Raw genomic sequence first — 115343 nt, forward strand, 5'->3', positions numbered from 1 at the left:
GAATCTCTCAGGCCCCGATACCGCGCGGGCGAGGCAGATCTGAAAAGCGGGCCCTCGTGCGACGCGACGCGTGGCACGGCGGCTCCACCCACGGTGCAAGCCCGGCTCCAGCCGTTCGGGAGCTGTCGGCGAACCTCTCAGGTTCCGATGACAGATGGGGAGGACATCCGTGTCACACCCAGCTTCGGGAGCCTGAATGACTGAGCCTGAGCCCTCGGCCGCCCCTGCGCCGACCGCGCACGATCCGGCCGTACGCAAGACCGCCCTGGACGCCACGCACCGTGCGCTGGGGGCGACCATGACCGACTTCGCGGGCTGGGACATGCCGCTGCGCTACGGCAGCGAGCGCGAGGAGCACTTGGCGGTCCGCTCCAGGGCGGGGCTCTTCGACCTCTCGCACATGGGCGAGATCACCCTCACCGGCCCCCAGGCGGGCGAGCTGCTGGACTACGCGCTGGTGGGCAATCTCTCCAAGCTGGCCGTCGGCCGGGCCCGCTACACCATGATCTGCGACGAGAACGGCGGCATCCTCGACGACCTGATCGTCTACCGGCTGGCCGACCAGGAGTACATGGTGGTCGCCAACGCGGCCAACGCGCAGGTGGTACTGGACGCGCTCCACGAGCGGCTGGACGCCCCGGAGACCGGGCTGCGCAGCGGCGCCGAGGTGCGCGACGACCGCGACGGCTACGCGCTGCTGGCCGTCCAGGGCCCCGAGGCCGCGGGCATCCTGCGCAAGCTGACCGGCTTCGACGTGGACGGGCTGCGGTACTACGCGGGCGAGCGCGACATCGTCGCGGGCCGGGCCGCGCTGATCGCCCGTACGGGATACACCGGCGAGGACGGCTTCGAGCTGTTCGTGGCGCCCCAGGACGCGGAGGCCGTCTGGAGCGCGCTGACGGAGGCGGGCGCCGACGCGGGCCTGGTGCCGTGCGGGCTCAGCTGCCGGGACACGCTGCGCCTGGAGGCGGGCATGCCGCTGTACGGGCACGAGCTGTCGACCGCGCTGACGCCCTTCGACGCGGGCCTGGGCAGGACCGTCAAGTTCGAGAAGACCACGAACGAGGGCCGCTTCGTCGGCCGGGAGGCCCTGGCGGCGGCGGCCGAGCGGGCCGAGTCGGCACCGCCGCGCAAGCTGGTCGGGCTGGTCGCCACCGGGCGCCGGGTGCCGCGCGCGGGATACCCCGTGGTCGCGGGCGAGGGCACGGTCATCGGCGAGGTCACCTCCGGCGCCCCCTCTCCCACCCTGGGCAAGCCGATCGCGATGGCGTATGTGGACGCCGCGCACGCGGCGCCCGGCACCGAGGGCGTCGCGGTGGACATCCGCGGCTCTCATGAGCCGTACGAGGTCGTCGCGCTTCCCTTCTACAAGCGCGGCTGATCCCCTCCGCAAGCGTCGGCCGACCCCTCGGCCGCCGCCCGTCCGGTGTCCCCATCCGGTGTCCGGCGCTGCCGGGGCGGGGAGAGTGTTTCCCGTCCCACCTGCCAAGACCGTTTCCGTCGCACGCATCTCATCCGGGAGAATCAGACCATGAGCAACCCCCAGCAGCTCCGCTACAGCAAGGAGCACGAGTGGCTGTCGGACGCCGAGAGCGGTGTCGCGACGGTCGGCATCACCGCGCACGCCGCGACGGCGCTCGGCGATGTCGTCTTCGTCCAGCTCCCCGAGGTGGGGGACACCGTCACCGCGGGTGAGAGCTGTGGCGAGCTGGAGTCGACCAAGTCCGTCAGCGACCTCTACTCCCCCGCCTCCGGCGAGATCACCGAGATCAACCAGGACGTCGTGGACGACCCGGCGCTCGTCAACTCCGCCCCGTTCGAGGGCGGCTGGCTGTTCAAGGTGACGCTGTCCGAGGAGCCGAAGGATCTGCTCTCGGCCGACGAGTACACCGCGTTCGCCTCCGGCAGCTGAGGCCCGCCCGCCCGCGCCCCCTGCCCCGCTTTCCGTGCCGCCCAGCCCGCCTCCTCTCCCAGGGATGGTTCTTTACATGTCGCTTCTCAACAGCTCTCTCCACGAGGTCGACGCCGAGGTCGCCGCCGCCGTCGACGCCGAGCTCCACCGCCAGCAGTCCACCCTCGAAATGATCGCGTCGGAGAACTTCGCCCCCATCGCCGCCATGGAGGCGCAGGGCTCGGTCCTCACCAACAAGTACGCCGAGGGCTACCCCGGCCGCCGCTACTACGGCGGCTGTGAGTACGTCGACGTGGTCGAGGACCTGGCCAGGGACCGGGTGAAGGCGCTGTTCGGCGCCGAGGCCGCCAACGTGCAGCCGCACTCGGGCGCCCAGGCCAACGCCGCCGCGATGTTCGCCCTGCTCAAGCCCGGCGACACGATCATGGGCCTGGACCTGGCGCACGGCGGTCACCTCACCCACGGCATGAAGATCAACTTCTCCGGCAAGCTCTACAACGTCGTGGCCTACAAGGTCGACGACGAGACCAGCCAGGTCGACATGGCCGAGGTCGAGAAGCTCGCCAGGGAGCACCGTCCTCAGATGATCATCGCGGGCTGGTCCGCCTACCCGCGCCAGCTCGACTTCGCCGCCTTCCGCCGCATCGCCGACGAGGTCGGCGCCCTGCTGATGGTCGACATGGCGCACTTCGCCGGTCTGGTGGCCGCGGGCCTCCACCCCTCCCCCGTGCCCCACGCGGACGTCGTCACGACCACGACACACAAGACACTGGGCGGCCCGCGCGGCGGCGTGATCCTCTCGAAGAAGGAGTACGCGAAGAAGATCAACTCCGCCGTCTTCCCCGGCCAGCAGGGCGGCCCGCTGGAGCACGTCATCGCGGCGAAGGCCGTCTCCTTCAAGATCGCCGCCGGCGACGACTTCAAGGACCGCCAGCGCCGCACGCTCTCCGGCGCCCGCATCCTGGCCGAGCGCCTGCTGCGCCAGGACTCCGTCGACGCCGGCGTCTCGGTCCTGTCGGGCGGCACCGACGTCCACCTGGTCCTGGTCGACCTGCGCAACAGCGAGCTGGACGGCCAGCAGGCCGAGGACCGGCTGCACGACATCGGCATCACGGTCAACCGCAACGCCGTGCCGAACGACCCCCGTCCCCCGATGGTGACCTCGGGCCTGCGCGTGGGCACGCCCGCGCTGGCCACCCGGGGCTTCCAGGACGAGGACTTCACCGAGGTCGCCGACATCATCGCCGAGGCGCTGCTGCCGGACTTCGACGAGGCGAAGTCGAAGGCCCTCGCCACCCGCGTCTCCGCTCTCGCGGAGAAGCATCCGCTGTACCCGACCCTGGGCAAGTAGGGCTCCCCCGCGTTTCTCCCCCGGCCGGAGCCGGGGGAGAAGCGAGGGCCAAAGACACCGGCCACCACCACCCCACCCAGCAACACCCCGACGTCCCGCAGGGGCAGGGAGCCGCCATCATGGCCATCTCGGTCTTCGACCTGTTCTCCATCGGCATCGGCCCGTCCAGCTCGCACACCGTCGGCCCCATGCGGGCCGCGCTCATGTTCGCGCGACGCCTCAAGAACGAGGGCGTCCTCGCGCACACCGCCTCCGTGCGCGCCGAGCTGTTCGGCTCGCTCGGCGCGACCGGGCACGGCCACGGCACCCCCAAGGCGGTGCTGCTGGGCCTGGAGGGCGAGTCGCCGCGCACGGTCGACGTCGAACGCGCGGACGAGCGGGTCGAGCGGATCCGCACCGAGGGCCGGCTGCGGCTGCTGGCGGCCGAGATAGGCGATACGCACACCGTCCCCTTCGACGAGCGCACCCAGCTCGTCCTCCACCGCCGCCGCTCCCTGCCGTACCACGCCAACGGCATGACGCTCTTCGCCTACGACGAGGCGGGCACCCCGCTGGTGGAGAAGACGTACTACTCGGTGGGCGGCGGCTTCGTCGTGGACGAGGACGCCGTCGGCGAGGACCGCATCAAGCTGGACGACACCGTGCTGCGCCACCCCTTCCGCACCGGTGACGAGCTGCTGCGCCTGACCCGGGAGACCGGGCTGTCGGTCTCCCGGCTGATGCTGGAGAACGAGAAGGCGTGGCGCACCGAGGAGGAGATCCGCGCGGGCCTGCTGGAGATCTGGCAGGTCATGCGGGACTGCGTCGCACGCGGCCTGAGCCAGGAGGGCATCTTGCCCGGCGGCCTCAAGGTCCGCCGCCGCGCGGCCACCTCGGCCCGCCAGATGCGCGCCGAGGGCCGGGCCGAGGCGCAGGCGATGGAGTGGACGACGCTGTACGCCATGGCCGTGAACGAGGAGAACGCGGCGGGCGGCCGGGTCGTCACGGCCCCCACCAACGGTGCGGCCGGCATCATCCCCGCCGTCCTGCACTACGCCCACCACTACGTGCCCGGCACGGACGACGAGGCGATCATCCGCTTCCTCCTCGCGGCCGGCGCGATCGGCATGCTCTTCAAGGAGAACGCCTCGATCTCCGGCGCCGAGGTCGGCTGCCAGGGCGAGGTCGGCTCCGCCTGCTCCATGGCCGCCGGCGGCCTCGCGGAGATCCTGGGCGGCAGCCCCGAACAGGTCGAGAACGCCGCCGAGATCGGCATCGAACACAACCTCGGCCTCACCTGCGACCCGGTCGGCGGCCTCGTCCAGATCCCCTGCATCGAGCGCAACGGCATGGCGGCCGTCAAGGCCGTCACCGCGGCCCGCATGTCCCTGCGCGGCGACGGCCGCCACCACGTCTCCCTCGACAAGGCCATCAAGACCATGCGCGAGACGGGTGCGGACATGAAGGTCAAGTACAAGGAGACGGCGCGGGGCGGGCTCGCGGTGAACGTCATCGAGTGCTGAGCGCACCTGTCCTGACCAGGTGATTCGCGTCTTTCAGCGCTGTCACGGGCTTGCCCTTCCGTACGGGGCGAATGTCCCTCGGAAGTCCCTGTGACAGAGCTGAAGGTCCCTCCTTCGCAGGACAACGCCGGCGAGGCCGTCTGCGCGAACGCGTGCGACGGCGAGCCGGCGGAGGTGCCCGGGGTCCGGGCCGACGTGGACGCCGGCGGGTGGCCACCGCGCTCAACCATCGGTGGCCACGTGCCATCGATGGTTGAGTGAGATCATGGGCAACTTCGAGATCGACACCAGCTTGGTGCGCTCCCTGGTGAGAGAGCAGCATCCGGACCTCGCGGGGTTGGACCTGCGTGCGGTGGACGGCGGCTGGGACAACCAACTGTGGCGTCTTGGCGAGGAGTTGGCCGTGCGCATGCCGCGCACGGAGCGCGCGCCGTCCCTCCTGCGCAAAGAGCACCGGTGGCTGCCCGCCCTGGCGCCGCGCCTTCCGCTGCCGGTCCCGACCCCCACGCGGATCGGTGAACCGTCCGCGCGCTTCCCGCGGCCATGGACCATCGCGGCCTGGGTTCCTGGCGAACCGGCGGACCGCGCCCCGATCAGCCACGACCGCGCGGCTGACACCTTGGCGGGCTTCCTCAAAGCGCTTCATACGCAGGCGCCCGCCGAGGCACCGACCAGTCCGGATCGCGGGGTTCCCCTTGGCACGCTCGCGGACGCCGTCGAAAAGACACTCGCGGAAGCCGCCGCTGAAGGCGTTGCCGATGATCTCCGGAATGTCCGGGACATCTGGGACGAGGCCCTTGCGGCCCCCGATTGGCAGGGCCCGCCGGTATGGCTGCACGGCGATCTTCACCCGGCGAATGTCGTCGTCTCGAACGGGACGCTCTCGGGCGTGATCGACTTCGGTGACCTGTGCGCAGGCGATCCGGCGGTCGATCTCGCGGCTGCGTGGGTGCTCCTTCCCGCGGGCGCGGCATCACGGTTCTTCGATGCGTACGCGAACGCGGAGGGGGACGGGGACGGAGACGGGGACGGGGACGGGGACGGGGACGGGGACGGGGACGGGGCGATGATCCGGCGCGCACGAGGACTGGCTGCCCTGAAGTGCCTCTTCCTCATCCGCATGGGCCAGGCCGGGGAGCGGGGTCTTCCCGGTGGCAAGCCGACATGGGGACCCGCAGGCCGGGCAGCGCTTGACCGCGTCCTGGCATCAACTTAGGAGACGGCCGGGTTCCGCGTGCTCGCGGCGGCACCGCGGTGGTGCCCCCTGTGCGCGCCGCCGGTGTCGATTTCCTCGCGGTGAGCGCTTACCGGATTCACCTCGGCCACATGGCTCAGATTTGTTGGATTTTGATCGTTAGCATACGCGTCTGACGTTCACGCATATAGAGCCACCTACGCCATTCCACGCCACTCCATGCAGAAGTCGCGCGCTGGCGTGGCGCTAGCAATTCACTCATAAACCGGGAAGGTTGTACGCCCTCAGACCGCCATGTTCTTTCGTGGTCTTTTGTGTTGACACTTGTCGTACTGCGTGTGACGGTTGCGAGGCTTGGTCCTGGCCTGGATGTGCACTCTTCGTTCATCAACGGAAGTGAGGGTCATGAGCTCAGGAATACCGCGCCGCAGCGTTCTGTCCGCGGCAGCTCTGGGAAGCGCAGCCGGTTCGCTCAGTCTCTCCGTACCGGCGTCGGCCCAGCCGGTCCCCGCCGCCGGATCCTCGGCGGCCACGCTGCCCACCGAGGACGGGTACGACCTGTGGCTGCAGTACAGGCGGGTGGAGGATCCCGGTCAACTCGAGCGATACCGGGCTGCCTTGGCGTCCCTGGTCTGGCAAGGAGGCGGCCCGCTCCAACAGTCGGCGGTGGACGAGTTGACCCGCGGGCTCACCGGGCTGCTCGGTACGAGGGTGACGCCACGCGCCGACGCTCCCTCACGCGCGGCGCTTGTGGTGGGCACCCCGAAGAGTTCCGTCCTGGTCCGAGAGCTCGTCCCCGCGAGCGACCTGTCCGAGCTGGGCGACGAGGGCTATGTTGTCCGCCGGGTCACCCGGCGCGGCAGGCACTTCACCGTGGTGGCGGCCCATGCCGACCGCGGTGTGCTCTACGGCGCGTTCCACCTGCTGCGCCTCGTACAGACCCGACGGCCGCTGGAGCGTGTCGATCTCACGGAGCGCCCGGCCGCCCCGCTGCGCGTGGCCGACCACTGGGACAACCCGGACGGTTCGATCGAGCGCGGCTATGCCGGCCGGTCCTTCTTCGACTGGGAGAAGCTGCCGCGACTCGACAAGCGGTATACGGACTACGCGCGGGTCATGGCCTCGCTCGGCGTCAACGGCGCTGTGATCAACAATGTCAACACGACCGCGGACTACCTCGCCGAGCCGTTCTTGACCAAGCTGGCCGCGCTGGCCGGCGTACTGCGCCGCTACGGCGTGGCGCTGTACGTCACGGCGAACTTCGCCGCCCCCATCGACCTGGGCGGGCTGGACACCGCAGACCCCTTCGACCCGGGGGTGCGCGACTGGTGGACGAAGAAGGCCAAGGAGATCCACGGCAGGATCGAGGACTTCGGCGGCTTCCTGGTCAAGGCCAACTCAGAGGGCCGACCCGGGCCGTTGGACTACGGACGCACCCACGCCGACGGGGCCAACCTGCTGGCGGGCGCGCTGAGACCGTACGGCGGGATCGTGATGTGGCGGTCGTTCGTGCACGACACCGACGAGAAGTGGGACCGGCAGGCCTACCTCGACTTCACGCCGCTGGACGGGAAGTTCGCGGACAACGCCGTTGTGCAGATCAAGAACGGGCCGATCGACTTCCAGGTCCGCGAGCCGGCCCATCCTCTCTTCGGCTCACTGCCGCGCACCAACTCGATGATCGAACTTCAGGTGACGCAGGAGTACACCGGGCACGCCACCCATCTGTGCTATCTGGTTCCGCAGTGGAAGGAAGTCCTGGACTTCGACACGCTCAAGGCCGGGGAGGGCAGCACCGTGGCCCGTGTCGTGACCGGCCGGGTGCACTCCTACTCGCACTTCGGATTCGCCGGCGTGATGAACTTCGGCGACGCCATGAACTGGACCGGCTCACACCTGGCCGCCGCCAACACCCACGGCTACGGACGGCTGGCGTGGAATCCCGAGCTGTCGGCACAGGACCTGGCCGCCGAGTGGACCCGGATGACCTTCGGCAACGACCCGCACGTCGTCGAGACGGTCTCCGCCCTGCTCCTGGGCTCCTGGCGCACCTACGAGGACTACACCTCACCACTGGGCACGGGGTACCTCACCCACCCGCCGGACGGCTCGGTGACCGGGCACTTCGACCCCAGCCCGACGACGACCACCCAGTTCCACAAGTCCGACCGCGAGGGCATCGGCTACGACCGCACCGCCGCCACCGGCAACGGCTACACCAAGCTGTACGCGCCGGCGACACGGGACGCCTACGAGTCGCTGGAGAACTGCCCCGAGGAACTGCTCCTCTTCCTTCACCATGTCCCGTACACCCACCGGCTGGACAACGGCAAGACGGTGATCCAGCACATCTACGACACGCACTTCTCCGGCGCGGCGCGGGTGGCGGACATGCGCACGGAGTGGGAAGGGCTGCGCCGCCGCGTCGACCACCGGCGGTTCACCGACGTGCACCGCCGGTTCGGGGAGCAGATGACCGAGGCCGCCCAGTGGCGGGACACCCTGGCCGCCTACTGGTTCGACCTGAGCCGGATCCGCGACGAGCGCCGCAGCTGGCTCCAGGCGATCGTCGCCCCGGCCGACACGGCACTGCTGGGCGGGGAGCGCAACGAGCTGCCGGTGCAGGTGGTCAACGCGACGAGCTCCGGGCTGCGCACGGTGACCACGCTGGACGTACCCGAGGGCTGGCGGTCCCAGGAGGCGACCTCCTACGTGGCCTCGGGTGAGGGCGAGACCGTGAAGATACCCGTCGTGCCGCCGCCGGCCCCCGCGCTCGCCACCCTCCACGCGCGCCCGAGGTCGGGCGCGGTGCGGGTGCTCGACTCCTCGCTGCGCAGCCTGGCCAAGGCCGTCGTCGTCCCACCCGCCGCGCGATGTGTACACGCGCTGGACGCCGGGCCCGCCTCGTCGCCCCTGCTGAAGGACTACACCCGTCTCTCGCCGGCCAGCGACTGGCACGAGGGCGCCGACTTCGGCTGGGTCGGCAACACGCCCGACGCCACGGACACCGGACTGTTCGATGTCGTCCGCCGGGACTACGTACGCGACGGCGCCCCGACCGTGCTGCGGCTGAAGCTGCCCGCCGGACGCTGCACCGCACATCTGCTCACCGGCGACCCCAACACCTTCAACAGGTCGCTGATCGTCCGTGTGGACGGGATCGAGAAGGCCAGGAGCGAGCAACTCGACGGCCGGGAGTTCACCTGGCTCCGGATCCCACTGGACGGCGGACCCTCCGGACGCGAGGTGGACCTGAAGCTGTCCGCGAAGGAGGACGAGACCTGGCACCTCAGCGCCTGCGTGGTACTGAGGGACGGCCAGGAGCGGCACTAGCGCCGTGACCGGCGGATCATGCGCGCCCAGCGCCGGGGCGCTCCGAAGGGGCGCGGGGCTGTGTCATATGTGCGGCTCCGCAGCGTGGGCACGACCAGCCTGGGGGTACCTCCCTGCTCGAAGAGCTTGGGGGAGCACCCGCATCCTGCAAAGCACAGCCAGGGGCAGCCCCTGCTCAGCACCGCTCGACATACCCGTCCGCACCGTGCACACGGATCCGCTGCCCGTCCCGGATCAGCCGGGTGGCCCCCTCCACGCCCACGACGGCCGGCAAGCCGTACTCCCGGGCGATCACCGCGCCATGGGTCATCAGGCCGCCCACCTCCGTCACCAGGCCCGCGATTCCGACGAACAGCGGCGACCAGCTGGGGTCCGTGAAGGTCGTGACCAGGATGTCGCCCGCTTCGAGATCGGCCTCCGCCATGTCGAGGATGACGCGGGCCCTCCCCTCGATGGTCCCGGCGGAAACCGGTAGGCCGATCAGGGCGCCGGCCGGCACGTCGTCGCGCCGGTACGCCCCGGTGACGGCCTCACCGTCCGAGGTGAGCACCCGGGGCGGTGTGAGCGCGTGGTACGACCGGAACGCGTCCTTGCGCCGCTGGATGAGCCGGCCATCCACCTGGTTCGAGCGCACGACGTCGTGGAGTTCCTGGAACGTGAGGTAGAAGCTGTCCTCCTGCTCAGAAAGCACGCCTGCCCGCACGAGGCGCTCGGCCTCCTCCAGCAGGGCCTGCTTGTAGACGAAGTAGCGGCTGACGATGCCGTACTTCGGGTACTCCCGGTACCCGATGAAGGTTCTGACCCGGTCGATCATCCGCTTGGCCTCGTCGGCCTTCCGGTCCCCGTCCGGCAGGGCCCGCAAGCGTGCCAGCACGTCCTGTTCCTTCTTCCGCGCCTGCTGCCGCCCCTGCTCGAAGCGCCGCTCGGCGGCGCCCGGCTCGAAGTTCCTGACGTTGTCGAGGATCACGCGCACGAGCGTGGTGGGGCGCTCGCGCCAACGCGGCCTCGTGATGTCGATCTCGCCGACGCAGCGCATGCCGTACCGGCCGAGGTAGGCCTCTATGGCGTCGCGCGCTTCGGTCCCGCCCGCGAGCTGCGCCAGCTCGTCCAGGAAGGCGTTGTTCTCGCCGGACTCGCCGGACTCGCCGGACTCGCCGGACTCGCCGGACTCGCCGGACTCGACGCCCTGGAGAAACGCGACCACCTCCGGCCGCGGGCGGATCACGTCCGCGACGTCGAGCAGCGCCAATCCCATCTCCGACGTGACGTTGCCCGGCGCTGACAGCGTCAGCGTGTCGGCCGCGTTCTTCTCACCCAGCCACTCCATCAGCTTGTCGTTGAGCCACCACGTGGCCTCCATCCCCGCCATGATCGCCTGAAGGTTCAGCGGATCACCGAGGACCCGCTTGTGCTCCTCGAAGGCCTCCAGCAGGAAGTCGAACAGCGCCGGTCCGGTCTTCGTCCGGATGTCGCGCTCAAGGGCGGCGATGGACACCTGGCTGCGCTCGATCAGCTCGGTGACGATGGCCGGATCGGCCTCGACCGGGGCGGACGCACCGCCGGCCTTGGGGGTACCTCCCAGGCCCCCCGGGCCTGGGGGAGGCCCGCCGGGTCCCGGTCCCGCGTCCGGGAGCGACGGGACGAAATCGTCGCGGTCGAGGACGCTCTCCAGAGCGTCCCTGATCAGTGGATCGCCTCTCCCGATGACGTCCAGGAGGGCGGCGCGGCTCGCGGGCGAGGCCAGGCGCCGGGTGACGTCGACGAACAGCCTCCCGCCGGCCTCGTGCATCGGTGCCATCGCCGTCAGCTGCCACACGGAGAGCCCCAGTGGCTTCATGGGGTCGGTCATCATCTGCTGATGGCCAACGGAGAGGTAGACGTGATTCTCCTGGTCACCGGCCTCGGGGATGGGGAACAGCGTCGTGATCGGCCGGCTCTGAACGATCTGGAAGCCCTCGTCGGCCAGGCACCATTCGATGTCCTGCGGGCGGCCGAAGTGCGCTTCGATCCGCCGCCCGAGCCGTACGAGCCGCACGGCCTGCGCGTCCGTCAGCGCCGGCTGCTCCTGCCGCTGCGAGTCGATCGCCACTTCCCGCGTTCCGCCGTCCGGCAGGGCGTGAACGGCACGCTGTTTGGCGGCGATCGCCTTGGCGACGACCTCGCCGCCTCGCACCTTGAAGACGTCCGGGTTCACCAGGCCGGAGACCAGGGCCTCGCCGAGGCCGAAGCCGGCGTCCACGGTGGCGACCTTCCGGTTGCCCGTGACGGGGTCGGCCGTGAACAGGGTGCCGGCCGCATGCGGGAAGGCCATCTGCTGCACGACCACGGCCATGTGGACCGTACGGTGGCCGATGCCGTTGCGCCGGCGGTAGGTCACGGCCCGCTCGGTGAACAGCGAGGCCCAGCACCGGCTGACGTGCTGGAGGATCGCCGTCGGGCCCACGACGTTCAGGTACGTGTCCTGCTGGCCGGCGAAGGAGGCCGTCGGCAGGTCCTCCGCCGTCGCGCTGGACCGGACGGCGTAGGCGGCCTGCTCGCCGAGCCGGCCGAGTGCGCGGGTGATCGCCGCCGCGAGATCGTCCGGGATGGCGATCCCTTCGATGGTCCGGCGGATCTCCGCGCTGAGCGTGCGGACCGCCTCCCGGTCGTCCGGGTTCAGGCGCGACAGCTGATCGAGCCGATCGTCGATCGACGGCGCTTCCGCCATGATCCGCCGGAAGGCGTCCGTCGTCACGCAGAAGCCGCCCGGCACGTGGATGCCTTCGATCCGCGACAGCCCGCCCAGGTGCGCGCCCTTGCCGCCGACGACCGCGACCTGCGTCTCGTCAGCCTCTTGAAGATCCAACACGTACTGCTCAATCATCGCGACACCTCCGAGGCGGCCGTGCCCCGTTGCGCTGCGGTGGCCGATCGATTCACCGGCACCTCCCACTCCGTCGAACCACTTGTCGAGCACGTCCTCATCCCTGGTCGCCTTCCCTCTGACGAGTAGGCCTGCCGCTCCGCCCAGTCGGGCGACGCGCGCCCCGCGCCCCCGCGCCCCCGCGCCTCCGCGCCTCCGCGCCTCCGCGCCGAGGACCCGCAACTGCCCTCATTTCCGCAGGTTGTGGCATCGGCCGACGATTCTGCGCCGTGACCCGGGTCTTGCGGCAAGCCCCCCAGCGCGCTATACGTTGAGAGTGGCAAGGAGAGCTCTCCTTGCCTTTGCCTTTGCCGTCCAATGAGGCTGACAAGCTGAAGTGGAGGCGGCGCCCGCCGCGCGGGACCGTGGCGGGCCGGGGTCCGTGGCGGGTTCGGCCAGGCGGGCCGGGCCGGGCCGGGCCAGGCCGCAGAATAGAATCGCCTTTCATGCCGAACCCTGACGCACTGCTCGTCGACATCGCCGCCGTGGTGGAGTCCGAGCAAAGCAATCAGATGTCCCTCACCGTGGTCGCCGGAGGCGCCGTCATCACCGGTCGACTGGCCCCCGAAGCCGTGTGGAGGCAGCGGGTGTCGGAAGTCCTGACGGACTCCGAGCACCTGGGCCCGTTCTCCAGCACCTTCAGCCCCCACCCGGTGGAGGATCCCCCCGGCCACAGCCGGAAGCCCACGCACCTCCACTTCCATATCGCCCGGATTCTGCAAGGAAGCATCGGGATCCCCGAGACAGGCGGGATGTACCGCGTCGCGATCCAGGACGTCAGCGCCTGGACCGTTGGCGACTTCAGCTACTCCGACCGCTGAGCACAGCCGCCCCGCCCCGTTTCTCTCATCGGGGCGGGGCGGCTTTTTTGCGGGCTCAGCTCTTCAGCCGCGTTCGGAGTCTTCAGCCGCGTTCGGGCTCTTCAGCGCGTTCGGGCTCTTCAGTCGCGTTCGGCGGCGAAGGGGCCGCTGGAGGCGAAGGCCAGATCGGCGAAGCGTTCGCCGATGCGGCGGTGGGTGGGGGCGTCCGGGTGAAGCTGGTCGGGCAGCGGCAGTTCGGCGAAGTCGTCCTCGCCGTAGAGGTCGCGGCCGTCGAGGTAGTGCAGATTCGGGTCCTCGGCCGCCCGTTGGGTGACGATGCGGGCCAGCTCCGCGCGGATGACGCCCAGGGTCAGCTTCCCGCCCGCGCGCTCGGCGGGGTCCCCCACGGCCCGGAAGTGGAGCCGGCCCTCGCCGAGGTTGCCGAAGTCCGGGGCACTTGGGCCGGGGGTGTCCTCGTGTATGGGGCACCAGATCGGTGAGACGACCAGCAGCGGTGCGGTGGGATGCCCCTCGCGGACGGTGTCGAGGAAGCCGTGCACCGCGGGGCCGAAGGCACGCAGACGCATCAGGTCGGCGTTGACGATGTTGATGCCGATCTTGACGCTGATCAGGTCGGCGGGGGTGTCGCGCAGGGCACGGGCGGTGAACGGGTCGAGCAGGGCGCTGCCGCCCAGGCCCAGGTTGACCAGTTCCACGCCGCCGAGGGAGGCGGCCAGGGCCGGCCAGGTGGTGGTGGGGCTGGCGGCGTCGGAGCCGTGGCTGATCGAACTGCCGTGGTGCAGCCACACCTTGCGGCCCGGATCGGGGGCGGGCTCGACGGGGGCGTCGGTGCGCAGCGCGCCGAGTTCGGTGGTCTCGTTGTGCGGCAGCCAGATCTCGACGTCCTTGACGCGGTCGGGCAGACCGGTGAAGCGCACGGTGCCGGCCGGGCCGTTCTGTTTCTCGGCGGTTCCGGCGATCATGTCGATGGTCAGGGTGTTGCCGCCCGTCGCGCTCGCCTGGGCGGCCAGGCTGCCGTCGACGAGCAGGTCGTACACACCGTCGGGGCGGGGCGGAGCTCCCACGTAGACCCGCCTGGTGGGCAGTGTGTCCAGCTCGACGGCGGTGGCCCGGGTACGGAAGGCCAGCCGGACGCCCGAGGGCTGGGACTCGGCCATGGCCAGCTGTGCGTCGGCGGCCTGGGCGCGGGCCCGGGCGGGCAGCCTGTGCGGCAGCACGCCGTGCTCGGTGCGCTCCAGGTCGAGGGCACCGCGCAGGAGTTCCGCGGTGACGGGCGTGGCGATCCAGTCTCGTTCGGTGGTCATGTCTCGTCCTGTTGGTCTGTGTTCGCGGGGTGTCCGGCTTCGCCGATGCGCCGCACGGACGGCGGCCTCCGCGCGGTGGTCTTCGGGCGGCGGCCTCCGCGGCGATCTCCGGGAGCGAAGTCCGGGTTGAGGGGCGAAGTTCAGGTTGAGGAGCGAAGTCCGGGTCGAGGGGCCGGGCCCTCGTCAGGTCGCGGGCCAGTTCCGCAGCAGGGCGTCGAGCGCGTCCAGGGTGCGGTCCCAGGTCTCCTGCGTGTCGGGGGTGCTGTGGCTGAAGCCGCCGCCCATCTCCAGGCTGACGTAGCCGTGGAAGACGCTGCCCAGCAGCCGGACCGCGTGCGTCTGGTCCGGCTCCGTCAGGTCGTAGCCGCGCAGGATCGCACGCGTCATCTGCGCGTGCCTGACGCCCGCGCTGGCGGCTGCCGTCTCCGGGTCGAGCCGCAGCTGGGCCGCGGCGTAGCGGCCAGGGTGCTCCCGGGCGTAGTCGCGGTAGACGTTCGCGAAGGCGGCCAGGGCGTCCTTGCCCGCCCGTCCGGCCAGTGCCGCGGCGCACCGGTCGGCGAGCTCCTCCAGCGCCAGCAGGGCGATCTTGGTCTTGAGGTCCTGGGAGTTCTTCACATGCGAGTACAGACTCGCGACCTTGACATCGAACTGCCTGGCGAGCGCCGAGACGGTCACTTGGTCGAAACCGACCTCGTCGGCCAGTTCCGCTCCCGCCCGGGTCAGACGTTCCGTGGTCAGCCCTACACGCGCCATACCCTTCCTCCCATTCGGCAGGCCCCATTATGCATTTGCCTAACACCTTTAGGCAAATTAGCCTGCACTTATGGAACCGCTGAGTGAGAAAGAGATCCGCGCCGCGTTCGTGAACTGCACCAAGGGCGAGGCGAAGCGCCTGTCCGTCCCGCGCGACCTGGCCGACCGGCCCTGGGACGACCTGGACTATCTCGGCTGGCGCGACCCGCAGGCCCCGGACCGCGCCTACCTCGTCGCCGAGCTGGACGGGCGCCCCCGGGCCCTCGCACTGCGCTCCCCCGCCCCCGCCGCCTGGCAGACCCGGCGCAGCATGTGCTCGGTGTGCGTGACCACCCACGCCGGCGGCGTCTCCTTGATGGTCGCGCCGAAGGCGGGCAAGGCCGGACAGCAGGGCAACTCGGTGGGCGTCTACCTGTGCAGCGACCTTTCCTGCTCGCTGTATGTGCGGGGCAAGAAGGACACGGGCATCGGCGCACGGATCCACGAAGCGATCACGCTGGAGGAGAAGATCCAGCGGACCGTACGGAACCTCGCCGCGTTCGTCACCAACGTGACCGCCTGAGCCCCCGGACACACCCTCGGGCGCGCCTGGACACCCGCCGGCGCACCGCTACGACAGTGTGCCGGAGACCACGGAAGCCGCCTTCGCGATCAGTTTGTCGTCCGGCTCGGCGTCCTTCTTGGTGCGGTAGGACATGATCGCGATGACGAGGGGCGCGGCGTGGGGGCGCCAGACCACGGCGATGTCGTCGCGGGCGCCGTGGTAGCTGCCCGTTCCGGTCTTGTCGGCGACCTTCCAGTCCTTGGGGACCCCGGCCCTGATGAGCTCGTCGCCGGTGGTGTTGGTCCGCAGCCACTTCGTGAGCTGCTTGCGTTCGCCCTTGCCGAGAACGTCGCCGAGGACGAGCGCGCGCAGGTTCTTGGCCAGGACGCGCGGTGTGGTCGTATCCCGCGTGGTGCCCGGGGTCCACCGGCTCAGCTCGGGCTCGCGGCGCTCCATCCTGGTGGTGTGGTCGCCCATTTTCTCCAGCGCGGCGTCCAGGCCCTTGGGCCCGCCCAGTTGGTCGAACAGCAAGTTGGCCGCGGTGTTGTCGCTGTAGCGGACGGCCGCTTCGCACAGCTCGCCCAGGCTCATCCCGGCCTCGACGTGCTTCTCGCTCACCGGGGAGTTGGGGATCAGGTCGTCCCTGGAGTACTTGATCGTCCGGTCCAGGCCGCTGAGGGAGTACTTCCGCAGCACGGCGCCGGCGGCCAGCGCCTTGAACGTGGAGTTGTAGGAGAAGCGCCGGCCGTCGCGGTGGGCGACCTCGCGCCCGGTTCCGGTGTCGACGGCGTAGACGCCCAGCCGCGCGTCGAACTCGCGCTCAAGCTTCCGGAATTCGGCGGCGGACGACTCCGTGCCCGCCTTCGGCTTCGCGGTCCCGGACGACGGGGATGACCGGGTCGCCGCGCCCGGGGAGCTGCCGTCTCCGCAGGCCACCGGCAGGACGAGGGTGAGCGCGGCAAGCGCGCCGAGCGCGGTGCGGCGGGCACGGGTGTGCTGCATGGGCATGGTCCGAACCTCCGGGTCGTCCCCGGCACACGGCGCGCGGGGATGGAGTGACCGGGCCCCTGCCCGGGACGTGGTCACGGCGTTCCGGTCAGCCTCGCCTTCGGGCGGCTATGCGGTCCAATACGCTCACGCGCTCTTTCATGCTCATCCCGCATAGAGTGCGGGTGTGGATCTGGTGGGAGTGTGCCGGGCGTTCGTCAGCGTGAGCGAGCGCGGCGGTTTCACGGTGGGGGCAGCCGCCGCCCGGATGTCGCAGTCGGTGGCCAGCCGTCGCGTCGCGGCGCTGGAGGAGCGCTTCGGTGAGCCGCTGTTCGAGCGCACCTCGCGGCGGGCCGTTCTCACCCCCTTCGGCCGCGACCTGCTGCCGGCGGCCCGGCAACTCGTGCAGGCCGCCGACGTGCTGCTGCACGAGGCGGAGGCCGCCAAGCGCAAGCCGTGGCGGCTCGCGGTGCCCGGTGTCTGCTCCACGGCCGCTCTCGCCCGCCTGGTCGCCGAGGCACGCGGGAGCGGCGTCACGCTCGATCTCCACGTCGCGTCCCCGGCACGGCGCACGGAGCTGCTCCACGCACGGCAGGCGCGCGCCGCCCTGCTCGCGGTGCCCCTGGACGAGGCCAGGTGGACCGTGCCGCTGGGGCTGGCCGGGGTCCAGGCCCCCGCCATGAAGCGCGTCCACCTGGAGACGCTGCGGCTCGGACGGGCCTCCCCGGGCCCGGCCCGGCGTATCTGGATCCAGCCGGAGGACGACGTACCGCACATCCGCGACCCGTTGACACGGCTGCGCGACGCGGTCGGGCTGCGGCCCGCACAGCTCGTCGCCGCGAGCGATCTGACGTCGGCCGCGGCCGAAGTCCTGTGCACCCGCGATCTGTTGCTGTGCTCCCCCGCGCAGGCCGAGGAGCTCGCGCTGAAGTGGCGGCCCCTCGGTGAGATCGCCCTCAGCCGGGGTTACGCCCTGGCCGCCGCCGCTGACGGCAACCCCCGGCACGTCGAAGCGCGCCTGGGCGACGCCATCGCCCGCTGCCTGGGCGCGGACGTCCGGCCGGGCGCCGGGGACGGGACAGGCCCGGGCGTCCCGCCGGGCGCTGAGGACGGCACGGGCGCTGGGGGCGGGACGGGCGCTGGGGGCGGGACGGGTACTGGGGGCGGGACGGGCACAGGAGGCGGCGCGGGCGCGGGAGGCGGGATGGCGGCGTGAGCACCGAGGCACTGCTGCACGACATGCGCGGGCAGCTGCGCGACGGCGGCCTGCACGGCTGTCTTCTCGTACGGGACCTCCACACCGGGGACGAGCTGGGGATCGACCCGGACACCCAGCTGCCCGCCGCTTCCCTGGTCAAGGTCCCGCTCGCGCTGGCAACCGTGGAGCGCGTCCGGCGCGGCGAACTCGACGGAGCGACGGTGCTCGACGTGGAGCCCGGCCGGATCACCACGCCCGGCCCGACCGGGCTGAGCCGCTTCCGGCACCCCGCGCGAATCGCGCTCGACGACCTGCTCTACCTGAGCACCTGTGTGAGCGACGGAACGGCCGCCGACGCGCTGTTCGAGCTCACCCCGCCCGCCCAGGTCGCCCGCATCCTCCAGGAACTCGGGCTCCGTGGCCTCACCGTCCGGCACGGCATGCGCGAGCTGACCGAGACGCCGGTGGAGCGCTTCGACGCCGCACAGGCACATCTCGCGCACGCCCTCGCCATCGACTCCGGCACCAGCGGGCGCGGGCACCGGGTCCCCCAGCTCGACACCACCCGCGCCAACACCGGCAGCGCACGCGCCTACGCCGAGCTGCTCCAGGCCCTGTGGACGCCCTCGGCGATCCACCCCGACGTGGCCGGGCGCGTACGCGAACTCATGGCGAACAACCTGCTGCGGCACCGGCTCACCCCGGACTTCAGCTCCGACGCCACGACGTGGTCCTCCAAGACCGGCACGCTCCTCAACCTCCGCCACGAGATCGGCGTCGTCGAGCACTCCGACGGCCAGGCCTTCGCCGTCGCCGTCCTCACGGAGTCGCTGGTTCCGGCCGGCATCCAGCCCGGCGCCGAAGCCCTCATGTCGCAGGTCGCCCGCACCCTGCGCGATCACCTCCGGCAGCTGTGACAGTCCGCGGCAGCTGACGGCCCGCGCGGGGCCTTGGCAGGGCGCTCGCGGGAAACCCCTTCGCCCCGGCGCCGTTCGGCTCCCTACCATCCCGTCATGGACCCGACCCCCCGGCAGCCCACGCGGCCCGAGCGCACGCCGTCCGAGCGCACGCCGCCCCCGTCACCCACGCCGCCCGGTCCGGACGAGCGGGCGGACCTCCTGCTGGGCGGCCCGCTGGGGCGGCAGCTCCTGGGCGCTTTCGTCAGCCCCCTTCTGGAACACACGCTGTTCGAGTCCCTGGGGCTGGGCGATGTCCCGGGAACCGCGTTCTGGGCCACGAGTACCTCGGGCACGGGGCGGGCCTCCCTGGTGCGGCGGCGCAAGCGCCGCGAGTGGCACCAGGTACCGGCCGCCGAGGTGCGCGGGGCCGTGCGAGCCGCGGTCTTTGAGGGCGAGTGGCACCGGATCGGCGAGCTGACCGAGTCCGATGCCTTGACCGAACTGGCCTCGGAATCCTCGACGTTCGGGTTCATGGGCAGCGACGAGGCGGTGTGGGGCCTGAGCGCGGTCGCGGCGGAGGAACTGCGGCCGGTCGCCACCGCGCTGGCCGGGTCGACGGCGGCCTCCCGCTGGTGGGAGCCGGTCCAGCGGGCGGACCAGCGTCAGCTCGTGTGGTCGGGGGACGGCCCGGAGCTGACCGGCATCGAGGACGCCGTACGGCAGGACATGGCGCGGGAGCGGGCCGAGAACGCGCGGGGCCTCAAGCGCCGCCCCCGGAAGGGCGAGCGGAACATCGGGGCGATCTGGTGGTCGGCGCCGGACTTCGCCCAGAACACCTGGACAACGGGGCCGCGCGAGGATCTGCCGACCATCGAGCTCGGCCACTTCATCGACACCTTCGCTCCGTTCGGGGAGTCGACGGCGACGGTGGGCAGCATCGCGATCGGCGCACGGGCACGGGTGGCCGAGATCCACGGCCCGCTGGACTGGCAGGACCTCGTCGTCCGCTTTCCCCGCGACGTGACGGGCACCCACGACGGCGAGTGGCGCACATGGGCGGACGAGGACGGGCCCTGGTACCTGCCCGACTGGGAGGCCGTGGCGGAGCACTACGACGGAGTGCATGTCACCGTCGGCGGCTACCTCGCCGCGTGCGGCCGGGCCAGCCCCGTCCTGGACGGCTGGACGGTGCTCGCCGGATGGGTGCCGGACGCGACCCTCTGGCTCCACGACGTGGCGACCGCCGTCAGACGGCTCGGCCAGTGGCACGGCGACCTTGGGGACACCGGCGACTGGGACGACGTCCGCGCCGGCTGGAGCCCGGACCGCTAGTGTCCGTCGCTTCCGGCAGCCGGATCCGAAGCCGGGGCCGGGGCCGGGGCTGGGGCCGGAGCCGGGGCCGGGGTCTGGCGACTCCCCCGGGCAGTGCTCCGATCGCGCGGATCGTGCCGTTCGCCGCGCAGGAACCGGCGCAGGATGAGGTGGAGGGTGGGAAGCTGCTCGGCCGGTTTGAACGACGAGTCGGTGGCCGCACTGGTGTAGAGCGAGGCGATCAAGGCCAGGACCCATGACGCGGTGCCGTCCGGATCCAGGTCGGGATCGATCTGGCCGGCCGCAGCCGCCTTCGTGAGCAGCGCGGCGATCGCGGCGTGCTCATCAGCGCTGTCCCGGCTCAGCAGCGCATCGAGCCCGGGGTCGCGATACGCCTGGACCATCGCCTCCATGACGAGGTGCGGGGTCGGCGGCTCCATCGCCGGTGCGGCGAGGACATCCACGGTCTCCAGCAGGGCTGCCCACGGGTCGTCACCGGATTGCGCCCGCGCCAGCCGTTCGGCCTTCTCGGCGTCCTCCTCGAAGACGGCGAGGAAGATCGCCCGCTTGTTGGGGAAGTAGTGAAAGAGGTTGCCCGCGCTGATACCGGCCGCCTTGCAGATCTCGGCGGTGGTGGTGCGCTCGAAGCCCTTCGTGGCGAACAGCCCTGTCGCGGCGTTCACGATGTGCTGCCGCCGCGCCCGGTGTTTGGCCGGATCGACCGTCCTCATGGCGCTCCCTTCCTGTCCGGCCTCGCGGACCGGGACGTCGTCCCGGGCATCATCTCAACCTGATAAAGACCGAACACTCGGTTCATAACCGGCCGTCGTATGACCTCCGGCACCGCCGTCTTACGCCGAGGGCGGGTCTCCAGCACAATGAGCGGCATCCGCACTCGGCCAGGGCCCCGGCCGCTGTCGTCTCCGGCCGCCCTCAGCGTTCAGCGCGTCGCCCGGTCACCGATGTCGCCCGTCGAACCCGCAGGAGCCGCCGTGAGCGCCGTACGTGAGATCCGTGTCGTCCGCACCGTTCTCCTCACCACCCTGTGCGCACTGGTGACCGGCGCCTTCGCGCTGCTGGGCGGTGTCGCGAACGCCGCCGCACCCGCCTCCCCCGACGGCCGGGCGGTCACGGCGGTGCGGGGCGGCGACTCCCTCTACACCGCGGACGGCCTCCCCTGCACCGTCGGCTTCAACGCGTCCGGAGGCGGCGAGTTCTACGGGATCCTGCCGGGGCACTGCGGCGGCCAGGAGGAAACCCAGTGGTTCGCCGATCCTCAGCGGCAGGTGCCGGCCGGCGTGACGGCCGCCTCGCACGGCCCGTCCGGATACTCGGTGATCCACTACACCAACCCGGATCTCAGCTACCCCAGCGAGGTCAGCACCGACAGCGGTCCGCTGCGCGTCGAGCGCGCGGCGGACCCTGCCGTCGGCATGCAGGTGTGCGGCGCGGGCCAGGCCAACGGCTGGCACTGCGGCACCGTCCTGGCCGTCGACATCTCGGTGAGCTTCCCCGAGGGCACCGTCGACGGCCTCTTCCAGACGGACCTGTGCGCCGAGCCCGGCGAGTCCGGGGGCCCGGCCGTCTCCGGGAACGCGGCCGTCGGGGTGCCGCTCGCCGCCGACGGGGACTGCGCGAGCGGCGGCACGTCCCTCTACATGCCCGTCACCACGGCACTGGCCGAACTCGGCCTGGAAATCGGCTACTGAGAGGCCGGCCGCTGCGGGGCCGGCTGCTGAGAGGCCGGGCCGGCGGCCGAAAAGGCCGACTGCCGAGCCGACGGCGGCAGATCCGGGGTCAGCGGCCGAGGGCGCGCTGCAACTGCCTCTTGTTCATCTGCGAGCGACCCTGGACGCCCCGCTGACGGGCCTCGTTGTAGAGCTGGTCGCGGGTGGGGCCGCCCTGTGATCCGGTGTGGGAGTGCTGGCCGCCACGCTTGGGGGCCGCCTTGTCGCGGACCGAGGTGCGGCTCGCGCGCTTGGCCTCCCCGGCCTGGGCCCGCTCCTTGTTCACCGTACGGGCCGCCATCTCCTTGGCCCGGCCGGTGGAAGCGCCCTGCTGCTGCGCACCCTTCTTGATGTGCTCGTACTGCCGCTCGCGCTTGGAGTTCGACCCAGCAGGCATGATTCCTCCACACTTCCATACGTCCGTTTTGATGCTCTCATCCATATTCGGGCCTTGCAGTCCGGACGGCGACCGCAGGAGTTCACGCCCACCGTGTGCCACCCGGCACAGGTGTTACACATGGCGGTCGACGGCCCACATCGACGGCCGGTCGTATACGCCACGCCACCTGCCGTGCCTCTCCGGCAGGTGCACCCGCCGCGCACCGGTGTGGAACCCCGGCCTGCCCTCGGACCGCCGGACCGCGGCTGTCGGTGTGGGGCGGTACCGTCCAGCAGTCATTGGCGATCACGAAGTTGGAAGCGCTGCCTGATGGTGGAACTGAATGAGTACGAGGCGGAATGGCGCAGGCTCTGCGACGACCTGGACGAGCACCCCGAGACCGAGGTGCTCCGCGAGGAGGAGCACGGAGCCGACGCCGACGGTGCCGGCCCGGGCATCGGTGTCGTACTCGCGCATCCACGTTATGCAGACCTGCCGCCTGCGACGGGCCCGGCGTTGCACCAGGCCAGACGGCGTTCAGTCCTCTCATCAGCGTCTCCGACGACACCTGCCGGGCCCGGCGACACCACCCCCCAGGTCATCGACTTCGACAGGGGGCAACAGTCACACCGGGCCCGGAGGCCAGCGGCCCCATTGCAGGACCGCGAAGAAGATAACGGGGGGAGCGGTTGTCACGGCCGTGCTCCCCGTTGCTGGGGGTAATCGTGGAGTCGGGTATTGGAACTGCCCGAATGCCCGCCATGCGGGCTCATATGTCACTCCGGAACTGGCATCAGCCGCGTGCGAACCTGCGAGGGATCAGTCAGACCTGTTCGAAGTGGAACGCCTTGATGAAGCAGTCCCGAGGCTGAGCGACAGCGAAGAGGACGCACTCCACGAGCGACTGGGCAGTGAGGGCGTCCTTGGCCCCTCGGGGTGTGTTCTCCCACTCCTCGGAGAGCGGGTCGGTGTTGTCGAAGTCGGGCGGGTAGAGCGAGATCACCCGAACTCCTTGGGGCCGCAGACGCTTGGAGAGGATCTCGGCGAACCCTGCCTGGGCACTCTTGGCCGCATAGAAGGCGTCGTGCGCGTCCGAGCGCTGATGGCCGGCCGTCCCGCAGGCCGAGACCATGGTCACCACGTCCGGCTTGTCCGAGTTAAGCAGAAGAGGGAGGAAGTTCTTCACCGTCAGAACGGTGCCGGTGGCGCCGGACGCGATGGTGTCGATGACATCGGAGTCGGAGGCTGACAGGAGGTCTGCCCCTTCGAGGTAGCGCGAGCCGTTGTTGACCAGCAAGTCGATGTGATCGGTATGCGAAGCGACGCCGGCGGCGAAGTCGCGGATCGAGGCGGAGTCCGTCAAGTCGCAGGCGAAGGCATGGACCTGATGATGCCCTCGGTCCCGAATCTCGTCGCGGACACGCTCTGCGGCAGCGATGCTGCGTGCGGAGAGAAAGATCTCCGCACCGAGGTCTGCGAGCTGGAGTGCCAGGGTTCGCCCGAAGTCGCGGCCGGCGGCGGTGATGACGACACGGTGGTTGTCGAATCTCATGTCGATGCTCCTGGTTCGTGGATGTGGACTGGATACGGTAAAGCGCGGCGGGTTCGCAGCTGCTTGCCGCACTCGGCGCAGACCGGCGCCGCGATCACCGAGGCGCCGGCTTTGCGGAGCTCGATGAGCAGATCACCGATGGCCCGGGGTGCCGGGGACCGGCCGTCGGTCAGGACGGCGGGCCGTATCGCCAGGGCCTTGGCCAGGTGTCGCGACTTCGCGTGGCCACCGACGACCGCAGTGACCACCACCTGGATCGTGTCAGTGTCGAGTGCCTTCTCGATGTCGACGACGAGGTCCGTGATCAGGCCGATCGGGTCCGCGACGGTGCGGTGGGGATGGTCAGCGGTGGTCGTGACCTGCCCGCCAGCCCCTCAGCATCGCGTCGAACATCGCGCCCTCCGGACGCAGCTGGTCCACGCCGGAGACGAGTTCCATGTGAGCCGACCCAGCCAGGGCCACCTTGCGCTGACGCAATTCCCGAGGGTTGGAACAGCGGCGCCCGGTACGGATAGCGGCGTGTGCTGCCCGCTCACCCCTCCCATCGCAGCCCCGGCACGGCCACCTCCACCGGGCCCTCATAGGCGGCGGACGCCGCAGCCGTCGCGACTTCCTCGTCCGTGCCGGGCCACAGGTGGGTGAGGAGCAGCCGGCCCACGCCGGCGCGGGTCGCGTACTGGCCGGCCAGTCGGGCACTGAGCAGGAAGTCCGCGTCGGCGCGCGGCACTTCGTGGGGGTACGTCGCCTCGGACAGCAGCAGGTCCGCGCCGCGGGCCAGCCGCTCGATGTCGCCGCTGGGGCCCGTGTCGCCGGTGTACGCCAGTACGGTGCCACCTGTCGTGAGCCGGATGCCCGCGTTGGGCACGAAGTGCGGCAGCAGCCACGTGTCGACGGTGAACGGGCCGATACCGAACCGCTGTCCCGGGCCGAACTCGTGCAGCTCATACGCCTCGGCCAGCATCCCGGCGCGGTCCAGCGCGAGGACGACGTCCAGCGAGCCGACCGGCGCGTAGACGGGCAGCGCCTCGCACCGGCGCTCGCCCAGCCCCCGGGCCCGCAGCAGCGGGCTGAGGTCGGCGCAGTGGTCGGGGTGGCCGTGGCTGACCAGCACGGCGTCGATGCCGTAGACCCCGTCCTCGCGCTCCCACAGCCGGGGCAGCGTCGCATAGCCGGGGTCCAGCAGCAGCCGGAAGCCGTCGCTTTCGACGACGTACCCGGAGCACCCTCGCTCGGCCGTCGGCCACGCCCCGCACCCGCCCAGCACATCGAGCCTCATAGGCACGTTATACGGGCAAGCTCCCGTGCGGACCATCGCTCTCACGGACGTATCGGCTGCTGAACTCGACAGGCTGCCCGAATTCCACCGCGACCCGGCCACCCTGGCCGCTCACGGGACTCCCAGCGCCCCGACTGCCCCGGCCGCCCCTCTCGTCCTGACCGTCCCAGTCGCTCACCTCGGCCCAGCCGTCGCCACGCTCCCCGCCGTCCCCGCGCTCCCCCAAGACCTCCGCCAGGAACCGGTATCCGGTCCGCACCGTCCCGGAGGAAGGCTTCGGTGAGCCGCCCGCCTCGCCGAACGACTCCTCGTCCAGAACGAGAAGCCCAGGACGGGGGCAGCTCCAGCGGAAGCGGGTGACGGTGTCGGCGCCCGCCGCGTTCTCCAGAGTGCTCCAGCCCGTGCCGTCCGGGCGGAGGACCAGCCCGCTGGTCTCCATCGCGCCGCCGTCGAAGGGGGCGCTCGACCAGCTGCCGCACAGCCCCGGGTCCAGCCACCCAGCGGCGCCCGGCTCGGACTCGGGGACCGGCTCGGACTCGGGGACCGGCTCAGGCTCGGGGACCCGCTCGGGCTCCGGAACCCGCCCCGGCTCCAGATGCGGCACCCCGCTCACTCGCTCAGCGCGAGGTGGAGGCCGAAGCCGACGATGACGGTGCCGGTGACACGGTCGAGGAGCTGCCTGGCGGAGGGCTTGCGCAGCCAGCCGCGTACGGCCTTGGCGCAGGCGATCAGCAGCGTCGACCAGACGATGCCTATGGCTATGTGGATGACCGTCAGCAGGAGTCCCGTCGCGAAGTGCGGCGCTCCCGCTGGGATGAACTGGGGCAGGACGGCGACGTAGAAGACGCCGATCTTGGGGTTCAGGAGGTTGGTGAGTGCGCCTTGCCGCCAGCCGCCCAGGAGGGTGTCGGGGCCCGCGCTCAGCTCCGGGGACGCGGCGGGCTCGCCCGCGCGCTTGCGGCGGAAGGTCTCGGCGAGCATCCGGGCCCCCATCCACAGCAGGTACGCCGCGCCCGCCCAGCGCAGGATCTCGTAGGCGAGCTGCGAGGCCGTCAGCACGGCGGTGATCCCCGCGGAGGTGAGGGCGCCCCACAGCAGGATGCCGGACTGTATACCGAACGTCACGCCCCGGGCGCGGCGGCGCCGGCCGACCGCGGCCGTGCGCAGGATGAGCGCGGTATCCAGCCCGGGGGTGATGGTCAGCAGCCCCCCGACCAGCGCGAAGGACCACAAGGCGGTGCTCAGGTTCATGCACGCGAGCGTACGCGGGGCCGGTGACAGCGGTGCGCCCCGGTTCAGTCCGTGAAACGCATCTCGAACCACGTCGTCTTGCCGCGCGGCAGCAGGTCGACGCCCCAGCGGTCGGAGAGGGTGTCGACGAGGAAGAGACCCCGGCCACTGGTGTCCAGCTCGCCCACCGGCAGCAGACAGGGCAGACCGCGCGAGGGGTCGCGCACCTCGACGCGGATCCAGCCGGTGCGCCGCAGCATGCGGAGGCCGATGGTGTGCGCGCCGGTGTGGCGTACCGCGTTGCCGACCAGCTCGGAGACCAGCAGTACGGCGTGCTCGGTGAGGTGGGCCGGGAGGGCCCAGCGCAGTTGGAGGACGGAGCGGGTGAGGTGGCGGGACAGGCGCGCGGACTCGGGAAGGTTCGGCAGGGGGACCTCGCGCACGGTCGGATCGCCGGTCCGGTCGAGAAGCCGGGCCAACGGTTCACTTTCCGCCAACGGCTCCCCTGGGTCTTCCGGCACCCGTTCGGTCACGCTCGCCACATCTCCCTGACCCGCCATGGCCCCCATCATGGCGGCAGGCGAAAGGCCCTGGGGACGGTTCCGCGGGATCGGGAGCGGGGGAAGTCCCCGCTCCGGGCGGTCACGAGGGCCGCCCGAAGCCTGCCCGGCGGGGCATGTGCGCCACCTGACCAGGCATAACATCGCGTACGCAAGTGATCACAACGCGCCACAACCGTACTCGAATTGGGGAACGGACCGGCAGAAGCTCGGTCCCCCACTAGGCGGGGCGCAGAGCGGGAGCATGGCGCGCCACCCCCAGCCACCCCACCCATTCGGGCAGTTGTCCAGAAGATGCGTGGACTGCTGGGACCCTTCACCCCCTGATGGCGGGGCCGCCCGGTGGCTAGCGGAACCTCGCCTTGCCCGGACCCTCCTCCACGAAGCTGCGCATCCCGGTCTCGCGGTCCTCGGTCGCGAACAGGCCGGCGAACCAGTTCCGTTCGATCGCCAGGCCCGTTTCGATGTCCGTCTCCAGACCGAAGTCGACCGACTCCTTCGCGGCACGCAGCGCGAGCGCGGGGCCGCGCGCGAGACGGGCCGCCCACGCGTGTGCCTGCTCGTAGACCTCCGCGTCCGGGACGACCCGGTCCACCAGGCCGATCGTGTGCGCCTCGTCGGCGTCCACCTGGCGCCCGGTGAAGATCAGGTCCTTGGCCTTGGACGGGCCGACCAGCCGGGACAGCCGCTGGGTGCCGCCGGCGCCGGGGATCAGCCCGAGCAGGATCTCGGGCTGGCCCAACTTGGCGCCCCGGCCCGCGATCCGGAAGTCGGCGCACAGCGCCAGCTCGCAGCCCCCGCCCAGCGCGTAGCCGGTGACGGCGGCGACGACAGGCTTGGGAATGCGCGCGACGGCCGTGAACGCCTCCTGGAGGGCCCGGGAGCGCACGACCATCCCGGCGTGGTCCATCTCGCGCATCTCCTTGATGTCGGCCCCGGCGGCGAACACCTTCTCGCCGCCGTAGACGACCACGGCCCGTACGTCGTCGCGCCGCGTGGCCTCCTCGGCCAGTTCCCGCACCAGATCCTGGGTGGCGATGTCGAGGGCGTTCATCTTGGGGCGGTCCAGCCGGAGGGTGGCCACGCCGTCCGCGACCTCCAGACGTGCGGTCCTCGGGCTGTGCTCGTGCGCGTCCCGCGCGGCGGGGTCCGCGCCGTGTTCCGTGTCAGCAGTCATGAGGGGAAGGTTAACGGCCGTTACGCGGCGCGGGCCCGGTGCTGTTCCTCACAGCACCGGGCCCGCGTCCGAACGTCCCTCCCGCTCTCAGCCGGGAGGGGGAGCGCCTACTGGGGCGCCTTCCACTTCGGCCAGTCCATGTTCCAGCCGTTGAGGCCGTTGTCGGGCTGGATGGTGGCGTCCTGGGAGTTCTTGACCTCGACCACGTCGCCGACCATCGAGTTGTTGAAGAACCACGCGCCGGGCGAGCCGTTGTTGCCGCCGCCGCGCAGGTCGAACAGGCCCACACAGCCGTGGCTTCCGTTGACCTGGCCGAACTGGGAGCGCGCCATCCAGTAGTTGCCGTGGATGAAGGTGCCCGAGGTGCTCAGCCGCATGGCGTGCGGCACATCCTTGATGTCGTACTCACCGCCGAAGCCGACCGTGTCGCCGTTCATCCGCGTCACCGGATGCTTCTCGCTGATGACCATCTTGCCGTTGTACGTGGGGTTCGACGGGCTGCCGGAGGTGATCGGAATCGTCTTGATCTTCTTGCCGTCACGGGTCACGGTCATCGTCTTCTTCTTCGCGTCGACGACGCTGACCTGCTGGCGCCCGACGGTGAACTTCACCGTCTTGCGCTGCTTCCCGTACACCCCGTTGGCACCCTCGACGCCGCTCAGGTTGAGATCGACGGAGACCTTCGTGCCGGCCTTCCAGTACTCCTTGGGGCGGAAGTCCAGGCGCTGGGCGCCGAACCAGTGGCCCTCGACCTCCGCCTCGGGGTCGGCGGAGACGGATATCGCCTTCTCGACCTCCTCGCGGTGGGCGATCGGCCGGTTGAAGTTGATCGAGACGGGCATCCCGGCGCCGACCTTGTCGCCGTTCTCCGGCGTGAAGTAGCCGACGAAGGTGTCCTTGGGGACGAACGTGGTGAACGTCGCGTGCTTGGCGGACTCACGGCCTTCGGAGTCCTTCGCTATCGCGTCCACGGTGTACTTCGTGCCGGCCGCGAGGTGCGTGGCGGGCTTCCAGGCGGTGCCGCCATCGGTGATCCTGCCCTTGACCTCGGCGTCCTTGCTGTCCTTGACCTTCACTTCGGCGAGCTTGCCCTCGGCCGCCGAGACCCGCAGCGCACCGGAGGTGGCCACCTCGTCGGCACCGTCCTTGGGCGCGATCTTCACCACGGCCTTGGACGCCTCCTTGCCGGAGCCGCCGCCACCGCCGCCCTTGCCGTTCGCGCGGGCGTCCGAGCCGCCACCCCCTCCCCCGCAGGTGGTCAGTACAAGCAGCAGCACGACCAGCAGGACCACCAGCCCGACGGCCGAGCCGCCGATGATCTGGGCGCGGCTGTCCCCTCGGACAGCGTCCAGCTTCAGTTTGTCCTTGGCCATGGTTTTCAGATCCAAGACGGCCCCATCCCTCGTCCCCTCGCAAGGCCGCGCTTTTGCAGCGCCCCCGAACGCACACCGGTCCCTGGAATCGACACGCGTATGCCCTGTTAGATAACCACACCCCGGTGACAACGAACTTCCTGCGCAGGTCACCGTTCGGTCGCAGTTTTGAGGAGGGAAAGAGGAGGTGGGACGGCCCTTTGGACGCGCCGCGGCAGACCGCCAGGAACAGACCGAACCGCGTGAAGACGGCGGAAGATCCTGAAACGGAAGGTACCGGGGATGTCCGAAGTCGCCCGCCAGTCCGAAGTTGCACACCGGACAGCCGGGAGTGATCAGTTCAATGCGGAACCGGACCGCCACCGCTCCCACGTCATGTTCCAGCCGCCGAGGCCGTTACTGGCCGCGACGGTCTTGTCGTGCGAGCCACGCACGGTGACCAGGTCGCCGACGAGGGAGCGGCGGAAGAAGCGGCCCGCCGGGGAGCGGGCGCTGCCGCCGCGCTTGTCCTTCAGGCCGACACAGCCGTGGCTGGTGTTCTTCTTGCCGAAGACGCGCGACGAGGCCCAGTAGTTGCCGTGCAGGAAGGTGCCGCTGCGGGTCAGGCGCATCGCGTGCGGCACGTCGTCGATGTCGTACTCACCGCCGAAGCCCACGGTGTCGCCGTTCATCCGGGTCACCGGATACTTCTCGCTGATCACCATCTTGCCGTTGTACGTCGGGTTCTTGCGCGTCCCGGCCGTCACCGGCAGCCGCTGGGCGGCACGGCCCTTCCGGTGGACCGTCAGAGTGCGGCGCCCGACATCGACGACGCTGCGCTGGTCGCGGCCCACCCGGAACCACACCGTCTTGCGCTGGACCCCGTAGGCGCCCTTCCCGCCGCGTACGTCACGCAGCCGCAGGTCGAGGGTGACACGGGTGCCGGGGCGCCAGTAGTCGCGCGGCCGGAAGTCGAGCCGGGAGCGCCCGAACCAGTGTGCGGCGATGGGCACCTGGGGCTCGGCGGAGACCCGGACGGCGCGCTCGACGGCGGCACGGTCCTCGATGGGCCGGTTGAACTCCAGGGAGACGATCATCGCCGTGCCGACGGTCTGGCGGTGCTCGGGCCGGAAGAAGCCGATGAAGCGGTGCGGCGGGGGCTTGGTGGTGAAGGTGGTGTGGCGGGCCGTCCTGCGCCCGTCGCTGTCGACGGCCACCGCGTCCACGGTGTACTTGGCGGCCAGTTCCAGGGCGGTGCCGGCGGCTGCTGCCGGGTGCCAGCTGCGCCTGTTGGCGGAGAACCTGCCCGGTACGGTGCGGACGGCGCCGTCGCCCCTGCGGACCATCCGGACGCTGCGCAGCGTGCCTTCGGCGACGGAGACCTCCACACCGCTGCGGACCGGGACCCCGCGGGAGCCGTCGTCGGGGGTGACCCGAATGGCGTCCTCGGGCGGCCTGCTGTCGTCCGGGACGCCGCATCCGGCGGCCACGACGGCGTACACCACCGCCATGAGCGACAGCACGGCACGCACGGCGAGGGTACGCGCGGCAAGGACGCGCGCGCCGGCCCGGGCGCGGGTCAGGGCGTGGGGACGGGCGCGGACCGCGCTGCGGGCGCCGGTCCGGGAAGCTGCCGCGCCCACGTCGGGGTCCCGTTCCGCCGCCGTTGCCCGTTCCTCCGCCGCTGCCGTCCCCGTGACAGCGTCCCTGTCCGATTCCATCGTGCTCCCGCCCTCCGTCCGACCCGCTCCGGTGCCCGTCGGGGTGCGCGACGGCGCTGTCCGCGGCGGTGTGCGCTCCCCCGGATGAACGGCACAACGAACCGTGCGCGCAGGGGACACCTCGATCACACGTGTGAGCCGGGTTTCCCATCCGGGAAGGATCCGGGGGAGGGCCGTCGCGCGGTACGGGCCGGGACGCCGCACGCCGCGCGGGCCCGACCGAGCCGCGAGCCGCTGGAGGCGGTCACGTGTCCTATCCACCCGAACCGGGGGCACCGGCCGAGGGAACGGCCGTCCACCGCGCCCCCATCCGGTCCAACGGGCACCGCCCTCCGCAGCCGGGTCAGGGGCTGCCCATGACGACCGCCAGGAGCGCCGCCGCGGGCCGGCGGACGCCCGCGCGACGGGTCCCGTACGCGCCCGCCGAGCGGGTATGGCCCGGCAGCCCTCAGCCGCTCGGCAGCAGATACCACCTGGGTCCCGGCGGCGTCGCCGGGACCAACTTCGCGCTGTGGGCGGGCGGGGCGGAGGCCGTGGAGGTGTGCCTGTTCGACGACCAGGAGGTGGAGACCCGCTACGGGCTGGCCGAGCAGACGCACGGGATCTGGCACGGCTTCCTGCCCGGGGTCGCCGCCGGGCAGCGCTACGGATACCGCGTGCACGGGCGGTGGGACCCGTGGACGGGCGCCCGCTGGAACCCCGCCAAGCTGCTGCTGGACCCCTACGCGCGCGCCGTGGACGGGGAGTTCGCGGGGCCGGGTGCCGCCCCGGGCACGGCCCCGGGCCCGCTGCACGCCGAGGTGTACGGGCATGTGCGGGACTGGCCGCAACAGCACGTCGCCGACACGGTGCGCGACGAGCGGGACTCGGCGCCGTACGTCCCCAAGGGCGTGGTGGTGGACGACCAGGACGACTGGGGAGACGACCGCAGACCCAAGACCCCGTGGGCCGACTCGGTCATCTACGAGCTGCACGTGCGCGGCTTCACCCTCCGGCACCCCGGCGTCCCAGAGGCGCTGCGCGGCACCTATGCGGGCCTGGGGCATCCGGCGGCGATCGAGCACCTCACGCGGCTGGGTGTGACCGCCGTGGAGCTGCTTCCCGTCCACCAGTTCGCGCACGAGGACCATCTGCTGCGGCGCGGGCTGCGCAACTACTGGGGCTACAACTCCATCGGATACTTCGCGCCGCACGCCGCCTACGCGGCATCCGGTACGCGCGGACAGCAGGTGGGCGAGTTCAAACGGATGGTGCACGCTTTGCACGCGGCGGGGATCGAGGTTCTCCTGGACGTCGTCTACAACCACACCGCCGAGGGCGACGAGCGGGGCCCCACGCTGTCCCTGCGCGGGATCGACAACCGGGGTTACTACCGGCTGCCGCCCCACGACACGCGCCGCTACACCGACTACACCGGATGCGGTAACACCCTGCACGTCGTCCAGCCCCAGGTGCTGCGGCTGATCACCGACTCGCTGCGCTACTGGGTGCAGGAGATGGGCGTCGACGGCTTCCGCTTCGACCTGGCGGCGGCGCTGGCGCGGTCCATGCACGACGTCGACATGCTCTCGCCGTTCCTGGCCGTCATCGCGCAGGATCCGGTGCTGCGCCGGGTCAAGCTCATCGCGGAGCCCTGGGACGTGGGCAGCGGGGGCTACCAGGTAGGGGCCTTCCCGCCGCTGTGGACCGAATGGAACGACCGCTACCGCGACACCGTCCGCGACTTCTGGCGCGGCGCCCTGCCGGACGTACGCGACCTCGGATACCGGCTGTCGGGCTCCAGCGATCTGTACGCCTGGGGCGGGCGCCGGCCCTACGCCTCCGTCAACTTCGTCACGGCGCACGACGGGTTCACGCTGCGCGACCTGGTCAGCTACGAGCACAAGCGCAACGAGGCCAACGGCGAGGGCAACCGCGACGGCACCGGGGACAACCGCTCCTGGAACTGCGGCGCGGAGGGCGAGAGCGAGGAAGAGCGGGTGCTGGCCCTGCGCGCGCGGCAGCTGCGCAACATGCTGACCACGCTGCTGCTGTCCACCGGGGTGCCCATGCTGGTCGCGGGGGACGAGATGGGCCGCACCCAGGGCGGCAACAACAATGCCTACTGCCAGGACTCCCCCGTCAGCTGGGTCGACTGGTCGCTGCTGGGCCACCCCCGCTGGCGCGGGCTGCTGGAGCTCACCTCGCGGCTGCTGCGGCTGCGGCGCGAGCATCCGGTGCTGCGGCGCAGGGCGTTCTTCTCCGGCCGCGCACAGGGCGCCGAAGGGCTGCGCGATCTGGCCTGGTTCACCTCACGCGGGCGGGAGATGACCGAGGCCGACTGGTACGCGCCCGGCGCCACCTTGGGGATGTACCTGTCCGGGCGCGACATCCCCCAGCGCGGCCCCGGGGGCGAGCCGGTGCGTGACGACAGCTTCCTGTGCGTCCTGCACGCGGGCCCCGAGGAGCTGTCCTTCCGGCTGCCGGATGCCGCGTGGGGCGCCGCGTACGAAGTCGTGGTGGACACCGCGCGCGAAGTGGTGGTGGACCCCGCGTCGGACGAGAGCGAGCACCTCACAGGCCCTGTCCCGGCAGAGAGCGCCCGTCATCCGGCGGGCGGCGAACTGGCCGTCCAGGGGCGGTCGGTGATGGTGCTCCGCGTCTGCGAGGAGCCCCGGGGCGCCGGAGGCTGACACGGCAGGGCAGTCCGTCTCACATAGTGGAATTCCGGGCCCGGCGTGCACACCCTCGCCACACTCGACGGACGTGACCCCTGCCCCCGCTCCAGCGGCCTCCTTGCGCTCACGCAACTTCATCCTCTTCTTCGCCGCCCGGGCCGTCGCCAAGCTCGGCGACGCCATGCTGCCCATCGCCCTGTCGGCCGGGCTGCTCCAGCAGGGGCACGGGCCCGGCGCGATCGGCGCGGCGCTCGCCTCGCTGACGATCTGTCTGGCGGGCTTCGTCATCTTCGGCGGGGTCTTCTGCGACCGGCTCAACACCCGGGCGCTGATGATCGGCGCCGACTTGGTGCGGGTGGTCACCCAGGCGGTGCTGGCCGGGCTGTTCGTGAGCGGGCACATCGTGCTGTGGCAGGTGTGCGCGATCGGCGCGCTCAACGGCATCGCGGCGGGCCTGTTCCAGCCGGGTGTCGCCAGCACCGTCCCCCGGGTCGCCACCGATGTGCAGGGCGCCAACGGGCTGATCCGTACGGCCGAGTCGCTCGCCATGCTGCTGGGTCCCGCGCTGGCCGGTCTGCTGGTGGCCGCGTTCTCGGCGGGCGGCGTCTTCGCGGCGCACTCCGGAACGTACGCGCTCAGCGCGCTGTGTCTGGCCCTGCTACGGCTGCCGGCACCCGCCGCGCCCGGTCACCGCACCGCGCGCGGCAGCTACCGCGCCGATCTGGCCGAGGGCTGGCGGGAGTTCAGGGCGCGGAACTGGATGTGGGGCGTCATCGTCGTCTGGATGGTCTACATGATCACCGTGGCCGGTCCGCAGGTGCCGCTGACGGCCTCCGAGATCATCCCGTCACGGGGCGCGGGTGTGTACGGACTGGTGAACTCGGCGCTCGGCGCGGGCACAGCGCTCGGCGGGCTGTGCGCGCTGCGCTACCGCCCCGTGCGGCAGCTGCGCGCCGGGGCCTTCGCGATGCTGGGCTGCTGCTGCTTCCCGGCCGCCGTCGGCCTGGACCTGTCCACGGCGGCGATGATGGCGGGCGCCGCCGTCTCGGGCGCCGGTCTCGGCTTCTGGGGCGTCATGTGGGCGACCAGCGTGCAGACCCAGGTGCCGGGCCCGATCCTGAACCGTATCCACGCCTACGAGGTGGCCGGTTCGCTGGCCATGATGCCGGTGGGCCAGGCGCTGGCGGGCCCGGCGGCGCAGCTGCTCGGGGGCCGTACGGTGCTGCTCGTCGGGGGAGCCATGGCGATCGTCGTGAGCTGCGCGCTGCTGGGCGTGCCCGCCATCCGCGACCTGCGCGCCGTCCCGCCGCAGCCACGCGCCGACGGCGGTCCCAGGACGCGGCGCGAACCCGGCGCGGCGGGCCGCGGAGGGCGGGAAAAGCACGTGAGGGATGTCAGTCCCTGACCGTACTCTCGCGCTGATGACTCCCAACAGCGCCGCCCACGGCGAGCGTTCCGCCGTCCGCTCGCTCCTGCGGCTGTGGCCCTATGTGCGCCCGGTGCGGGTGCGGCTGTCCGCGGCGGCCTTCGTGGCGGTGCTCGCCTCATGCCTCGGGCTGGTCATCCCGCTGATCCTCAAGTGGATCGTGGACGGTCCCGTCGCGCACCGGGACACCGGCGGGGTCTGGCTGGGCGGCGCGCTGCTGCTGGCGGTCGGCCTGGCCGAGGCCGCGCTGTTCGGGCTGCGGCGCTGGCTGGTGGCGCGCCCGCTCGCGGGGGTGGAGGCGTCGATGCGCGGCGCGCTCTACGAGCGGCTGCAACGGCTCCCGGTCTCCTTCCACGACCGCTGGGCCAGCGGCCAGTTGCTCTCACGCGCGACGACCGACCTCCAGCTGCTGCGGCTCTTCCTCGCCTTCCCTCTGACGTTCCTCCTGGTCAACGGGACGACCATTGTGGTGGGCTGCGCCATCCTGCTGCTCCAGCAGTGGACGCTGGGGCTGGTGCTGCTGGCGCCGGTGATACCGCTGGTCCTGGTCTGCTCGCTCTTCGAGGCGCGGTACGCGCTGGCTGCCCGCACCGCGCAGGACCAGCTGGGCGACCTGACGACGGTCATCGAGGAGGCCGTCCTCGGCGTGCGCATCATCAAGGGCTTCGGCCGTAACCGCAGCCAGGCCCGCGCCTTCCGCGCCCTGTCGGGGCGGGTGCTGGACACCGAACTGCGCAAGGCGCGGCTGCTCGCGGGCATCTGGGCGCTGATCATGACGCTGCCCGAGCTGGCCATCGGGGCCGCGCTGGTGCTGGGGACGGTGCAGGTCGCGGACGGCGAGCTGTCGGCGGGCACGCTGGTGGCCTTCATCTCGCTGGCGCTGGCGCTGCGCTGGCCGGTGGAGTCGATCGGCTTCCTGCTGGCCATGAGCAACGAGGCGGCGACGGCGACGGACCGCTTCTTCGACGTCATGGACGAGCCGGTGCCCCCGGACACCCACCGGGTGAAGGGCGGGGAACGGAGAAAGGACGAGGAGGGAGCGCGAGAGGAAGGCGGGGGCGCCGAAGGCGGGGGCGGGCTGCGCTTCGAGGGGGTCGTCTTCCGCTATCCGGACGCGCCCGAGGACGCGCAGCCCACGCTCGACGGCGTGGACCTGCACATACGCGCGGGCGAGACGATGGCGCTGGTCGGCGCGACCGGCAGTGGCAAGACGACGCTGACCGCGCTGGTGCCCCGGCTGCACGAGGTGACGGCGGGCCGCGTCCTGCTGGACGGCGCCGACACGGCGGCGCTGCCCCGCGCCGAGCTGCGCGCACGGGTGGCGGTGGCCTTCGAGGAGCCGACACTGTTCTCGGCCTCGGTGCGCGAGAACGTCCTCATGGGACACCTCGGCTCTCCTGTGGGCGTCGACGGCGAACCGGGGGCGCTGGAGCGGGCGTTGCGGATCGCCCAGGCGGAGGACTTCGTCGCCGCGCTGCCGCACGGGGCCGAAACCCAGGTCGGCGAGCAGGGCCTCAGCCTCTCCGGCGGCCAGCGCCAGCGCCTCGCGCTGGCCCGCGCGGTCGTGGGCCGCCCCCGTTTCCTCGTGCTCGACGACCCGCTCTCGGCGCTCGACGTCCACACGGAGGCGGCCGTGGAGGCGGCGCTGCGCGAGGTGCTGGCCGGCACCACGGCGCTGGTCGTCGCGCACCGTCCCTCGACCGTGATGCTCGCCGACCGGGTCGCGCTGCTGTCCGACGGCCGCGTCACGGCCGTCGGCACCCACCACGAACTGCTCCACACCCACGCCGAGTACGCCGCCTTGATGTCGGGCGAGCCGGCGGAGCCCGGCACGTCGGGAGCGCCCGGACCGGAGTGCGGAGCGCCCGAGACAGAAGGGAGCAGACCATGACCTCGACCGTGCCCGGCAGGAGAGGCCCGGAAGAACCCGGCGAGACCGGGACCCCCCAGGCCGGGGCCACGCCCAAGGCCGGGCCCACCCCTCAGACCGGGGTCACATCCCAGGCCGAGGGCCCGACACCCTCGCCCACCCGGGATGAGACGGACGAACCCGCCCCGGACGACGCCCCGTTCGGCCAGGACGACAACGACCCCTTGCCCCAGCACGGCGCCCCCTTCACCCCGGACGGCGACCCCTTCGACCGGGACGTCCTGCCCGCACCCAAGGCCGCCTCCCGCAAGCTGCTCGGCTCACTCCTGGCGCCGCACCGGCGCAGGGTCACCATCGCCGTCGTCCTGTTGCTGCTCCAGCAGGCGGCCGTCCAGGCGGGCCCGCTGCTCGTCGCGTTCGCCCTCGACTCCGCGCTGCCGGCGCTGCGCGACGAGCACGACTACGGGCCGCTGATCGTCGTGGGCGCCGGCTATCTGGTGTGCTCCGTGGCCTCGGGCTGGCTCCAGCACGCGTTCATCATCGCCGCGGCCCGCGTCAACCAGCGGGTCCTCAAGGAGCTGCGGGAGCGCATCTACCGGCACGCGCAGGCCCTCAGCGTCGACTTCCACGACCGCTACACCTCCGGGCGGCTCATATCCCGCTCGACAACCGATGTCGAGGCCCTGCGCGAGCTGCTGGACGAGGGGCTCCAGGAGCTGCTGGCCGTGCTGTTGTCGGTGGTCTACATCCTGATCACGCTGCTGTGGCTCGACCCCGGTCTGGGTGGCGCGGCGCTGCTGTCGTTCGTTCCGCTGGCGCTGCTCGTACGCGACTTCCAGCGCCGCTCCCTCCGCGTCCACCGCGGCAGGTCGACGGCGATCGCGCAGGTCATCGTGAAGTTCGCGGAGACCATGAACGGCATACGGCCCGTGCAGTCCTTCCGCCGCGAGCAGGCCAACGACGCCCGCTTCGCCGAGCTGAACGGCCGCCACCTGAAGGTCAACGGCGACTCCATCCTGGAGATGGCCCGCTATGTGGTGCTCTCCCGCACGGCGGCGAACGTGACGCTCGCGGCGCTCGTGCTCTGGGGCGCCTACCGGGTGGCCTCCGGCGGGCTCGCGCTGGGCGTGCTGGCCGCCTCGGCGCTGTATCTGCGCAGGCTCTACGATCCGATCGACCGGCTGGGGATGTTCCTGAACTCCTACCAGTCGGCCGCCGCCTCGCTGGAGAAGATCGCCGGGCTGCTCGCGCAGGTCCCCTCCGTGCCCGAGCCGGATCATCCGAAGCCGCTGCCGCCCCGGCGGGAGGGGCTGCCGGGGCGCGAAGTCGTCTTCGAGGGGGTGAACTTCGCCTACCGTACGGGCGGCGAGGTGCTTCCCCGCTTCGCCCTGACGCTGCCCGCCGGGCAGACCGTCGCGGTGGTCGGTGCCACGGGCGCAGGGAAGTCCACGCTGGCCAAGCTGGTCGCCCGCTTCTACGACCCGACCACCGGGCGGGTGCTGCTGGACGGCACCGATCTGCGTGACCTGGAGACGGCCGAGCTGCGGCGGGGCGTCGTCATGGTCACGCAGGAGGCGTTCCTGTTCTCGGGCACGGTCGCGGAGAACATCGCGATCGGCCGCCCCGAGGCGACCCGTGCGGAGATCGAGCACGCCGCCAAGGCCATCGGTGCCCATGACTTCATCGCGGCGCTGCCCGACGGCTACGACACGGACGTGCGCAAGCGCGGTGGCCGCATCTCCGCGGGCCAGCGCCAGTTGGTGTCCTTCGCGCGGGCGCTGCTGGCCGACCCCTCCGTGCTGATCCTGGACGAGGCCACCTCCTCGCTGGACGTCCCGGGCGAGCGGGCCGTGCAGCACGCGATGGGCACGGTGCTGCGGGGCCGTACGGCGGTGGTCATCGCGCACCGCCTCTCGACCGTGGAGATCGCGGACCGGGTGCTGGTGATGGCCGACGGACACATCGTCGAGGACGGCACCCCCGCCGAACTCATCGCGGGCACCGGCCGCTTCGCCGCCCTCCACAGCGCCTGGCGGGACAGCCTGGCCTAGGTGTATTGGTTGTAGGGTTCGCGGCTCGATGCGCGATGTCGACACTGGATGCGCAGTGAATACGCAACTCCGGGGTTCCGCGCGCACTTACTCCGGACCGTTACTGCCGAGTCCCGATCTCTTGTGATCTTTCAAAGCGGTGGGACGAGGCGACCTCGGCTCCCCTGGACTGGCTCGTCGGCCGCCGCCTCGACGTCCAGGCCCGGTGGACCGGGCGCGATGGGCCAGGCGCAGCGGTCAGAGGGCCAGGTGCGCCAGCCCCGGGTGATCTCCTCACGGACGGCGTCCACCTGCGTCGGCTCGTGCTGCGGGCTCCCCTGCGAGGTGAGCAGGCCCACGCCCACACGTCGGCGGCCGGACCGACGCGCTCCTCACCGAACTGTTCCGGCGCCATGTACGTCAGGGTCCCCGGTCCGGCGCCGGTGCGGGTGAGCCTGGTGCCGTCGACCAGGTCCGCGATGCCGAAGTCGAGCAGGCGCGGGCCGGCCGTGGTCAGCATGATGTTGGCGGGCTTGAGGTCGCGGTGGACCAGGACAGGGTCCACGCCATCGCCGCGGAACAGCGTGGCCGCGAACGCCAGCACCATCAGTCCGGCGCAGACGTAGCTGGAGACCTCAAGCCCGCTGGTCATCGCCTCGCGTGCGGCGTCCGCTGTCGCTGCCGTCCGCGAGTCGGCCGCGAGCGCCGGAGGTAGGGTGACCCGGCCCGCCGAGAGGAGACGAGCGCGTGAATCCGGACCGCCGTGACCGTCTGCGGGACGCCGCCGTCGAGGTGCTGGCCGAGGCGGGCGGTCGGGGGCTGACGCACCGTGCCGTGGACGCGGCGGCCGGGGTGCCGCCGGGAACGGCGAAGAACTACTTCCCCACCCGCGACGCGCTGCTGCACGGGGTGGCCCAGCGGTGCGTGGAGGAGTACCGGGCGACCGGCGAGCGCCTGGCGGCGGCCGGACCGCCGCCGTCCGAACGGGCGGGCCTGGAGGCGCTGTTGGCCGCGCTGCTGGCGAACGTCGCGGGCCCCGGCAGATCCCGGCTGCTGGCGTATCTGGAGCTTCAGGCCGAGGCGGCACGCAGGCCCTGGCTCTCGGAGGTGCTCGATCCGATCGGCGCCTCGGACTTCCCCGTGTTCGAGGCGGCGCAGCGCGCCGCCGGGCTCGCGGTGACGCCGGAGCGCGCGGCGGTGGTCACGCTCGCCCTGCACGCGGCGATCCCGCATCTGCTGGCGAAGGGGCCGGACACGCTGCGCGCCGCGGGACTGGAGGATCCGGCGCGGTTCGTCAGGACTCTGCTGGATGTCGTGTATCCGCCGGACCTGTCACGTCCGTAATGCGTGCGCGAAGTTCGTACTAACGAACAGAATCTGGCCAACCTGCGGGCGGAGCCCGGCATTCCCGATGACATGCCCACAGCGAAAGTGGCAGTCTTCCCAGCGCACGGAGCGGGAGATCCGTACGGCAACTTACGCCAGTCGTACGCCCGCGCAGTGCACCGCACTTCAGTTCTGCCCGGACGGCTACCCACCCATGCCGCCCGGTCCCCACGGCAGAGGAGCCACCGAAGTGAGCACCCTTACCACCAAGCACCGGATATCCGCCCTCGCCGCCACGGCGGCACTCGTAGCGGCGGGTGTCACCGCGGGTACGGCAGGCGCGGCCCCCGGCGGAGAGAACTCCGCGAGCGGCGCGCTGCCCGCGAAGCTGACCGCGGCCCAGCACACCAAGCTGGTCAAGGCCGCGGACTCCGAGGCGGCGAAGGCCGCCGACGCCCGTGCCCTGGGCCTCGGCGCGAAGGAAGAACTCCACGTCAAGGACGTGATCAAGAACAAGAACGGCGCCACCCACACCCGCTACGAGCGCACCTACGACGGACTGCCCGTCCTCGGCGGCGACCTGGTCGTCCACAAGACCGCCGAGGGCAAGCGCACCGGCACCACCAAGGCCAGCACCGCGAAGCTCGACCTCAGCACGCAGGCACCGGCGGCCCACAAGCCCGCCACCGCCGAGGCCAAGGGCAGCAAGGCACCCCGCAAGGTCGTCTGGGCCGCGAAGGGCAAGGCCCAGCTCGCCTGGGAGACGGTGACCGGCGGCGTCCAGAAGAGCGGCGCGCCCAACCAGCTGCACGTCATCACCGACGCCAAGACCGGCAAGAAGCTCTTCGAGTTCCAGGGCATCAAGGAAGGCACCGGCAAGAGCCAGTACAGCGGCGAGGTGGAGATCGGCACTTCCGGCTCCGGCAGCAAATTCTCGATGCTCGACGAGGGCCGCGGCGGCAACAAGACCACGAACCTCAAGAACGGCGAGAGCGGCGACGGCGAGCTGTTCACCGACGAGGACGACAAGTGGGGCGACGGCTCCGTCAACGACCCGGCGACCGCGGGCGTCGACGCGCACTACGGCGCCGGACAGACCTGGGACTACTACAAGGACGTCCACGGCCGTGAGGGCATCGCGGGCGACGGCAAGGGCGCGGTCAGCCGGGTCCACTACGGCGACAGCTATGTCAACGCCTTCTGGGACGACTCCTGCTTCTGCATGACCTACGGTGACGGCGAGGGCAACAAGAACCCGCTCACCTCGCTGGACGTCGCGGCGCACGAGATGTCGCACGGCGTCACCTCGACCACCGCGAACCTGGAGTACGCGGGCGAGTCGGGCGGTCTGAACGAGGCCACCTCCGACATCTTCGCCGCCGCGGTCGAGTTCAAGGCCAACAGCCCGGAGGACGTGCCGGACTACCTCGTCGGCGAGAAGATCGACATCAACGGCGACGGCACCCCGCTGCGCTACATGGACGAGCCCAGCAAGGACGGCCAGTCGCTGGACTTCTGGGACACCAATGCCGGTGACGTGGACGTCCACTACTCCTCCGGCATCGCCAACCACTTCTTCTTCCTGCTGTCCGTGGGCAGCGGGGAGCGCGAGGTCAACGGCGTGAAGTACAACTCGCCCACCAAGGACGACTCGAAGCTGGAGGGCATCGGCATCGAGAAGGCCGAGAAGATCTGGTTCAAGGCCCTCACCGAGCAGATGACCTCCACCACCGACTACGCCGACGCGCGCCGCGCCACGCTCGCGGCGGCAACCGACCTGTACGGCAAGGACAGTGCCGAGGTCAAGGCGGTCGGCGCCGCCTGGACCGGGGTCAACGTCACCGGCAGCTGACGACCGGCAGAACGGACGTTCCGGCCGGGGCGGCGCCCCCTCCCGCCGCCCCGCCCCGCACGCCGAAGGGCCCCGCCCGCTGGAGTTCGCCTCCAGGGGGCGGGGCCCTGTGCCGTACGGGCCGCCGGTCACCGCATGAGCACCCCGCCCGTCTCCTCGGGGGCCGCCCCGGCGCTCTCCGGCGGAACGGCGACGAGCCCCATCTCCGCGCCGGCGGCCAGCAGCCGGTGCGTGGGCAGGATGCGCACGGTGTAGCCGTAGGCCCCGGTCCGCTCCAGCGCCAGCGGGCCCTCGTACCGCCACTTGCCCTCCAGGTCGGGCCCGCCCCTCGGCTTGAGCGGGGTGCGCACCGCGTCGGCACCCTCGATGCGGTCCGCGCCGTCCACCCGCCCGGCGACCGCCTGGACCTCCACGTCGTCGGGGGCCAGGCCGCCCAGCGCCACACGTACCCGCAGCGTGAGGCAGGAGCCGACCTCCAGGGCCTCGCCGCCGCCCGAGTCCCCCGCCGTCTCCACATGATCGACGGCGACCCCCGGCCAGGCGCCGCGCACCCGCGCCTTCCACTCCGCCAGCGAGGCCGCGGCGCCGGGCTCCAGCTCGCGGTGGGCCAGCGCGGCCGGTGCGTACAGCGACTCGACGTACGCGCGCAGCATCCGCTCGGCCAGCACCTTGGGGCCCAGCCGGGTGAGGGTCTGGCGGACCATCTCCACCCAGCGGCCCGGGATTCCGCCGGGCGTCCGGTCGTAGAAGCAGGGGGCGATGTGGTCCTCGACCAGGCCGTAGAGCGCGGCGGCCTCGATGTCGTCGCGCCGCTCCTCGTCGTCGGCCGCCGCGCCGTCCGCGCTGGGGACGGCCCAGCCGAAGTCCGGCTCGTACCACTCGTCCCACCAGCCGTCGAGCACCGACAGGTTGAGGCACCCGTTGAGCGCGGCCTTCATGCCGCTGGTGCCGCACGCCTCCAGGGGGCGCAGGGGGTTGTTGAGCCATACGTCGCAGCCGGGGTAGAGCCTGCGGGCCATCGTCATCCCGTAGTCGGGCAGGAAGACGATCCGGTGGCGCACGCGCGGGTCGTCCGCGAAGCGCACCAGTTCCTGGATGAGCCGCTTGCCGCCGTCGTCGGCGGGGTGTGCCTTGCCCGCGACGATGATCTGGACGGGGCGTTGGGGGTGCAGCAGCAGGGCGCGCAGCCGCTCGGGGTCGCGCAGCATCAGCGTGAGCCGCTTGTAGGAGGGCACGCGCCGGGCGAAGCCGATGGTGAGCACATCGGGGTCCAGGACGGTGTCGATCCAGCCGAGTTCGGCCTGTGCGGCGCCGCGCTCCCGCCACGAGGCGCGCAGCCGGGCGCGCACCTCGTGGACCAGCTCCTCGCGCAGCGTACGGCGCATCTCCCACAGCTCGGCGTCCTTGGCGGCGCCCGGGTCGGCGGGCACGGCGCGCGCCGTCCAGGTGGGCGCGTGGACGCCGTTGGTGAGGGAGCCGATGGGCACCTCGGCGGCGTCGAAGCCGGGCCACAGTGCGGCGAACATGCCCCGGCTGACCTCGCCGTGCAGGGTGCTGACGCCGTTGGCACGCTGGGCCAGGCGCAGGCCCATCACGGCCATGTTGAAGCGGCGGTCGTCCTCCGAGCCCAGTCGCAGCACCTCTTCGGCGTCCAGCCCCGGCAGCTCGCCGTCGTCGCCGAAGTGCCGGGCGACCAGTTCGCGGTCGAAGCGGTCGATCCCGGCGGGGACGGGGGTGTGAGTGGTGAAGACGGTGCCGGCCCGGACCGTCTCCAGCGCGGCGTCGAAGCCGAGTCCGGCCGCGCGCAGCTCGCGGATGCGCTCGAGGCCGAGGAAGCCGGCGTGGCCCTCGTTGGTGTGGAAGACCTCGGGCTCGGGGTGGTTCGTCACACGGCAGTAGGCGCGTACGGCGCGTACGCCGCCGATGCCCAGCAGCATCTCCTGAAGGAGGCGGTGCTCGCTGCCGCCGCCGTACAGCCGGTCGGTGACATCGCGCTCGCCGGGCGCGTTCTCCTCGACGTCCGAGTCCAGGAGCAGCAGGGGCACCCGGCCGACCTGGGCCTGCCAGATGTGGGCGCGCAGCGCGTGCCCGCCGGGCAGCCGCAGCTCCACCTGGACGGGGGTGTGTCCCTCGGGTTCTCTGAGGACGTTCAGGGGCAGCTCGTTGGGGTCGAAGACGGGATAGTGCTCCTGCTGCCAGCCGTCGGCGGTCAGCGACTGCCGGAAGTAGCCGTGCCGGTAGAGCAGGCCGACGCCGATGAGCGGGACGCCCAGATCGCTGCCGGCCTTCAGATGGTCGCCCGCGAGGATGCCGAGACCGCCCGAGTACTGCGGCAGGGCTCCGGTGATGCCGAACTCGGGGGAGAAATAGGCCACGCCCGAGGGCAGTGACTCGCCCGCCTGCTGATACCAGCGGGGCTCGCCCAGGTAGTCCTGGAGGTCGCCGGCGGCCACGGCCAGCCGCCGCAGGAAACCCCGGTCCCCGGCCAGCCGCTCCAGCCGCTCGGGCGAGGCGGCGCCCAGCAGTCTCACGGGGTTGCCGCCCGCGCGCTCCCAGCCTTCGGGGTCGGCGGAGCGGAACAGGTCGCGGGTCTCGCGGTGCCAGGACCAGCGCAGGTTGCGGGCCAGCTCGTTGAGCGGCCGGAGGGGTTCGGGAAGGACGGGGCGTACAGAGAAACGTCGAATGGCCTTCACATCCCGACCGTATCCGTCTCAAGGCGGCGGCAACCTTTCGGCGCACGGTGGCGACTGGTGGATGACAGCGCAGGGCGGCGCTGCTCCTTCCCTGTTTCCTATCCCGCCCGTTCCGAGGAGTGCGCATGACCTCCCCCCACAGCAGACAACGAAGACTCGGCCGCTCCCGGCTCCTGACCGGGGCCGTCGCGGGCGCCGTGGTCGCCGGCGGACTGACCGCGATCTCCAACGCGGCCGAGGACGGCGGCTCGGGCTCCGCGGCGGACGGCCGGGCCCGCGCGGGCCTGGCCGCACAGGTCGAGGCGCTCGGCCGCGGGGCCGTGAGCGTGCCCACGGGCGAGGGCAACCTGGTCAGTTGGCGGCTACTCGGCACCGACCCGGACGCCGTGGCCTTCAACGTCTACCGCGGCGGCACCAAGCTGACCGAGCAGCCCGTCGAGGACTCGACCAACTTCCTCGACAAGGGCGCCGAGTCCGGCGCCGAGTACACCGTGGCCGCCGTCGTGGACGGCAAGGAGCAGGACCCCTCCAAGCCCGCGAAGCGGTTCACGGGCGAGGGCGGATCGCTGGAGGTGCCCATCAAGGCGCCGAAGGGCGGCGACGGCTACACCTACGAGGCGAACGACGCCTCCGTCGGCGACCTGGACGGCGACGGCGACCTCGACCTCGTCTTGAAGTGGCAGCCGACCAACGCGAAGGACAACTCCCAATCCGGGGTCACGGGCAGCACTGTGGTGGACGCCTACACCCTGGAGGGCGACCAGCTCTGGCGGATCGACCTGGGCCGCAACATCCGCTCGGGAGCGCACTACACCCAGTTCCAGGTGTACGACTACGACGGCGACGGCCGGGCCGAGGTCGCCATGAAGACCGCCGACGGCACCAAGGACGGCGCCGGCAAGGTCATCGGGGACGCCGGCGCGGACCACCGCGACTCCGGCGGGTACGTCCTCGAAGGGCCCGAATTCCTGACCATGTTCAACGGGAAGACGGGCTCGGCCCTCGACACCGTGGACTACGTCCCCGGGCGCGGCAAGGTCGGCGACTGGGGCGACGACTACGGCAACCGCGTGGACCGTTTCCTCGCGGGCACCGCCTATCTGGACGGCGAGAAGCCGTCGCTGATCATGTCGCGCGGCATGTACACCCGGTCCGTCGTCGCCGCCTGGGACTTCGACGGCACGTCGCTCAAGCAGCGCTGGGTCTTCGACAGCGACAAGCACAAGGGCTACGGCGGCCAGGGCTCGCACAGCCTGTCCATCGCGGACGCCGACCAGGACGGCAAGGACGAGGTCGTCTTCGGCTCGATGGCCGTGGACGACGACGGCTCGGGGCTGTGGTCGGCGGGTACGGGTCACGGCGACGCGCAGCACATCGGCGACCTCGACCCGCGGCACGAGGGCCTGGAGTACTTCAAGGTCTCCGAGGACTCCAGCCGGCCCGGCTCGCTCTATCTCGACCCGGCCAACGGCGAGAAGCTCTGGGACACCCCTGCCGGCTCCGACAACGGCCGCGGGGTCGCCGCCGACATCACCGCCGACAACCCGGGCCCCGAGATGTGGTCGGCGGCCGACGGCTCCATGCGGGATGCCGCGGGGGACGCGGCGGGCGACAAGCCGGGCAGCATCAACTTCCTGTCCTGGTGGGACGGCGACCCCACCCGCGAGTTGCTGGACGGCACGCGCATCGACAAGTACGGCGACGGCCGGCTGCTGACAGCGCAGGGCACGCACTCCAACAACGGCTCCAAGGCCAACCCGTCGCTGTCCGGCGACATCCTCGGCGACTGGCGCGAGGAGCTGGCCTTGCCGACCGCGGACAACACCGCGCTGCGGATCTACTCCACGCCGCACAAGACCGACCAGCGGATCACCACGCTGCTGCACGACCCGATGTACCGCACGGGTCTCGCCTGGCAGAACACCGGCTACAACCAGCCGCCGCACACCAGCTTCTTCCTCGGCGACGGCATGAAGAAGGCGCCGAGGCCGAAGATCACCACCCCCCACAAGTGACCGTCCATTCCCCACGAAATGGAATCGCGAAAATGGCCAAGAACCACCGCAGGAAGTTCTTCACCAAGCGCAAGACGATCGTCGGCAGCCTCAGCGCCGGAGTCCTTGTCGCCGGTGCCCTCACCAGCACCTCGCTGATGTCCACCGCCTCGGCCGCCGAGTGGCCCACCCCCAGCGGCGACAAGGGCGTCAGCCAGACGCAGGAGCTCAGCGGCGAGGTCGACGGCAAGATGGTCCGGTACTTCGGTGAGGGTGACCTCGGCGGCGGCGGCCAGGGTGAGGGCCAGGACCCGATCCTGAAGCTGGCCGACGGCACCACGCTCAAGAACGTCATCATCGGCTCCCCCGCCGCCGACGGCATCCACTGCGAGGGCTCCTGCACCCTGGAGAACGTGTGGTGGGAGGACGTCGGCGAGGACGCCGCCACCTTCCGGGGCGGCGACAACGCCACGTACAACATCAACGGTGGCGGCGCCCGGGGCGCGGACGACAAGGTGCTTCAGTTCAACGGCGGCGGCACGCTCAAGGTCAACGACTTCGCGGTCAAGGACTTCGGCAAGCTCGTCCGCTCCTGCGGCAACTGCTCCGACCAGACCGACCGCCACGTCGAGCTGAACAACATCGAGGTGACGGCGCCCGGCAAGTCACTGGTCGGCGTGAACGAGAACTACGGCGACACCGCGAAGCTCAGCAGGATCCGGATCCTCGGCGACGAGGACCAGAAGATCAAGCCCTGCGTCCGCTACCAGGGCAACGACTCGGGCGACGAGCCCGAGGAGACGGGCGAGGGCCCCGACGGCAAGACCTGTCTCTACAAGGAGAGCGACATCTCCTACGAGTGACCTGAACGGTCCGGACCGGCCCGGGTGACCTGGCCGGTGCCGGCGTCCAAACGCGCGGGCGGCCGTGGTGTTCCGGCACCACGGCCGCCCGCGCCGCTGTGCGTACCGTCTCGCGTCGCCATGCGGTCGGCGCGAACTCCCCTTCCCTGTGCGAGGCCCCTCCACGCCCCTTGCGGGACGGGCTCCTTCCCGTACCGTCGAACGGACAGGGCAGCGACGGACCCTCCACCCGGGTGAACGCGCGCAGGAAGCGTCACGCCCACGGCCCGGAAGCCGTCCGCAGAGCGGATACAAAGTACGGACATCCCGTCATCTCCCGCTATACCCCCAGGTGAGCCCATGATCGGTCGCATTCCCGTGCTCGATGTCCAGCCGCTCGTCGAGTGCGGTACCCGTCCAGCCAAAGCCGTGACAGGCGAGACCTTCCAGGTCTCGGCCACCGTCTTCAGGGAGGGCCACGAGAGCCTCGGCGCGAACGTGGTGCTGCGCGGGCCCGCGGGGCGCGCGGGGCCATGGACCCCGATGCGCGAACTCGCGCCCGGGACCGACCGCTGGGGCGCCGAGGTCACCCCGGACGCGGAGGGCCGCTGGACGTACTCGGTCGAGGCCTGGAGCGATCCCATGAGCACCTGGCGCGAGCACGCGAAGATCAAGATTCCGGCGGGGATCGACACCGAACTCACCCTGGAGGAAGGGGCCGTGCTGCACGAGCGCGCGGCGGCGCGGGTGCCCAAGCGCGAGGGCAGAGCGGTCGTGCTGGAGGCGGCCGACGCGCTGCGCGACGCCGCGCGGCCGGTCGCGGCGCGGCTCGCCGCCGCCCTCAACCCCGAGGTCACCGCGGTCCTGGAGCGCCATCCGCTGCGCGAGCTGGTCTCCTCCTCGCGCCCCCTGGCGCTCCAAGTGGAGCGCAGGCGCGCGCTGTTCGGGTCCTGGTACGAGCTGTTCCCGCGCTCGGAGGGCGCGGTGGTCCGCGCGGGAAAGCCGCCGGTGAGCGGCACGCTGCGCACGGCGGCCGAGCGGCTGGACGCGGTGGCGGCCATGGGCTTCGACGTGGTGTACCTGCCGCCGGTCCACCCCATCGGGGACGCCTACCGCAAGGGCCCGGACAACGCGCTGTCCGCCTCGGCGCACGACGTCGGCTCCCCCTGGGCGATCGGCTCGGCCGCCGGGGGCCACGACACGATCCACCCCGACCTGGGCACGTTCGAGGACTTCGACCGCTTCGTGGCCCGCGCCCGCGAACTGCGGATGGAGGTGGCGCTGGACTTCGCGCTCCAGTGCTCCCCCGACCATCCGTGGGTCAAGGAGCACCCCGAGTGGTTCCGCAAGCGTGCCGACGGCACGATCGCCCACGCGGAGAACCCGCCGAAGAAGTACCAGGACATCTACCCCCTCGACTTCGACGCCGGCCCGGCCGCCTACCGGGGCATCGTCGAGGAGACGCTGCGGGTGCTGCGGCTGTGGATGGACCACGGAGTGCGGATCTTCCGGGTGGACAACCCGCACACCAAGCCGGTGGCGTTCTGGGAGCGGGTCATCTCCGAGATCAACCGCACCGATCCGGACGTCCTCTTCCTCGCCGAGGCGTTCACCCGCCCGGCGATGCTGCACACGCTGGCGCGGACCGGCTTCCAGCAGTCGTACACCTACTTCACCTGGTACAACTCCAAGCAGGAGCTGACGGAGTACCTGGGCGAACTGACGGGCGAGGCCGCCGCGTACCTGCGGCCGAACTTCTTCGTGAACACCCCGGACATCCTGCACGCCTACCTCCAGGACGGCGGGCGCCCCGCCTTCGAGATCCGGGCGGTGCTGGCGGCCACGCTGTCGCCCTCGTGGGGGATGTACGCGGGCTACGAGCTGTGCGAGAACGCCCCGCTGCACCCGGGCAGCGAGGAATACCTCTCCTCCGAGAAGTACGAACTGCGGCCCAGGGACTGGACGGCGGCCGACCGTGCGGGCCGCTCCCTCACTCCCCTGATCACGGCGCTCAACCGGCTGCGGCGCCGCCACCCCTCGCTCCAGCAGCTTCGTGACCTGCGCTTCCATCACACCGACAACGAGAACGTGCTGGCTTATTCGAAGCACTGCGCGCACCCTCACGCCGACACTGTTCTCGTCGTGGTCAACCTCGATCCGCACCACACCCACGAGGCGACGGTGTCGTTGGACATGGCGCAATTCGAAGCATCCGGACTGAGTGCCGCTCAGATGAGCGGTGCGGAGTCCTTCCCGGTGTGCGATCAGCTCACCGGAGAGACCTATCACTGGGGCAGGGACAACTATGTGCGCCTGGTGCCCGGGGGTGATTCCCCGGCCCCTGCGCACATCTGCACCCTGCGACCGTCCTCACCGACCGGAGGGTCACCCACTCATGACCGTCAATGAGCCCGTCCCCGACACCTTCGAGGACACACCCGTCAAGGACCGCGACCCGGAGTGGTTCAAGCGCGCGGTCTTCTACGAAGTGCTCGTCCGCTCCTTCCAGGACAGCGACGGCGACGGCATCGGAGACCTCAGAGGGCTCACCGCGAAGCTCGACTATCTGCAGTGGCTGGGCGTCGACTGCCTGTGGCTTCCGCCGTTCTTCAAGTCGCCGCTGAAGGACGGGGGCTATGACGTCTCCGACTACACGGCGGTGCTCCCCGAGTTCGGCGACATCGCGGACTTCGTCGAGTTCGTGGACGCCGCGCACCAGCGGGGCATGCGGGTCATCATCGACGTGGTCATGAACCACACCAGCGACCAGCATCCGTGGTTCCAGGAGTCCAGGCGCGATCCGGAAGGACCGTACGGCGACTACTACGTCTGGGCGGACGACGACAAGCAGTACCAGGACGCGCGCATCATCTTCGTGGACACCGAGGTGTCCAACTGGACTTTCGATCCCGTACGCAAGCAGTACTACTGGCACCGCTTCTTCTCGCACCAGCCGGACCTCAACTACGAGAACCCGGTCGTCCAGGACGAGATGATCTCCGCGCTGCGTTTCTGGCTGGATCTGGGAATCGACGGATTCCGCCTGGACGCCGTCCCCTATCTCTACGCCGAAGAGGGGACGAACTGCGAGAACCTGCCCCGCTCGCACGAATTCCTCAAGCGGGTGCGCAGCGAGATCGACGCGAACTACCCGGACACCGTGCTGCTGGCCGAGGCGAACCAGTGGCCCGAAGACGTGGTCGACTATTTCGGCGACTACACCAAGGGCGGGGACGAGTGCCACATGGCGTTCCACTTCCCCGTGATGCCACGGATCTTCATGGCGGTGCGCCGCGAATCCCGCTATCCGGTCTCGGAAATCCTCGCCAAGACCCCGCAGATTCCCTCCGGCTGCCAGTGGGGCATCTTCCTGCGCAACCACGACGAGCTGACCTTGGAAATGGTCACCGACGAGGAGCGCGACTACATGTACGCGGAGTACGCCAAGGACCCGCGGATGCGCGCCAACATCGGCATCCGCCGCCGGCTCGCCCCGCTGCTGGACAACGACCGCAAGCAGATCGAACTGTTCACGGCACTGCTGCTGTCCCTGCCCGGCTCGCCGATCCTGTACTACGGCGACGAGATCGGGATGGGCGACAACATCTGGCTCGGCGACCGGGACGCGGTGCGCACCCCGATGCAATGGACGCCGGACCGCAACGCGGGCTTCTCCTCCTGCGACCCGGGGCGGCTGTTCCTGCCGACCATCATGGATCCGGTGCACGGCTACCAGGTGACCAATGTCGAGGCGGCGATGAGTTCACCCAGCTCGCTGCTGCACTGGACGCGGCGGATGATTGAGATCCGTAAGCAGAATCCCGCATTCGGCCTCGGCAGTTATGAGGAGCTGTCCTCCTCGAACCCCTCGGTGCTGGCATTCCTGCGCGAATCGCGGCTCCCGGACGGGGGTGATGACCTGGTGATGTGCGTGCACAACTTCTCGCGTTTCCCGCAGCCGACCGAACTTGATCTGCGCGCGTGGGAGGGCCGGATCCCCGTCGAACTGATCGGCGGCGTCCGCTTTCCCGCCATCGGCGAACTGCCGTATCTCCTGACCCTGGCGGGTCATGGTTTCTACTGGTTCCGATTGAGGAAGTCGTAGGGGGCCGCTGCCCCGGCCGGAGGCCGGTGAGGGACAGGGACAGAAAAACGCTCGACACGGCACAGCACACCCGGACAACAGACCTCGCAATCCGGGACACTCTGCGTACCTTTCGTGTGCCCGGGGAAAGGACGCCATGTCGGACAGCTCCTTGCCCCTCGCCGCGACCCCGGCGACCGGCGCACACGGCGACCCCGGCGGCACAGCGGTGCTGCGCTCCCTGTCCCCGCCACTGCTGGAGTGGCTGCCTCGGCAGCGCTGGTTCGCGGGGAAGGGACGCCCGCTGACCGGGTTCTCGCTGGTGGCAGCGGCCGAAATGCTGCCGTGCCGCTCCGGCGGCGCCACCCCGGGCCTGCTCCATCTCCTCGTACGCGCCCAGCAGTCGGCGCAGCCCTTCAGCCGGCCCCACGCACGCGGCGGCGGGGACTGCTATCAGCTGCTGCTCGGGGTACGGGACGTGCTGCCCCCGGAGCTGGCGCCCGCCCTCATCGGACGGCCCTCGACCGGGCCGCTGCGCGGGCGCGCCGTCTACGAGGCGCTCCAGGACCCCCGGCTGACCACGCTGCTGCTGGAGCGGCTGCGGGTGCCCGGCAGCCTGGGCCCGCTGCGGTTCTCGCGGGAGCCGGACGCGGTGATCCCCGCCGGGCCGACCCCGCGCCCGCTGGGCACCGAGCAGTCCAACTCCTCGGTCGTCTACGGCGACTCCGTCATCCTCAAGCTCTTCCGCCGCGTCGAGCCCGGCGTCAACCCCGATCTGGAGCTGCCGCTGGCGCTGGCCCGGCACGGCTGCCCGCATGTGCCCGCGCCCACGGCCTGGTTCGAGGCGACGGCGCCGCCGTCGCGCCCGGCCCCGCCGTCGCCGAGCCCGGAGAGCGGAGGCGCGGAGAGCGGGGGGAAGGAGAGCGGGGGCGCGGGGAGCCGGGGCGCGGAGGGGCGCGAGCACTCCCGTTCGATGACTCTGGGCGTGCTCCAGCCGTATCTGTCCGGCACGTGCGACGGGTGGCAGCTCGCGCTGCGGGCCCTGGCCGCACGCCGGGACTTCACCGGCCCCGCACACGCGCTGGGCCGCACCACCGCGCGGGTGCACGCCGTGCTGGCCGAGGCGCTGCCCACCTCAACCCTCCGGGGCACGCAGCTGGAGCGGCAGGCCGACCGGATGGCGTCCCGGCTGGAGGCCGCGAGCGCGGCGGTGCCCGCGCTGCGTCCCTACCGCGACGGGCTGCTGGACGCCTACCGCGACCTGGCCGACCTCGGCACCGTGGGCGGCTCCCGGCCCGCCCAGCGCGTGCACGGCGATCTGCACCTGGGGCAGGCGCTGGGCGCCGACGGCGGTGGGGACGGCGGCCAGGAGGGAAGCCAGGGCAGGGGCCAGGGCGGGGAGGGCAGCCAGGGCGGCGAGGGGGGCGGCGGGTGGACCCTCATCGACTTCGAGGGCGAGCCCGCCAGGCCGCTGGCCGAGCGCCGCGCCCACCAGCCCGTCGTCCGGGACATCGCCGGGATGCTGCGCTCCTTCGACTACGCGGCCTGCCAGCACGGCGCGGGCCCGGACGACGCCTGGTCGAGCGCGTGGGCGCGGACCAACAGGGCCGCCTACTGCGCGGGTTACGCCGAGGGCGGCGGCGCGGACCCGCGCGAGGACGCGGTGCTGCTGCGGGCCTACGAGACGGACAAGGCCGTCTACGAGGTGCTGTACGAGGCGCGCAACAGGCCCGCGTGGCTGGGCATTCCGATGGCGGCGATCCGGCGGCTGGCCGCGCCCGGCACCCCCTGGAGCGGCTGAACCATTCTTCGTCCGGACGCCTGACGCCCGGACGCTCCCCACCCGACCCACTCCCACCACCCCCGACGCACCGACCTGGAGGCGCACACCGTGACTCCCGACCAGCCCCCGGCCACGATCCCCGCCACGTTCCTGCGCGGGACCGGCGACCGGACCGGCGGCCCCCCGTCCGCCGAGCCCCGTCCCGCCGAGCCCTGTCCGGACGGCGCGGACGTGCCCGGCCACACGGCGGCCGGCGAGCCCGTGCCCGAGGCGCGTAGGCCGGCGGCCCGGCGGGCTCGGAACGGCGCCGGGCGCGGGACGCGTCCCGCGCAGCCACTGGCGGAGGCGGACCGCGAGCGGCTGCTGGCCGGCACCCACCACGACCCCCACGCGCTGCTGGGCGCCCACCCGGTGCGCGGCGGGGTCCGCTTCCGCACGCTGCGCCCCTACGCCCGTGCCGTGACCGTCGTCGCCAAGGGCCTGCGGGCCGAACTGACCGACGAGGGCGACGGGTTCTTCGGCGGAGTGCTCCCGCTCGCACCGGCTTCGGTACCCGAGTACGAGCTGCTGATCCGCTACGGCGCCGAGCCCGGCCTCGACGACGTACGCACCGGCGACCCGTACCGCTTCCTCCCCGCGCTGGGCGAGCTGGATCTGCACCTGATCGCCGAGGGCAGGCACGAGGAGCTGTGGCGGGCGCTGGGCGCGCACCCCATGACGCACGAGGGCGTGGCGGGCACCCGCTTCACCCTGTGGGCGCCCAACGCGCGCGGGGTGCGGATCGCCGGGGACTTCAACTACTGGGACGGCACCGCCGCGCCGATGCGGTCGCTGGGCGCCTCGGGGGTGTGGGAGCTGTTCCTGCCCGGCGTCGGGGAGGGCGCGCTCTACAAGTTCGACCTCGCGCGCCCCGACGGCAGCCACACGCTGCGGGCGGACCCGATGGCGCGGCGCACCGAGTGCCCGCCCGCGACCGCCTCCGTGGTGGAGGTCTCCGGCTACGAGTGGGGCGACGCCGACTGGCTGGAGCGCCGCGCCAAAGCCACCCCGCACCGTGAACCGCTGTCCGTCTACGAGGTGCATCTGCCCTCCTGGCGCCCCGGGCTGAGCTACCGCGAGCTGGCCCAGCAGCTCCCGGCGTACGTCAGGGACCTGGGCTTCACCCACGTGGAACTGATGCCGGTGGCCGAGCACCCGTTCGGGGGCTCGTGGGGCTACCAGGTGACCGGCTTCTACGCGCCCACGGCCCGGCTGGGCGGCCCCGACGACTTCCGGCACCTGGTCGACGCGCTGCACCGGGCCGGGATCGGGGTGCTCATGGACTGGGTGCCGGCGCACTTCCCCAAGGACGAGTGGGCGCTTGCGGCGTTCGACGGGACGCCGCTGTACGAGCACGCGGATCCGCAGCGCGCCGAGCACCCGGACTGGGGAACCCTGGAGTTCGACTTCGGGCGGCGCGAGGTGCGCAACTTCCTGGTGGCGAACGCCGTGTACTGGTGCGAGGAGTTCCACATCGACGGCCTGCGGGTCGACGCGGTGGCCTCGATGCTCTACCTCGACTACTCGCGCGAGGAGGGCCAGTGGTCGCCCAACGTCCACGGGGGGCGGGAGAACCTGGACGCGGTCGCCTTGCTCCAGGAGATGAACGCCACCGTCTACCGCCGCTGCCCCGGCGTGATCACCGCCGCCGAGGAGTCCACCGCCTGGTCGGGGGTCACCCGTGCCACCCACCATGTGGGAGAGGGCGGCTTCGGCGGGCTCGGCTTCGGATTCAAGTGGAACATGGGCTGGATGCACGACTCGCTCGTCTACGCCGGCAAGGAGCCGGTGCACCGAAAGCACCACCACGGCGACATGACCTTCTCCATGGTCTATGCCTACTCCGAGAACTACATCCTGCCGATCTCGCACGACGAGGTCGTGCACGGCAAGCGCTCCCTGGTCTCCAAGATGCCCGGCGACTGGTGGCAGCAGCGGGCCACGCACCGCGCCTACCTGGCCTTCATGTGGGCGCACCCCGGCAAGCAACTGCTGTTCATGGGGCAGGAGTTCGCCCAGGGTGCCGAGTGGGCCGAGGGGCACGGGCCCGACTGGTGGCTGCTGGACCCGTCCTACAGCGCCGAGCCCGACCACCGCGGGGTGCGGGACCTGGTGCGGGACCTGAACACCGAGTACCGGGCGGCGGCGGCCCTGTGGGAGCGCGACACGGAGCCCTCGGGCTTCTCCTGGATCGTGGACGACGCGGCCGAGGACAACGTGTTCGCCTTCCTCCGGTTCGCGGCCGACGGGAGCCCGCTGGTGGCGGTCGGCAACTTCTCGCCCGTCGTCCGCCGCTCCTACCGGCTCGACGTCCCCGAGGGGTGGGCCTCCTGGTGCGAGGCGCTGAACACCGACGCGGCCCGCTACGGCGGTGGCGGGGTCGTCAATCCCGGCACGCTCACCGTCGACGACACCGCCGCGTACGGCCGCAGCCGCTCGGTCGCGCCCACCCTGCCGCCGCTGGGCACGGTGTGGCTGCGCCCCTGCTAGCCTCTGCCCCTTGCACGTAAGTTCGGGCCTGGGGGGTGCTGTGCGGGGGCGGGTGCTGAGCGGGCGGTACGAGCTGGTGGACAAGCTCGGCGCCGGAGGCATGGGCGAGGTCTGGCGGGCCCGCGACGGTGACCTGGGGCGCGAGGTCGCCCTCAAGCTGTTCTCCCCGCCCCAGGACGTCCAGGGCGAAGAACGCACGGAACTGCTGGGCCGCTTCCGCCGTGAGGCCCGCGCGGCGGCGGCCCTCGACAGCCCGCACATCGCCACCATCCACGACCACGGCGCGCACGACGGCACCCCGTACCTCGTGATGGAGCTGATCGAGGGCCGCTCGCTGGAGCAGGTGCTGCGCGACGACGGCCGCGTGCCCGTGCGGCAGGCCCTCGACTGGGCCGCACAGATCTGCCGGGGCCTGGGCACCGCGCACGCGGCGGGCGTCGTCCACCGCGACATCAAGCCCGCCAACATCATGGTGCGCCCGGACGGCACGGCCGTCGTCCTCGACTTCGGCATCGCCAAGTTCCAGGAGGCCGTCGAGGCGGAGTCGAAGCTGACCCGCACGGGACACATGCCGCTGGGCAGCGTGCTCTACATGGCGCCGGAGCGGTTCCGCATGGAGCCGGGTGACGGGCGCGAGGACCTGTACGCGCTGGGCTGCGTGCTCTACGAACTCCTCATCGGGCGCCCGCCGTACGTCGGCCCCGCGGCCGGGGTGATGTACAACCACCTCAACGACGTGCCGCTGCGCCCGAGCAGGGCACGCGCCGAACTCTCCGTCCACGTCGACCGGTTGATCCTGGACCTGATGGCCAAGCGGGCCGACGACCGACCGGCTGACGCGCAGGAGGCACGGGCGCGGCTCGTGGCGCTCCGGGCGGATATACAGGAGCCGGAAGAGGACGAGGAGGCAGTGGAACCGGAGGAGGCGGAGGCGGCCGAGGACTCCAGGGGGAACGAGGAAGCGGAGGGCGAGGCCGAGAACGCCGAGGGCGAGGCCGGGCCGGAAGCCGCCTCGGAGGCAGCGTCGGAGACAGCGGGGAAGGCCGCGGCGGAAGCAGAGGCAGAGGGGACGGCTGCGGCGGAGGCACCTGATGAGGTGCGTTCCGGCCCCGCACGCGGGAACAAGCCGGGCGCCGATCCCGCGCCCCGGCCCACCGCCACACCGAAGCTGAAGTCCTCGACGCCCGAGCTGAAGTCGTCCCCCGTCTCGCCCCGCAAGCCCGTACGCGCGCTCGTCGGCATCTCACTCGGCGTGGTCCTGCTCGCGGGAGTGGGCGTCGCCATGGGGGTCGACGACGACTCGAAGGCTGACAAGGGCGAGGCCGATCCCCTGGCGCCGACGGCGGCGCCGCGCGCCAGTTTCGACACGGACCCACCGGCGCCCGACCCGGAGGCCGAGTCCACGCCGGGCAGCGACGGGCCGGGCGAACACACCGTCGTCTACACCAGCCCGTCCGCGACCGGAGAGGACAGCGCCGCGCCGGTCAGGAAAGCTTTCGACCAGGCCCGGAAGTCCCTCGGGCTCAAGGCCGACGTCGACGTGGTCGCCGTGGACAGCGACGCCATGGGCCTCGACGACATCGAGAAGCGGTATCCCGATGTCCTGGCCGTCATCGGAGAAACCTCCGGCACCTCCGCCGGTTCCGGTCCCGACGACTACGCCGGCCCCGACGGTGACGGGGAGACGCCGCCGGTCACGATCAGCACATGTGGCGAGCCCGGCGAGGACGAGGACCTGGACACGGCCGGGAAGTACTCGTTCCGGCTCCAGCCCTCTCCCGGCCGCGTGGCCGCGCAGCTCGTCTCCTACCTGCGGCAGACCTACGGCGCGCGCAACCCGCTGGTCGGCGACTACGGACTGAGTGAGCAGTTCACCGAGCAGCTCCGCGAGGAGGCGTCCCGGAGCGGAGGGAAGGCCTCGGTCTTCCTCGACGACTCGGGCACCGATGACAACGGCCCGTCCCTCAACTCCCGGGTCAAGAAGGAGCACGCGGACGCCGTGCTGCTTCCGCAGTTCTCCTACAGCGGGGCGTTCGCGACGGCGGACCTGCTGCGCTCGGAGTTCCGGGGCCCGGTGCTCGTTCCGCTCCCCGCGGCGGCGAACTGTGACCCCGATCTGGCCGACGTGCAGACCGAGGAGCCGGAGGGCCCGGAGGCGAAGGGCCTGCGCCGCTACCGTTCCTCGCCCCTCGGGTCGAAGGCGGCCAGGGCCCTCGAACACGACGCCGCGCTCGCCGTGGCCGCCGCGCTCGCCCGGCAGCAGAAGACCTCCTCGGGCGAGACGCGGCGCACGTCGCTGGCGGAGAACCTCAAGAAGGTCAAGGCCAAGGGCGAGCTCGGCACCGTCGCCTTCGACGCGCGCGGCTTCGCGAAGGACCGCCCGCTCTGGATCGACCGCTTCGACGGCAAGCGATGGCACGAGGAGCGACGGCTCGCCCCTTGACGACGTCCCCGACGTACTCCGGCCGGGTAGGCGGCCCCGGTCGGGGCCGCCTGCCCGGCCGGGCAGAGGCAGTCGTCAGGCCTTGACCTTGCCGGCCTTGACGGTGCTGACGGGCGCCGGGCCGGAGTCCGGCGCGGGCACCGGGGCTTCCCCGGACTGGCCGGGGCCCACCGGGTCGTGGCTCGGCGCCGGACCGTATTCGGTGTCCAGGGTCCGCTCGTCGAACGGCACCCGTCCGGCCAGCACCTCCGCGACCCGGGCCTTGTCGATCTCCTTGGTCCAGGTGCCGATCAGCACGGTGGCCACGGCGTTGCCCGCGAAGTTGGTCAGCGCACGGGCCTCGCTCATGAAGCGGTCGATGCCGACGATCAGGCCGACCCCGTCGACCAGCTCGGGCCGGTGCGACTGGAGGCCGCCCGCGAGGGTGGCCAGGCCCGCGCCGGTGACGCCGGCCGCGCCCTTGGAGGCGATGAACATGAAGATGAGCAGCGGGATCTGCTCGCCGATGGACAGCGGATCACCGGTGGCCTCGGCGACGAAGATCGAGGCCATCGTCAGGTAGATCATCGTGCCGTCGAGGTTGAAGGAGTAACCGGTCGGAACGGTGATGCCGACGACCGGCTTGCTGACGCCCAGGTGCTCCATCTTCGCGATCAGCCGGGGCAGCGCCGACTCCGAGGAGGAGGTCGACAAGATCAGCAGGAACTCCCGGCCGAGGTACTTCAGCAGCGAGAAGAGGTTGATGCCGGTGAAGAGCCGCAGGATCGTTCCGAGCACGATGAAGACGAACAGGAAACAGGTGATGTAGAAGCCGATCATGATGACCGCGAGGGACTTCAGCGCGTCCACACCGGTCTCCCCGACCACCGCCGCCATCGCGCCGAAGGCGCCGACCGGCGCGACCCACATGACCATCGCGAGCACCCGGAAGACCAGCTTCTGGATGTGCCCGATACCCCGCAGCACCGGCTCGCCCGCCGAGCCCATGCCCTGGAGGGCGAAGCCGACGAGCAGCGCGATCAGCAGCGTCTGGAGAACCGAGTCCCCGGTGAAGGCGGAGACCATGGTGGTGGGGATCATGCCCATCAGGAAGTCGGTCAGGCCCTCACCGCCCTTGGCCTGCGAGGCGCCCGCGTCCCGTGCCGCCTCGGTCAGGTGCAGCCCCTGACCGGGCTCCAGGATGTTGCCGACGACCAGCCCGATCGCCAGCGCGACCAGCGACATCAGCATGAAGTAGCCGAGCGCGAGCCCGCCGACCGCGCCGACCTTGGCGGCCTTGCGGACCGAGCCGATGCCCAGCACGATCGTGCAGAAGATGATCGGCGAGATCATCATCTTGATGAGGTTGACGAATCCCTCGCCCAGGGGCTTCAGCTCGGTTGCCACCCCTGGCGCGACCAGGCCGAGTGTCACGCCGAGCACCACGGCGGCGATCACCGCGATGTAGAGGTAGTGGGTGCGATCCTTTCGCGCCTTCGGTGCGGCCGGCGCTGTGTCTGCGGCGGCCTGCGGCGGTGTCTTCTTCGACACGTCGGCGGCTCCTCGTCAGTGGGTCGGTTCCGCCCGGTCGCCCGTTTACGGGGCGGCAATCGCGGATGCGGATCGTGTTAATTCCCGGTGACTATGCAGCAAGGTGCGACCGGCGTCACCCTTACGTGCATTACGTGCACGTGAACCGGAGCGGCAGACTGAAACCATGCGTGTCCCCCGTCCCCGCACCCCCGCGCGATCCCGCCCCCGCAGCCTGGCGGGACAGCTGTTCGCCATGCAGGTGGTGCTGGTCGCGGCCGTCGTCGCGGGGTGCGCGGTCTTCACGTACCTCTCCGCCCGGTCGCAGGCCCGGGACGCGGCCACCCACCAGGCGCGGGCGACCACCCAGGCCGTGGCCGACTCACCCTCCGTGCACGAGGCGATCCGCTCCCCGGACCCCAGCGCGCGGCTCCAGCCGTACGCGGAGCGGGTACGGCGGGATACCGGAGTCACCTTCGTGACGATCATGGACACCGACCGCACCCGCTGGACCCACCCCGACAAGCGGCGCATCGGCGAGCGCTTCGTCGGCCACATCGGGCCCGCGCTCAAGGGCCGCATCTTCGACGAGACCTACACCGGCACCCTCGGCCCCTCCGTGCGGGTCGTCACCCCCGTCCGGGAGGCCGGGCCCGGCGGCCGGATCGTCGGCCTGGTCAGCGCGGGCATCGCCGTGGACACCATCGGCAAGCGGGTCAGCGACCAGCTCACCGTGCTGCTCGCGGTCGCGGGGGGAGCACTGGCGCTCGGCGGCCTGGGCACATACGTGATCAACGCCCGGCTGCGCCGCCACACCCACGGCATGAACGCGGCCGAGCTGAGCCGGATGCACGACTACCACCACGCGACGCTGCACGCGGTACGCGAGGGGCTGCTGATGCTGGACGGACAGCGCAGGGTCGCGCTCGTCAACGACGGCGCACGCGAGCTGCTCGGCCTCAGCGGCCAGGGCGAGCTGGTGGGCCGCGACGTGGCGGGCCTCGGCCTGCCGAAGCAGCTGACCGGCGCGCTGCTGGCGTCCGAGCCGCGGGTGGACGAGGTCCACCTGACCGGGCAGCGCGTGGTCGTCGTCAACACCTCGCCGGTCGACGGCGGCGAGCGTCGCGGCACGGTCGTCACCCTGCGCGACCACACCGAGCTCCAGGCGCTCACGGGCGAGCTGGACTCGGTACGCGGCTTCACCGAAGCGCTCCGCTCCCAGGCCCACGAGGCCGCCAACCGCCTCCACACCGTCGTCTCCCTGATCGAGCTGGGCCGCGTGGAGGAAGCGGTGCACTTCGCCACGGAAGAGCTGGAGCTGGCGCAGGCGCTGACGGATCAGGTCGTCACGGCGGTGGGCGAGCCGGTGCTGGCCGCGCTTTTGCTGGGGAAGGCGGCCCAGGCGAACGAGCGGGGGGTCGAGTTGGCGCTCACCCCCGACTCGCACGTCGACGACGTGGCCGGGCTGCCCGCCCGGGAGCTGGTGACGGTCCTGGGCAACCTCATCGACAACGCGGTCGAGGCAGCGTCGAGCGTCCCCCAGCCCCGCCCGTTCCTCCGGGGCCCCCGGGTCACCGTCACCATCCAGCGCACCCCGGCCCCCGAGCTCCTGATCAAGGTCGCGGACAATGGGCCGGGGCTCCCTCCGGGCGCGGGTGACACCCTCTTCGAGCGTGGCTGGTCCACCAAGCCGGGCGGCGGTATCGGGCTGGCGCTCGTCCGGCAGACCGCGCGTCGGCACGGCGGGGACGTCACCGCGAGTCAACGACCGGACGGCGGCGCGGAGTTCATCGTCCGGCTGCCGCTCCCCGGGGAGGGAACATGACCCTGCGCGTCCTCGTCGTCGAAGACGACCCCGTCGCGGCGGACGCCCACGCGCTGTACGTCACGCGCGTGCCCGGCTTCAAGGTCGCGGCGGTGGCGCACACGCGCGCGGAGGCCGTCCGGGCGCTGGAGGAACAAGGGCCGGTGGACCTGATCCTGCTGGATCTGTATCTGCCCGACGGCAGCGGGCTGGAGCTGCTGCGTTCGCTGCGCACGGCCGGGCACGGGGCCGACGTGTTCGCGGTGACCTCGGCACGGGATCTGACGGTGATCCGGGAGGGCGTCTCGCTCGGCGTGGTACAGCACGTGCTGAAGCCGTTCACGTTCCGGTCGCTGAGCGACCGCCTGCTGCGCTACGCGGACTTCCGTACGACCGCCGAGGCGAGCAGCGAGGCATCCAGCCAGGACGAGGTGGACCACGCGCTCTCGGTGCTGCGCGCGGCACCCGCGTCCTCCGCGCTGCCCAAGGGGCTGAGCTCGGGCACGCTCGCCAGGGTGACGACCGAGCTGCGCGACTCGGCGCGGGAGGGGCTGACGGCGAGTGAGGCGGCCGTGCGGATCGGCATGAACAGGATCACCGCGCGCCGCTATCTCGAACACCTCGTCGCCACGGGGCACGCGGACCGCCGGCAGCGGTACGGGCTGGTGGGGCGGCCCGAGCACCACTATGTGTGGCGCTCCGGCACGGCGAGTGACAGTAAAGCTCCCTGACGTTTCTGTCCGCTCCTATTGTCTATACCAATACTTCCTCGCTAGCGTGCGGCGGCACCAACCGGTCTTCCGACAGGGAGAGTCACGTGTCCCCCCACACCACCCCCCACCGCCGCAGCAAGGCCCGCCGCAGACTCACCATAGGTCTGGGAGCGGGAGTCGCCGCCGTCATCGCCGCCTCGGCGCCGGCGGTGAACGCCCAGGCCTCACCCGAAGGCCCGGACGACGCCAAGGCCGCGACGCCCAGCGGCATGAACGGCCCCTACCTCTACCTGGGTTGGGGCAACCCGCCGGACCCGGTCTCTTTCCTGAAGGAGACCGGCACCAAGCAGCTGACCATGGCCTTCATCCTCTCGGACGGCGGCTGCTCCCCCGCCTGGGACGGACAGCGTCCGCTCGGCGGCGGCCAGGACGAGCAGGCCATCAAGGCGATCCAGCAGGCGGGCGGCGATGTGACGCCGTCCATCGGCGGCTGGAGCGGCAACAAGCTGGGCGAGGCGTGCTCCAGCGCGCAGGACCTGGCGGGCGCCTACCAGAAGGTCATCGACGCCTACGGGCTCAAGTCGATCGACATCGACATCGAGTCGAGCGAGGTCGAGAACGCCGAGGTGCGGCAGCGGGTCATCGACGCGCTGAAGATCGTCAAGGACAAGAACGCGGGCATCAAGGTCTATGTGACCTTCGGTACCACCACCAAGGGCCCGAACGAGAACGGCAAGGACCTGATCAACAAGGGTGCGGCGGCCAAGCTCGACGTCGACGCCTGGACGGTCATGCCCTTCGACTTCGGCGACGGCACCACTGACATCGCGGGCGCCACCAAGTCCGCCGTCGACGGCCTCAAGGACCAGGTGAAGGCGGCCTACGGGCTCTCCGACGAGGAGGCGTACAAGAAGTCGGGCCTCTCCTCGATGAACGGCAAGACCGATGTCGAGGGCGAGTCGGTCTCCCCCGGTGACTTCCAGCAGATCGTGGACTACGCCAAGTCCAAGAATCTGTCCCGGGTGAGCTTCTGGTCCGTCAACCGCGACCGTCCCTGCGCGGGCGGCGGCGCGAGCGACTCGTGCAGCGGGATCGACCAACAGCAGTGGGAGTTCTCCAAGATCCTGGCCGGCTACGGGGGCTGACCGGACAACGACGAGGGGCGGCGCCGCCGATGGCAGCGCCGCCCCTCACCCGTTCCCCCGTCGGCGCCCGGTCCCCCGTCGCCCGCATCGCGCACCGATCAGCCGGCTCCGCCGTATTGACCTCGTGCCCGGGCAGCGTCACCGTACGGACACCAGCCTGGCCGAGGAGGTTGTGCCGTGCGCCGCCCCACCGCTCCGCGAACCAGAGTTCTCCTGCTGACCACCGCGCTCACCACGCTCGCCGCGAGCACGCTCGCCGCCTGCGGCGGGGGCGGTGGCGCCGGGGACAAGAACACCGTCCGGATCGCCTTCCACAAGGAGACCGACAACAAGGTCACCTTCCGCGACGACTACCTCAAGTTCGTCGCGAAGAAGTTCGAGAAGCAGAACAAGGGCAAAAAGGTCGAGCTGGTGCCCATTCAGGCGCCGCAACAGGACTACTACACAAAGATCCAGCAGATGATGCGGTCTCCCAAGACCGCTCCGGACCTGGTCTACGAGGACACCTTCCTCATCAACTCCGACATCAAGAGCGGCTATCTGCGGCCCCTGGACGACTATCTGGCCGACTGGAAGGACTGGAACCAGTTCGAGCCGGCGGCCAAGCGGGCGGCGAGCGCGGCGGACGGCAAGACCTACGGCGTGCCCGACGGCACGGACACCCGCGGCCTGTGGTTCAACAAGAAGCTGTTCAAGAAGGCGGGGCTGCCCACCGACTGGGAGCCGAAGACCTGGGACGAGGTGCTGGATACCGCCCGCACCCTGAAGAAGAAGCTGCCCGGCGTCGTCCCGCTCAACGTCTTCGCGGGCAAGGGCGCCGGCGAGGCCACCGCCATGCAGGGCTTCGAGATGCTGCTCTACGGCACCGGCAAGAACCCCCTCTACGACCCGAAGGCCAAGAAGTGGGTCAAGGGCGGCAAGGGCTTCAAGGACAGCCTGGGCTTCCTCGACACCCTCTACGGCGAGAAGCTGGGCCCCTCGGCGGACCAGGCCGTCGATCCCAACGTCACCTCCGACGTGGCCACCGAGCTGCTGCCCAAGGGGAAGCTGGCGATCGCGCTGGACGGCTCCTGGCTCAGCCAGTTCTGGATCAAGACGGGCGGCAAGCCGTGGCCCGAGTGGAAGGAGACGATGGGCCTGACGCCGATGCCCACGCAAGGCGGCGCGGCGCCGGGCGAGGTCAGCATGTCGGGCGGGTGGACCTGGTCCATCCCGCAGAAGTCCCGCAACCCCGAGCTGGCCTGGAAGATGATCCGCACGATGCAGACCAAGCAGAAGGCGGTCGAGTGGTGCATCCGCGGCTCCCAGGTGGCCGTTCGCCAGGACGTGGCCAAGGACCCGCGCTATCTGAAGTCGATGCCCGGCATCAAGTTCTTCACCGACCGGGTCGCCAACACCCACTACCGCCCGGCCCTGCCCGTCTATCCGCAGGTCTCCACGGCCATCACGGAGGCGACGGAGTCGGTGGCCACCGGTGACTCCTCGCCCGGGGAGGCCGCCAAGTCCTACGACGAGCAGCTCGACGGCATCGCCGACGGCGCCGTCATCGGCAAATGAGCCTGTCCCAGACCACGCCCACCCGGCACCCCGCGCGCGTTCCCCCTCCCGGGGGCGGCGGGCGCCCCCGGCACGGCTGGCGCTGGCTGCCGATCGCCCCGGCCACCGTCGTCCTGCTGCTCTTCCTGGCAGGGCCGATCCTCTACTGCGTCGCGATCGCCTTCACCGACATGCGGCTGACGGGACAGGAGTCGGCCTCTTTCGTCGGGTTCGACAACTTCACCCGGGCCTTCGGGGACGAGCACTTCCGCAACTCGGTTGTCCTGACGCTGGTGTTCACCCTTCTGTCCTCGATCGTGGGCCAGAACACCCTCGGCCTGGCCCTGGCCTCGCTGATGCGGCGTGCCTCCAGGGTGGTGCGCGCGGTGACGGGCGCGATCGTGATCAGCGCGTGGGTGCTGCCGGAGATCGTGGCGGGCTTCTTGCTCTACACGTTTTTCCACAAGGAGGGCCAGCTCAACGCGGTGTTGGAGTGGCTCCAGCTGCCGTCGCAGAACTGGATGTTCACGCTGCCGATCCTCGCGGTCTCCTTCGCCAACGTGTGGCGCGGCACCGCGTTCTCCATGCTCGTCTACTCCGCCGCGCTCTCGGAGATCCCCCAGGAGGTCACCGAGTCGGCGGAGGTGGACGGGGCCGGCGGCCTCAAGCGGCTGTGGCACATCACGCTGCCGATGATCCGCCGCTCGATCGGCACCAATCTGATGCTCAACACGCTCCAGACGCTGTCGGTCTTCGGCCTGATCTGGGCGATGACCAAGGGCGGCCCGGCCCACCGCAGCGAGACGCTGCCGGTGTTCATGTACGACCAGGCCTTCACCAAGTCGCTGATCGGCTACGGCACGGCCGTGGCGCTGCTGCTGCTCGTGGTCGGCGCGCTGTTCTCCGTGGTGTACCTGCGGCTGATGCGCGAGGAGGTGTAGATGCCGTCCGCCACGATGCACCCGGCCACGAAACCGCCCCCGACGCAGTGTGCCCGGCGGCCGGGTGGGGCGGGCCGCCGGGCGGTGGTGCTGGTGGTGCTGGTCGTACTGTGCGGGGCTGAACGGGGGGTCAGCCCCGGATCAGCCCTGTGTCGAGCGGCGCTTGCGCGCGAAGACGACGAGTCCGCCGCCGACGACGACCACGGCGGCAGCGATGCCGGCGATCATCGGGGTGTTGCTGGACGAACCGGTCTCAGCCAGGTTCTCGCCACCGCCCTGGGGGTTGGACGCGGGAGCGGTGGTGCTGGACTCCGGCGCGGTGGGCTGCGGCTTCTCCGTCTGCGAAGGAGTGCTGCTCGGCGCGGGCTTGGTGGGCGCCGGCTTGGTGGGCTCCTCGGTGGGAGTCGGCTTCGGGGGCTTGGTGGCGCAGACCGGGGAGGTCTTGGTCTCCGGGCCCCAGGAGTACTTGTCGTCGTCCCCGGCCTTGACCTGTGCCGTCACGGTCAGCGGCTTGGTGTGCTTGGGGAGATCGACCTTCTTGTGGAACTGACCCTTGAAGGTCTCGGTCAGCAGCGTCTTGTCGCCGGCCTTCAGCGTGACGGTGTTGTCCTTGTCCTGGGCGTAGCTCGTCAAGTCGATCTGGACCGAGTAACAGTCCACGGACCACTTGGGAGTGTGTGCCTGGGCCGGCGCCGCAGCTATCGCGGTGCCGAGGAATGCCGCGGCACCCGTCGCCGCGATGGCGACCGACCGCTGCCATCTGAGGCGCAGTGCTGTCATGTTTGTCCTTCCGGTAGAACCACGCCGCGCGAAGAGCGGACGGCGGGTGACAGCACGGTACTCCCGTCGGCCACGCGGGACACAACGACCCCGGTAATTCCAACTCTTCCACACGGAGGGACAGTTCGTGACCAGGAAGTGTTCACGATGAGGAGGACCGGACAGTGACGCGCGGCACACGGCGGCGCCTGGCATCCGACGCCGGACTCGTGGTCGTCGCGGCGGCGTTCGTCGTCCCGCTGGCGTGGCTCGTGTTCGCCTCGCTCGACGCGGAGGCCACCCTCCGGGTGAGGCCGCCCGGCTCGCCGACCCTGGAGAACTTCTCGGCGGTGCTGACCGACGAGATCACCTTCACGCCGATGCGCAACAGCCTGGTGCTGTGCGGCGGCGCGACCGCGCTGACGGTGGTGTGCGCCGCGCTCGCCGCCTATCCCCTCTCCCGCTTCAGATCCCGCTTCGCCCGGCCCTATCTGCTGGGCATCCTGTTCACCACCTGCCTGCCGGTGACGGCGGTGATGGTGCCGGTCTACGGGCTGTTCGTGCAGACCAACCTCATCGACACCATGTACGGCACGGCGCTGTTCCTGGCCGCCTCACAACTGCCCTTCGCCGTCTGGCTGATGAAGAACTTCATGGACGGGGTGCCCGAGGTCCTGGAGGAGGCCGCCTGGACCGACGGCGCCTCCTGGGGGCAGTCGCTGCTGCGGGTCATCCTGCCGCTGATGGGTCCCGGCGTCTCGGTGGTGGCGATCTACAGCTTCGTGATGATGTGGGGCAACTTCTTCGTCCCGTTCATGCTGATCCTCAGCCCCGACCAGATGCCCGCCTCGGTCAGCATCTTCACCTTCTTCGGCAACTACGGCGCCGTCGTCTACGGGCAGCTGGCCGCCTTCTCCATCCTCTACTCGACGCCGGTGATCCTGCTCTACGTCCTCATCTCCCGCCGCCTGGGCGGCGGATTCCTGCTGGGCGGCGCGGTCAAGGGCTGAGCACGCCCGCCGCGGGCTCCTCCGCCGGGTCGCCGACCGCCCGCGCGAAGGCGCGCAGCGTTGCCGTGTCCGCGCCCCTGGCGTGCACCAGGCCCAGCTCCGAGGGCGGCAGCCCGGTGACGGGCACGAAGGCCACGTCGGCGCGCGCATGGGTCTCGGCCGTCGGACGGCACAACAGCATGGCGCCGCGCCCGGCGGCGGCGGTCGCCAGCCCCTCCTGGAGCGTGATGACGGCGGGCCCCCGCGGCACGGGCAGCCCGCCCGGTGTGTACGGGGGCGCCTGGTGGTCGCGCCAGTAGGCGGGCGCGGGCGGGCCGGCGGCGATGAGCGGGGTCGACGCCAACTCCTCGACGTCCAGCGCCGCGCGGCCCGCGAGGGGGTGGTTGGCGGCGACGGCGAGGGTCCAGGGCTGCCGCTCGAAGCACGGCCCCAGCACCAGGTCCGGCTCCCGCACAGGCAGCAACACGATCGCGGCATCCACCTCGCCGCGCCGCACGGGCCCGAAGGGGTCGGCCATGGTGACCTCCACGACGCTCGTCTCCACCCGGGGATGGCGCGCGTGGAAGAGGCCCAGAGCCGCTGTCATCCGGTGGTTGGCGCTGCCCAGGAACCCCAGGCGCATGCGACCCGCCACACAGCGGGCCGCCGACCGCGCTTCGTCCACGACGTCGGCCAGCTGCCCGTAGGCGGGGCGCAGCCGGGTTACGAAGCGTTCGCCGAGCGGGGTCAGCGCCACCCTGCGGCTCGTACGCTCCACCAGGCGGGCGCCGACGCGGCTCTCCAGCGAGCGCAGCAGCTGGCTGACCCTGCTCTGCGACACGTACAGCCGCTCGCCCGCGCGGCCGAAGTGCAGCTCCTCGGCCAGCACCAGAAAGCACTCCAGCTCCCTGATCTCCAGCGAGTGGATCTCCGTGCCGCCCGTGCCCGTCACCCTGCCCGTTCGCGCGTCCACGCCCGCTCCTCTCCATCGACACCGATGGCTCATCGATGAGCCCCGCTCATGGAAGGATGAGAAGTCCGCCGTTGTTCCCGCAGGTCACGCGGCGTTGGCTGGATCCATGACCGAATCCGTCACCACGCCCGTCCCGCGGCGAACGACGCCCCGGGCACCGCTCAGCTCCTGGCTCGCCGTCCTCTCCCTCACCGGCGCCACGTTCTCCATCACCGCGACCGAGATGCTGCCGGTCGGCCTGCTCACCCCGATGAGTGGCGAACTGGGCGTCTCCGAGGGCTCGACGGGGCTCACCGTCACCCTCATGGGCCTGACCGCGGCCGTCGCGGCCCCCACTCTGCCGCTGCTCGCGGGCCGCCTGGACCGGCGGATCCTCCTGGCGGCGCTGATGACCGCGATGGCAGCCGCCAACCTGCTGTCGGCACTCGCCCCCTCGCTCACCGTGCTGCTGCTCGCCCGGGTCGCGGCGGGGGTGGCGCACGGCGGGGTGTGGGCGCTGGCGGCAAGCCTCGCGGTACGCCTCGTGCCAGCCGCGCGGGTAGGCCGGGCGCTGTCCACCGTGTTCGCCGGGATCGGCATCGCCTCGGTGCTCGCCGTCCCGGCCGGCACCATGCTCGGGCAGACCCTCGGCTGGCGGGCCGCGTTCTTCGCCGCGGCCGGCCTCACCGCGCTCGTCGCCCTGGCCCTGACCCTGACCCTGCCCGCGCTGCCCGCCGAGCGCGCGGTACGCCCCCGCGAACTAGCCGGGCTCGCCGGGAACGTCCCGCTGCGCACCGGCATGCTCTTCCTGACCCTGCTGGTGATCGGCCAATTCGCCGCCTACACCTACGTCCGCCCCTTCCTGGAACAGGTCTCCGGGGTCGCCCCCGGCCTGATCGGCGTGCTGCTCCTGGGCTACGGCGCGGCGGGCGTCGCCGGCAACTTCACGGCCGGCACGGCGGCCTCACGTACCCCGCGCCGGGTTCTGTTGGTGCTCAGCACCGGCATGGGCGCGACGATGGCGCTGCTGGCCGTGCTGGGCGGGCACGCCCCTTCGGCGATCGGCGTCCTGCTGCTGTGGGGCGTGTTCTACGGCGGGGTATCGGTCAGCAGCCAGGCCTACGTGCTGGCGACGGCGTCGGAGACCCGGGAGGCGGCGGGCGCGCTGTTCGCCTCGGTCTTCAACGCCTCGATCGCCCTGGGCGCCTTCATCGGAGGCCGCGTCGTGGACACCACTCCCCTACGCACGGTCCTGCTACTGGGCGCGGCCTTGTGCGCCGCGGCCCTGAGCGTGCTGGCTACCGCCAAGAGCCCGGCGGGCGGAAAGGGCTGACCGTGTCAGGGGTTGGAGGCCGAGTAAGGCTCCGCTCGACGATCCGGACGCCAATGGCGGTCCGGGCATCACGTCCCCGCCTCTCGACCGGCCCGCACCTCGCACGAGCGCTCGAGGTTCCGCCGACCTCCCTCCTACCCGAGGGATGATCTTGCCCTTCCGCGACGGGAGAAGCGCGGGCGGGCAGGGCGCTATCGGGGTGGGTCCGGGCAGCGTTCGCCGGGCCGCGGGCACACCAGCGCGACCCGTACAACGAACTGGCCCCGGGAGTAGTATCCCGCGTAGGCGTCCGCGTGCCGGTCCACACTGGCCCGCAGGTAGTCCAGCTTCCCGTCGAGAGCGCTCGGTGGCGCCTCGCGCACTTCCTGGTCCAGCCACGCGAACACCTCCTCCGGATCCGTGAAGGTGCCCGCGCGCATGTGCTGAGGCTTGCGGAACCACTGCGAGATCGTGTTCGGCGGCGTCGCGGACTGGGGATCCCGGGCCTCCCTGTCCGGCGGTACCTGCCCACCGGTGTACGTATACGCGTGCCAGTGCATCCCCCGCGTCCTTCCGCGTAGGGCCCGGCGCCCGTTGACCGGACGCCGGGCGGTTGGCGCTGCTATCGGTCGCCGCCGCAGCCGGTACCGTCGCCGCAGTCGGGCTCGTCAGCGGGTTGGGTAGGCTCGTCGTCCTCGGGATCGACGTGGAGAACCAGTGCGTGCATCGTGCTCCTCCTCTGTTCGGTTTTCTCGGGGACCCGCCTCGGTGCCGCGGCTGTCACGCGATGGAGTGGAAGCCGGTGCGTGCGGCCCGCCCGGGGCGGGGGTCAGTTGTCCTGCCGGCTGTCAGAGGCGTCGGGGCCCACGGGACGGGGGCAGACGCCCCGGCCGGCCAGTTGGCCGGCTGCGGCGAACCTTGGGGACATCGGGCGAGCGAGCCGCTCCGCGCCGGTGTCCACGTGGTTCACCGGCCTGTGATGCCGTAGGTGAGTGCCAGCACCAGGGCCGTGAGGGCGAGGATGTAGAGAGCCTCGCGACGACGGTGGCTCATGACCGAGCCGAGTTGGTGGGGTGCTTGGCGTCGAGGTGGAGGGCCATGCCGCGTATGAGGATTCGCGCGAGGTCGGTCTCGTCGCGTCCTTCGGCTGCGCGGATCATGTGCCCGTACTGGTCGCACATCTCGCAGGGGCCCCGGCCACCCTCGTCCCTGCCTGCGCCTGGCTCGGTAGTGACCAGGCGCATCACAGGGCCGCCGGCCAGCAGCGGGCGGCCACCAGTTCCGGGGCGCGGTGCGGGTCATAGCCAGCGGTCATGTCCGGCCCCTCTCGACGGCGGACGGGCAAGCGCACCGGCCGGTGACGACCACCCACGGCGCTGTCTTGGGCTGCGGCTCCTCACGCCCGGAGACGCGGGGGGTTTGGCCGCATCGTCGGCAGCGGCCCGCCGCCGCGCGCGCCGCCCGTACGAACACTCCGACATCACGCGGCATCGCGGTCACCCCCTGGGCACAGCGGGGACATTCACACGGCGGGTACTCCAGCGGACGGCTGAGAGGCTGGGGCGCCTTGTCCTCGCCCTCCCGGACGGTGCGCCGTCGGCCCCAGGTGCAGTCGGAATCGCGGGATACGCGGATGGTCATTGTGGTCACGGCCGCAACCCCGGCACAGGGCGGCTGCGCGCGGCGGCGTAGGCGGCTCCCTCGCCGGAGCCGGTCGTCAGTGTCTGCATGGAGCTGTCCTCACTGGGATGAGCGGCACCGGATCCTGAGGGGATGACCGAAGCCGCCGGTCGGTGAGGACAGTAGGAGTGCGGAACCTTCCGCCCCAGGGACGGCCCGCCCTATTTCGCAGCCTCGCTGGGACGCCTTGTCCTAGCTGTCAGCCGTCCAGGTGAAGCCTGTTGGCCAACTCCGTGACGGGACTGCGCCGACGGCGCTCCCTCGACCGAAGCTCCGCGACCAGGCGCCGCGAGGTGCCGTGGTAACGCATCCATTCCGGCGCGTCGTCCTCGGCCTTCAACAACGCCACCGCGGCCCGGCCGTCCTGGCCGATGTCCGCATGGGCCTGCGCCCGGTCCACTTGAAAGCGCGCCCGCCAGGTCGGTGGCAGCGTCTCCAGACGCGGAACCGTGCGGGCTGCCTCGATCGCCTCCGCGCTCTTGCCCATCTCCACCAGGAAGTTCACGCGCGCCACGCCCGCGTTGGCCGGCCCGAAGGGAGTCGCGTAATCGAGCCGGTCCGTGCCGAGACCGGCTGCCGCGGCCGAGGCCATCCGCAACAGCTCTTCGACGCGGTCGTACTGGGCCTCGCCCTGACGGACGGTCGCTGTCGCCGCGCGGAGCATCAGGATCCCCCAGAGGGAGAGGGCAAGCGGCGGGGAGCGGAAGCCGGGTTCGGCGGACTCAGCGGTGGCGAGTGCCACGCGCGCCGCGTCCTGCAACCGCCCCTGCTTGGTGAGAATCCAGGCGAGAGTGGACGCGCCGACGGTCTCCAGATGAGGATCGTCCGAGGACCGGGCCGCCACGGTGGCGCGCTCTATCGCCGTGAATGCGGCATCTTCCTTGCCCAACGCTGTCAAAGTGGTCGCCGCGACCTGATATGCCTCCGCGAGCACCGCGTTGGCCGCTGCTTGGTCCGCCCCGCTGTGATGGCGTACGGCAGCACGGGCATCGCGGATAAGTTGCGGGAGGACAGCGCCGACCTGCCCGACGCGGCCTTCCCGCCGAATGTGTTCCGTTGAACGCAACGCGGCCCGCAGTGCCCCGATGGTGGGCGGCGGATCCTCCGGGTCGTCGTCCTCCGCCAGCAGATCGGAGACGGGCGAAACCGCCTGCCGCAGGAGCAGGAGACTGGGCTCTTCCCGCCCTTCGGGAGACGGTTCGAAGACAGCCGGTGCTCCGACGAGTACGGAAACCTCGACGTCGAGGGCCTGCGCCAGAGCGTTCAGCGTGGCCATCCGCGCGGTGAGGCGCCGGTTCTGCTCCAGCTTCCTGACAACATCGACCGATACACCCGCCCGAGCGGCCATCTGCTCCTGCGTCAGGCCACGCTGCTCTCGGAGCCGTCCGATCCGATCGCCGATCGTGGTCCCGAACATGTGCGTCATGACTACCCCCGCCAGGTGGATACCCGCCATCCACGTTACGCCGGTTCGCCGGAGCCTGTCAGATACGGGCTGACGTGATCCGACCACTGGTCGGCAGAATGCTCCGCATGGACATCGCACCCGAGGTCATGGCCTTCTACGCGTCCACCATCGACGAGTCCCAGCGCCTGACGATGTCGGCCGACGGCGCACTTGAGCTGCTTCGCACGCAAGAGCTGCTGCGCCGCTACCTCCCGCCCGCGTCCTGGATGTCGGTGGCGGCCCCGGTGCGCATGCCAGGTGGCTGATCGAGGACGGCTACGCCGTGCACGTCGTGGACCCGGTGCCCCGGCATGTCGATGCCGCGCGACGCGTCGCGACCTCGGCCGAGGTGGGCGATGCCCGCGATCTGAACCTCAGCGACGGTGACTTCGACGTGGTACTGGTCCTCGGCCCGCTCTACCACCTGCTGGAGCGTGCCGAGCGGGACCGGGCGCTCGCCGAGGCATACCGGGTGGTGCGGCCGGGGGGCCTGGTGGCCGCGGCGGGCATCAACCGGTACGCGTCCCTGTTCGAGCACACGGCGTTCGCGCACCTCTACAAGGACAGCGTCCGGGAGAGCATCGAGGGCATCCTGCGCAGCCAGGTCCACGACGGGAAGAAGTCGTTCACCGCGGCGTACTTCCACAGCGGTGCCGAGCTGCGCGACGAGGTGGCCGAGGCCGGGTTCGAGGATGCGGAGGTCTTTGGAATCGAGGGGCCGGCATGGGGGATGCTCAAGGCGACCGAGCAGTACACGAAGGGGTCGGTTGCGGGATCCGATCTGTTCGAGTCCGCGCTGACGGCCGCCCGGCTGGCCGAGCCGTACCCGGAACTGCTCGCCGCCAGCTCACACATGCTCGCCGTCGGCTGGCGCCCGGAGGCATGACGAAAGAGCCCCCGCCCCAGTCCCGTCAAGGCGTCAGGCGTCAGGCGTCAGGCAGCGGGCAGCGGGCAGCGGGCAGCGGGCAGCGGGCAACCCGCAGCACACAGCGTCCGCACGGGTCCCAGAGCGGCTCGGAGAGCTGTACCCCCTAAGTGAGCTGTACTCCATATACCGTCCGACAGAGCAGAAGGGCACCGCGATGACCACCCTCGCCGTCACCGGGCACATGGATCTCACCGACGAAACCGTCCCGCTCGTCCAAGCGGCACTCGACGGGCTCCTCGATGGCTATGCGCCCACCGACTTGGTGGGGGTGTCGTGCATCGCGAAGGGCTCGGACATCTTGTTCGCCGAAGCCATCGTGGAAACGGGCGGCCGGCTCGTCGTGGTGCCGCCGTCCCGGGACTACCGGGACGCGAAGGTGAAGCCCGATCACGCTCCGGCCTTCGACCGCCTCCACGCAGCGGCGGGCGAGGTGCTGGTGATGCCGCACGACACGGCGAACCGGAGTGCATACGAGACCGCGAACACTGTGCTGCTGGAACGCGCCGACCGGCTCGTCGCCGTGTGGAACGGGCAGCCTCCGGGCGGCAAGGGCGGCGGCACTGCCGACGTGGTGGAGGAGGCACGTGCGGCCGGCATCCCGGTCGACGTCATCCGGCCGGACGGCGCTGCTCGCCGAGACGGGTAGGCGTGCCGGGGACACGGCCAACAGCCCCGCCGTCCCGGAGGAGGCGCTGTGGTCAATTCGGGCCGGGCGTGACATCGGGCTCCGAGACCTGGTTGTGGTCTTGGAGCCCGACATTGTCGTGCCGGAGCGGGTGCCGTGTCGTTGCAGCCGAGGGTGTCGGGTGAGATTCCGCCGCCTCGCGCGCCCCTGGAGAAGCGCCGCCGAGCCTGAGATGAGAGCTGCGTCCGACCAGGGCAAGGGCCCGGGATACCCAGTGTCTAGGGTGAGCTTGTGCAGCATTTCGAGGTGGTGACAGCCGTCGCCGCACCCCCGGACCAGGTGTTCGCGGTATGCCTGGACGTGGAGGCGCATGCCCGCTCGATGGCCGATTCGTCGGAGCGCGCGGTTGGCGGCAAGACCCGGGGAGAGCTGACGCTCGGTGACACGGTGACCTTCCAGGCTCACCATCTCGGCCTGACCTGGCGGCTCAAGGCCCGCATCACCTCCTACGACCGGCCCCGATGTTTCGTGGACGAGCAGGAGTCCGGACCCTTCAAGCGATGGCGTCACGCCCACCACTTCGAGCCGGACGGCGCCGGCGGCACCACCATGAGAGACGTCATCGACTTCGCCTCACCGCTGGGGCCTGTCGGGCGCATCGTCGACAGACTCTTCCTGAGCCGGTACATGCCCCACCTCATCAAAATCCGCAACGCCTACCTGGCCGGCACTTTCGACTGAGTGGCGGGCCAGGCACCCCGCTCCACCGCAAACAGCCCCGCGCCGCCGGTGGATCGGGGCGGACGCGATGCGCCTCTGTCCAGCAGAGCAACCCGACGGGACGGGACGGAGCACCAGCCCTCGCCGTCCCGGAGGATGGCGAGGGCTCGGTCAACTGGCCGTGCGGTCACCAACGTTTGCGGGCGCGGGGCGGGGCCCAGCGGGGCAGGGGTCAAGAGGGAGGCGCGGCCTCAGAAAACCGCCTCGGTCTCGTCCATGCGGTCCTGCGGAACGTGCTTGAGCTCGGTGACGGCGTCGGCCAGCGGGGCCATGACGATCTCCGTGCCGCGCAGGGCCGTCATGTGGCCGAAGTCGCCCCGGTGGACGGCCTCGACGGCGTGCCAGCCGAAGCGCGTGGCGAGGACCCGGTCGTAGGCGGTGGGGGTGCCGCCGCGCTGGATGTGGCCGAGGATGACCGGCTTGGCCTCCTTGCCGAGGCGGTGCTCCAGCTCGATCGCGAGGCGGTTGCCGATGCCGGCGAAGCGCTCGTGGCCGTACTGGTCGATCATGCCCTTCTCGTAGGGCATGGAGCCCTCGGCGGGGTGCGCGCCTTCGGCGACGCAGATGATCGCGAACTTCTTGTCGCGCGCGAAGCGTTCCTCGACCATCTTCGCGAGGTCGTCGACCTCGAAGTTCCGCTCGGGGATGCAGATGGCGTGCGCGCCGGCGGCCATGCCGGCCTCCAGCGCGATCCAGCCCGCGTGCCGTCCCATGACCTCCACGACCATGACGCGCTGGTGCGACTCGGCAGTGGTCTTGAGACGGTCCATGGCCTCGGTGGCCACGCCGACGGCGGTGTCGAAGCCGAAGGTACGGTCGGTGGCGGAGATGTCGTTGTCGATGGTCTTGGGGACGCCGACCACCGGCAGGCCCGTCTCGGCGAGCATGCGGGACGCGGTGAGCGTGCCCTCGCCGCCGATGGGGATGAGCGCGTCCAGGCCGAGGCGCTCTATCAGCTCCTCGGAGTTGTTGCACGCCTCGCGCAGCCGGTCCCGCTCCAGGCGCGCCGAGCCGAGGATGGTGCCGCCCCGGGCGAGGATGCCGCTGACGGAGTTGATGTCGAGCGGGCGGTGGCGGCCGTCGAGCAGGCCCTTGAACCCGTCCTCGAAGCCGATGACCTCGTCGCCCCGGTCGGCCACGGCACGGTGGACGATGGACCGGATCACGGCGTTGAGGCCGGGGCAGTCTCCGCCGGCGGTGAGGACTCCGATGCGCATGGGGTTCGCTTCTCCTGCTCGGTGAAATGCCCGCGTGGGGACGGGCCGCTTGGGGCACGGTCGCGGACCTCACTGTCCGGGTGCCGCTGATCCATGTGTGAGCCGGTGCGATTGTTTCACGTCTTGAATACGGGAGCATGGGTGCGGTTCGCCATGCGGACGCACCCCCTCCGCTCCAGCCGGCCGGCCAGGGCCTGCCCGTCTCTTGCCTGACGCGCGACCTAACCAGAAGCGCAGGTATTGTCAAGGGTATAGCCATATCTTTATGGGCGCTTTGTGATGAAAGACCTCAAGGCGGTCTCGACAGGCGTCTCCGTCGCGGCCGGACCCCGAGCAATCCGACAGGCGACCCGACAGTCGCCTCGACCCGGAGGAGACAGCGCGTGACGCGCAGCGTGTACGTGACCGGCATCGGACGCAGCGACGGCCGGCAGGTGGTCGAGCTGGGGGTCATGGAGTTGCTGACCCGCCAGGTGGACCGCGTGGGGGTCTTCCGCCCGCTGGTGCACGACGGCCCGGACCGGCTCTATGACCTGCTGCGCAGCCGCTACCGCCTCTCGCAGCCCGCCTCCTCCGTGTTCGGGATGAGCTACGAGGAGGCTGCCGCACTCCAGGCCGACCAGGGCACGGACGAGCTGATATCCCGGCTCGTGGAGCGCTTCCACGAGGTGGCCGCGGACTACGAGGCCGTCCTGGTACTGGGCACCGACTTCGCCGAGACCGGGCTGCCCGCCGAGCTGGCGCTCAACGCCCGCCTCGCGAACGAGTTCGGCGCCGCCGTCCTCCCCGTCGTCGCCGCCCGCGACCAGAGCCCCGAGGCCGTGGTCGCCGAGGTGCGCAACGCGCACCACGCCTACGCCTCGCTGGGCGCCGACCTGATCGCGATGGTGGCGAACAGGGTGGGCGACCCCGAGGCGGCGCAGGCCGTGCTGGGCCTGGCCGAACGGCTGCCCGAGCCGGTCTTCGTCCTGCCCGAGGAGCCCGCGCTGGCGGCCCCCACGATCGCGCAGGTCAAGGAGGCCACGGACGCCGAGGTGCTGCTGGGCGACCACGCGGGGCTCTCGCGTGACGTACGCCACCTCGTCTTCGGCGGGGCCCATCTGCCCGCCTTCTTGCCCGCTCTGACCGAGGGCTGCCTGGTGATCACCCCTGGTGACCGCTCGGACCTGATCATCGGCGCCCTGGCCGCGCACTCCTCCGGCTCCCCCGCCATCGCCGGCATCCTGCTCACCCTCGGTGAACACCCCGGCGAGCAGACCCTCGCGCTCGCCTCGCGGCTCGCGCCGGGCACCCCGGTGCTGGTCGTACCCGACGGGTCCATCCAGGCCGCCGACGCGCTGCTGTCGCTGGAGGGCAAGCTGACCGCAGCGACCCCGCGCAAGGCGGAGATCGCGCTCGGCCTGTTCGAAACCCATGTGGACACCGGGCAGTTGACCGCGCGCCTCTCCGTGGAGCGCAGCGAGCGGGTCACCCCGATGATGTTCGAGCACGAGCTGGTGGAGCGCTCGCGCGCCGCGCGGCGGCACATCGTGCTGCCCGAGGGCACCGAGGAGCGGGTGCTGCGCGCCGCCGAGGTGCTGCTGCGCCGCAACATCTGCGACCTGACGCTGCTGGGCGAGCCCGCGCTGGTGCGCAAGCGCGCCGCCGAGCTGAGCATCGGCCTGAAGCTGCTGGCCGACGACGAGCCGCCGCTGGCCACCGGCGGGGCCACGGCGCGCATCGTGGACCCGCAGCGCTCGCCGCTCAGGGAGCGCTTCGCGGAGCGCTACGCCAAGCTGCGCGCCCACAAGGGCGTCGACTACGAGCTCGCCTACGACATGGTCGCGGACGTGTCGTACTTCGGCACGCTGATGGTCGGCGAGGGCCTGGCCGACGGGATGGTCTCGGGCGCCGTGCACTCCACGGCGGCCACGGTCCGGCCCGCCTTCGAGATCATCAGGACCAAGCCGGACGCCTCCATCGTCTCCTCGGTCTTCTTCATGTGCCTGGCCGACCGCGTTCTGGTCTACGGCGACTGCGCCGTGGTACCCGATCCGGACGCCGAGCAGCTCGCGGACATCGCGATCCAGTCGGCCACCACCGCGGCCCGGTTCGGGGTCGAGCCGCGGATCGCCATGCTGTCGTACTCCACGGGCACCTCGGGCTCCGGCGCCGATGTGGACAAGGTGCGGCGGGCCACCGAGCTGGTGCGCTCCCGGCGCCCCGACCTGCTGACGGAGGGACCCATTCAGTACGACGCCGCCGTGGAGCCCTCGGTGGCCGCGACCAAGCTTCCCGACTCCCAGGTCGCCGGCCAGGCCACCGTGCTGATCTTCCCCGACCTGAACACCGGCAACAACACCTACAAGGCCGTGCAGCGCTCGGCCGGCGCCGTAGCCGTCGGGCCCGTGCTCCAGGGCCTGCGCAAGCCCGTGAACGACCTGTCCAGGGGCGCCCTGGTGCAGGACATCGTCAACACCGTCGCCATCACCGCCGTCCAGGCGCAGGACGAGCCGGCCACCGGCAGCCCCGACGCCTGACCCCGGGCCCACCGGACACGCCGGGCCCCTGGAAGAACGCCCCGCCCCCTCGCAGAAAGCGCCGCACGCTGTGACAGCCACCCGGATTCTCGTCCTCAACTCCGGCTCCTCGTCGGTGAAATACCAGCTCATCGACATGGCCGACCACTCCCGGCTGGCCGCGGGGCTCGCCGAGCGGATCGGCGAGGACACCTCCACGCTCACCCACCGGCGGCTGGGCACCGGCGGCGACAAGCGCGAGCGCCGGGGGCGGCTGGCCGACCACGACGCGGCGCTGAAGGCCGTCGCGGAGGAGCTGGACGCGGACGGCCTGGGCCTGGGCTCCGGCGAACTGGCCGCGATCGGCCACCGGGTGGTGCACGGCGGGCTGAAGTTCACCGAGCCGACGCTGATCGACGACGCGGTGCTCAAGGAGATCGAGCGCCTCGTGCCCGTCGCGCCCCTGCACAACCCCGCCAACATCACCGGCATCAGGACCGCCCAGCGGCTGCGCCCCGACCTGCCGCAGATCGCGGTCTTCGACACGGCCTTCCACTCCACCATGCCGGAGCACGCGGCCCGCTACGCCATCGACGTGAAGACCGCCGACGAGCACCGCGTACGGCGCTACGGCTTCCACGGCACCTCGCACGCCTACGTCTCCCGCAAGGCGGCCGGGCTGCTGGGCAAGGACCCGGCCGACACCAACCTGATCGTGCTGCACCTGGGCAACGGTGCCTCGGCCTCGGCGGTGCGCGGCGGGCGTTGCGCGGACACCTCCATGGGACTGACCCCCTTGGAAGGCCTCGTGATGGGCACCCGCTCCGGCGACATCGACCCGGCCGTGGTCTTCCACCTGGGCAGGGTGGCGGGGATGGGCATGGACGAGGTGGACGAGCTGCTCAACAAGCGCAGTGGCCTGGCGGGCCTGTGCGGCGAGAACGACATGCGCGAGATCCGCCGCCGCGTCGAGGAGGGGGACGCGGCGGCGAAGCTGGCCTTCGAGATCTACATCCACCGCCTGAAGAAGTACATCGGCGCCTACTACGCCGTGCTCGGCACGGTGGACGCCGTGGTCTTCACCGCGGGTGTCGGCGAGAACGCCGCACCCGTGCGGGAAGCCGCCGTCGCCGGTCTGGAGGGACTGGGGCTGGCCGTCGACGGGGAGCTGAACGCCGCGAGCGGACAGGAGCCGCGGCTGATCTCGCCCGAGGACGCACGGGTGAAGGTCGCCGTCGTACCGACCGACGAGGAGCTGGAGATCGCAGAGCAGACCTACGCGCTGGTCACGGGCCGGTGAGCGGGCCCGGGCCCGGCACGGCGCCGCAGCGCCGCCACCCACATCGTTCAGTACCTAAACAAAACGATAGGATCGCCCCCATGCGCCGTTCCAAAATCGTCTGCACCCTGGGCCCCGCCGTCGACTCCTACGAACAGCTCAAGACGCTGATCGAAGCGGGTATGAACGTGGCCCGGTTCAACATGAGCCACGGGTCCCACTCCGAGCACGAGGAGCGGTATCACCGCGTCCGCAAGGCCTCCGAGGAGACCGGCCGCGCCATCGGCGTGCTCGCCGACCTCCAGGGCCCCAAGATCCGGCTGGAGACCTTCGCCGAGGGACCCGTCGAGCTGGTCCGCGGTGAGGAGTTCACCATCACCACCGAGGACGTCGCCGGCGACAAGACCATCTGCGGCACCACCTACAAGGGCCTGCCCGCCGACGTGTCCAAGGGCGACCCGGTACTGATCAACGACGGCAACGTCGCCCTCCAGGTCACCGAGGTCGCCGGCTCCCGCGTGCGCACCATCGTGATCGAGGGCGGGGTCATCTCCGACCACAAGGGCATCAACCTCCCCGGCGCCGCGGTGAACGTGCCCGCGCTGTCCGAGAAGGACATCGACGACCTGAAGTTCGCGCTGCGCATGGGCTGCGACATGGTGGCGCTCTCCTTCGTGCGGGACGCCTCGGACGTGCGCGACGTGCACCGGGTCATGGACGAGGTCGGGCGCCGGGTGCCGGTGATCGCCAAGGTGGAGAAGCCGCAGGCGGTCGCCAACATGGAGGACGTCGTCATGGCCTTCGACGGGGTCATGGTGGCGCGCGGCGACCTGGCGGTGGAATATCCGCTGGAGAAGGTCCCGATGGTGCAGAAGCGCCTGGTCGAGATGTGCCGCAGGAACGCCAAGCCGGTGATCGTGGCGACCCAGATGATGGAGTCCATGATCACCAACTCCCGGCCCACCCGCGCCGAGGCCAGCGACGTGGCCAACGCGGTGCTGGACGGGGCCGACGCGGTGATGCTCTCGGCGGAGTCCTCGGTCGGGCAGTACCCGATCGAGACCGTCAAGACGATGTCGAAGATCGTCCAGGCCGCCGAGGTGGAGCTGCTCAGCCGCGGCCTCCAGCCGCTGGTGCCCGGCAAGAAGCCGCGCACCCAGGGCGGCTCGGTGGCCCGCGCGGCCTGCGAGATGGCCGACTTCCTCGACGGCAAGGCCCTGGTGGCCTTCACCAAGTCCGGCGACACGGCCCGCAGGCTCTCCCGCTACCGCGTGGCCCAGCCGATCCTCGCCTTCACCACTGAGCCGGCCACACGGAATCAGCTCACGCTGAGCTGGGGCGTGGAGACGTACGTGGTCAAGCACGTCGACCACACGGACGAGATGGTCGAGCTGGTCGACGCGGAGCTGCTGAAGCTCCAGCGGTACGAGACGGGCGACACGATGCTCATCACGGCGGGTTCGCCGCCCGGGGTTCCTGGCACCACGAACATGGTCCGCGTCCACCATCTGGGCAACGCCCAGGCGGAGTGAGGCCCGGCCCGGTGGGCCCCTTCCCGTCCGAGCGAGCGCGCTGGGGGCACCTCCCGGCCGGAGGCCGGGGAGGGGAAGGGGCGGGGCAGGAGCACGCGAAGGGCCCGCACCCGAACCGGGGTGCGGGCCCTTCCCTGTGGGGGGGGCGACAGGGCGCTACTTGGTGATGTGCTGGTGCAGGCCGGGGATCGTGAGGTTTCCGCCGAACTGGCCCGCCTGCTTGACGGTCACCTTCGTGAAGTACGCGAAGGGCACATTGATCGGCGGCGGCGACTCAGGGCTGAAGGTGATCGGGATCAGCCCGAAGAGGTTGCCCTTCAGCTCCTCGGTGTACATCGTCACCTTGCCGCCACGAATCGTCGAGGTCGACCCCTCGGCCCCCTGCACGTGGTACGTCCGGCCACCCGGGCCCTTCACCGTCTGGTGCAGGTCGCCGATGTCCAGGGCGTCGGAGGTGAACTTGAGGGCCTGCTTCGTCTTGCCGTTCGGCATGGTGATGTTGACGACGCCCTCGTAGTCGAGGCCCTTGAGCGTGAGGGAGGACGCCTTCAAGTACCAGGGCTGGTTGGGCACCTGGGCGGGCGTCTGCTCGTCCGTGCCCTTGACGTCCATCTTCTCCGGGCAGGGGAACGGCTTGCCCCCGTCCTTGGCCGCGTCGTAGTCGCGCGCTGTGCCGTCCCTCTTGGAGACGCCGTCGCCGCTGCCGGACTCCTTGGAGTCCTTGTCCTTCTTGGCCTTGCCCTTGGCCTCGGGCTTGTCACCCTCGTCGGCCTCGCCGGGCTTCTCGGCCTTCTTGCCCGCCGCGGGCTTCCCCGGCCCGGACGTGTCCGGCTTGGCGTCCTTCTCGGGCGTTTCCGGCGCGGAAGGCGTGGGCTTGGGCGAGGACTTCTCGCCGCCGGAGGGCGTGTCCGGCTTCTCGGTCTCGGGCGACTCGGGAGCCTCGGGCTCCTTCGGCTTGAGGACGCCGTCAAGCGTCTTGCCGACACCCAGCGGGTCGTACCAGGGGTTCTCCTCGTCCTCGGACGCCGAAGAACCGCTTGAGCCCGAGCCGGAACCCGATCCCGACGACGGAGGCTTGGACGGCGGCTTCTCCGTGCTGTCGCCGCTGCCGCTGCCGCCCGAGGAACCGCCCGAAGGCGTCGGAGACTTGGGGGACCCGGCTTCGGGTATCTCCTCGGCACCGTCCCCAGCGGGCTTGTCCCGCTCCGGCCCGGACTTCTCCTTCGCGGCCTGCTCCCGCTTGGCCCGCTCGCGGGCCAGATCGCGCTTGAGCTTTTCCGCCCGCTCCTTGCGCTCTTCCTTTTCGGCCTCGGTCTCCTTCTGGTCGGCGACCGAGACACAGGAGTCGCCCTTGAAGGGGTTCTTGGGCAGCGGCTTGGCATTGGCCAGCTGGGGGGTGAGCCCCATGCCCATCAGGACGGCCGAAGGCATCGCCGCGATGGCTATCGCCTTGCCCGCGGGCACATGGAGGCGGGTCAACAGCGGCTTTTTCGGGGCCGCGTGCCGCGGCCCGGTTCTGACCCGGACACTCGGCGCCGCGTCCGCCGACGCGCCCTCCCCCTCGTGGACCTCGTCACCCGGCACGGTGCCTCCCGTTCCCGTCATTCGCGTCGGCCCCCTTGCTTGAGGCCGCTCCAGAGACTGCTGTGTTGTCCCGGGGGCCCTCGCCCTCGTCCATCGCCGGGTCGTCGTCCGGGGCCGCCGCGTCCGCCGGGCCCACGGAAGCCACCGGGCCCGCGGCAGCCGGGCCCTTGGAAGCCGTCGTACCGGCGGGCTCCGCCGGGGTCTTCACCGCCTTGCCCGGGGCCCAGGAGAGGCCGAGCGCACCGCCGACCATTCCGGGTAGGAAACCGATCAGGAAGGCGCCGAAGTTGGACACGACGAGGGAGACCAGGGCGAGCAGGATCGCTGCGACACCGGCGAACACCCGCGAGTGGGGCTGGAACCACATGGTCAGCCCGAGCACGACCAGCAGCACGCCGATGATCAGCGAACCGGCGCCCGCCGTCGTCGACATCCGGATGGTCAGCGAACCCAGTGTGAGGTTCTGGTAGGGGACGTACATGATCGGGATACCGGCCAGCAGCGTCAGCATCCCGCCCCAGAACGGGCGCTGGCCGCGCCAGTCCCGGAAGGAACTGCGCTTCTGGCCGAATCCGGTCGTCAGCCTCTGTCGCGTGTCGACGCTCATGGGTACGGGGCTCCTCGGGACTGGCGCAAAACTTGCTGGGTGGAGCGGACCCTACGGGTGCGGGGCACCGGCCGAGCGGGGACCCGTGCCCCGCGCCCGTGGGGTCAGTACGTCAGTAGCACTCGCTCTTGCCCTTTTTCACGGCCATGTGCAGGCCGCTGAGCTTGAACGTGCCGGCCGTGGTGGCCCAGGCGCGCTGCTTGACGTCGGTGAATTCGACGCTCTCCGCCTGCTGGGCGAACGAGTCCTTCATGTACTTGTCGCCGTTGTGCGGACCGGGGCCCTTGGTGGTCTTGTCCACCGAGACGCCGATGTCGATGTTGTTGAACGTCGCGTTCGTACGCAGGTCGTCGGCGTCGATGTAGAGCTTCTTCGCCTCGACGCGCGGGCCGCCGTTGCCGCCCGCGGTGAGCTTCATCGACACGTCGCCGAAGACCGGGACCGGCACGACGACGGACTGGCACAGATTCTTGATCTTCGCCGAGTTCATACCGACGACCGCGACGGGCTTCTGGCCCGACTTGTTCGTGTCGATCGCGCCGTACTGGACGAAGCCCTGCCCGTCCAACTTGTCGGCGGTCACCTTGAACTGCTGGCCGGAGACGCTGAACGACGCCGCCAGCGCGCCCTGCGAGAGCGCGACACCGATCGCGGCCGTTGCGGCCACGCTCGGCACCATGACGACGGCGAACCGCTTCCATCTGGTCCCGCCACGAGCCAGGGACTCCATGACTTTCCTCCTTCTCGGACGTACATCTCCGGCTCGAAGAGCCGTCCACTTGCCAGCGGGCCGCTCCCTGCCGTGGGGGCACCTCCCGGCCGCGCGGGCTGGGGGAGGGAGAAGTGCTACGTCCTCGGAAAGAGAGCGCCAACGCCTCTGTACGTGCCGTCCTTCCACACGTCACGTCCGAGCTGCCGGCGATCACCCCCGAGCGACAACCACGGGCCACGCTCTCGCGCAACCTTGCATTTTCGGACAGGCCCCGCCGTGGAGCAGAGACCCCCCTGTCCTCAAGACCGGCGGCGGAGCTGGGTGTTGCGGTGACGCTGGGTGTTGCGATGCCGGTCTGCTCGGTGGGGACCCATGCCGCGGGGCGCCGAATGGTTGCCGGGCTGCTGGCGATGGACCGAGCTTGGCCGATCGTGGTGCATCTGGGGCCGACGCACAAGGGGGTTCGTTACTTACGAGTAACGGAGGGATAACCAGCGGGACGCCAAATGGCCTCGCCCGGCGACACAGGGTCGCCGGGCGAGGTGGGGTCGAGGGCGGAGCACTCGGACAACAAGGGAGGTTTCCGCGACTTTTCCTTACTGCGAGTAACAGCGATCACAATTGCCAAGTTTTGGCAAAGCACGGTCGCCGTTGTCGCTAAATCAATGAGTCGCGGCGCGCGTGTGACCGCCGGTACGAGCAGGTCAGAACAGGGCGCGAGCGAGGGCTCCGCGTGCGGCTACGACGCGGGGATCCTCGGCACCGATCACCTCGAACAGCTCCAGCAGCCGCAGTCGCGCCGCCTCCCTGTCCTCACCCGCCGTGCGCTGCACCGTCTCGACCAGGCGGCCGAAGGCGTCCTCGACGTGGCCTCCCGCCATGTCCAGGTCCGCGACCTTCAGCTGGGCCGCCACGTCCGAGGGGCTGTCGGCGGCGTCCTTGCGGACCTGGCGCACATCCAGCCCCTGGACCCGCTGGAGCAGCTCGGCCATGGCCAGTCCGACCTTGGCCTCGACATTCCCCGGCTCGTCGGACAGCTTGTTGCGGTACGCCTGGATCGCGCCCGCCAAGTCGTTGGAGTCCAGGGCCTGCTGGGCAGCAGCCAGCACCGGGTCCTCCGGCGCCTCGGGCTCCTCGGCCGCCTCGTCGGCCGCCTCCTCCTGCACTCCCTGGAGGCCCGTGATACCGAAGCGCTCCTCGGCGACCTGCACGAGCTGGTCGAAGGTGCCCCGGATCTGCTCCTCGGGGGCCGCGCCCTGGAACAGCGGCAGGGCCTGCCCGGCCACCACGGCGAAGACCGCCGGGATGCCCTGCACGCCGAACTGCTGCATCAGCATCTGATTCTGGTCGACATCGATCTTCGCCAGCAGCAGGCGGCCCGCGTACTGATTGGTGATGCGCTCCAGAAGCGGTGAGAGCTGCTTGCACGGCTCACACCACTCCGCCCAGAAGTCGATGACGACCGGCACCTCGGCGGAACGCTGGAGGACGTCCGCCTCGAAGCTCGCCTCGTCGACATCGATCACCAGGCTCGACGGCGCCGGAGCGCCGCCTCCCTCGGCGGATTGGGCGCGTGCCTGCTCCGCCTTCTGCTTGGCCTCTCCGGCCGCCTTCACCGCGGCGAGGTCGACCACTCCGCTCATGGACATATTGCGTGGCTGCATGAGACCAGTCTCCCCCCTCGGCGCGCCGGTGTGTGCAGTGGTCGCCGGGTCCCCACCCGGCGTGTGGTCGTCGCAACGGGTATTCCGCTACGGGTCGTAGCGTAACTCGAAGAGGGGACGCGCCCGCAAGGCCGTCCTACGCCCCCGGGGCGGTGATCCGCCTCACTGTGCTCTGCTTACCCATCGGTATGGTCGGCACATGGCCGCTCCCCCACCACAACGACGCGGGCGCCCCCGAAGTGCCGCCGCGGACCGCGCGATCCTCGACGCGACCCGGGCCGCGCTGGTCGAAGTGGGCTGGAGCAGACTGACGATGAGCGAGGTCGCCCACCGCGCCGGGGTCGCCAAGACCACCCTGTACCGCCGCTGGCCCGCCAAGAACGAGCTGGTCGTCGACGCGGTCGCCGTCCTGTTCGACGAGCTGGAGCTGCCCGACCGCGGCAGCCTGCGGGCCGATGTCGAGGGCGTCGTCCTCTCCTTCGCCGCGCTGCTGAGGCGCCCGGAGACGAAGACCGCGCTGATGGCCGTCATCGCGGAGGCGACCACGGACGAGGCGCTGCGCGGGCGCATCCGCGAGGCGATCGTCGACCGCCAGAAACGGCTGGTCCTCGACGGCCGCTCGCGGGCCCAGGCGCGCGGCGAACTCCCACCCGACGGCCCCGACCCCGAGGAGTCCTGCCGCGTCGTCGACCTCATCTTCGATGTGATCGCGGGCGCGGTGGTGCACCGGTCGCTGGTGAGCGACTGTCCGGTGGACGCGGACTGGGCCGCGGCCTTCACCACGCTCCTGCTGGAGGGGCTGGGGGCCGTTCCTCCCCGGAGCTGAAGTGATGTCGTACGGCTCTGTCACAATGCCGCGATGAGCACCCCGGATGCACCGATATCCCGGCCCCTCCTGCGCACGCCCGAGGAGGGGGAACTGATCGATGTCGCAGGCGTCGCGCACTTCTTCCGGCTGACGGCCGAGCACACCGAAGGGCGCTTCTCCTTCGAGGAGTTCACCCTCGCCCCGGGCACCGTGGGCGCGCGCCCCCATGTCCACCACGGGCACGACGAGTACTTCTACGTCCTGGAGGGCGAGCTGACCCTCCACAACGGCGAGGGCGAGGTCACGGCGGGCCCCGGCACCCTGCTGGCCGCCGTGCGCGGCACCCCGCACGGCTTCCGCAACGCGGGCCACGCGCCCGCCCGCGCCCTGTGCCTCTACACCCCCGCGGGATACGAGGGCTACTTCCGTGAGGTGCACAAGGCGGTGGCGGCGGGCGCCGAGGTGACGGACGAACTGCTGGCGGAGTTCCGCAGCCGCTACCGCACCACGTCCGCCGACTGAGGCCGGCGACTAAGACGGGCGACCAAGACCGGCGGCCGGCGGCCGGGAAGACCGCCGGCGCGGAGGCCCGCCGGGCCGAGAGGCCCGGCGGCTCGGCAGGACCGGCAGCTCGGCAGGACCGACGGCTCGGCAGGACCGGCCGCTCAGAAGACCGGCGGCTCCGTGTAGACCCCCCACTCCTCGCGCAGGACCCCGCAGATCTCGCCGAGGCTCGCCTCGGCGCGCACGGCCTCCAGCATCGGCTCGATCATGTTGGCCTCGCTCCTGGCCGCCTCGACCATCGCGTCCAGCGTGCGCCGCACGGCGGCCTCGTCCCGCCCGGCCTTGCGGCCGGCCAGCGCCCGCACCTGCTCGCGCTCCACCTCGTGGCTGACCCGGAGGATCTCCAGGTCTCCGGTGACCGAGCCGTGGTGGCAGTTGACGCCGACCACCCTCTTCTCGTCCTTCTCCAGCGCCCGCTGGTAGGTGAAGGCGGACTCGGCGATCTCGCCGGTGAACCAGCCGTCCTCGATCCCCCGCAGGAGGCCGGAGGTGATGGGCCCGACAGGGTGTTGCCCGTCGGGCACGGCGCGGCGGCCCCGTTCCTTTATCTGTTCGAAGATCTTCTCGGCGTCGGCCTCGATGCGGTCGGTCAGCGCCTCGATGTACCACGAACCGCCCAGCGGGTCCGCGACGTTGGTGACGCCGCTCTCCTCCATCAGCACCTGCTGGGTGCGCAGCGCGATCTCGGCGGCCTGTTCGCTGGGCAGCGCGAGGGTCTCGTCCAGCGCGTTGGTGTGCAGCGAGTTGGTGCCGCCGAGGACGGCGGACAGGGCCTCTATGGCGGTGCGCACCACGTTGTTGTAGGGCTGCTGCGCGGTCAGCGATACCCCGGCCGTCTGGGTGTGGAAGCGCAGCCACTGCGCCTTCTCGCTCGTCGCGCCGTACACGTCGCGCATCCAGCGGGCCCAGATGCGGCGCGCGGCACGGAACTTGGCGATCTCCTCGAAGAAGTCGAGGTGCGCGTCGAAGAAGAAGGACAGCCCCGGCGCGAAGGTGTTCACATCGAGCCCGCGCGAGAGGCCCAGCTCGACGTAGCCGAAGCCGTCGGCGAGCGTGTACGCCAGCTCCTGCGCGGCCGTCGCGCCGGCCTCCCTGATGTGGTACCCGGACACCGACAGCGGCTTGTAGGCCGGGATGCCGTTGGCGCAGTGCTCCATCAGGTCGCCGATCAGCCGCAGATGGGGCTCGGGCTGGAAGAGCCACTCCTTCTGCGCGATGTACTCCTTGAAGATGTCCGTCTGGAGCGTGCCGTTGAGCACGGCCGGGTCGACGCCCTGCCGCTCGGCGGCGACCAGGTACATGCAGAAGACGGGCACGGCGGGCCCGGAGATCGTCATCGAGGTGGTGACCTCGCCGAGCGGGATGCCGGAGAAGAGCACCTCCATGTCGGCTGCGGAGTCGATGGCGACGCCGCAGTGGCCGACCTCGCCCAGCGAGCGGGGGTCGTCCGAGTCCCGTCCCATCAGCGTCGGCATGTCGAAGGCGACGGACAGCCCGCCGCCGCCGGCCTTGAGGATCATCTTGTACCGCTCGTTCGTCTGCTCGGCGTTGCCGAACCCGGCGAACTGGCGGATGGTCCAGGTCCTGCCCCGGTATCCGGTGGGGTAGAGCCCGCGGGTGTACGGGAACTCACCGGGCCAGCCGATGCGCTCGAACCCTTCTACAGTGTCTCCGTCCCTGGGCCCGTACACGGGCTCGACGGGGTCGCCACTGAGCGTGGTGAAATCCGCGTCCCGCTTACGGGCGGCGTCGTAGCGCTCCTGCCAGCGGAGGCGGCCTTGGGCAATGGCGTCAGCATCCATACTCTCGAATTTACTAGGACGTCCAAGTAAATGTCGATGACAAAGCCCCCGCGCCCTGCCGATGCGGGCGACGGAGGCCGTCGGTGCAGCCGCGCCGGCCCGGCGGAAACCGGACCCGTACGGGGGCGGGGCTCAGGCGCCGACCGGCGCCGCGCCTTCCTCCTTGACCAGCGGGGAGACCTCGCGCGTGACCTTGCGCTCCACGAAGAACGCCGCCGTGGGCACGGTGCCCGCCAGCAGCACCCAGATCTGCTTGCCGAGGGGCCACTTCGCCTTCTGGCCCAGGTCGAAAGCGAAGATCAGGTAGAGGATGTAGAGCCAGCCGTGCGCGATGCCGACCGCGCTGGTGAAGCCGTCCGCGCCGTCCATATGCAGCCCGTACTTGCCGATCATGCCGAGACACAGCAGTACGAGGAGTACGGCGGTGATGTAGGCCATGACGCGGTAGCGGGTCAGCACGCTTCGTTTCATGCGATCGAGCGTAGCCGTCCCATTTGAGGCGGATCTTTCCGCCCCCCTCCCCACCGGGCGCGGCAGCGGCGGGCGCGGGCGTCAGGGAGCGGGCGTCAGCGGGCCGGGGGCTCCGCGAAGTCCTCGGCCGCCACCCGCAGCGGGCGCAGCAGCGCGAAGATCTCGTTCAGCTCCTCGGCGTCATAGGCACCGAGCCCGAACTCCATCGCCATCAGGTCCTCGGTGGCCGCCTCGCACACCTCGCGCCCCTTGGGCGTGATCGCGGCGAGCGTGCCCCGGCCGTCGTTGGGGTTGGGCCGCTTCTCCACGAAGCCCGCCGACTGGAGCCGGTCGACGGTGTTGGTCACCGACGTCGGGTGGACCATCAGGCGCTCGCCGATCTTCGACATCGGCAGCTCGCCCGCCTTGGAGAAGGTGAGCAGCACCAGGGCCTCGTACCGCGCGAACGTCAGCCCGTAGGGCTTGACCACGGCGTCGACCTCGGCAAGCAGGATCTGCTGGGCCCGCATGATGGACGTGATCGCGGCCATCGACGGCACGGACCCCCATCGCTGCTTCCAGTGTTCGTCGGCGCGGGCGATGGGATCGAACGACAGACTGAGCGGCTTCGACACGCCTCGACCCTACCGGCCGGTTGGAGTCGGACTGAAGGCGTCTCACGCTCCGGGCGCTCCCCCGCACACCGACCCGCGCCGGGCGGCGCCCCCGTGGCGGGCGAGCCGGGCCAGGAGGGGCTCAGCCCTCGGTCAGGTAGCGGTCGACGGTCTCGACCTTCGCGGTGAGGCCGTCGGTGACGCCGGGCCTGATGTCGGCCTTGAGGACGAGCGAGACGCGGGGCGCCCGCGCCTCCACGGCGGCCACGGCACGCCGCACCACGTCCATGCACTCCTCCCACTCGCCTTCCAGCGAGGTGAACATGGCGTCCGTGCGGTGCGGCAGCCCCGATTCGCGGACCACGCGCACGGCGTCGGCGACGTACTCACCGACGTCCTCGCCGACGCCCAGCGGGGTGACGGAGAAGGCGACGATCATGAGGCGGCGACGTTCCCTTCCTGCTCCCTGCGGGCGCGCATCGCGATGACGCCCGCCTCTTCCTCCTTGCGCAGCATCCTCTCGGCGAAGAAGCCGCCGGCCGGGACGATCGACAGCACGAAGTAGAGCGCCGCGCGGCCACCCGGCCACTTGTTCCGGTGCCAGGCGTCGGCCCAGAAGATCACGTAAAGGATGAAGAGGACGCCGTGGACGGGTCCCATCACCTTCACGGACCCCTCTCCCCAGCTCGCGTCGGTCGCGTTCTTCGCGACGGAGCAGACGATCAGGATGAGCCAGGAGATCGCCTCGGGGACGGAGGTCAGACGCAGACGGCGCAGGGCGGAGACCGCCTTGGGCGGCAGGCCGCTAGGTGTTTCCAGTATGGCCACGGCAGGTCCTCAGATCATTTGTGAAGGCACGCACAAGCGGTGTCATTGTGACAGCCCTCCTGTCGATCACGCCCCGCAGGGTAGGGAACTGCTGAGGCCTGGCTGAGTACACGAGTACCGGCGGCAGGACTCACTCCCGCTCAGTCCATAGGAACGGTAGGTTCGTCGCGTGGCACAGTTCCAACTCCACGGCACCAAGGTGCTGGCCGTCACGCTCAGCGGCGGCGACGCGGTCAAGGCGAAGAACGGCTCCATGGTCGCCTACGAGGGCGAGATGTCGTTCAAAAAGATGGGCGGCGGCGGCGAGGGCATGCGCGGCATGGTCACCCGCCGGCTCACGGGCGAGCAGATGACGGTGATGGAGGTGAAGGGGCAGGGGGTCTGCTATTTCGCCGACCGCGCCAGCGACATCAGTCTGGTCCGGCTCAACGGCGAGAAACTGCACGTCGAGGCGAGCAATCTGCTGTGCGTGGACGGCGGCCTGCGCACCGGGACGACGTTCACAGGGCTGCGCGGCGCCTCGCAGGGCAACGGCCTGTTCACCACCTCGGTCGAGGGCACCGGGCAGGCGGCCGTCATGTCGGCCGGGCCCGCCGTGCTGCTGCGGGTGACGCAGAACACCCCGCTCCAGGTCGACCCCGGCGCCTACATCGCCCACCAGGGCAATCTGCGGCAGAGCTTCCAGTCGGGCGTCAACTTCCGCACGCTGATGGGCGAGGGCTCCGGCGAATCCTTCCAGGTCCGCTTCGAGGGCGAGGGACTGGTCTACGTACAGCCGAGCGAGCGGAACACGCTGGGAGGCGAGGTCTGATGCCGTTCCGGGAGATCTCCAAGAAGCTGGTCGAGGCCCAGGTGGTGCCGGGTCAGCGGATGTTCAGCCAGCGCGGCGCGATGGTCGGCTACAAGGGCGAGGTGAGCTTCAAGCCCAACATGCAAGGCGGCCAGGGCGGCCTGATGTCCATGATCGGACGCCGGGTCGCGGGCGAGGCCACCCCGCTGATGAGCGTCGAGGGCAACGGCACGGTGATGTTCGGGCACGGCGGTCACCACGTCGAGGTGATCGACCTGGACGGCGACACCCTCTGCGTCGAGGCCGACCGCCTCCTCGCCTTCGACGGCAGCCTCCAGCAGGGCACCCTCTTCCTGGGCAAGGACGGCGGGGTCATGGGCATGGTGCGCGGCCAGGTCTCCGGGCAGGGGCTGTTCACCACGACCCTCACCGGCAAGGGCTCGGTCGCCGTCATGGCGCACGGCGGCATCCTCCAGCTCCCCCTCACCCCCGGCCGCCCGGTCCACGTCGACCCCCAGGCATACGTCGCGCACTTCGGCGACGTCCGCAACAAGCTGTCCTCGGCCCTCGGCTGGCGCGACATGGTCGGCCGCGGCTCGGGCGAGGCGTTCCAGCTCGAACTGTCCGGGAACGGGGCAGTTTTCGTCCAGGCCAGCGAGGAGAAGCTGTGACCACCGACGCCCCCCGGATCTTCGACGTCACGACGCTTCCGTCGAACGACAACGTCAACCCGTACGCCTTCAGCGTGGACCTCAACGGCCAGTGGTTCCTCCAGAAGGGCAAGATGATCGCCTATTACGGGCAGATCGACTTCCAGGGGATCGGCCACGGCCGGCTGGACCGGCTGATCGCCTCCAGCTTCCACTCCCCGCTGCACGCCTCGGACTGGGTGGTCGCCGAGGGCCACGGCAAGCTGCTGCTCGCCGACCGCGCCTTCGACGTCAACTCCTACGACCTGGACGAGGGCAACCTGACCGTCCGCTCCGGCAACCTCCTCGCCTTCGAGCCGTCGCTCTCGCTGAAGCAGTCGATCATCCCCGGCTTTCTGACGCTGATCGGTACGGGGAAGTTCGTGGCCGCCTCCAACGGCGAGGTGCACTTCGTGGAGCCCCCGGTACGGGTCGACCCGCAGGCCCTGGTCGGCTGGGCGGACTGCCCCTCGCCCTGCCACCACTACGACCACGAGTACCTCAAGGGCGTGATGGGCGGCATCCGCGCGCTGACGGGCATGGGCGGTACCTCCGGCGAGGAGCACCAGTTCGAGTTCGTGGGCGCGGGCACCGTTCTGATCCAGTCGACCGAGGTGCTGATGGCCGAGCAGGATACGGGCGCCGTACCGAACCAGGCGGGCGTGCCGGGCGGTGGGCAGGGGGGCCAGGGGCACGGCGGACAGCAGACTCCGCAGTTGCCCGGTCAGCTCGGCAGCCTCCAGCGCCGGTTCGGACTCTGACAACGCTCCGCCGTTTTTACGCCACACCGCGTAAGCACGTGTGTGCGACGCTAGGTAGAGTCTCAAGGTATGGACACCGATAACGGCACCCGTTGGCTGACGGAGGACGAGCAGCGCGCGTGGCGTATCCACCTGGACGTCAGCAGGCTGCTCAGCTACCAGATGGAGCGCGACCTTCAGCCCTTCGGACTGACCCTCAACGACTACGAGATCCTCGTGAACCTCTCGGAGTCGGCGGACCGTCGCCTGCGGATGAGCGACCTCGCCTCGGCGACGCTCCAGTCCAAGAGCCGCCTGTCCCACCAGATCACCCGTATGGAGAAGGCGGAGCTGGTCCGGCGCGAGAGCTGTGAGTCCGACAAGCGCGGCCTGTTCGCCGTGCTGACCGAGCACGGCTGGCAAACCCTGCGCGAGGTGGCCCCCCACCATGTGGCCTCGGTCCGCCGCCACTTCATCGACCGGGTGGACCCGGGCGATCTGTCCCACCTGGAGTCGACCCTGCGGCCGGTCGCCGAGAAGCTCAGGACAGAGCGGGGGCGGCTCTGACCTCTGAGGGCTCCGCCCCCAGACCTCCGCTCCTCGATCCCCGGACAGGCTGATTTCAGCCCGTCCGGGGGCACCATCACCCCTCGGCCGCCAACGGCAGCCGCAGCACAAAGCGGGCCCCCGCCCCAGACGCGCCCTCTTCCGTCAGCGAGCCGCCATGCCGGACGGCAACATCACGGGCGATGGCGAGCCCCAGCCCCGCGCCGCCCTCATCCCGGCTCCGCGCCCCGTCCAGCCGGACGAACCGCTCGAAGATGCGCTCCCGCTCCCCCTCGGGCACCCCCTCCCCGTCGTCGGCGACGACAAGCGCGAGACCCCCGCCCTCCGCCATGACGGAGACCCGCACCTCACTGCCCGCGTGCCGCTGCGCGTTGTCCAGCAGGTTGCCCAGCACCCGGGCCAACTGTCCCTTGGACCCCCGCACCTCGCCGTCCGCGAGCGCTCCCTCGACCCGTACCGGGTGCGGGTCCGCGGCCCGCTGCGCCACTTCCTCCCGCACCAGCGCGGCCAATGACACCCGCGCCTGGGTGGGCCGCTCCCCCGCGTCGAGCCGGGCGAGCAGCAGCAGATCCGCCGCGAGGTTCTGGAGGCGGACGGTGTCCTCCACCGCGCCGTCCAGGTCGAGCAGTTCGGGGTGCGCGGCGGCCACCTCCAGCTGGGTGCGCAGCGAGGCGACAGGGCTGCGCAGCTCGTGCGAGGCGTCGGCGACGAACCGCCGCTGGCGCTCGACGGACCCTTCGAGCGCGGCGAGCGTCTCGTTGGTCGTACGGGCCAGGCGGGCGACCTCGTCGCGCGAGTCCGGCTCGGGCACCCGGCGGGAGAGGTCGGTGCTGGCGGTGATGGCGCTCATCTCCTGCCGGATGCCCTCGACGGGCCGCAGCGCCCGCCGCGTGACCAGCCAGGTGACCCCGGCGACGACGATCAGCAGCACGGGCAGCCCGAACAGCATGGAACGGGTGACGGTGGAGACGGCCTCCCGCTGGGCGCCGAGGGAGGCGCCGGAGTAGACGGTGACGGGCGTCCCGTCGCCGGTGAAGCTCTGGACGCCGACGACGCGGAACTCCTGGGTGCCGACGACGTCTTCCTTGTCGTAGGTGACCTCGCCGTCGTCGTCCACGGGGAGGGCGAGGACCTTGCTCTCCTCGTCCCCGTCGACGTCCTCCCGGCTGTCCTCGTCGGAGTCGTCCTCATCGGACTTGTCGGGCCTGTCGTGCTTGTCCGGCCGCGCGAAATCGGCCATCGCGGGCCGCCGCTCCAGGGGGTCGCTGGCGCCGAGGACCTTGCCGTCGGCATTGACGACCTGCGCGGGCTCGTCGCCGTCCAGCCCGTCCACGTTCCGGACCTCGCTGTCGGGCACGTCGCCGACCTGTGCGGCTGTCGCGCTCGCCGCGTTCTGGGCGGTCAGCTTCGCCGTATCGGCGAGCCCGTCACGCAAGGTGGCGACGACGAAGAACCCGGCGGCGACCAGCGCGAGGGCCACCACGAGGGTCGCGCCGAGCGCGGCCCGGGAGCGTACGGATCCCTTACGCACCGCGTCCCCCGAGGCCCGCGCCCGCGTCGGCCAGCCGGTATCCGGCGCCGCGCACGGTGCTGATCCAGCCGGCGCCGAGCTTGCGGCGCAGCGCGCTGACGTAGACCTCCACGATGTTGACGTCGCCCTCGTAGGCGAAGTCCCAGACGTGTTCGAGGATCTCGGACTTGGAGACGATCTCGCCGCCGCGCACCGCGAGGTACTCCAGCACCGCGAACTCCTTGGTCGTCAGCTCCACTTCGCGCTCGCCCACGGTGACCTGCTGCGAGCCGGGGTCCACGGTCAGCTCGCCGACGCGCAGCACCGTCCTGGCACCCCGCGTACGGCGGCGCAGCAGCGCCCGCACCCGGGCGAGCAGGACGACGTAGGAGAACGGCTTGGTCAGATAGTCGTCGGCCCCGGTGTCCAGGCCCTCCGCCTCGTCGTACTCCCCGTCCTTGGCGGTGAGCATCAGCACGGGCGTCTCGTCGCCCGCCGCGCGCAGGGCTCCGCAGACGCGGTATCCGTTCATCCCCGGAAGCATGATGTCGAGAACGATCAGGTCGTACTCGCTCTCGACCGCCCGGTGCAGTCCTTCGGCACCGTCGTGCACGACGTCCACGGCGAAGCCCTCGGCCATCAGTCCTCTGGCGAGCGACTGGGCCAGTCGGCGCTCGTCCTCCACGATCAGCAGGCGCATACGCCCCACCCTGTCAAAGCGCGGCTGAAGAGGGCTTCAGGTAGCTTCAGCTTACGTTCAGCAACGGCAGGCCACTGTGGAGTCATCGAAAGCGAGAGCGCGAACGATCCGAGGAGTCGAACGTCATGAAGCGCAAGGTCATCATCGCCACCGTCGCCGCCGCCGCACTGGTCGGAGGGGGTACGGCAACCGCGTTCGGCGCTGTCGGCAACAGCGGCGGAGCGGATACGAAGCCGCAGTCCCACTCGAACGTGCGCACGATGGATCACGACGACGACCAGGACGATCACGACGGCGACGACCGCCGGGACGACCGTGACGACCACGACGGCCGCGACGGCGCCGGCAGCCGGGCCCACCGCGCCGAGGAGACCGGCACCGCGGATGTCTCCCTGAGCCGCGCGGTCGAGGCCGTGCACAAGGCCGCGGAGGGCGACATCACCGAGCTGGACCTGGACACCGACCGGAACCGGCTCGTGTGGGAGGCCGACGTCTTCGGCAAGGACGGCAAGTGGCACGACGTGAAGATCGACGCCACCAAGGGCAAGGTCCTCAAGAACCGGGTCGACGCCCACAAGGACGACGACCGCTCCGCTCCCCGCAACGTCAAGCTCGACGCCGCGGCGGCGGGCAAGAAGGCCGCCGCCGCGACCAAGGGCTCCGTCACCTCCCTCGACCTGGAGCGCAACGGCCAGTGGGAGGCCGACGCGGTCGACAAGCGGGGCACCGAGCACGAGCTGGACATCGACGCGGTCTCCGGCAAGGTCACCCACCACGAGACCGAGAAGGCCGGCAACGACGACTGACCTGCACGGCAACTCCCCGGCACCGCCCCGGGCCGGCCCCCGTCCGGCCCGGGGCGGCCTGGTACCGCCCGGTACCGCCCGGTACCGCCGTCGAAGGCGTCACCCCTCGGTGACGCCTTCGACCAGTTCGTCGGCGGCGGCGTACGGGTCCAGCGAACCGCTGATCACCCGCTCGGCCAGCACATCCAGGCGCTGACCGCCCCGCAGCTCGCCCATGCGTTCCCGCAGCGTGGTGACGGCGATCGTCTCGATCTCCTTCGCGGCCCGCGCCGCTCGCCGCTCGCCCAGCACGCCGCGCTCCTCCATCCAGGCCCGGTGCTTCTCCAGCGCGGCGACCATGTCCTCCATGCCCTGGCCGCGGGCCGCCACGGTCTTGACCACCGGAGGCCGCCAGTCCCCGGGCCGGCGTGCCTCGCCCAGGCCCAGCATGTGGTTCAGCTCCCGGACGGTCGCATCCGCGCCGTCCCGGTCGGCCTTGTTGACGACGTAGACGTCGCCGATCTCCAGGATCCCGGCCTTCGCCGCCTGGATACCGTCACCCATGCCGGGTGCGAGCAGCACCACGCTGGTGTCGGCCTGCGCCGCGATCTCCACCTCGGACTGCCCGACGCCGACCGTCTCCACGAGGATCACCTCGCAGCCCGCGGCGTCCAGCACCCGGATCGCCTGCGGCGCGGCCCACGCCAAACCCCCCAGATGGCCCCGGGTGGCCATCGAACGGATGTAGACCCCGGGATCGGATGCATGATCACCCATCCGCACCCGGTCCCCGAGCAGCGCACCGCCCGAGAAGGGCGAGGAGGGGTCGACGGCGAGGACCCCCACCCGCCGCCCCTGCTTGCGGTACGCGCTGACCAGCGCGGACGTCGTCGTGGACTTGCCGACGCCCGGGGAGCCCGTCAGCCCCACGACGAAGGCGTTGCCGCAGCGGGGGGCGAGGGCCGCCATGACCTCGCGGAGCTGGGGGGAGGCCCCCTCCACGAGCGAGATCAGCCGCGCGACAGCCCGCGGCCTCCCCTCCCGGGCCGCCGCCACCAATGCCGCGACATCCACCATTGCGACGCTCCGTTCCTCACGCATCCGTCCACGCATCTGTCCAGGGCGCACCCCCTCCGGCCGAGGGCCGGCAGGTGCCGGGAAGTACCGGCAGGTGCCGGGAAGCCTCTTACGGGACGCGGACGATCAAAGCGTCGCCCTGACCGCCGCCCCCGCACAAGGCGGCGGCCCCCAAGCCGCCGCCCCGCCGCTTCAGCTCCAGCGCGAGGTGCAGAACGAGCCGCGCCCCCGACATTCCGATCGGGTGCCCCAGCGCGATCGCGCCGCCGTTCACATTCACCTTTTCGGGTCCCACCCCGAGGTCCTGCATTGACTGGTACGCCACCGCCGCGAACGCCTCGTTGATCTCGATCAGATCGAGGTCCTCCACCGAGCGCCCCTCCTTCTTCAGCGCGTGCTGAATGGCGTTGGAGGGCTGCGATTGCAGGGAGTTGTCGGGCCCGGCCACGTTCCCGTGCGCGCCGATCTCGGCGATCCACTCCAGGCCCAGCTCCTCGGCCCGCGCCTTGCTCATCACCACGACGGCCGCCGCGCCGTCGGAGATCTGGGAGGCCGAACCCGCCGTGATCGTCCCGTCCTTGGAGAAGGCGGGCCGCAGCTTGCCGAGCGACTCGGCGGTGGAATCGCCCCGGATGCCCTCGTCCTGCGAGAAGAGCACGGGCTCGCCCTTGCGCTGCGGGCCCCTCTGGTTCGGGTAGGTGGCGACTGCGGTGATCTCCTCCTCGAACAGGCCTCCGCTCTGTGCCGCGGCGGCGCGCTGGTGGGAGCGCGCCGCGATCTCGTCCTGCACGTCGCGCGGGATGCCGAGGCGGGTGTTGTGCTTCTCCGTCGAGGCGCCCATCGCGATGCCCTCGAACGAGTCGGTCAGCCCGTCGTGCGCCATGGAGTCGAGCATCTCGATCGCGCCGTACTTGTGGCCCTCGCGGGAGTTGGGCAGCAGGTGCGGCGCGTTGGTCATGGACTCCTGGCCGCCGGCGACGATGACGTCGAACTCGCCCGCACGCACGAGCTGGTCGGCCAGCGCGATCGCGTCGAGGCCCGAGAGACAGACCTTGTTGACCGTCAGCGCGGGGACGCTCATGGGAATGCCCGCCTTCACGGCGGCCTGGCGCGCCGGGATCTGGCCCGCACCGGCCTGGAGCACCTGGCCCATGATCACGTACTCCACCTGGTCTCCACCGATCCCGGCCCGCTCCAGCGCGGCTTTGATGGCGAAACCGCCCAAGTCGGCCCCGGAGAAGGACTTCAGGGAGCCGAGCAGCCGCCCCATGGGCGTACGGGCACCGGCGACAATCACGGAGGTCGTGCTGCTGGACGTACCAGTCATGAGGGGGACCCCTTCGGGCGGGAAGTTAACGAGGGTTACCACTCAAGATACTGAGCGGTACCAGTCCGGGTCACCGGTCAGTGAGTGTGACCGTGCGCACGTTGCGTAACCGCGCCCGGAGCGCTGCACTATTGCCCATGCTGACGCGTATCGACCACATCGGAATCGCCTGCCGCGACCTTGAGGCAACTGTCGATTTCTACTCTCGCACCTACGGCTTCCAGGTGTTCCACACCGAGGTCAACCAGGAACAGGGCGTGCGTGAGGCCATGCTGCGGATCAACGGGACGGACGACGGCGGCGCCTCCTACATCCAGCTCCTGGAGCCCATCCGCGAGGACTCCGCGGTGGGCAAGTGGCTGGCCAAGAACGGCGAAGGCGTCCACCACATCGCCTTCGGCACCGCCGATGTGGACGGCGACTCCGAGGCCATCCGGGACAAGGGCGTCAGGGTGCTCTACGACGAGCCCCGGCACGGCACGATGGACTCGCGCATCACCTTCTTGCACCCGAAGGACTGTCACGGGGTGCTCACCGAACTGGTGACGGCGGCTGCTCCAGCCGACGAGCGGGACTGAGCCGCACAGCCTTGAGCGCGCTCACAGAGCTGGTCACCACGGCCACGGGGAGCAACGGGCCACGGTGGGTGGAGCGGTCGCCTCCGGCCTCCTCCTCAACGGACCACTGACGTCCGCTTCCGGGCCCGGTAGAGTGGCCCCTCGGCCGGGGCGGGCCCTCCCCACCCGACAAGATCTCCGGGCTGGGGGCTCGGTCCACGTTCCGCCGATGATCTGACACCATTTCCGGGAGACGCCGTACACACGGAGTCCACGGAGAGATCTCGGATCATCTCCACGACGACCAGGGGACGGATGGGACCGCGCAGTGCGGGGCAACGACCGCTACGAGGCTGACGACCACCTCTCGCAGTTCGAGGCCGAGATGGATCGGCTCAAGAAGGAGCGCGAGAAGGCCGTCGAGCACGCCGACGACCTCGGCTATCAGGTCGAAGTGCTGCGCGCCAAGCTGCATGAGGCGCGCCGCGCCCTCGCCACGCGCCCGGCCGGCTACGACAACCTCTCCCAACAGGCCGAGCAGTTGCTGCGCAACGCGCAATTGCAGGCCGACCAGATGCGCGCCGACGCCGAGCGCGAGCTGCGCGATGCCCGGGCCCAGACCCAGCGCCTCCTCCAGGAGCAGGCCGAGCAACAGGCCCGCCTGGAATCCGAGCTGCACACCGAGGCCGTACGCCGCCGCCAGCAGCTCGACCAGGAGCTGGCCGAGCGCCGCTCCACGGTCGAGAACCACGTCAACGAGAACGTCGCCTGGGCCGAGCAGCTGCGGGCGCGCACCGAGCAGCAGGCCCGCCGCCTCATGGAGGAGACCAGGGCCGAGACCGAGCAGTCGCTCGCACAGGCCCGCACCGAGGCCCAGCGGCTGACCGAGGAGTCCCGCCAGCGCCTGAGCTCGGAGGCCGAGCACGCCCGCGGCGAGGCCGAGGCGATCTTGCGCCGGGCCAGGACGGACGCCGAGCGCCTGCTCAACGCCGCCTCGGCGCAGGCCCAGGAGGCCACCGACCACGCCGAGCAGCTGCGTACGTCCACGGCCAGCGAGTCGGAAACCAGCAGGCGCGAGGCCGCCGACCTGGTGCGCAAGGCCGAGGAGCGGATGCGCGAGGCGGACACCGCGCTGCGCGAGGCCCGCACCGAGGCCACCCAGAAGCTGGAGGAGGCCGAGGAGGAGGCCGGAAAGCGGCTGGCGGACTGCGAGTCGGAGAACGAGCAGCGCAGCCGCACCGCCAAGGCCGAGGTCGCCCGCCTGGTCGGCGCGGCCACCAAGGACTCGGAAGCGATCAAGGCCGAGGCCGAGCAGCTGCGCGAGGACGCCCGCGCCGAGGCCGAGCGGATGATCGCCGAGGCCCGCGAGAAGGCCCGCTCCACCACGGCCGAGGAGTCGGCCAACCAGCTCGCGGAGGCTGCCCGCACGGCCGAGGACGTGCTGAACAAGGCGTCGGAGGAGGCTCAGGCCACCACCAAGGCGGCGACCGAGGAGTCCGAGCGGCTGCGCAGGGAGGCCGAGGAGGAGGCCGACCGGCTGCGCGCCGAGGCCCACGATGTGGCGGAGCACCTCAAGGGCGCGGCCAAGGACGACACCAAGGAGTACCGCGCCAAGACCGTCGAGCTCCAGGAGGAGGCGCGCAGGCTGCGCGGCGAGGCCGAGCAGCTGCGGGCCGAGGCGGTCGAGGAGGGCGAGAAGATCCGCGGCGAGGCCCGCCGCGACGCCGTCCAGCAGATCGAGGAGGCCGCCAACCGGGCCGAGGAGCTGCTGGCCAAGGCGAAGGCCGACGCCGAGGACACCCGCTCGGACGCCTCCACGGAGAGCGAGCGGGTGCGCACGGAGGCGATCGAGCGCGCCACGACGCTGCGCAAACAGGCCGAGGAGGCTTTGGAGCGGGCCCGCACCGAGGCCGAGGAGCTGCGCTCCCAGGCCGAGGAGCAGGCCGAGCAGACCAGGTCGGACGCCGATGAGGCCGGAGCGCGCACCCGCGAGGAGGCCGAGCAGGCCGCCCGCGAGCGCAGGGCCGAGGCCGACGAGGAGCTGACCCGGCTGCACGAGGAGGCCGAGGCCAAGCTCGCCGAGGCCGAGACCGGGCTGACCGAGGCCCGCACCGAGGCGGAGCGCCTGCGGGACGAGGCCAGGGCGGAGACCGAGCGGCTGCGCACCGAGACGGCCGAGCGGGTGCGTGCGCTGCACCAGCAGGCCGAGGAGGAGGCCGACCGGCTGCGCACCGAGGCCGCGGCCGACGCCTCACAGTCCCGCGCCGAGGGCGAGTCGGTGGCCGTACAGCTGCGCAGCGAGGCCGCCGCCGAGGCGGAGCGGCTGCGCGAGGAGGCGCAGACCACCGCCGACCGGGTGCGCGCCGAGGCGGACGCGGCGGCCGAGCGGACGAACGCGGAGGCGGCCGAGGCACTCGGCGCCGCGCAGGAGGAGGCGGCCCGCCGCAGGCGGGAGGCCGAGGAGCTGCTGGCCGCGGCCCGCGAGGAGGCGCACCAGGAGCGTACGCAGGCGCGCGAGCAGAGCGAGGAGTTGCTGGCCGCGGCCCGCAAGCGGGTCGAGGAGGCACAGACCGAGGCGGAGCGGCTCACCGACGAGGCCGAACGGCGCGCAGCGGAGCTGGTCTCCGCGGCCGAGGAGACGGCGCAGCAGGTGCGGGATTCGGTGGCGCACCTGCGCGAGGAGGCCGAGTCCGAGATCGCGGGCCTGCGTTCGGCGGCCGAGCACGCGGCGCAGACGCTGCGCAGGGAGGCGCAGGAGGAGACGGACGCCGCCAAGTCGCTGGCGGAGCACACCGTCTCGGAGGCGATGGAGGAGGCCGAACGGCTCCGCGCCGACGCCGAGCGGATCAGGGACGAGACGCGCGACGAGGCGGCCACCAAGCGCACGGAGGCCGCCGAGCAGGCCGACCAGCTGATCGCCAAGGCCCAGGAGGAGGCGCTGGCCACGCAGGCCGCCGCCGAGCAGCAGGCCGACAAGATGGTGGGCGCGGCGCGTGCCGAGTCCGAGCGCCTGGTGACCGAGGGGCGCGCCGAGGGCAGGGAGCTGGTCGAGCAGTCCCGCGCCGACGCGGACCAGCTGCTGGAGGAGGCGCGCAGCGACTCCTCCGCGATCCGCGAGCGCACCGAAGAGCTGCGCACCCGCATCGAGTCGGAGGTCGAGGAGCTGCACGAGCGGGCCCGCCGGGAGGCCGCTGAGGCGATGCAGTCGGCCGGCGAGCGCTGCGACAAGCTGGTCAAGGCCGCCGAGGAGCAGCTCGCCGAGGCGCAGGCGCATGCCGAGCAGTTGCGTTCGGACGCCAACGCGGAGGCCGGCAAGGTGCGCATCGCCGCGGTGAAGAAGGCCGAGGGCCTGCTGAAGGAGGCCGAGCAGAAGAAGACCGAAACGCTGCGGGAGGCCGCGCGGCTGCGCGAGGAGGCCAACGCGGAGGCTCAGCGCACGGTCGAGGCCGGACAGCACGAACTGGATGTGCTGGAGCGGCGCCAGAAGGACATCAACGCCGAGATCTCCCGGGTGCAGGATGTGCTGGAGGCCCTGGAGTCGTTCGAGACGCCGGGCGGCGGGCCGCCGGATCCGGGCGCGGCTCCGGGCTCCGGTTCGGGTTCCGGTCCGGGCTCCGGTTCGGGCTCCGGTTCCGGTTCGGGCTCCGGCTCCGGTTCGGGCTCCGGCTCCGGCGGCGGCTCGGGCCGCGGTTCGGGATCGGGCGGCAAAAAGGGCGGCGGCGGCCCCGGGGCAAACGGTGGTGTGACAGCGGGCGTTGGCGCTGGTACAACTCGTTCGAGTGGCAAGGGTACGGAGAGTTAGCCACTCGAAGGAGGGCACATTCTCCAGATCAAACGGGCATAAGCTCGATGACACGCCGCTTTGGCCCCTAGGATTCCCTCTATCACTCCCCGTCTGATAACCCGTCTGAATCGACAGGAACCCCATGAGCGACACTTCCTCCCCCTTCGGCTTCGAGCTCGTGCGGCGTGGCTACGACCGCGGGCAGGTGGACGACCGCATCACGAAGCTCGTCGCCGACCGTGACAGCGCACTGGCCCGTATCACCTCTCTGGAAAAGCGCATCGAGGAACTGCACCTCGAAACGCAGAACGCCCAGGCACAGGTCAACGACGCCGAGCCGTCGTATGCCGGGCTGGGTGCCCGCGTCGAGAAGATCCTCCGCCTCGCGGAGGAAGAGGCCAAGGACCTGCGTGATGAGGCCCGCAAGGCCGCCGATCAGCACCGCGAGCTGGCCGAGGGCGCGGCCCAGCAAGTGCGCAACGACGCCGAGGCGTTCGCAGCGGACCGCAAGGCGAAGGCCGAGGACGAGGGCACCCGTATCGTCGAGAAGGCCCAGGGTGAGGCCACCACCCTGCGGAACGAGGCGCAGAAGGACGCCCAGTCCAAGCGTGAGGAGGCCGACTCCCTTTTCGAGGACACCCGCGCCAAGGCCGCCCAGGCGGCGGCCGATTTCGAGACGAACCTGGCCAAGCGCCGCGAGCAGTCCGAGCGCGACCTGGCCTCCCGTCAGGCGAAGGCCGAGAAGCGGCTCGCCGAGATCGAGCACCGCGCCGAGCAGCTCCGGCTTGAGGCCGAGAAGCTGCGTACCGACGCGGAGCGCCGTGCGCGTCAGACCGTCGAGACCGCGCAGCGCCAGGCCGAGGACATCGTCGCCGACGCGAACGCGAAGGCCGACCGGGTGCGCAGCGAGTCCGAGCGCGAGCTGGCGGCTCTCACCAACCGCCGCGACAGCATCAACGCGCAGCTGACCAACGTGCGCGAGATGCTGGCCACGCTCACGGGCGCCGCTGTGGCCGCCGCCGGGCAGCCGGGCGAGGAGGCAGCCGACGGCGACGAGCAGCTCGGCCGCGGGGTTCCTGCCCAGCAGTCCCGCTGAACGGCAGACGGCTTTTACGAAGCGGTAATCGCACCACACGGCGCGCGGCGCCCGGAGGATCTCCCGGGCTCCGCGTGCCGTGTTGTTTCACGGAGCCGGGGGTGGGCAGACGGGAGGAGATACTGACGCCGCACGGCTCACAAGTGGCGAGGAGGTGCGTGCGCGCTTAGCGTCGAAGACATGATCGAGCTGCGGGACCTGACCAAAAGGTACGGCGAGAAGACCGCCGTCGACGGTCTCAGCTTCACCGTGCACCCGGGCATCGTCACGGGCTTCCTGGGGCCGAACGGCGCCGGCAAGTCGACGACCATGCGCATGGTGCTGGGGCTCGACGCGCCGACCCACGGGCACGTGCGGATCGACGGCCAGCCCTACGACCATACGCGTGAACCCCTGCACAGCGTCGGCGCGCTCCTGGAGGCGAAGGGCGTCCATCCCGGCCGCACGGCCTACAACCACCTGCTGTGCATGGCGCAGTCCAACGGCATCCCCGAGCGCCGGGTCGGCGAAGTGCTGGAGATGGTGGGGCTCCAGGATGTGGCGCGCAAGCGGCCGAAGGGCTTCTCGCTGGGCATGGGCCAGCGGCTCGGCATCGCCGGGGCGCTGCTGGGCGACCCGCGGATCCTGATGTTCGACGAGCCGGTCAACGGCCTCGACCCCGAGGGCATCCACTGGATCCGCACACTCATGCAGCACCTGGCACGTGAAGGCCGCACGGTGTTCGTCTCCAGTCACCTGATGAGCGAAATGGCGCAGACCGCACAGCATTTGGTCGTCATCGGGCAGGGCAGGCTGCTGGCCGACACCTCGATGTCGCAGTTCATCTCCGAGAACTCACGCACCCACGTACGCATCCGCACGCCGGAGCCCGAGCGGCTCCAGGACGTGCTGACCGCCGAGGGTCTGCGGCCGGTGGCCGGTCACGAGGGGGCACTGGAGGTCGAGGACGGGGACGCGGCACGTATCGGCGAACTGGCGGCCTCGCACGGGGTGGTGCTCCACGAGCTGAGTCCGCAGCGCGCCTCGCTGGAGGAGGCGTTCATGCGACTGACCGCACAGAGCGTCGAATACCACGCCTTCGCTCCCCCCGACAACGACAGCGCCACTCCCGGGGGCGGCCCTGCCGGACCCTCGGGTCCCGGCGGTCCTGCCGGCCCTTCGGGTTCTGCCGGTCCTTCGGGTCCCGCCGAGGGCGGGCCCGGCTGGGGGCAGAGCTGGAAGAAGGGGGGTCAGGGATGACCCACACGATGCGCGTGCTGAAGTCCGAGTGGACGAAGGTCCGTTCCGTACGGTCCACCCTGTGGACGCTGGCCACCGCCGTGATCGTCACAGTCGGACTGGGCGCCCTGATCTGCGCGCTGACCAAGTCCAGCTTCGGCGACATGTCGGCGGCCGACCGGAGCACGTTCGACGCGACATACGTCAGCTTCGCCGGCACGGGGCTGGGCCAGCTCGCGATGATCGCGTTCGGAGTCATGGTCGTCTCGGCCGAGTACAGCACCGGCATGATCCGCAACTCCCTGGCCGCCGTGCCACAGCGCAGCACGTTCCTGTGGTGCAAGGTGCTGGTGGTGGGACCGTTGGTGCTGGTCATCGGCATGATCACCAGCTTCGCCACATTCTTCCTCGGCCAGGCGCTGCTCGGCTCGCACGGCGTGGGGATCGGCGACACCGGAGTCCTGCGCGCGGTGATCGGCGGCGGGATCTACATGGCGCTGATCTCGCTCTTCTCCGTCGGCATCACCTTTGTGCTGCGCAGCCCTCTGCTGGCCTTCGCCATCCTCATGCCGTGGTTCTTCCTGGTCTCCAACATCCTGGGCCAGGTCGACGCGACGAAGAAGGTCGCCGAGTACCTCCCCGACCAGGCGGGCACCGCCGTGATGTCGGTGGTGCCCGAGACACTCGACCGCCCCTACGGGCCCTGGGAAGGGCTCCTGATCATGGCAGCGTGGACCGCCGCCGCACTGATCGCCGGCTTCATCGTCCTCAAGAAGCGCGACGCCTGAGCCCCCTGGGGGGCGGCCCGAGGGAACCAATTCCCGGCCTCGTACCCTCATAGGCCGTGTCGGGGGGCCAACGAGCCCCGAACTGCTTCCAGGGGCAAAGGATGATCGAGGCGTACGGCCTGACGAAGCGCTACGGCGCCAAGACGGCCGTCTACAACCTGTCCTTCCAGGTACGGCCGGGGGCCGTGACCGGATTCCTGGGGCCCAACGGCTCCGGGAAATCGACCACCATGCGGATGATCCTCGGGCTGGATGCGCCCACCTCGGGCCAGGTCACGGTAGGCGGGCACGCCTTCAGAGGACTCCCCAACGCACCCCGTCAGGTGGGTGCCCTGCTCGACGCGAAGGCCGTGCACGGCGGACGGAGCGCCCGCAACCATCTGCTCTCGCTCGCCCAGCTGTCCGGCATCCCCGCCCGCCGGGTCGATGAGGTGCTGTCCGTCGTCGGGCTCCAGGAGGTCGGCAAGCGCCGCTCGAAGGGCTTCTCGCTCGGCATGGGCCAACGGCTGGGTATCGCGGCGGCCCTGCTGGGCGACCCGCAGGTGCTGCTGTTCGACGAGCCGGTCAACGGGCTCGACCCCGAGGGCATCCTGTGGGTGCGCAACTTGATGAAGCAGCTCGCGAGCGAGGGCCGCACGGTGTTCGTCTCCAGCCACTTGATGAGCGAGATGGCGCAGACCGCCGACCATCTGATCGTGATCGGGCGCGGACAGCTGATGGCGGACATGTCCGTCAAGGAGTTCATCGAGCGCAACTCCGTGGGCTTCGCCCGGGTACGCACTCCCGATACCGCGCCCGAAGAGCGCGAGAAGCTGGCCTCGGCACTCGTGGAGGCGGGCGGCCAGGCACAGCCCGAGGAGGACGGCGCGCTGCGCGTCACCGGGCTCGCGCTGCCGCGCATCAGCGACCTGGCGCACGAGGCCGACGTGCGGCTGTGGGAACTCTCGCCCCACCAGGCCTCGCTGGAAGAGGCGTACATGCGGCTCACCCAGAGCTCGGTCGACTACCGCTCGACGGCCGACGCCCGCGCGGGACTCCAACAGCCGGCCCCCCAGGGAGGCATGCCCGTCCAGCCCGGCCACCCCGGCCAGCAGATACCGCCGGGCACTGGAGGACCCGGGGCGCCGGCAGGGCCCGGGATGCCCGCCGGTCCGGGTGGGCCCGGGATGCCCGCCGGTCCGGGTGGGCCCGGGATGCCCGGCGCACCCGGTGGCTGGGCTCCGCCGCAGCAGCCGGGGCCGAACCCGTACGCCGCCCAGGCCCCGGCGGATCAGGTGCCCCCGGCGCAGCAGGCAAGGGCCTTCCAGAGCCCGCCGCCCCAGGCCCCACCCGCACCCCCGTCCGCCGCACCGGCACCGCCCGCCGCACCCGCACCCGCCCCCACTTTCACCAAGCCCGAAGGCGAGGACGCCTGATGACCACCCAGCAGCACGACGGCCAGGTCCAGGCACCGGTTCCGCCGCAGCAGCAGGCCAACTGGGCGGGCGGCGGCTCATACACCTCGCCCATCCCGCTGACGCACACCCACCTCGGGCACGCCATCGCCTCGGAGTGGACGAAGATCCGCTCGGTTCGCTCGACGATGTGGACTCTGGGCGCGATGTTCGCCCTCGTCGTCGGCATCGGCCTGCTGACGGCGGTGGGGCTCAGCGGCCAGACCTACGTCGGTATGCCCCTGCTCGCCCCCGGCCTCTTCGGTCTCATGCTGGGCCAGATCTGCGTGATCACTCTCGGCGTGCTCGTCATCACCTCCGAATACGGCACGGGCATGATCCGTACGACCCTCACCGCCTGCCCCCAGCGCGGGCGGGTGCTGCTGGCCAAGGCGCTGATCTTCTTCGCGCTGGCCTTCGTGATGACCACGCTGGCCTGCACCCTGACCGCGCTGATCAACTCGGCGCTGCTCAGCGACCAGACGCGTCCCTCGTATGGGTCGGCCGAGGCCCTCGAAGGCTCCTTCGAAGGGGGGAAGATCGTCGCTGACAGCGGCGAGTGGCTGGGCGCGACGCTGGGTGCGGGCCTCTACGTGGCGCTGCTGGGGCTGCTCTCGCTCGCAGTGGGCGCCCTGCTGCGGCACTCGGCGGGCGCGATCACCACGATGATGGGCGTCGTGCTGCTGCCGCTGGTGATGGCCCTGTTCATGGTGGGCGAGGCTCTCAAGGACGTGCGCGAGACGCTCCTGGAGTACTCCCCCCTCAACGGACTCGCCTCCCTCTACCGCATTCCCATGTCGGAGGACCAGGACGCCACCGGCTGGCCGCTGCTGGGCGGGCTGGCCGCTGTCACGCTCGTGGCCCTCGTCGTGGCGTACGCGCTGCTCAACAAGCGGGACGTGTAACTCTCACCCGCCGATATGAGCCCGCCGTCAGTAGCGCGGTGCATTCCGGGACCGCTGGAGTCGGACGCTCCGGCGGTCCCGTGCGTTCCAGCAGGCACGGTGCCAGTGCCTTCGGTCATCCACATCCCCCTGGCTCGGCCAGGCCACCACATGCGGCACACCCGGCGGAATCTCCTGGTCACATCCCGGACAGCGGTAATGCTTCGTCGCCGCGCCGCCGCTTATCTGGCGGACCGACCACTCCTCCCCCCGCCAGTTCTCGGTGCGCTCCAGGCCGTAGCGCTCCCCGGCATCTCCCTCCTCCTCACCTCGCCGCGTCGCCGAAGCGAAGCGTGCGGCCTTGGCCGAATGGGCGGCACCGCCACGGGAGCGGTTACGTCGCGGGGACACTGGGGCACCTCGGGGGTCGACGGACGAAGGGCAAACGGCCGGCGGGGGCCGTGCTGTATCCAGCCTACGCACGCGGGCGCGGCGGCCCCTTGCTCATCCACAGCCGAGGGGGGATTGGCGTTCATCGGATGAATGGCATGCCGAGCCGTGCCCTTGTCACGTGTCGGACGTTATTGCTGGATGGGGCGCCGAGTCGACAAGCACGTCGGCCCGGCCCCGGAGCGGTCGCGCGGGTGGTCACAAGGGCGGTGTGGAATGCGAGTTGGAGCTTTTGTCCTAGGGGCCCAGTTCCCGGGCCAGGGGCAGGGCGAGGCACTGGAGCGGGCGGTACGCGCCGCTGAGGCGGCCGAGGAGTCCGGTCTCGACGCCGTCTGGCTGGCCGAGCACCACTTCGTGCCGTACGGAGTGTGCCCCTCGGCGGTGACCCTCGCGGCGCTGCTGCTGGGGCGCACACGGCGGATCAGCGTCGGCACGGCCGTCACCGTGCTGCCCAACGCGCACCCGGTCGCGCTCGGCGAGCAGACCGCGCTGCTCCACCTGCTCTCCAAGGGCCGCTTCACTCTCGGCATCGGCAGGGGCGGTCCGTGGGTGGATCTGGAGGTCTTCGGCGGCGGCCTCGCCGCGTTCGAAAAGGGCTTCCCCGAGGCGTTGGACCTGCTGCTGCGCTGGCTGCGCGAGGCCCGGGTGGGCGCCGACGGTGAGCGGTACCGCTTCCGCCCGGTCTCCGTGGTGCCACGCCCGGAATGTGCGCTCGACGCACCCGCCCCCGGCGGCTCCGCGGACGACGGGAGCGCCACCCCTCGCGTCGTGGTGGCCTGCACCTCCCCCGGCACGGTGCGGCTCGCCGCGGCGCGCTGTTTGCCGATGCTGCTCGGCATGCACTCCGGAGACGAGGAGAAGGCCGAGATGGCCGCCATGTGGCGGCGCGAGGCGCTGGCCGGCGGCCACGGCGCGGAGGCGGTGGACGCGGCGGCTGCCTGGCACGTGTCGGCCGGCGTCGTCCAGGTGGGCGACTCACACGGTGAGGCGCGGGAGGCCCTGACGAAGGCGATGCCCGGCTGGCTGCGCGAGGGGCTGGGCGCCCATGTGACTGTCGACGGGCGTGAGCGCCGGATGCGCGACCCCCTCGGCTACACCGAGCTGCTGTGCGAGCTGCACCCGGTGGGCGCGCCCCAGCTGTGTGCGGACCGGCTCGCGGCGACCTCGGAGCGCACCGGAATCAGCCGCTTCGCCCTGCTGGTCGAGGGCACAGGCGATCTGGACAGTACGGAGCGCAACATCCAGCGGCTGGGCGAGGAGGTCCTGCCGCTGCTCGGGTAAGGCCCGTTGCGACGGTGAGGACCCACCGTCGCAACGGCGCATAGCGGAAAAGCGCGGTCTTAGCAGTCCCGTAGCTCCGGAGACTGGTTGAGCAGTTGGCCCCTGATAGAGGTGAAGCGGGCGAGCCGCTCGTCAACCGACGGGTCGATTGGGAAAACAGCGACCCGATGGCAGTTCTGGAACGCGAGACGCACACCGAAGTGCCGCTCCAGCGCGCCCCGGATCGCATCACTCGCCAGTGCGCGAAGCAGTTGTCCTCGGTGCTGCTCATCCGGCGGCGGCGTCTGGTTGTCGGCGAACTCGCCGCCGTCCACCTTCAACTGCGCGACCAGTGAGCTGACCATCTCCCAGGCGTACGGGAGAGAAGTGCGGACGCAGTCGACAAACGCCGCCTCATCCACCTCGCCACGCTCTGCCTGATCCAGAAGCGCAGGTGGGACGTCGAGCGACATGGGTTCTCCTCTCACGGACCCGGCCCGGAGGCCGGGGTCTCTTGGGGTGATGGGACATCACCGCGTAGTCGCGCAACCCCGTACGGCAACGTCCCTCCCTCAAGGTAAGGCCCGCAGACCGCGGACAGCATGAGAATGGGAATACTCGCGCCACTGTCGAACGGGCCCATCAAGGGGCGAATCGCGCGGAGCACCGCGCGTCAAGTAGCGTGACCGACCATGCGTCTCGTCATCGCCCGCTGTTCTGTCGACTACGCCGGCAGGCTCACCGCGCACCTCCCGTCCGCCCCCCGGCTCATCCTGGTGAAGGCCGACGGATCTGTCTCCGTCCATGCCGACGACCGTGCGTACAAGCCTCTCAACTGGATGTCTCCGCCATGCACTCTCAAAGAGGGGGACGACCAGCGCTGGACGGTGGAGAACAAGGCCGGCGAGAAGCTCATCATCACGATGGAGGAGATCCTCCACGATTCCTCGCATGAACTCGGTGTCGATCCCGGGCTGATCAAGGATGGCGTGGAAGCACACCTGCAAGAGCTCCTCGCTGACCGAATGGAGACCCTGGGGGAAGGCTGGACGCTGATCCGGCGCGAGTTCCCCACCGCCATCGGACCCGTCGACATCCTGTGCCGGGACGCGGACGGCGTCACGGTCGCCATCGAGATCAAGCGGCGCGGCGAGATCGACGGCGTCGAGCAGCTCACCCGCTATCTGGAGCTGCTCAACCGCGACCCCCATCTCGCGCCGGTCAAGGGCGTGTTCGCGGCACAGGAGATCAAACCGCAGGCCCGCGTGCTGGCCACCGACCGGGGCATCGACTGCGTCACGCTCGACTACGACGCGCTGCGCGGCATCGAGGACGACAAGCTCCGGCTGTTCTGAGCCCCTCGCGCGCCTCGCGGCGCAGCACTCGTACCCTGCGGGGCCCGCGACTGGACGCCGGTCAGCCGAGGATGCCGCGGCTGTAGCCCACGGCGACCGCTGCGGCTCTGTCGTTCACGCCGAGCTTGGCGTAGAGGTGGGTGAGGTGCGTCTTGACGGTGGCCTCGCTGATGAACAGGGTGCGGGCGATCTCGCGGTTGGGCGTGCCTTTGGCCACCAGCTCAAGCACCTCGCGCTCCCGGGCACTGAGCGCCTGGCGCTCGTGCTCGGGCCGGGGGTCGCGCACCCGGTCGACCAGCCGCGAGGCCACCGCGGGTGAGAGCACCGTCCTGCCCGCCGCCACGTCCCGTACCGCCGTGAACAGCTCTTCCCGCAGGGCGTCCTTGAGCAGATAGCCGCTGGCGCCGGCCTCGATGGCCGGGAGGGTGTCGGCGTCGGTGTCGTAGGTGGTCAGTACCAGCACCTTGCAGCGAAGGCCCCGGCGGACGATCTCGGTGATGGCGGCCACTCCCCCGCCGCCCGGCATCCGCAGGTCCATCAGCACGATGTCCGGGCTCAGCTGCTCGGCCAGCTCGACCCCCCGCTCGCCGTTCCCGGCCTCACCCAGCACCTCGAAGCCGGGTTCGTCCGTGAGCATCCCGCGCAGCCCGTCCCGGACTACCGGATGGTCGTCGACGATGAGCAGGGTGATCGGCGTCCTGTCGCACAGCTGGTCAGTCATGGCGGACCAACGGTACGCGAGCCGAGACCGCTGTCCCCCCGCCCGGCTCCGTCTCGATATCGACTCTCCCCGCGAGGCGTTCGGCGCGGGAGCGCATCCCGCCGAGCCCGAATCCGCCGCCTCCCCTGGTGGGACGTGAGGGAGGACAGTGGGGATCGAACCCCCTGCCGTCGTCGCGGACATCCAGGGTGACCTCGTCTCCCATGTAGGAGAGGGTGACCCCGGCGCGGGTGGCACCGGCGTGCCGGTCGACATTGGTGAGGGCTTCTTGCGCTATGCGCAGCAAGGTGGCCTCCACCTCGCTGTGCAGCGGTTCGGGGGTGCCGGTGAGGGTGAATCCCGCGTGGACGCCCGAGGAGCGGGACCACTCGGAGGTGGTCTTCTCCAACGCCGTCGGCAGCGCGTCGTGCTCCAGCTCGCTGGGGGCGAGATTCTGCACGGAACGACGGGCCTGGGCAAGGCTCTGGCGGGCCAGCCCGGCGGCAAGGTCGATGGGGGCGCACGCCTCTGGCCCGGCCTTGCCGGAGGCGACCTGGAGCTGGGCGATGATGCCCGCCAGGCCCTGGGCGATGGTGTCGTGGATCTCGGCCGCCAGCCTGCGCCGCTCATCGCTGACCCCGGCCTCACGGGCCTGAACAAGGAGCTGGGCGTGGAGGCCGGCGTTCTCCTCCAGGGCCTGCGCCAGGCGGGAGTTGGCGCGCTCCAGCTCCGCGATGGTGGCCTCGTTGGCGCGGACGTTATCGGCCTCCTGCTCCCCCAGCCGCGCGAAGAACAGGACCAGGGCGGCGTTGAGGAGGTACAGAACACCGAACGCCGTCCAGCTCTCCATCGAGGTCGGGGGCAGCCCTCCCGCCTCGGCGCCGGCCATGGCCCCCGCATTCACCAGCAGCCCCAGCCGCACCCAGCGCTTCGGGAGCCAGTGCCCGGAGTCGAAATAGCCGAGCACCGCGTATATGGAGAAGAAGGGGTTGAGCAACGTCAGGGTGATGGCGCTCAGGGTGCGTACGCAGTAGTAGGTGACAGCCTTGGGCGAGCCGGCCCCTGGGGAAGCCCGCATTGCCCTGCCCCACCACAGATGGAGCAGAAGGGCAGCGCCCAGCAGGGAGGCTGCGGCCACGTTCTCGCCCGGCGTCATCAGCTCGGCGCTGGTGGCCACGGCCATGAGCGTGCTCAGCCCCAGCAGCCCGTAGGGCCCCCAGCGGAAGAAGCGCTCCCAGCCTTTGCGCAGGGCCTCGGCCCCCTCTTCACCTCCCATGGGCACATCCTCCCCTTTGGTCCGCATGCCTTCCACGCCCCCTGCTCCCGTCCCCAGCCCTGGGTCTACTCCCAGCGGAACCACCGCACCGCAGCGCCGGTGAGCAGCACCGCCCACAGCCCCGTCACACCCAGATGCGACCAGTCGGGCCAACTTCCGGTCGTCGCCTGATTCAGGGCCTGGGAGGCGGCGCCGAAGGGGGTGAACTCCACTATGTGCCGCAACATCTCCGGCATGGTCTGCACGGGGGTCCACACTCCGGCGGTGAACATCATCGGGAAGAAGACGAGGGTGCCGACCGTCTGGGCGATCTTCGTCGTGCGGGAGTAGGCGGTGATGGCGGCACCGAGCGCGAGGGCGGCGAATGTGGTCAGCAGGGTGGCCAGGACATATCCCGCCACCTGCCGGGGCAACGCGACGTCGAAGGCGAGCCGTCCGATGGCGAGGACGAGTGCGACGGACACCGCGCTGGCGCAGCCATGCAGGATGATCTGGGCGCTCAGCAGGCTGCCTGGTCTGGCTGGAGTGGTGCGCAGGCGGCGCAGGATGCCGCGCTCGCGGTA

The 115343-nt window shown here is 71.0% G+C and carries 95 protein-coding genes, 1 pseudogene and 1 riboswitch (2 of these 97 cut by a window edge); of the genes and pseudogenes, 54 read left to right on the forward strand and 42 right to left on the reverse strand.

Annotation, left to right across the window (positions count from 1 at the left end):
* Window positions 1-33: riboswitch (glycine riboswitch) on the forward strand; it begins 66 nt to the left of the window's first position.
* Between the two features lie 163 nt (window positions 34-196).
* From gcvT to OHB04_RS12895, 6 genes are all read left to right on the forward strand, one after another.
* On the forward strand, window positions 197-1381 hold the full coding sequence (gene gcvT / locus OHB04_RS12870) for a glycine cleavage system aminomethyltransferase GcvT (protein WP_326687819.1): 1185 nt from the start codon (window positions 197-199) through the stop codon (window positions 1379-1381).
* 150 nt (window positions 1382-1531) lie between these two features.
* Window positions 1532-1912: a glycine cleavage system protein GcvH gene (gcvH, locus tag OHB04_RS12875; RefSeq protein WP_326687820.1), complete on the forward strand. Its 381-nt coding sequence runs from the start codon at window positions 1532-1534 to the stop codon at window positions 1910-1912.
* 76 nt (window positions 1913-1988) lie between these two features.
* Window positions 1989-3263: a serine hydroxymethyltransferase gene (gene glyA / locus OHB04_RS12880; RefSeq protein ID WP_326807476.1), complete on the forward strand. Its 1275-nt coding sequence runs from the start codon at window positions 1989-1991 to the stop codon at window positions 3261-3263.
* A 119-nt stretch (window positions 3264-3382) separates the two neighbouring features.
* On the forward strand, window positions 3383-4765 hold the full coding sequence (locus OHB04_RS12885; protein ID WP_326687822.1) for an L-serine ammonia-lyase: 1383 nt from the start codon (window positions 3383-3385) through the stop codon (window positions 4763-4765).
* Between the two features lie 265 nt (window positions 4766-5030).
* Window positions 5031-5981, forward strand: coding sequence for an aminoglycoside phosphotransferase family protein (locus OHB04_RS12890; protein WP_326809439.1), 951 nt, complete (start codon window positions 5031-5033; stop codon window positions 5979-5981).
* A gap of 384 nt (window positions 5982-6365) precedes the next feature.
* Complete coding sequence (locus tag OHB04_RS12895) at window positions 6366-9293, forward strand: alpha-glucuronidase family glycosyl hydrolase (RefSeq protein WP_326807477.1); 2928 nt, start codon at window positions 6366-6368, stop codon at window positions 9291-9293.
* A gap of 175 nt (window positions 9294-9468) precedes the next feature.
* Here the strand turns inward: OHB04_RS12895 and rph are convergent, their stop codons facing one another.
* Window positions 9469-12156: a rifamycin-inactivating phosphotransferase gene (rph, locus tag OHB04_RS12900; protein WP_326807478.1), complete on the reverse strand. Its 2688-nt coding sequence runs from the start codon at window positions 12154-12156 to the stop codon at window positions 9469-9471.
* 485 nt (window positions 12157-12641) lie between these two features.
* Between rph and OHB04_RS12905 the strand changes: the two genes are divergently transcribed.
* Entirely contained in the window at window positions 12642-13016 is a 375-nt protein-coding gene (locus OHB04_RS12905; protein WP_326687825.1) for a hypothetical protein, read from the forward strand.
* Between the two features lie 119 nt (window positions 13017-13135).
* Here OHB04_RS12905 and OHB04_RS12910 read toward each other — a convergent pair whose 3' ends face one another.
* Entirely contained in the window at window positions 13136-14320 is a 1185-nt protein-coding gene (locus OHB04_RS12910) for a GDSL-type esterase/lipase family protein (RefSeq protein WP_326687826.1), read from the reverse strand.
* Window positions 14321-14503: 183 nt separating this feature from the next.
* Window positions 14504-15073, reverse strand: a complete 570-nt coding sequence (locus OHB04_RS12915) for a TetR/AcrR family transcriptional regulator (protein ID WP_326687827.1) — start codon at window positions 15071-15073, stop codon at window positions 14504-14506.
* Between the two features lie 70 nt (window positions 15074-15143).
* Here OHB04_RS12915 and OHB04_RS12920 point away from each other — a divergent pair, with 70 nt between their 5' ends.
* Entirely contained in the window at window positions 15144-15635 is a 492-nt protein-coding gene (locus OHB04_RS12920) for an FBP domain-containing protein (RefSeq protein WP_326687828.1), read from the forward strand.
* Between the two features lie 48 nt (window positions 15636-15683).
* On the opposite strand, the gene bla is transcribed toward OHB04_RS12920, so the two are convergent.
* Window positions 15684-16619, reverse strand: a complete 936-nt coding sequence (gene bla, locus OHB04_RS12925) for a class A beta-lactamase (RefSeq protein WP_326692710.1) — start codon at window positions 16617-16619, stop codon at window positions 15684-15686.
* Between the two features lie 172 nt (window positions 16620-16791).
* Between bla and OHB04_RS12930 the strand changes: the two genes are divergently transcribed.
* The 3 genes from OHB04_RS12930 to OHB04_RS12940 all read left to right on the forward strand — a co-directional run bounded on the left by OHB04_RS12930 (window position 16792) and on the right by OHB04_RS12940 (window position 20033).
* The gene (locus OHB04_RS12930) at window positions 16792-17820 is read left to right on the forward strand and encodes a LysR family transcriptional regulator (protein ID WP_326807479.1); all 1029 of its coding nucleotides are present in this window, start codon (window positions 16792-16794) and stop codon (window positions 17818-17820) included.
* Window positions 17817-18719, forward strand: coding sequence for a serine hydrolase (locus OHB04_RS12935; protein WP_326687830.1), 903 nt, complete (start codon window positions 17817-17819; stop codon window positions 18717-18719). The genes OHB04_RS12930 and OHB04_RS12935 overlap by 4 nt, the downstream gene beginning before the upstream one ends.
* A gap of 96 nt (window positions 18720-18815) precedes the next feature.
* Window positions 18816-20033: a hypothetical protein gene (locus OHB04_RS12940; protein ID WP_326807480.1), complete on the forward strand. Its 1218-nt coding sequence runs from the start codon at window positions 18816-18818 to the stop codon at window positions 20031-20033.
* Here OHB04_RS12940 and OHB04_RS12945 read toward each other — a convergent pair.
* Window positions 20030-20743: a TetR/AcrR family transcriptional regulator gene (locus OHB04_RS12945; protein ID WP_326807481.1), complete on the reverse strand. Its 714-nt coding sequence runs from the start codon at window positions 20741-20743 to the stop codon at window positions 20030-20032. The two genes, OHB04_RS12940 and OHB04_RS12945, sit on opposite strands and share 4 nt — an antisense overlap.
* 261 nt (window positions 20744-21004) lie before the next feature.
* Between OHB04_RS12945 and OHB04_RS12950 the strand changes: the two genes are divergently transcribed.
* On the forward strand, window positions 21005-21721 hold the full coding sequence (locus OHB04_RS12950) for a S1 family peptidase (RefSeq protein WP_326687833.1): 717 nt from the start codon (window positions 21005-21007) through the stop codon (window positions 21719-21721).
* Window positions 21722-21809: 88 nt separating this feature from the next.
* On the opposite strand, the gene OHB04_RS12955 is transcribed toward OHB04_RS12950, so the two are convergent.
* The 11 genes from OHB04_RS12955 to OHB04_RS13005 all read right to left on the reverse strand — a co-directional run bounded on the left by OHB04_RS12955 (window position 21810) and on the right by OHB04_RS13005 (window position 30776).
* On the reverse strand, window positions 21810-22136 hold the full coding sequence (locus tag OHB04_RS12955; protein WP_326687834.1) for a plasmid stabilization protein: 327 nt from the start codon (window positions 22134-22136) through the stop codon (window positions 21810-21812).
* Between the two features lie 288 nt (window positions 22137-22424).
* On the reverse strand, window positions 22425-22595 hold the full coding sequence (locus OHB04_RS12960; RefSeq protein ID WP_326807482.1) for a hypothetical protein: 171 nt from the start codon (window positions 22593-22595) through the stop codon (window positions 22425-22427).
* Window positions 22596-22941: 346 nt separating this feature from the next.
* A complete protein-coding gene (locus OHB04_RS12965; protein WP_326687836.1) occupies window positions 22942-23670 on the reverse strand; it encodes an SDR family oxidoreductase in 729 nt (242 codons plus the stop codon).
* Window positions 23671-24012: 342 nt separating this feature from the next.
* Window positions 24013-24147, reverse strand: coding sequence for a hypothetical protein (locus OHB04_RS12970; RefSeq protein WP_326807483.1), 135 nt, complete (start codon window positions 24145-24147; stop codon window positions 24013-24015).
* Between the two features lie 55 nt (window positions 24148-24202).
* Window positions 24203-24946: an MBL fold metallo-hydrolase gene (locus OHB04_RS12975; protein WP_326687838.1), complete on the reverse strand. Its 744-nt coding sequence runs from the start codon at window positions 24944-24946 to the stop codon at window positions 24203-24205.
* Between the two features lie 7 nt (window positions 24947-24953).
* On the reverse strand, window positions 24954-25559 hold the full coding sequence (locus OHB04_RS12980; RefSeq protein ID WP_326807484.1) for a hypothetical protein: 606 nt from the start codon (window positions 25557-25559) through the stop codon (window positions 24954-24956).
* Window positions 25556-26197 carry a LysE family translocator gene (locus OHB04_RS12985; RefSeq protein ID WP_326687840.1) on the reverse strand — a complete coding sequence of 214 codons (642 nt, stop codon included), beginning with the start codon at window positions 26195-26197 and terminating at the stop codon, window positions 25556-25558. The genes OHB04_RS12980 and OHB04_RS12985 overlap by 4 nt, the downstream gene beginning before the upstream one ends.
* A 44-nt stretch (window positions 26198-26241) precedes the next feature.
* Window positions 26242-26736 carry an ATP-binding protein gene (locus OHB04_RS12990; protein WP_405805652.1) on the reverse strand — a complete coding sequence of 165 codons (495 nt, stop codon included), beginning with the start codon at window positions 26734-26736 and terminating at the stop codon, window positions 26242-26244.
* Window positions 26737-27082: 346 nt separating this feature from the next.
* The gene (locus OHB04_RS12995) at window positions 27083-27913 is read right to left on the reverse strand and encodes an enoyl-CoA hydratase/isomerase family protein (RefSeq protein ID WP_326687841.1); all 831 of its coding nucleotides are present in this window, start codon (window positions 27911-27913) and stop codon (window positions 27083-27085) included.
* Window positions 27914-28020: 107 nt separating this feature from the next.
* On the reverse strand, window positions 28021-29301 hold the full coding sequence (locus tag OHB04_RS13000; RefSeq protein WP_326687842.1) for a L,D-transpeptidase: 1281 nt from the start codon (window positions 29299-29301) through the stop codon (window positions 28021-28023).
* 320 nt (window positions 29302-29621) lie between these two features.
* The gene (locus tag OHB04_RS13005) at window positions 29622-30776 is read right to left on the reverse strand and encodes a L,D-transpeptidase (protein ID WP_326692712.1); all 1155 of its coding nucleotides are present in this window, start codon (window positions 30774-30776) and stop codon (window positions 29622-29624) included.
* Between the two features lie 566 nt (window positions 30777-31342).
* Between OHB04_RS13005 and glgX the strand changes: the two genes are divergently transcribed.
* The 4 genes from glgX (at window position 31343) to OHB04_RS13025 (ending at window position 38990) form a co-directional block, all read left to right on the forward strand.
* Complete coding sequence (gene glgX, locus OHB04_RS13010; protein ID WP_326687843.1) at window positions 31343-33658, forward strand: glycogen debranching protein GlgX; 2316 nt, start codon at window positions 31343-31345, stop codon at window positions 33656-33658.
* Window positions 33659-33731: 73 nt separating this feature from the next.
* On the forward strand, window positions 33732-35048 hold the full coding sequence (locus tag OHB04_RS13015; protein WP_326807485.1) for an MFS transporter: 1317 nt from the start codon (window positions 33732-33734) through the stop codon (window positions 35046-35048).
* 16 nt (window positions 35049-35064) lie between these two features.
* The gene (locus OHB04_RS13020) at window positions 35065-36960 is read left to right on the forward strand and encodes an ABC transporter ATP-binding protein (RefSeq protein ID WP_326807486.1); all 1896 of its coding nucleotides are present in this window, start codon (window positions 35065-35067) and stop codon (window positions 36958-36960) included.
* Window positions 36957-38990, forward strand: coding sequence for an ABC transporter ATP-binding protein (locus OHB04_RS13025; protein WP_326687846.1), 2034 nt, complete (start codon window positions 36957-36959; stop codon window positions 38988-38990). The genes OHB04_RS13020 and OHB04_RS13025 overlap by 4 nt, the downstream gene beginning before the upstream one ends.
* A gap of 100 nt (window positions 38991-39090) precedes the next feature.
* Here OHB04_RS13025 and OHB04_RS13030 read toward each other — a convergent pair whose 3' ends face one another.
* Entirely contained in the window at window positions 39091-39621 is a 531-nt protein-coding gene (locus OHB04_RS13030; protein ID WP_326807487.1) for a protein kinase domain-containing protein, read from the reverse strand.
* 95 nt (window positions 39622-39716) lie between these two features.
* Here OHB04_RS13030 and OHB04_RS13035 point away from each other — a divergent pair, with 95 nt between their 5' ends.
* On the forward strand, window positions 39717-40313 hold the full coding sequence (locus OHB04_RS13035; RefSeq protein WP_326687848.1) for a TetR/AcrR family transcriptional regulator: 597 nt from the start codon (window positions 39717-39719) through the stop codon (window positions 40311-40313).
* A 196-nt stretch (window positions 40314-40509) separates the two neighbouring features.
* On the forward strand, window positions 40510-42147 hold the full coding sequence (locus OHB04_RS13040) for a M4 family metallopeptidase (protein WP_442814830.1): 1638 nt from the start codon (window positions 40510-40512) through the stop codon (window positions 42145-42147).
* Between the two features lie 128 nt (window positions 42148-42275).
* Here OHB04_RS13040 and glgP read toward each other — a convergent pair whose 3' ends face one another.
* A complete protein-coding gene (gene glgP / locus OHB04_RS13045; protein ID WP_326807489.1) occupies window positions 42276-44840 on the reverse strand; it encodes an alpha-glucan family phosphorylase in 2565 nt (854 codons plus the stop codon).
* A gap of 125 nt (window positions 44841-44965) precedes the next feature.
* On the opposite strand from glgP, the gene OHB04_RS13050 reads away from it, so the two are divergent.
* The 7 genes from OHB04_RS13050 (at window position 44966) to OHB04_RS13080 (ending at window position 58515) form a co-directional block, all read left to right on the forward strand.
* Window positions 44966-46855 (forward strand): rhamnogalacturonan lyase, encoded by a 1890-nt coding sequence (locus OHB04_RS13050; RefSeq protein ID WP_326687851.1) that lies wholly within the window; start codon window positions 44966-44968, stop codon window positions 46853-46855.
* 32 nt (window positions 46856-46887) lie between these two features.
* Window positions 46888-47697, forward strand: a complete 810-nt coding sequence (locus tag OHB04_RS13055) for a pectate lyase (protein ID WP_326687852.1) — start codon at window positions 46888-46890, stop codon at window positions 47695-47697.
* Between the two features lie 339 nt (window positions 47698-48036).
* Complete coding sequence (locus tag OHB04_RS13060; protein ID WP_326807490.1) at window positions 48037-50085, forward strand: alpha-1,4-glucan--maltose-1-phosphate maltosyltransferase; 2049 nt, start codon at window positions 48037-48039, stop codon at window positions 50083-50085.
* Window positions 50072-51781 carry a maltose alpha-D-glucosyltransferase gene (gene treS / locus OHB04_RS13065; RefSeq protein ID WP_326687854.1) on the forward strand — a complete coding sequence of 570 codons (1710 nt, stop codon included), beginning with the start codon at window positions 50072-50074 and terminating at the stop codon, window positions 51779-51781. The genes OHB04_RS13060 and treS overlap by 14 nt, the downstream gene beginning before the upstream one ends.
* Before the next feature lie 136 nt (window positions 51782-51917).
* The gene (locus OHB04_RS13070) at window positions 51918-53561 is read left to right on the forward strand and encodes a maltokinase N-terminal cap-like domain-containing protein (protein WP_326687855.1); all 1644 of its coding nucleotides are present in this window, start codon (window positions 51918-51920) and stop codon (window positions 53559-53561) included.
* 90 nt (window positions 53562-53651) lie between these two features.
* A complete protein-coding gene (gene glgB, locus OHB04_RS13075) occupies window positions 53652-56072 on the forward strand; it encodes a 1,4-alpha-glucan branching enzyme (protein ID WP_442814831.1) in 2421 nt (806 codons plus the stop codon).
* Between the two features lie 10 nt (window positions 56073-56082).
* Window positions 56083-58515: a serine/threonine-protein kinase gene (locus tag OHB04_RS13080; RefSeq protein ID WP_326807491.1), complete on the forward strand. Its 2433-nt coding sequence runs from the start codon at window positions 56083-56085 to the stop codon at window positions 58513-58515.
* A gap of 75 nt (window positions 58516-58590) precedes the next feature.
* Here the strand turns inward: OHB04_RS13080 and OHB04_RS13085 are convergent, their stop codons facing one another.
* Window positions 58591-60045: a cation:dicarboxylate symporter family transporter gene (locus OHB04_RS13085; protein ID WP_326687857.1), complete on the reverse strand. Its 1455-nt coding sequence runs from the start codon at window positions 60043-60045 to the stop codon at window positions 58591-58593.
* A gap of 166 nt (window positions 60046-60211) precedes the next feature.
* Between OHB04_RS13085 and OHB04_RS13090 the strand changes: the two genes are divergently transcribed.
* From OHB04_RS13090 to OHB04_RS13110, 5 genes are all read left to right on the forward strand, one after another.
* Complete coding sequence (locus OHB04_RS13090; protein WP_326687858.1) at window positions 60212-61849, forward strand: sensor histidine kinase; 1638 nt, start codon at window positions 60212-60214, stop codon at window positions 61847-61849.
* Window positions 61846-62559: a response regulator gene (locus OHB04_RS13095; protein WP_326687859.1), complete on the forward strand. Its 714-nt coding sequence runs from the start codon at window positions 61846-61848 to the stop codon at window positions 62557-62559. The genes OHB04_RS13090 and OHB04_RS13095 overlap by 4 nt, the downstream gene beginning before the upstream one ends.
* Window positions 62560-62645: 86 nt before the next feature.
* A complete protein-coding gene (locus tag OHB04_RS13100) occupies window positions 62646-63686 on the forward strand; it encodes a chitinase (RefSeq protein ID WP_326687860.1) in 1041 nt (346 codons plus the stop codon).
* A 177-nt stretch (window positions 63687-63863) separates the two neighbouring features.
* The gene (locus tag OHB04_RS13105; RefSeq protein ID WP_326807492.1) at window positions 63864-65243 is read left to right on the forward strand and encodes an extracellular solute-binding protein; all 1380 of its coding nucleotides are present in this window, start codon (window positions 63864-63866) and stop codon (window positions 65241-65243) included.
* Entirely contained in the window at window positions 65240-66163 is a 924-nt protein-coding gene (locus tag OHB04_RS13110) for a carbohydrate ABC transporter permease (RefSeq protein WP_326807493.1), read from the forward strand. The genes OHB04_RS13105 and OHB04_RS13110 overlap by 4 nt, the downstream gene beginning before the upstream one ends.
* A gap of 141 nt (window positions 66164-66304) precedes the next feature.
* On the opposite strand, the gene OHB04_RS13115 is transcribed toward OHB04_RS13110, so the two are convergent.
* On the reverse strand, window positions 66305-66943 hold the full coding sequence (locus tag OHB04_RS13115; protein ID WP_326687863.1) for an Hsp20/alpha crystallin family protein: 639 nt from the start codon (window positions 66941-66943) through the stop codon (window positions 66305-66307).
* Window positions 66944-67107: 164 nt separating this feature from the next.
* On the opposite strand from OHB04_RS13115, the gene OHB04_RS13120 reads away from it, so the two are divergent.
* The gene (locus tag OHB04_RS13120; protein ID WP_326687864.1) at window positions 67108-67932 is read left to right on the forward strand and encodes a carbohydrate ABC transporter permease; all 825 of its coding nucleotides are present in this window, start codon (window positions 67108-67110) and stop codon (window positions 67930-67932) included.
* On the opposite strand, the gene OHB04_RS13125 is transcribed toward OHB04_RS13120, so the two are convergent.
* On the reverse strand, window positions 67922-68839 hold the full coding sequence (locus OHB04_RS13125; protein ID WP_326809442.1) for a LysR family transcriptional regulator: 918 nt from the start codon (window positions 68837-68839) through the stop codon (window positions 67922-67924). The two genes, OHB04_RS13120 and OHB04_RS13125, sit on opposite strands and share 11 nt — an antisense overlap.
* Window positions 68840-68990: 151 nt before the next feature.
* Here OHB04_RS13125 and OHB04_RS13130 point away from each other — a divergent pair, with 151 nt between their 5' ends.
* Window positions 68991-70196, forward strand: a complete 1206-nt coding sequence (locus tag OHB04_RS13130; RefSeq protein ID WP_326807494.1) for an MFS transporter — start codon at window positions 68991-68993, stop codon at window positions 70194-70196.
* Between the two features lie 191 nt (window positions 70197-70387).
* Here the strand turns inward: OHB04_RS13130 and OHB04_RS13135 are convergent, their stop codons facing one another.
* On the reverse strand, window positions 70388-70735 hold the full coding sequence (locus OHB04_RS13135) for a hypothetical protein (RefSeq protein ID WP_326807495.1): 348 nt from the start codon (window positions 70733-70735) through the stop codon (window positions 70388-70390).
* 1319 nt (window positions 70736-72054) lie between these two features.
* On the reverse strand, window positions 72055-73281 hold the full coding sequence (locus OHB04_RS13140) for a helix-turn-helix domain-containing protein (protein WP_326807496.1): 1227 nt from the start codon (window positions 73279-73281) through the stop codon (window positions 72055-72057).
* A 98-nt stretch (window positions 73282-73379) separates the two neighbouring features.
* Between OHB04_RS13140 and OHB04_RS13145 the strand changes: the two are divergent.
* The 3 genes and pseudogenes from OHB04_RS13145 to OHB04_RS13155 all read left to right on the forward strand — a co-directional run bounded on the left by OHB04_RS13145 (window position 73380) and on the right by OHB04_RS13155 (window position 75596).
* Window positions 73380-74188: pseudogene (locus OHB04_RS13145) on the forward strand (class I SAM-dependent methyltransferase).
* Window positions 74189-74384: 196 nt separating this feature from the next.
* Window positions 74385-74876, forward strand: a complete 492-nt coding sequence (locus tag OHB04_RS13150) for a hypothetical protein (protein ID WP_326807497.1) — start codon at window positions 74385-74387, stop codon at window positions 74874-74876.
* A gap of 270 nt (window positions 74877-75146) precedes the next feature.
* Entirely contained in the window at window positions 75147-75596 is a 450-nt protein-coding gene (locus OHB04_RS13155; protein ID WP_326687866.1) for an SRPBCC family protein, read from the forward strand.
* Window positions 75597-75826: 230 nt separating this feature from the next.
* On the opposite strand, the gene OHB04_RS13160 is transcribed toward OHB04_RS13155, so the two are convergent.
* On the reverse strand, window positions 75827-76852 hold the full coding sequence (locus tag OHB04_RS13160; RefSeq protein WP_326687867.1) for a 6-phosphofructokinase: 1026 nt from the start codon (window positions 76850-76852) through the stop codon (window positions 75827-75829).
* A gap of 383 nt (window positions 76853-77235) precedes the next feature.
* Here OHB04_RS13160 and pta point away from each other — a divergent pair, with 383 nt between their 5' ends.
* The 3 genes from pta to pyk all read left to right on the forward strand — a co-directional run bounded on the left by pta (window position 77236) and on the right by pyk (window position 82161).
* The gene (gene pta, locus OHB04_RS13165) at window positions 77236-79371 is read left to right on the forward strand and encodes a phosphate acetyltransferase (RefSeq protein WP_326687868.1); all 2136 of its coding nucleotides are present in this window, start codon (window positions 77236-77238) and stop codon (window positions 79369-79371) included.
* A 70-nt stretch (window positions 79372-79441) separates the two neighbouring features.
* Window positions 79442-80650, forward strand: a complete 1209-nt coding sequence (locus tag OHB04_RS13170; protein ID WP_326687869.1) for an acetate kinase — start codon at window positions 79442-79444, stop codon at window positions 80648-80650.
* Window positions 80651-80730: 80 nt separating this feature from the next.
* Window positions 80731-82161 (forward strand): pyruvate kinase, encoded by a 1431-nt coding sequence (gene pyk / locus OHB04_RS13175; protein ID WP_326807498.1) that lies wholly within the window; start codon window positions 80731-80733, stop codon window positions 82159-82161.
* A 156-nt stretch (window positions 82162-82317) separates the two neighbouring features.
* On the opposite strand, the gene OHB04_RS13180 is transcribed toward pyk, so the two are convergent.
* The 4 genes from OHB04_RS13180 to OHB04_RS13195 form a co-directional block, all read right to left on the reverse strand.
* Complete coding sequence (locus OHB04_RS13180; RefSeq protein ID WP_326807499.1) at window positions 82318-83766, reverse strand: hypothetical protein; 1449 nt, start codon at window positions 83764-83766, stop codon at window positions 82318-82320.
* Entirely contained in the window at window positions 83735-84352 is a 618-nt protein-coding gene (locus tag OHB04_RS13185; protein WP_326687872.1) for a DUF6114 domain-containing protein, read from the reverse strand. The genes OHB04_RS13180 and OHB04_RS13185 overlap by 32 nt, the downstream gene beginning before the upstream one ends.
* A 112-nt stretch (window positions 84353-84464) precedes the next feature.
* Window positions 84465-85082 carry a DUF6230 family protein gene (locus OHB04_RS13190; RefSeq protein ID WP_326687873.1) on the reverse strand — a complete coding sequence of 206 codons (618 nt, stop codon included), beginning with the start codon at window positions 85080-85082 and terminating at the stop codon, window positions 84465-84467.
* 686 nt (window positions 85083-85768) lie between these two features.
* Window positions 85769-86728, reverse strand: a complete 960-nt coding sequence (locus OHB04_RS13195; RefSeq protein ID WP_326687874.1) for a tetratricopeptide repeat protein — start codon at window positions 86726-86728, stop codon at window positions 85769-85771.
* 199 nt (window positions 86729-86927) lie between these two features.
* Between OHB04_RS13195 and OHB04_RS13200 the strand changes: the two genes are divergently transcribed.
* Window positions 86928-87554, forward strand: coding sequence for a TetR/AcrR family transcriptional regulator (locus OHB04_RS13200; RefSeq protein ID WP_326807500.1), 627 nt, complete (start codon window positions 86928-86930; stop codon window positions 87552-87554).
* A gap of 33 nt (window positions 87555-87587) precedes the next feature.
* Window positions 87588-88058 (forward strand): cupin domain-containing protein, encoded by a 471-nt coding sequence (locus OHB04_RS13205; protein WP_326687876.1) that lies wholly within the window; start codon window positions 87588-87590, stop codon window positions 88056-88058.
* Window positions 88059-88201: 143 nt separating this feature from the next.
* Here OHB04_RS13205 and OHB04_RS13210 read toward each other — a convergent pair whose 3' ends face one another.
* The 5 genes from OHB04_RS13210 to OHB04_RS13230 form a co-directional block, all read right to left on the reverse strand.
* Entirely contained in the window at window positions 88202-89902 is a 1701-nt protein-coding gene (locus OHB04_RS13210; RefSeq protein ID WP_326807501.1) for an acyl-CoA mutase large subunit family protein, read from the reverse strand.
* A 132-nt stretch (window positions 89903-90034) separates the two neighbouring features.
* Window positions 90035-90373 carry a DUF3817 domain-containing protein gene (locus tag OHB04_RS13215; RefSeq protein ID WP_326687878.1) on the reverse strand — a complete coding sequence of 113 codons (339 nt, stop codon included), beginning with the start codon at window positions 90371-90373 and terminating at the stop codon, window positions 90035-90037.
* Between the two features lie 95 nt (window positions 90374-90468).
* A complete protein-coding gene (locus OHB04_RS13220) occupies window positions 90469-90987 on the reverse strand; it encodes a MarR family winged helix-turn-helix transcriptional regulator (protein ID WP_326687879.1) in 519 nt (172 codons plus the stop codon).
* Window positions 90988-91108: 121 nt separating this feature from the next.
* Window positions 91109-91405: an MTH1187 family thiamine-binding protein gene (locus OHB04_RS13225; RefSeq protein ID WP_326687880.1), complete on the reverse strand. Its 297-nt coding sequence runs from the start codon at window positions 91403-91405 to the stop codon at window positions 91109-91111.
* On the reverse strand, window positions 91402-91794 hold the full coding sequence (locus tag OHB04_RS13230; RefSeq protein WP_326687881.1) for a DUF3817 domain-containing protein: 393 nt from the start codon (window positions 91792-91794) through the stop codon (window positions 91402-91404). Before OHB04_RS13230 ends, OHB04_RS13225 begins: the two co-directional genes overlap by 4 nt.
* A 169-nt stretch (window positions 91795-91963) precedes the next feature.
* Between OHB04_RS13230 and OHB04_RS13235 the strand changes: the two genes are divergently transcribed.
* The 4 genes from OHB04_RS13235 (at window position 91964) to OHB04_RS13250 (ending at window position 94580) form a co-directional block, all read left to right on the forward strand.
* Window positions 91964-92605, forward strand: a complete 642-nt coding sequence (locus OHB04_RS13235) for an AIM24 family protein (protein ID WP_326687882.1) — start codon at window positions 91964-91966, stop codon at window positions 92603-92605.
* Window positions 92605-93255 carry an AIM24 family protein gene (locus OHB04_RS13240; protein WP_326687883.1) on the forward strand — a complete coding sequence of 217 codons (651 nt, stop codon included), beginning with the start codon at window positions 92605-92607 and terminating at the stop codon, window positions 93253-93255. Before OHB04_RS13235 ends, OHB04_RS13240 begins: the two co-directional genes overlap by 1 nt.
* Window positions 93252-94034: an AIM24 family protein gene (locus OHB04_RS13245; RefSeq protein WP_326687884.1), complete on the forward strand. Its 783-nt coding sequence runs from the start codon at window positions 93252-93254 to the stop codon at window positions 94032-94034. The genes OHB04_RS13240 and OHB04_RS13245 overlap by 4 nt, the downstream gene beginning before the upstream one ends.
* Window positions 94035-94103: 69 nt before the next feature.
* Window positions 94104-94580 carry a MarR family winged helix-turn-helix transcriptional regulator gene (locus tag OHB04_RS13250; RefSeq protein WP_326687885.1) on the forward strand — a complete coding sequence of 159 codons (477 nt, stop codon included), beginning with the start codon at window positions 94104-94106 and terminating at the stop codon, window positions 94578-94580.
* 76 nt (window positions 94581-94656) lie between these two features.
* On the opposite strand, the gene OHB04_RS13255 is transcribed toward OHB04_RS13250, so the two are convergent.
* On the reverse strand, window positions 94657-96111 hold the full coding sequence (locus OHB04_RS13255) for a sensor histidine kinase (protein WP_326807502.1): 1455 nt from the start codon (window positions 96109-96111) through the stop codon (window positions 94657-94659).
* The gene (locus OHB04_RS13260; RefSeq protein WP_326687887.1) at window positions 96104-96790 is read right to left on the reverse strand and encodes a response regulator transcription factor; all 687 of its coding nucleotides are present in this window, start codon (window positions 96788-96790) and stop codon (window positions 96104-96106) included. The genes OHB04_RS13255 and OHB04_RS13260 overlap by 8 nt, the downstream gene beginning before the upstream one ends.
* Before the next feature lie 125 nt (window positions 96791-96915).
* Between OHB04_RS13260 and OHB04_RS13265 the strand changes: the two genes are divergently transcribed.
* On the forward strand, window positions 96916-97596 hold the full coding sequence (locus OHB04_RS13265) for a PepSY domain-containing protein (protein WP_326687888.1): 681 nt from the start codon (window positions 96916-96918) through the stop codon (window positions 97594-97596).
* 99 nt (window positions 97597-97695) lie between these two features.
* Here OHB04_RS13265 and meaB read toward each other — a convergent pair whose 3' ends face one another.
* The gene (gene meaB / locus OHB04_RS13270) at window positions 97696-98652 is read right to left on the reverse strand and encodes a methylmalonyl Co-A mutase-associated GTPase MeaB (RefSeq protein WP_326687889.1); all 957 of its coding nucleotides are present in this window, start codon (window positions 98650-98652) and stop codon (window positions 97696-97698) included.
* Between the two features lie 109 nt (window positions 98653-98761).
* Window positions 98762-99979: an acetyl-CoA C-acetyltransferase gene (locus OHB04_RS13275; protein WP_326687890.1), complete on the reverse strand. Its 1218-nt coding sequence runs from the start codon at window positions 99977-99979 to the stop codon at window positions 98762-98764.
* Window positions 99980-100116: 137 nt separating this feature from the next.
* On the opposite strand from OHB04_RS13275, the gene mce reads away from it, so the two are divergent.
* From mce to OHB04_RS13310, 7 genes are all read left to right on the forward strand, one after another.
* Entirely contained in the window at window positions 100117-100557 is a 441-nt protein-coding gene (gene mce, locus OHB04_RS13280; RefSeq protein WP_326687891.1) for a methylmalonyl-CoA epimerase, read from the forward strand.
* Window positions 100558-100864: 307 nt separating this feature from the next.
* Window positions 100865-104338 (forward strand): polarized growth protein Scy, encoded by a 3474-nt coding sequence (gene scy / locus OHB04_RS13285; protein WP_326687892.1) that lies wholly within the window; start codon window positions 100865-100867, stop codon window positions 104336-104338.
* Window positions 104339-104462: 124 nt separating this feature from the next.
* Window positions 104463-105416, forward strand: coding sequence for a cellulose-binding protein (locus OHB04_RS13290; protein WP_326687893.1), 954 nt, complete (start codon window positions 104463-104465; stop codon window positions 105414-105416).
* Between the two features lie 180 nt (window positions 105417-105596).
* Window positions 105597-106655, forward strand: a complete 1059-nt coding sequence (locus OHB04_RS13295; RefSeq protein WP_326687894.1) for an ABC transporter ATP-binding protein — start codon at window positions 105597-105599, stop codon at window positions 106653-106655.
* On the forward strand, window positions 106652-107422 hold the full coding sequence (locus OHB04_RS13300) for an ABC transporter permease (protein WP_326687895.1): 771 nt from the start codon (window positions 106652-106654) through the stop codon (window positions 107420-107422). The genes OHB04_RS13295 and OHB04_RS13300 overlap by 4 nt, the downstream gene beginning before the upstream one ends.
* 101 nt (window positions 107423-107523) lie before the next feature.
* On the forward strand, window positions 107524-108837 hold the full coding sequence (locus tag OHB04_RS13305) for an ABC transporter ATP-binding protein (RefSeq protein ID WP_326687896.1): 1314 nt from the start codon (window positions 107524-107526) through the stop codon (window positions 108835-108837).
* Window positions 108837-109760 (forward strand): ABC transporter permease subunit, encoded by a 924-nt coding sequence (locus tag OHB04_RS13310; protein WP_326687897.1) that lies wholly within the window; start codon window positions 108837-108839, stop codon window positions 109758-109760. The genes OHB04_RS13305 and OHB04_RS13310 overlap by 1 nt, the downstream gene beginning before the upstream one ends.
* A 27-nt stretch (window positions 109761-109787) precedes the next feature.
* Here OHB04_RS13310 and OHB04_RS13315 read toward each other — a convergent pair whose 3' ends face one another.
* Window positions 109788-110150 (reverse strand): ATP/GTP-binding protein, encoded by a 363-nt coding sequence (locus OHB04_RS13315; RefSeq protein ID WP_326687898.1) that lies wholly within the window; start codon window positions 110148-110150, stop codon window positions 109788-109790.
* A gap of 255 nt (window positions 110151-110405) precedes the next feature.
* On the opposite strand from OHB04_RS13315, the gene OHB04_RS13320 reads away from it, so the two are divergent.
* Window positions 110406-111470, forward strand: a complete 1065-nt coding sequence (locus OHB04_RS13320) for an LLM class flavin-dependent oxidoreductase (protein ID WP_326687899.1) — start codon at window positions 110406-110408, stop codon at window positions 111468-111470.
* 59 nt (window positions 111471-111529) lie between these two features.
* Here OHB04_RS13320 and OHB04_RS13325 read toward each other — a convergent pair whose 3' ends face one another.
* Window positions 111530-111922 carry an SCO5389 family protein gene (locus OHB04_RS13325; protein ID WP_326687900.1) on the reverse strand — a complete coding sequence of 131 codons (393 nt, stop codon included), beginning with the start codon at window positions 111920-111922 and terminating at the stop codon, window positions 111530-111532.
* A gap of 219 nt (window positions 111923-112141) precedes the next feature.
* Here OHB04_RS13325 and nucS point away from each other — a divergent pair, with 219 nt between their 5' ends.
* Window positions 112142-112804, forward strand: a complete 663-nt coding sequence (gene nucS / locus OHB04_RS13330) for an endonuclease NucS (RefSeq protein WP_326687901.1) — start codon at window positions 112142-112144, stop codon at window positions 112802-112804.
* A 61-nt stretch (window positions 112805-112865) separates the two neighbouring features.
* Here the strand turns inward: nucS and OHB04_RS13335 are convergent, their stop codons facing one another.
* From OHB04_RS13335 to OHB04_RS13345, 3 genes are all read right to left on the reverse strand, one after another.
* A complete protein-coding gene (locus OHB04_RS13335; protein WP_326687902.1) occupies window positions 112866-113525 on the reverse strand; it encodes a response regulator transcription factor in 660 nt (219 codons plus the stop codon).
* The gene (locus OHB04_RS13340) at window positions 113518-114780 is read right to left on the reverse strand and encodes a sensor histidine kinase (RefSeq protein WP_326807503.1); all 1263 of its coding nucleotides are present in this window, start codon (window positions 114778-114780) and stop codon (window positions 113518-113520) included. The genes OHB04_RS13335 and OHB04_RS13340 overlap by 8 nt, the downstream gene beginning before the upstream one ends.
* 65 nt (window positions 114781-114845) lie before the next feature.
* Window positions 114846-115343, reverse strand: the 3' portion of a protein-coding gene (locus OHB04_RS13345; RefSeq protein WP_326807504.1) for an ABC transporter permease. It continues 318 nt past the right edge of the window; 498 of the gene's 816 nt are visible here — the last part of the coding sequence; the start codon falls outside the window, past its right edge; the stop codon is at window positions 114846-114848.

This window comes from Streptomyces sp. NBC_01775 (assembly GCF_035917675.1).
GTDB lineage: Bacteria > Actinomycetota > Actinomycetes > Streptomycetales > Streptomycetaceae > Streptomyces.

Coding starts and splice junctions, on each gene's coding strand:
- gcvT (WP_326687819.1), top strand. CDS start 197: ATGACTGAGCCTGAGCCCTCGGCCGCCCCTGCGCCGACCGCGCACGAT.
- gcvH (WP_326687820.1), top strand. CDS start 1,532: ATGAGCAACCCCCAGCAGCTCCGCTACAGCAAGGAGCACGAGTGGCTG.
- glyA (WP_326807476.1), top strand. CDS start 1,989: ATGTCGCTTCTCAACAGCTCTCTCCACGAGGTCGACGCCGAGGTCGCC.
- OHB04_RS12885 (WP_326687822.1), top strand. CDS start 3,383: ATGGCCATCTCGGTCTTCGACCTGTTCTCCATCGGCATCGGCCCGTCC.
- OHB04_RS12890 (WP_326809439.1), top strand. CDS start 5,031: ATGGGCAACTTCGAGATCGACACCAGCTTGGTGCGCTCCCTGGTGAGA.
- OHB04_RS12895 (WP_326807477.1), top strand. CDS start 6,366: ATGAGCTCAGGAATACCGCGCCGCAGCGTTCTGTCCGCGGCAGCTCTG.
- rph (WP_326807478.1), bottom strand. CDS start 12,156: ATGATTGAGCAGTACGTGTTGGATCTTCAAGAGGCTGACGAGACGCAG.
- OHB04_RS12905 (WP_326687825.1), top strand. CDS start 12,642: ATGCCGAACCCTGACGCACTGCTCGTCGACATCGCCGCCGTGGTGGAG.
- OHB04_RS12910 (WP_326687826.1), bottom strand. CDS start 14,320: ATGACCACCGAACGAGACTGGATCGCCACGCCCGTCACCGCGGAACTC.
- OHB04_RS12915 (WP_326687827.1), bottom strand. CDS start 15,073: ATGGCGCGTGTAGGGCTGACCACGGAACGTCTGACCCGGGCGGGAGCG.
- OHB04_RS12920 (WP_326687828.1), top strand. CDS start 15,144: ATGGAACCGCTGAGTGAGAAAGAGATCCGCGCCGCGTTCGTGAACTGC.
- bla (WP_326692710.1), bottom strand. CDS start 16,619: ATGCAGCACACCCGTGCCCGCCGCACCGCGCTCGGCGCGCTTGCCGCG.
- OHB04_RS12940 (WP_326807480.1), top strand. CDS start 18,816: ATGGACCCGACCCCCCGGCAGCCCACGCGGCCCGAGCGCACGCCGTCC.
- OHB04_RS12945 (WP_326807481.1), bottom strand. CDS start 20,743: ATGAGGACGGTCGATCCGGCCAAACACCGGGCGCGGCGGCAGCACATC.
- OHB04_RS12955 (WP_326687834.1), bottom strand. CDS start 22,136: ATGCCTGCTGGGTCGAACTCCAAGCGCGAGCGGCAGTACGAGCACATC.
- OHB04_RS12960 (WP_326807482.1), bottom strand. CDS start 22,595: ATGCGCGAGTACGACACCGATGCCCGGGCCGGCACCGTCGGCGTCGGC.
- OHB04_RS12965 (WP_326687836.1), bottom strand. CDS start 23,670: ATGAGATTCGACAACCACCGTGTCGTCATCACCGCCGCCGGCCGCGAC.
- OHB04_RS12975 (WP_326687838.1), bottom strand. CDS start 24,946: ATGAGGCTCGATGTGCTGGGCGGGTGCGGGGCGTGGCCGACGGCCGAG.
- OHB04_RS12985 (WP_326687840.1), bottom strand. CDS start 26,197: ATGAACCTGAGCACCGCCTTGTGGTCCTTCGCGCTGGTCGGGGGGCTG.
- OHB04_RS12990 (WP_405805652.1), bottom strand. CDS start 26,736: ATGGCGGGTCAGGGAGATGTGGCGAGCGTGACCGAACGGGTGCCGGAA.
- OHB04_RS12995 (WP_326687841.1), bottom strand. CDS start 27,913: ATGACTGCTGACACGGAACACGGCGCGGACCCCGCCGCGCGGGACGCG.
- OHB04_RS13005 (WP_326692712.1), bottom strand. CDS start 30,776: ATGGCGGTGGTGTACGCCGTCGTGGCCGCCGGATGCGGCGTCCCGGAC.
- glgX (WP_326687843.1), top strand. CDS start 31,343: ATGACGACCGCCAGGAGCGCCGCCGCGGGCCGGCGGACGCCCGCGCGA.
- OHB04_RS13020 (WP_326807486.1), top strand. CDS start 35,065: ATGACTCCCAACAGCGCCGCCCACGGCGAGCGTTCCGCCGTCCGCTCG.
- OHB04_RS13025 (WP_326687846.1), top strand. CDS start 36,957: ATGACCTCGACCGTGCCCGGCAGGAGAGGCCCGGAAGAACCCGGCGAG.
- OHB04_RS13030 (WP_326807487.1), bottom strand. CDS start 39,621: ATGACCAGCGGGCTTGAGGTCTCCAGCTACGTCTGCGCCGGACTGATG.
- OHB04_RS13040 (WP_442814830.1), top strand. CDS start 40,510: ATGCCGCCCGGTCCCCACGGCAGAGGAGCCACCGAAGTGAGCACCCTT.
- OHB04_RS13050 (WP_326687851.1), top strand. CDS start 44,966: ATGACCTCCCCCCACAGCAGACAACGAAGACTCGGCCGCTCCCGGCTC.
- OHB04_RS13055 (WP_326687852.1), top strand. CDS start 46,888: ATGGCCAAGAACCACCGCAGGAAGTTCTTCACCAAGCGCAAGACGATC.
- OHB04_RS13060 (WP_326807490.1), top strand. CDS start 48,037: ATGATCGGTCGCATTCCCGTGCTCGATGTCCAGCCGCTCGTCGAGTGC.
- treS (WP_326687854.1), top strand. CDS start 50,072: ATGACCGTCAATGAGCCCGTCCCCGACACCTTCGAGGACACACCCGTC.
- OHB04_RS13070 (WP_326687855.1), top strand. CDS start 51,918: ATGTCGGACAGCTCCTTGCCCCTCGCCGCGACCCCGGCGACCGGCGCA.
- OHB04_RS13090 (WP_326687858.1), top strand. CDS start 60,212: ATGCGTGTCCCCCGTCCCCGCACCCCCGCGCGATCCCGCCCCCGCAGC.
- OHB04_RS13095 (WP_326687859.1), top strand. CDS start 61,846: ATGACCCTGCGCGTCCTCGTCGTCGAAGACGACCCCGTCGCGGCGGAC.
- OHB04_RS13110 (WP_326807493.1), top strand. CDS start 65,240: ATGAGCCTGTCCCAGACCACGCCCACCCGGCACCCCGCGCGCGTTCCC.
- OHB04_RS13115 (WP_326687863.1), bottom strand. CDS start 66,943: ATGACAGCACTGCGCCTCAGATGGCAGCGGTCGGTCGCCATCGCGGCG.
- OHB04_RS13130 (WP_326807494.1), top strand. CDS start 68,991: ATGACCGAATCCGTCACCACGCCCGTCCCGCGGCGAACGACGCCCCGG.
- OHB04_RS13135 (WP_326807495.1), bottom strand. CDS start 70,735: ATGCACTGGCACGCGTATACGTACACCGGTGGGCAGGTACCGCCGGAC.
- OHB04_RS13140 (WP_326807496.1), bottom strand. CDS start 73,281: ATGACGCACATGTTCGGGACCACGATCGGCGATCGGATCGGACGGCTC.
- OHB04_RS13150 (WP_326807497.1), top strand. CDS start 74,385: ATGACCACCCTCGCCGTCACCGGGCACATGGATCTCACCGACGAAACC.
- OHB04_RS13160 (WP_326687867.1), bottom strand. CDS start 76,852: ATGCGCATCGGAGTCCTCACCGCCGGCGGAGACTGCCCCGGCCTCAAC.
- pyk (WP_326807498.1), top strand. CDS start 80,731: ATGCGCCGTTCCAAAATCGTCTGCACCCTGGGCCCCGCCGTCGACTCC.
- OHB04_RS13180 (WP_326807499.1), bottom strand. CDS start 83,766: ATGACGGGAACGGGAGGCACCGTGCCGGGTGACGAGGTCCACGAGGGG.
- OHB04_RS13185 (WP_326687872.1), bottom strand. CDS start 84,352: ATGAGCGTCGACACGCGACAGAGGCTGACGACCGGATTCGGCCAGAAG.
- OHB04_RS13190 (WP_326687873.1), bottom strand. CDS start 85,082: ATGGAGTCCCTGGCTCGTGGCGGGACCAGATGGAAGCGGTTCGCCGTC.
- OHB04_RS13195 (WP_326687874.1), bottom strand. CDS start 86,728: ATGCAGCCACGCAATATGTCCATGAGCGGAGTGGTCGACCTCGCCGCG.
- OHB04_RS13200 (WP_326807500.1), top strand. CDS start 86,928: ATGGCCGCTCCCCCACCACAACGACGCGGGCGCCCCCGAAGTGCCGCC.
- OHB04_RS13205 (WP_326687876.1), top strand. CDS start 87,588: ATGAGCACCCCGGATGCACCGATATCCCGGCCCCTCCTGCGCACGCCC.
- OHB04_RS13210 (WP_326807501.1), bottom strand. CDS start 89,902: ATGGATGCTGACGCCATTGCCCAAGGCCGCCTCCGCTGGCAGGAGCGC.
- OHB04_RS13215 (WP_326687878.1), bottom strand. CDS start 90,373: ATGAAACGAAGCGTGCTGACCCGCTACCGCGTCATGGCCTACATCACC.
- OHB04_RS13225 (WP_326687880.1), bottom strand. CDS start 91,405: ATGATCGTCGCCTTCTCCGTCACCCCGCTGGGCGTCGGCGAGGACGTC.
- OHB04_RS13240 (WP_326687883.1), top strand. CDS start 92,605: ATGCCGTTCCGGGAGATCTCCAAGAAGCTGGTCGAGGCCCAGGTGGTG.
- OHB04_RS13250 (WP_326687885.1), top strand. CDS start 94,104: ATGGACACCGATAACGGCACCCGTTGGCTGACGGAGGACGAGCAGCGC.
- OHB04_RS13260 (WP_326687887.1), bottom strand. CDS start 96,790: ATGCGCCTGCTGATCGTGGAGGACGAGCGCCGACTGGCCCAGTCGCTC.
- OHB04_RS13265 (WP_326687888.1), top strand. CDS start 96,916: ATGAAGCGCAAGGTCATCATCGCCACCGTCGCCGCCGCCGCACTGGTC.
- meaB (WP_326687889.1), bottom strand. CDS start 98,652: ATGGTGGATGTCGCGGCATTGGTGGCGGCGGCCCGGGAGGGGAGGCCG.
- OHB04_RS13275 (WP_326687890.1), bottom strand. CDS start 99,979: ATGACTGGTACGTCCAGCAGCACGACCTCCGTGATTGTCGCCGGTGCC.
- mce (WP_326687891.1), top strand. CDS start 100,117: ATGCTGACGCGTATCGACCACATCGGAATCGCCTGCCGCGACCTTGAG.
- OHB04_RS13290 (WP_326687893.1), top strand. CDS start 104,463: ATGAGCGACACTTCCTCCCCCTTCGGCTTCGAGCTCGTGCGGCGTGGC.
- OHB04_RS13295 (WP_326687894.1), top strand. CDS start 105,597: ATGATCGAGCTGCGGGACCTGACCAAAAGGTACGGCGAGAAGACCGCC.
- OHB04_RS13300 (WP_326687895.1), top strand. CDS start 106,652: ATGACCCACACGATGCGCGTGCTGAAGTCCGAGTGGACGAAGGTCCGT.
- OHB04_RS13305 (WP_326687896.1), top strand. CDS start 107,524: ATGATCGAGGCGTACGGCCTGACGAAGCGCTACGGCGCCAAGACGGCC.
- OHB04_RS13310 (WP_326687897.1), top strand. CDS start 108,837: ATGACCACCCAGCAGCACGACGGCCAGGTCCAGGCACCGGTTCCGCCG.
- OHB04_RS13320 (WP_326687899.1), top strand. CDS start 110,406: ATGCGAGTTGGAGCTTTTGTCCTAGGGGCCCAGTTCCCGGGCCAGGGG.
- OHB04_RS13325 (WP_326687900.1), bottom strand. CDS start 111,922: ATGTCGCTCGACGTCCCACCTGCGCTTCTGGATCAGGCAGAGCGTGGC.
- nucS (WP_326687901.1), top strand. CDS start 112,142: ATGCGTCTCGTCATCGCCCGCTGTTCTGTCGACTACGCCGGCAGGCTC.
- OHB04_RS13335 (WP_326687902.1), bottom strand. CDS start 113,525: ATGACTGACCAGCTGTGCGACAGGACGCCGATCACCCTGCTCATCGTC.
- OHB04_RS13340 (WP_326807503.1), bottom strand. CDS start 114,780: ATGGGAGGTGAAGAGGGGGCCGAGGCCCTGCGCAAAGGCTGGGAGCGC.